Below are 85,004 nucleotides of genomic sequence, written 5' to 3'. Positions count from 1 at the left end.
GCGCGGCACGATGTCGAACGGAATCAGGCGCTCGGCGGCCTGCGCGTCGCCGTACACGGCGAACGTGATGCCCGTCCTGCGGAACACGCCTTCCGCGTCGTGGGCCTTCTGGGCGAGGCTTGCAGGGTTCTGCGTGTCGAGCCACTGCTTGAGGCGCGCGTAAGGCGCCCTCACCATATCGCCGGATTGCAGCATTTCATCGAATGGCTTCATCGATCTTTTTCTCCATCGATCGTTTTCCCCGGCATTGCGCATGCCGGACCGGCGTACTAACTGCCTTGCAAGGAACGTGCCTTGCGATAACCCCTCAGGTCCCCCTTTTTGTCGCGCGGCCGGCACGCCCCCGCAGCATGCCGCACCATGATGGTGCGACGCACGGCGCGGGACGCGCCAGCGGCGTGCCGTGCCCGTGCACGGCCGCTGCTGCGCCGCGTCTGTGAAACATAGTTCCCCTGCGTGTCACGACTGTGCAAGCTGCACTGCACCAATACTTCCCCTGCCCGCACGCCTGCCCGTTGCCGCGCTGCTCGCCGGCAGCAGCTCCGAGCCCGTACCGGCACGGCTTCCCGCCGCCGTGCACTCGGCCGCGTCCCGCCACCTCCTCGGCCGGTCTTGCCGCATCGCAGCGAACCGCGCCGCGGCGGCGGCGGCCCGTCGCGGCGGCCCGTCCTGCACCGCGAACGGGAATGGCGCCGCATCCTTCGGTTACCGGGCGGAATGGCGGAAAGGCGGGCCGGCACGAGGCCGGCCCTGGGGGAAGTACCGTCTGCGGCAGGTCGGGCAGTTCGACGCGGTGAACTAACCGGTTAGCCGGGTCCGGCACCTCGAACTTATGCAGCCGTAATCCCGCCGACAACGCCCATGCATATTTCGACTGACACCGATCGAAAAAAAACATCGGCCCCCATGCGCGAGGCGCGGTACGCTACCAAACCGGTTCAGTGAAATGGTGCCGCTCCTCCCGGCGCCGACTATAAACAGCGAAGATCAACATGGAAGCAAAGTGGCTGGAAGATTTCCTGAGCCTTGCGGATACCAAGAGCTTTTCCCGGGCCGCGCGTCATCGGCACCTCACGCAGTCGGCGTTCAGCCGGCGCATCGCCGCGCTCGAAACGTGGATGGACGCGAAGCTGGTCGACCGCAGCATCAACCCGATCGCGCTGACGCCGGCCGGGCAGATGTTCCGCGGGCTGGCCGCGGACATCCTGCGCAGCATGTATGCGGCACGCAACCTCGTGAACGGCTATGACCAGTTCGCGGCAAGCGACCAGGTGGTGCGCTTCGCGGTCGCGCATACGCTCGTGTTCACGCTGTTCCCCGAATGGCTCAAGCAGCTGAACGGCGAAGTCGGCCACGTGACCGCGCGCGTCAACGCGGTGAACGTGCCCGAAGGCGTGCAGCAGCTCGTCGAAGGTGAATGCGACCTGCTGCTCGGCTATCACCATCCGCAACTGCCGATCGTGCTCGATCCGAACCACTTCCCGTTCGTCACGCTCGGCGTCGAACGGATCCTGCCGGTATCGACGCCCGACGCGCGCGGCAAACCGGTATTCGAACTGCCGGGCACGCCGGACGCGCCGCTGCCGCTGCTCGCGTATTCGTCGGGCGCGTTCCTCGGGAACGTGGTCGAGATGCTGCTGCTGAACGCGGCCGAACCGTACGCGCTGCACCGGTGCTTCGAGACGCACATGTCCGAGGCGCTGAAGGGGATGGTCGTGGCCGGGCACGGGATCGGCTGGCTGCCCGAAAGCTGCGTGGCGAAGGAACTCGCGGAGGGCTCGCTCGTCCGCGCGGGCTCGGCGGACTGGATCACCGAACTCGAGATCCGCCTGTACCGATCCGCGCGCAAGCGCGGGCTCGCGGCCGAGCAGCTGTGGACCTACATCATGAACCGGCCGCGCACCGCGGCCGACGGCACGCGCGCGGCCGAGGAGTCGATCGCGCCGGCCATGCGCATCGCGCGCCGCAGCGCCGGCGGCAGCCGGTAGCGCCCTTCACCGTCCCTCGTCACCCGACTCGCCAGCGCGCCGCGCGGATGCAATCCGCCCGGCGCGCGGTTATTCGACGTGCGCAATCGCGGAGCATTTTCCGCTCCTGCTCCGTCTTCGATATGCGTTCCGTACCTCGATTAAACCCGTAAAAACAGGCAAACGTTTGCGAGACGAATCGCATTTAATTTACATCGAAAACATCGACCCCGAATAAATTTCCGATTCATACGACAGAAATAACCTGTTACAGAACAAATTAAAAGTTTCTCTTTTCATGCAATGGCATTTTTCATCGATAAGGCCATATCACCTCTCTCGATTCCCTGACCTGCACTCCGAAATTCACCGTAATGCTTCGATGAAAGAGGAAAGTCTTCCTTTTATCAGTCGTTACTTTTCGGTACAAACGTCGGTACCACTTACGTCGGAAATTTGCAAAATGGTCATCGCTACCGATGAGCAAATTTCATATTCGGCAATATCGCCTTTGTTCAGAGCTGATCCATTTCGTCGAATTATTGCCAATCCTATTTAAATAAGACATTTAAAGCTTGTCCCATTCGGGCCACACATGATTGTTTGTTCGAAACCCATCGTGTATCAATAGCGTTGTCGCAAAACGAAATAGCGTCGCTAATTTTCAAATCGGAATAAGTGCATTGCCAGCGATTCCGGATGGAGGTTGCAATGTCTTCCTCGTTTGAACAGCATGGTCGCCGGCTCCTCGGCATTGTCGTATCCGCGCTCTGCATTCATGCCGCGGCCCAAACTCCGAACCAGGCCCCGACACCCTCGTCCGATACCGGCTCCGGGCGATACGTGATTTCGTACGTCTGCGGCGACGCGCGAATCGACGGTACGGCGCCGCTTCCCCCCGATGGCCGGCCGTACAACCTCGGTGTGTCGTTCGTATCGGGCGCCACCGGGCAACCGCTGTCGAACGTGCAGGTGCGGCTGCGACGGCATGGACGCGTCCTCGTCGAATTCAACGCGACGGGTTCGCGCTGTCTGTTCAGCGTGCCCGATGCAAGTTACCGGGTCGAAGGGACCTATCAGGGAGCGACCCAGTTCGCGGTGGTCGAAACCGGCGCACTCACCACGCAGTTGCGGTGGTGAACGTCAGTCGAATCCGCGCGCCGAGGGCGCGCACCCGCGTCATGCACTGCAATCCATCGACAGGAGAATCGAATGACTCGTGCAGAGCGACCGGACGGCGCGCCCGTCCGTCAGCCGAAGCCCTCCTGGGGACCGGGAAAGAACGCGGCGCTCAGCATCGTTGCATTTGCCGCGATCTTCGGCGCCTTCGCCTACGTCGAGCGAGACGTGGGGAGCAGCCATGCAACCGTGACGCACGACATCGCCGGCTTGATCGGCACCACCGTCGGGAAGTATCGCCAGGCCATCGTGGCCGCGACGGCCGACGCCTCCCGCGCGGCGTCGACGGCCGCGCAGGCCGAGCCGGTGACGCCTTCCGTACCGGGTACGCCGTTTGCGTCGGCAATGCCTGCCGGATCGGCCGCGACCGCCCCGGCCGTGCCGCCACCACCGACCGCCCGCTCCGCCGCGAAACACACGCGCCCCGCGCATGTGCCGACCACGACGCTCGCGGCCAGCGCACACGCCGCATCGGCCAGCGCTCGCGCGGCACGCCCCGCTGACACGCACCGGACGTCGCGTTCGCAGGCGCTGGCACGCACGAGACAACACCCCGAGCCCACGCCGACACGGCAACCGCAATCGGATATCGCCGACACGACGCACATGCAGACCACCAGCGTCACGCGCGACGAGATGGAAGGCGCCCGCGCTCTCGCCAGGGCGCGCTGGTGCGCACGGATCGACGAATGGACCTGCGTCGAGCACAACGCGAGCCGGGCCCTCGCCATCGACCCGAAGAACAGCGAATCGCGCGCGCTGCTTGGACAAGCGATCCGCAACCGCCTGTGAAGCGGCCGGACGCTGCCGGGCCTCACTGCCCGGCAGCACGACGACCGGCGACGCGCGTCGTCGGGCGTGCAACCGATGTGATCGTTTCAGAGTGAGGAGACATCGTGGCTAACAATCGTCAACAACAATGCACCACCGTCGCTCCGCCCAACCGGCGGATCCTCCTGCACGCGCCCTTGCTGTTGCTGCTCATCGCGTCCGGCTCCTGTCTTGCCGCCGAAGGCGACGCGGAACCGGGCAGCGCGAGGGAAGTCGCAGGGACCCACGGCGCGCCGGATGCGCTGCCGCCCGGCATGCAGCCGACGGAGGCGTCGATGCGGCTCGCCCAGGGCCCGGACGCCCTGCCCCCGCATGCGCCGACGCCGATCGCGCAGGCATCGGACGCATCGATGCAGATCGCGCAGGCGTCGAACCCGCAGCCGCAGGCGATGCCGACCACGGTCGTGGTGGAGCCGGACGCGGCGCAGCCGAGTGAACCGGCGCCGGACGCGCGATCGTCGAATGCGCAGACGCAGCAGCTTGCCCAGGCGCCCGACATCGCGTCGCCGAATACGTCACCGCCAGCCGCGCAATCGTCGGACGCTTCAATCCAGCTTGCCCAGGCACCCGACACCGCGCCGCCGAATACATCGGCACCGGCCGCGCAATCGCCGGATGCTTCAATCCCGCTTGCCCAGGCACCCGACACCGCGCCGCCGAATACATCGGCTCCGGCTGCGCAATCGTCGGACGCTCCAATGCCGCTTGCCCAGGCACCCGACACCGCGCCGCCGAATACATCGGCTCCGGCCGCGCAATCGTCGGATGCTCCAATGCCGCTTACCCAGGCGCCCGACACCGCGCCGCCGAATACATCGGCTCCGGCTGCGCAATCGTCGGACGCTCCGATGCCGCTTGCCCAGGCGCCCGACACCGTGCCGCCGAATGCATCGACACCGGTCGCACATGCATCGGACGCGCCGACCCAGCCCGCACCGGCCGCTGCCGCCGCATCGCCGAATGCTGCGACGACAGCGACGACACCGACGCAAACCGCGCAGGCATCCGGCACCCCCATGCCGACCTCGCCTGCGCCGGTGACCCAGACGCCCGGCGCTCAGCCGCCGTCCTCGCAGGCACCGAATTCGCAGACGCCCGGCGCCCAGCTACCCGGCGAATCGATCCAGCGATCGCAAGGCCCCGACGTCCAGACACCGAATGCCCAGATACCGAATCTCCGTACCGCCGATGTCGCGACCGTGCGCAACGACGTGTTCGGCCTCGCGGCGAGCGGCGGCGCGATCCAGGCGCTCGAGGAAGCGAAGGCACGGCCCGATGCGTTCTCGGCCGTCGACGTCGCGCAGCTGGAAGAGCTGTCGATACGCCAGCAGGTGCGCGGCGGACGCGACAAGTCGCGCTCGATGACGAGTCCGGACCGCTTCGACGGGATCGACAACGCGCTGCGCGCGGCCGACGACCTCGACAAGCGGATGCCGGCCACGCCCGACTATGCGCCGGTCAGGACGGCGCTCGCGGGCGACCGCACGGTCGCCCTCGCGGCACGCGGCGACATGAAGCCGGCCGTCGCGACGTTCGAGACGATCCCGTCCAATGCGGAGATCTCGATTGACGCGCTGGCGGCGGTTGGCGACGCCTACCTGTACCTGAGCGAACCGGCCAAGGCGAACGGCGTGTACCAGCGCGCGCTGAACCAGGCGACCGCGTCGCCTACGGACCGTGCGACCCGCGGCTTCCAGTACGGCGCACGCACGCGTCCGATCGAACTTCGCGAAGGGCTGTTCTGGTCGTATGTCGACCAGGCACGCGCGGCGGACGCGAAGCAGGTGCTCGACGACATGGGCAAGTCCCTGCCGCCGGTCAACGAAGTGCGCAACGTCGGTCCGGAAGAAAGCGACTATCTGCGCTACTACCGGCTGCGCGCGCAATACCTGATCTTCACGGGTCACACCGACGAGGGGATCGCCGCGCTGGAACAGCTCGAGAAGGAGGTGCCGTTCAACGCGGAGGTCCGTGCCGCGCACGCCGACGCGGTATCCGGCCAGTCGCATCCCCGCCAGGCGATCGCGATGTATCGCGCATCGCTGACCGACCACCCGGACAGCGTCGAGATGCTCGCCGGCCTCGGCCGCGCGGCGCTGACGGCAGACGACTACGCAACCGCGAAGAACGTCGACCAGACCCTCGACAACACGTTCCCGGACAGCGGCGCCGTGCGCAGCTTCAAGCGCGACTACAAGGCATACCGCAGCCCCGTGTTCACGACCGACCTGAGCTTCGAGCACGGCAACAGCGCACTGGCCGACAACAGCTTCACGTCGGACAGCTATGTGTATTCGCAACCGTTCGGCGACAACTGGCGCGTCTTCTCGCATACGTTCTTCGGCCACGCGCAAACCGATTCCGGCAGCGTCAGCCGCACGCGCACGGGCGTCGGCGGCGACTACCGGCACGGGCCGCTCACCGTGCAGGGCGAAGTCACGCGCTCGTTCGGCTCGGACGGCCGAACCGGCGGCCGCGGGTCGATCGCGTACGCGCTGAACGACTACTGGACGGTCAGCGCCGGCCTCGACAGCAACGACAACTCGCTGCCGTGGAAAGCGTATGCCGCGCATATCTGGGGCCGCTCCGCGAACGCGTCGGTCGTGTATCGCCAGAACGACCGCCGCGAGGTCAAGCTGAGCTACGGCGTGAGCCGCTACAGCGATTCGAACCTGCACCAGGAAATCGCGGCAACCGCCACGCAGCGTGTGTACACGTCCGCCAAACAGCTCGTCAACGTCTCGCTGGAACTCGGCACCGACAGCAACACGCGCCGGGACGCGCCCTACTTCAGCCCGGGCCGCGACTATGCGGCCGCGGCGACCGTCATGCACCAGCTGACGCTGTGGAAGAAGGGCGACATGTCGCTGCAGCAGCGCGTCTCGGCGTCGGGCGGCGTGTACAACGAGCGCGGCTTCGGCAGCAGCCCGCTGTGGAGCGCGCGTCTCGAGCACGCGTGGACGTTCAAGCACGACATCACGCTGAGCTATGGCGTCGAGGTCAGCAGCCACGCGTACGACGGCCAGCGCGAGCGCTCCGAAACCGGCTTCCTGTCGCTCAACCTGCCGTTCTAGCAAGGAGATCGCGCAATGCAAACCAGACGGACCTTCATGTGCGGATGCCTCGGCACGTTCACCGCCTGTTCGCTGTTCCCGGGCGTGACGAACGCCAAGATGATCGACCTGCTGCCGCCATCCGATCCGGCCGACGGCAAGACGTTTCGCGTCATCTGCCTGCATGACGTGCGCGACAACCTGATGGAGTCGTTCAAGCCCCCGTCGGCGCTGGTCGATCCGTTCGCGGTCGATACCGGCACGCTGACCGCGATCTTCTCGTGGCTGCAGACCAACAACTACCACACCATCACGGTCAAGCAGATCGAGGCGTCCCGGCACGGCGGCAAGCCGCTGCCGCCGCGCGCCGTGCTGCTCACGTTCGACGACGGCTTTCGCAGCCACTACACGAAAGTGCTGCCGCTGCTCGAGCGCTTCAAGTATCCGGCCGTGATGGGCATCGTCACCGCGTGGATCGATGCACCGCCGAATGTGCCGATCCGCATCAGCGACAAGGTCCAGGTGCCGCGCGACTACTTCCTGTCGTGGGACGAGGTGAAGAAGCTCGGCCAGTCGGACCTCGTCGAGCTCGGCTGCCATACCCACAACCTCCATCACGGCGCGATCGCGAATCCGCAAGGCAACGAGTTGCCGGCGACCACGTCGCACCTCTACCTGCAAGACCAGAAACGCTATGAAACCGACGCCGAATTCCACGCACGCGTGCACGACGACCTGCAGACGTGCGTGCGCCAGATCCGCGAACACACAGGCATCGTTGCTCGCTCGATGGTGTGGCCATACGGCGCGGAAAACCAGCCCGTGCGCCAGATATCGACGTCGCTCGGCATGGACATCCAGTTCAGCCTCGATGCCGGCCCGAATACGCCGGACGTGCCGCTGGACCGGCTGAGACGGATCCTGATGATGTACGACGTCGACATCGGCGGGTTCGAGCGCTCGATGCGCGAGCCTGCCTCCAACCGCGGCGACGTCGACGTGCCCGAGCGCACCGTGCAGGTCGATCTCGACCAGGTCTACGATCCGGATCCCGCGCGGCAGGAAGCGAATCTCGGCAAGCTGATCGAACGCATCTACCGGATGCAGCCGAAATCGGTATACCTGCAGGCGTATGCCGACCCGAAAGGCACGGGCGTGGCCGAAGCGGTGTATTTCCCGAACCGGCACCTGCCGATGCGCGCCGACCTGTTCTCGCGCGCCGCGTGGCAGCTCAACACGCGCTCCAACGTGCAGGTGTACGCGTGGATGCCGGTGCTCGCGTTCCGGCCGCCGCCGGACAAGCAACGCGGGCTCGAGGCCGTCAGCGCATTCGGCGGCGCGCCGGCCCGCGAAAACGGCACGCGCGTGTTCCGGCTGAGCCCGTTCGATCCGGAGGCGCGGCTGATGATCCAGCAGATCTACGAGGATCTCAGCAAGCACGCGTCGTTCAGCGGCATCCTGTTCAGCGACGACGCCGTGCTCGACGACTACGAGGATGCGGGCCGGCATGCGCTGCGCACCTATTCGCAGTGGGGGCTGCCGGCCGACGTCGGCAAGATCCGCGAAAATCCCGACCTGTTGAAACGCTGGACGCGCCAGAAGTCGCGCTACCTGATCGACCTGACCCGCCAGCTCGAACAGATCGTGCTGGCCCACCAGAACGTGGGCGACGTGCTGACCGCGCGCAACATCTACGCGCTGCCGGTGCTCAAGCCCGAATCGGAAGCGTGGTACGCGCAGAACTACGACGATTTCCTCGCCACCTACGACTACGTCGCGCTGATGGCGATGCCGTACATGGAGCAGGCGAAGGATCCCGAGGGCTGGCTGGACCAGCTCGTGCGGGCCGTCCGCGCCAAGCAGCGCGGGCTGCAGCGTACCGTGTTCGAACTGCAGTCGTACGACTGGCGCGCGCAGAAGCAGGTGCCGGCCGGCACGCTGCTTGCGCAGATGCGACGACTGCGCAGCGAGGGCGCCGTGAATTTCGGCTACTACCCGGACAACTTCCTGAACGGCCAGCCGGAACTCGACGCGATGCGCGACGTGATGTCGCTGAAGTCGCGCCTCGATCCGACCTCCATCAACGCGCTGATGCAGATGCAGCATGCACAGGGGACCAAGACGCCATGACCACCCACGGCATCATCCAGCGCCTGCAGGACTTCGTCTTCTACTATCCGTTCTTCATGTCGTATCTGTGGATGATCGGCGGCGTCGTCCATTATTTCCTGCTCGAGGAAGGCCGCGAGCTGTCGACGCGCACGATCGCCGCGAGCGGCATCCCGAAGATCTCGATCGTCGTGCCGTGCTTCAACGAGGCCGCCAACGCACGCAGCGTGATCCGCCACCTCAACGCGATGGACTACCCGAACTACGACATCATCGCGGTCAACGACGGCAGCCGGGACCGCACGGGCGACATCCTCAACGAGCTGGCCGTCGAGATCCCGCGGCTGCTCGTCATCCATCACGCGCGCAACGAAGGCAAGGCGGTCGGGCTCACCACCGCGGCGGCGGTATCGAACGCGGAATACCTGCTCTGCATCGACGGCGATGCGCTGCTCGCGCATGACGCGATCGGCTGGATGCTCGAGCACTTCCTGACCGACCCGGGCGTCGGCGCGGTCACCGGCAACCCGCGCATCCGCACGCGCACGTCGCTGCTGGGACGCATGCAGGTCGGCGAATTCTCGTCGATCGTCGGCCTGATCAAGCGCACGCAGCAAGTGTACGGCCGCATCTTCACGGTGTCGGGCGTGATCACGATGTTCCGCAAGACCGCGCTCGCCGACGTCGGCTACTGGAGCTCGGACATGCTGACCGAGGACATCGACATCAGCTGGAAGCTGCAGTGCCGCGACTGGCGCGTCGTGTACGAGCCGCACGCGCTCAGCTGGATCCTGATGCCCGAGACGCTGAAGGGTCTCTACCGGCAGCGATTGCGCTGGGCGAAAGGCGGCATCCAGGTGCTGATCAAGTACGCGGGCACGCTCGCGCGGCCGACCCAGATGATGATGTGGCCGCTGTTCGTCGAGTACCTGATCGGCATCACGTGGGCCTACTCGATGTCGTTCATCCTGCTGCTCGCGCTCGTCGACGTCGTCTACCCGCTTCCGCCCGACTGGCATGTGTCCGTGGTGCCGCACTGGCACGGGATGCTGCTGGTCGCGACCTGCATCCTGCAGCTGATCATCGGCAGCATGATCGATCGTCGTTACGACGAAAAACTCCTGATGTATTTCCTTGACACCGTCTGGTACCCCGTCGCGTTCTGGCTGATCAGCATGATCACCACCGTCGTCGCCCTGCCCGCCGTCGTACTGCGGGGCCGCGGCAAGCGCGCCGTTTGGGTCAGTCCCGACCGAGGCATTCAACATGAAGAACGCGCCGATTATTGACCTTTCCCTGCGCGCGCCGCGCGAAATGATCGCCGAGCGCGGCGTCGTCGTCGGGCCCGTGCTCGTCGCATGGTTCCGCCTCGTGCGGCCCGCGCTGGTCGGAGGAGTATGGGCATCGATCTGCATCTACACGTACCGCTACCTGCTGCCGTTCAACGAGGCCGAGATGCCGATCGAGCAGATCGTGTTCTACGTGACGAGCATCGCGCTGATCGCCGGCACGATCGTCACGTGGCTGATCGCGGGACGCGTCGTGCATCCGCTCGCGTACCGGTTGCGCGTGTCGAAGATGCTGCGGCGCTCGGCCAGCGTGAAGATGCGCTCGGTGCCGCCGACCGCGCTCGCGGGCGCCCGCCGGCGCGGCGCGCGGCGCACGACGCGCATTCTCGTCGCGTCGCACGATGCGAACGGCTCGATCTCGGGCATCGAATGGATCGCGCATGCGGGACCGCAGCCCCGCGAGTAGGTCACCGGCGCCGTGCCGCAACGCACTGCGCACTGCGCACCACGCACGCCGCATGACGCGACGGCGCTCCTGAAATCGTCCTGGCGCGCGTCGCGCGCCGGCCGGAAAACTTCCTGTAGACGAGGTGAATCATGTGCGGAATCGTCGGAGCAAGCGGCCTGAAAAATCAGGTCCCGCAACTGGTCAATGCACTGAGCCGGCTCGAATATCGCGGCTACGATTCGTGCGGCATCGCCGTGCTGCGTGACGGCTGCCTGCGCAGCGAACGCACGTTGCGGCGCGTGGCAGACTTGCAGGACCGCGTGCTGACGCTCGGTCTCGAAGCGCAGACGTGCATCGCGCACACGCGCTGGGCGACGCACGGCGCACCGTCGGAAATGAACGCGCACCCGATCATGTCGGGCGACACGATCGCGGTCGTGCACAACGGCATCATCGAAAACCACGATGCGCTGCGCGCCGAACTGCGGGAGCGCGGCTATACGTTTCGCGGCGAGACCGACACCGAAGTGATCGCGCACCTGATCCACAGCATGTATCGCGACGACCTGTTCGACGCGGTGATTCGCGCGGTCAAGCGGCTGCACGGCGCGTACGCGATCGCCGTGCTGAGCGCGCGCGAGCCGCAGCGGCTCGTCGCCGCGCGCGCGGGCTCGCCGCTCGTGATCGGCATCGGCGCGGACCAGAACTATCTCGCGTCCGATTGCGCGGCACTCGGCGACCTGACCGACCGTTTCGTCTACCTGGAAGACGGTGACGTCGCGCTGATCACGCCGGAGCGGATCGCCGTGGTCGACTCGGTCGGGAGCGACGCACAGCGTCCGCTGTGCCTCGTCAAGGCGCGCGACGACGACGCCGCCCTCGGCCCGTACCAGCACTTCATGCAGAAGGAGATCTTCGAACAGCCGAAGGCGATCGCCGCCACGATCGACGGCATCGACACGGTCTCGCCCGCGCTGTTCGGCGGCAGCGACAGCACGCGTGCGCTGCTGTCGAAGACCCGAAGCGTGCTGCTGCTCGGCTGCGGCACCAGCTACTACGCGGGCCTGACCGCGAAATACTGGCTCGAGGGCATCGCGGGCATCCCGGCGCAGGTCGAGATCGCGAGCGAATACCGCTATCGCGATACCGTGCCCGATCCGCGCACGCTCGTCGTCGGCATTTCGCAGTCCGGCGAGACCGCCGACACGATCGGCGCGATCGAGCGCGCGCGCGCGATGGGCCAGGATATGTCGATGGCAATCTGCAACGTGGCGACGAGTTCGATCGCGCGCAGCGCGCCGCTCAGCTTCCTGACACGCGCCGGCATCGAGCTCGGCGTCGCGTCGACCAAGGCGTTCACGACCCAGCTCGTCGCGCTGTTCCTGCTGACGCTCGCGCTCGCGCAGCAGCGCGGCCGGCTCGACGCCGCGCAGGTCGCGATGCACCTGAAGCAGCTGCACGAACTGCCGGAGCGCATCGGTCACGCACTCGCGCTGGAAACGCAGATCATGGGCTGGGCCACGAAGTTCGCGCGCACCGAGAACGCGCTGTTCCTCGGGCGCGGCATTCACTATCCGATCGCGCTCGAAGGCGCGCTGAAGCTCAAGGAAGTGTCGTACATCCATGCGGAAGGCTATCCGGCCGGCGAACTGAAGCATGGCCCGCTCGCGCTCGTCACGAGCGCGATGCCGGTCGTCACGATCGCGCCGGACGACCGCCTGTTCCAGAAGCTGAAGTCCAACATGGCCGAGGTGCGCGCACGCGGCGGACGGCTGTACGTGCTCGCCGGCCATCATCTCGAGATCGACGCCGACCGCGACACGCACCTGATCCGCGTGCGCGAATCGGGCGACGCGCTGTCGCCGATCGTCAATGTGATCCCGTTGCAGCTGCTCGCGTATCACGTCGGCTGCGCGCGCGGCGCCGACGTCGACAAGCCGCGCAATCTCGCGAAATCGGTCACCGTCGAATGATGCGGCGGCCGGTCGCGGCCCAAGTCGCCAGCGCGCGCCCGCATGCGTTCGGGCGCGCCGCCGCGTGGCGCGTCGCGACCGTGCTCTGCGGCGCGTGCTGCGCGTTCGCCGCGCCGTCGCGCGCGTTTGCCGGCGCGCCGGTCGTGCACACCGTCACAGTGGAAGCGCCGGCGTCACCTCAGTCGCCGCAGGAGCGCGGCGACCCGCGGCGCTTCATGCACGGGATCGGCGTGGCCGACGCCGGCGACGGCCGGCGCTGGGTGTTCTTCAGCAGCTCGGGCATCGTGCCGCGCGGCGCGCTGCGCAACGGCGACTGGCCGCATGACGTGTACGTCGGCGAATGGCTGCCGGGCAAGCCGCGCCTGCTGCGCGTCCATACGTTCATCAGCCGCCCGGAAGCGCAGGAGCCCGTGTCGATCGCGCAGAACCCGCGCGGCGACATCTTCGTCACGTTCGAGGACGGCTGGAACACGCCGCAGGTGGTCAGCCAGCGATACGGCGTCTATCGGCGCGACCTGAAGCCGGTCAAGCCCTACCCGAACGACGTCGAAGCAGGCGGCCACTCGGGCCACGTCGCCGCGGTGGGCGAACGCTTCGTCGTGTTCTATTCCGCCGACTGGATCGACGGCGGCGGCGTCGACAACCTCGGCACCGGCAACGGCGTCTACGTGAAAACCTACGATGCCGAAGGACGCGTGATGAACCATGTGCCGGTCGCGCCGCACCGCCGCGAATGGTGGCCCGTGGTCGCGGGTTCGCCGCGGCGCGCGCTGCTGGTCTGGCAAAAATACATCGAGGGCAGCACGGACGCGACGCTCGAATACGCGATGTTCGATCCGGTCACGGCGAAACTCGACATGCTCGGGCCGCTGAACGGCACGATCCAGTACTACGTCTATTCGTCCGCGTATGTGCCGGCGGTCGACCGCTTCGTCGTCGTCACGACGACCGCGGACAATCGCGGCGTCGCGATGCTGATCGACCCGGACGGCCGTCGTCTGGCTACGCTCGACTGCCTGCCGGCGTCGGTGCGCGAGGCCGGGATCGGTGTCGACGGCACGCATGCCTACGTGCCGATCCGCGACGGGCGGCTGCTGACCCTCGCGCTTTCGCCGACGGGCATGTCGGTGAGCGGCGTGCAGCGTTCGCCGATTCCGTGGGGCTCGACCGGCATCGCCGGGTTCCCGGCACGCGGCGGGACGATGCATTTCGTGTCGCTGACGCCGTCCGGCGCACGCGAAGCGGATTTCGACACGACGCGGGAAACGCCGTTGCCGAAGGCCGACGCGCAGTGTTCGACGCATTGACGGCAACCCGGCACGTCGATCCGGCCCGACGCGCTCGATCCGGGCGTTCGCGCCTTTGCCCGAATCGCGCAGTGCGATCCCGCCGCGCGCATCGGCCGCGCCCGGTAGTCGCCCGGTAGTCGCCCGGTAGTCGGACTTGCAGCGGCAGCCGGGCCGGATTCCTCGTGCCGCCCCCGCTCCCGCGCCGAAGTCGCCAGCGCCGCCCGTACCGGATAGACTGTCGCCCGATTCCATCCCTCGGCCGCGGCGCTCGCCTTTCTGCCGCCGCCGGAACGCCCCCACGGAGAACGAATGCTGAAGCGCCGGTGGTTTTCGCTGTTGCTGGTGACGGTGTGCCTGATCGCGACGCGCGCGTCCGCCCAGGGCTCGCTCGAACTCGAAACCGACGGCACGCCGCGCGTCCTGACGCGCCAGGCGCTGCTCGCGCGCGCCGACGCGGCGGACATCCACGTGCCGCGCGACATCGCGTACGGCCGGCCGATGACGTTCCGCGCGGTACCGTTCGCCGCGCTGCTCGGCGACACGCCGCTGCCGGCGGACGGCGTGCTCGAAACGCGCGCGGCCGACGGTTTCGCCGCGCAACTGCCGCTGGATCTCGCGCGCCGCCGTGCGCCGGCCGGCGCCGTCGCGTGGCTCGCGATCGAGGACCCCGCGCACCCGTGGCCGAAGCTGCCGGGCAAACAGGTCAGCGCGGGGCCGTTCTATCTCGTGTGGCTGGGGCCGGACGCGTCGTCGGTGCGCGGCGAGCAGTGGCCGTATCAGATCGTGCGCATCACGATCGAATCGTCGCCGCTCGCGCGCTGGCCGTCGCTCGCCGTCGATCCGGCGTTGCCGGCGAACGATGCGGCCCGGGCGGGCCAGCGGCTGTTCGTCACGCAATGCCTCGCGTGCCACCGCGTCGACGGCGCGGGCAGCAGCCAGGCCGGCCCCGACCTGAACGCACCGATGAATCCGGTCGACTACTTCCAGCCGGCCGCGCTGCGCCGCTACATCCGCAACCCGGCATCGGTGCGCGACTGGCCGGGCCGCGCGATGCCGGCGTTCCCGCCCGATCAGCTGAGCGACCGGGAACTCGACCAGATCGTCGCGTACCTTGCGTACATGGCGCGGCGCAAGGCCGGCAAGTAAGCCGCGCCCGTCAGGTGCGCGTCACGCGCCCGGTTCCTGCGCGCTTTGCAGCACCGCACGCAGCAGCACGTCGGCGCCCGCCGCCGACCATTCCGGCGTGATCGCCTCGGCTTCGTTGTGGCTCAGCCCGTCGACGCACGGCACGAAGATCATGCCCGTCGGCGCGACGCGCGCGACGTAGCACGCGTCGTGGCCCGCGCCGGACACGATGTCCATGTGCGACAGCCCGAGCGCCTGCGCCGCATCGCGCACCGCGTCGATGCAGCGCGGCGCGAACGGCACCGGCGGGTACGTGAAGATCTGCTCGATCTGCGCGCCGAGCCCGGCGTCGGCCGCGACGCGCGCCAGTTCCGCGCGCAGCGCCGCGTCGAGTTCGTCGAGCACCGCATCGTCGGGATGGCGGAACTCGACCGTGAAGAAACAGCCGCCCGGCACCGTATTGCGCGAATTCGGCCGCGCCTCGATCATCCCGACCGTCGCGCGCGCGTGCGGCGCATGGCGGCGGCCGAGCGCATCGACGAATTCGATCATCCGCGCGGCACCCACCAGCGTGTCGCGCCGGAATTCCATCGGCGTCGTGCCCGCGTGCGCGTCGACGCCCGTGAGCGTCACCTCGTACCAGCGCTGCCCCTGCCCGGCCGTCACGACGCCGATCGTCCTGCCCGCGCGTTCGAGAATCGCACCCTGCTCGATATGCAGTTCGTACGCGGCATGCACCGGATAGCCGCCGACGGGTTCGGCGCCCGCGTAGCCGATCCGCGCGAGCTCCTCGCCGATCGTCCTGCCCGCGACGTCGGTGCGCGACAGCCCGTATTCGAGCGAATAGACGCCCGAGAACACGCCGGCCGAGATCATCGCCGGCGCGAAGCGCGAACCTTCCTCGTTGGTCCAGATCACGACGTCGATCGGGCGTTCGGTCTCGATGCCCGCGTCGTTCAGCGCGCGCACGACCTCGAGGCCGCCGAGCACGCCGTAGATGCCGTCGTAACGGCCGCCCGTCGGCTGCGAATCGGCGTGCGAGCCGGTCATCACCGGCGCGGCGTCGGGATTGCGGCCCGCGCGGCGCGCGAACACGTTGCCCATCCGGTCCACCCGCACCGTGCAGCCGGCATCGCGCGCCCACTGCACGAACAGGTCGCGCGACTCGCGGTCGAGGTCGGTCAGCGCGAGACGGCAGACGCCGCCCTTCGGCGTCGCGCCGATCTGCGCCATGCGTTCGAGCGATGCCCACAGGCGCGCGCCGTCGACGCGCGGGGCGGTCGCGAGGTCGTCACGCATTGCCGGTCTCCGGGGTGTCGTCGCGCGGCGCCGCCTGCAGCGCATAGCGGAAATCGCAGCGCTTGCCGCCCTGCATGATCGTGCTCGTGCGCGTCAGCGCGATGCGCGGGTCGTAACCCTCGATGAAGTAGCTGTCGCGCGCGCAGCTCAGCAGGTGGCCGATCTCGCCGAGCCCCATCGCGTGATACATCTCCGCGTAGCTGCAGCGATGCACGTCGTAGTCGTAGTGCGTGTCGTCCGCGCGGCGCACCTCGACGGCGAGCGCATCGTCCTTCTCCCACAGCACCTGCAGCGCGATGAACGACTGCACGCTCGTGCCGTCGGGCTCCTGCGCGGCGAACGTGCGGCCCGCGTCGACGGCCGCGCCGCGCACGGCCTCCGCGATCACGGCCTGCGCGCGCTCGGTGCCGAATTCGCGCTTCATGATCACGTAGATCGGCTTGATGATTTCCGCTTCGATGCGGCGCCGCGCGAGGATGCCGAGGCGCGTGTCCTCGGGTGCCGCCGCGGATGCGTGGGTGGTGTCGGTCATGGGGTTCGTCTCCGTCCTTATTTCGTTGCCGGGTGCGCGCCGCCGAGCACGTCGACGACGGTCCACTTGCCGCCGCGCACCTGGTAGATCGTGAATGCCGGGTCCTTCAGGTTGCCTTCGCCGTCGAACGCGACCCGGCCGGTCACGCCGGGCCGGTCGATCGCGCGCACGGCCGCGACCAGCTTCGCCGGCTGCGTCGTGCCGGCCTTTTGCGCGGCCGCGATCAGCGTGGCCGCCGCGTCGTACGCGAACGGCGCATGCAGTTCGATCGGCGCGTTGAAGCGGGCGCGGTACTGGGCGTCGAACGCCTTGCCGCCCGGCATCCGGTCGAGCGGCAGGCCCGGTTCGAGCGCCGTCACGCCGTCGCCGTCCTTGCCCGCGAGCGACAGGAAGGTCTGGCTCACGAAGCCGCCGGCGCCGAGCAGCGGCGCGTTCACACCGAGCTGGCGCATCCGGCGCGCGATCGGCGCGGCCTGCGCGTCGAGCCCGCCGAAGAACACGAGATCCGCGCGCTTGCCCTTGACCGCGGTCAGCACGCCGCTGAAGTCGGTCGTCTTGTCGTTCACGTACTGGCGATCGACGATCGTGCCGCCGTTCGCCTGCACGCCCTTGATGAACTGGTCGGCGAGGCCTGCACCGAACGACGTGCGATCGTCGATCACCGCGATGCGTTGCGCCTTCAGCGTCTTCACCGCGTAGGCGCCGGTGAAATTGCCGCCCGCATCGTCGTGACCCATGATGCGGAACGCCGTCGCGTAGCCCTGCTGCGTGTATTGGTGGCCGGTGGACGCCGGCGCGATCTGCGCAATGCCCGCATCGCGGTAGACGCGCGACGCCGGCACGCTGCAACCCGTGTTCCAGTGGCCGACGACGCCGATCACGCGCTGGTCGACGAGCTGCTGCGCGACCGCGACGGCCGTGCGCGGGTCGGATTGATCGTCGGCCGCGACGAGCTTGTAGACGACCGGCTTGCCGCCGATGCTCGGATGTTTCGCGTTCGCGTCGTCGATCGCGAGTTGCGCGCCGTTTTGCAGATCCTTGCCGATCCGCGCGGACGGGCCGGTGAGCGGCGCGGCGAGACCGATCAGGATCGTCTGCGGTGCGGACTGCGCGAAGGCGGGAACGGCGGCGATCAGCGCGGCCGCGGAGAATGCGAAGCTGGCGGGAAGAAAGGCGATTTTCATGTGCGGGGCTCGGAGATTCGAATCAAAACATGAAAAATATTAAATATTCGGCACTCTCACCCCAAATATTCAATTGTTGGATGCTTATGCCATTCCCGACACAATAGCGCAATAGCCTGTAAATAAAGGATATTTTTATGTTGTCGCTTACCCTGATTTTTCGATAAAATTCGACACATGAAAAATATCGAACAATTGCCGCACGATCCGCCGTTACGCGCCGTCCGCGCGTTCGAGGCATTCGCGCGTCTCGGGTCGGTCACCGCGGCCGCGCACGAGCTCGACATCACGCCGTCCGCGGTCAGCCACCAGTTGCAGCTGCTCGAGGCGTTCATCCAGACGCCGCTGACCGTGCGCGAAGGCCGGCTGCTCGCGCTCACCGACGAGGGGCGCGACTACTACCGCTCGATCAGCGCCGCGTTCTCGGTGCTGCGCAGCGCGACGCGCTTCGTGCGCGACCGGTCGTCGCTGCGGCAGATCACGATCAGCCTGATTCCGCTGCTCGGCATCGGCTGGTTCATCCCGCGGCTGCATGCGTTCCTCGCCGAGAACACCGACGTCGACGTGACCGTGCTGTACGCGCATCACCGCAACTATCGAAGCGACGCGTCCGACCTGTCGATCCGCTTCGGCACCGGCGACTGGCCCGGCTACCGCTGCGAGCGGCTGCTGCCGGGCGCGATGGTGCCGATGTGCAGCCCGTCGTTCCTGAAGCGCCACGGGCCGTTCCGCACGCCGGCCGATCTCGCGCAGGCGCCGCTCGTGCACGACGAGGATCGCAGCACCTGGGTCAACTGGCTGCAAGGCGCCGGCGTGCGGCACGTGTCGCATGCGGTGGGGCCGATGTTCGAGGACGGGCAACTGACGCTGAGCGCGGCGCGCGCGGATCTCGGCGCGGCGCTGCTGCGCGCGCCGCTGGTCGAGCGCGAACTGGCCAGCGGCGAACTCGTGAAGCTGTTCGACCACGCGCTCGACGACGGGCGCGACTACTACCTGTGCACGCGCGAGGATGCGGACATGCCGGACGGGGCGAGACGGCTCGCCGACTGGCTGAGGAAGATCGCCGCCTGAGCCGCCGTTGCGCCGCCTGCCGGCGCAACGGCGCGCTTGCCGGGCAAGCCGGTGACTTGCGGACGTCCGCACGCGTATATATGATATGCATATCATATATCGGAGGTTGCGATGAGCCGTATCCTGATCGATCTGTCGAATGGCCAGCTCGACGAACTGGCCGCCATCGTCGAGACTGAGCAACGCCCTCGCGCCGCGATCATTCGCGACGCGATCGACGCGTATATCGCGCAACACAAGCGCGCGCATGCCGATCACGTATTCGGCCTGTGGAAGGATCGCGCGGTCGACGGGCTCACCTATCAGGAGGCATTGCGTTCGGAATGGTAAAAGCACACATCGACACTCAAAGCGCGGCCGGGTATGCGGGCCGCGCGCTTCCGGCCGACGCCTGCCTCGTGCAGGTGCAGCAACGGCCGCCCCATGCCCACACCGTGTTCGGTCTCTGGAAAGCGCGTGCGCTCGACGGGCTCGCCTGGCAGGAGGCATTGCGCGCGGAATGGTAAGAGCCCTCTTCGATACCAACATCCTGATCGACTATCTCGGCGGCGCGGAGTCCGCGCGCGCGGAGCTGGCCCGCTACGACTACCGGGCGATCAGCATGGTGACCTGGATGGAAGTCATGGTCGGCGCGACGGCCCGCGACGATGCGGCAATTCGCGCATGGCTTTCGTCGTTCGACATCATCCCGCTCGACAGCATGGTGGCGAACCGCGCCGTAACGATTCGCAAGGAACGTCGCATTCGTCTGCCCGATGCGATCGTCTGGGCATCGGCGCAAGTGAACGGCCTGTTGCTCGTATCGCGCAACACGAAGGATTTTCCCGTCACCGAACCGGGCGTCCGCGCGCCGTATCAGATCTAGCGCGAGCGGCGTCCGTCATGCGTGGCGGACAGCCGCGCGTCACACCGCCCGCCCCCATCCGCGCTCGGCCGCATAGGCGACCGTCGCGCGCGCCAACTCGTTCGTGCTGTCGATCAATGCAAACGGCGCATCGCGCACCGCCCGCGCGGCGATCGGGATTTCCGTGCAGCCCATCACCGCGACGCCCACGTCCCGTCGCGCCAGCGTCGCGAGCGCGCGCGACAGGCACCGCACCGACGCATCGATCTTCCCCGCCTTGACCGCCGCGATGCACGCGGCGATGTCGCGCTGCGCGGCCACGTCCGGCATTACGGGTTCGAAGCCGCGCGCACGCAGCGCCGCCTGGTAGAAGCCCGACACCAGCGTGCCGCCCGTCGCGAGCACGGCGACGCGCCGCACGCCGGCCGGCAACGCGGCCACCGACGCATCGACGATATGCAGGATCGGCGCCGCGCTGCGTTCGCGCAGCGGCGCATACCAGTGATGCGCCGAATTGCACGGGATCGCAATCACGTCGACACCGCAGCGGTTCAGCAGCGCGACGCCATCGAGCAGCGCCGGCAGCGGATCGGGCCCGCCGTCGATGATCGCGCGCGAACGATCGGGCGTCTGCGTCAGGTTCGCGACGACCATCGGCAGGTGCTCCTGGTCGCAGCGCGCACGCGTCAGGCGCATCACGCGATGCATGAAGTCGACCGTGGCCAGCGGCCCCATTCCGCCCAGTACGCCGACGAGTGCCATGATGTCTCCTTCACGCGCGCGGCGGCCGCGCGCAGATCGCGGATACGACGGCCGAGTTACCGATCACCAGCAACAGCGTCCGCAACATCTCGCAGAACGGATCGACCGCCACGAACAGCACGAATGCGGCCTCGAACGGCAGGTGCAGCGCCGCGCACACCATGCCGGCGAGCGACACCGTCACGACGCCCGACGTGCCCGTCGACGCGAACCCGGCCAGCACCGACGCGACCAGCACGACGCACAGCTCGCCGGGGCCGAGCGACCGCTCGTAGAGTTGCGCGACGAACAGCGTCGCACTCGCGTAATAGACCATCGGCCCGACGCGCAGCAGCGACACGGCGAGCGGCACGACCAGCTCAACGCGCGCGCGGGCAAAGCCGAAGCCGTCGGCCAGGCACTCGATCATGCTCGGCATGCAGGCCACGCTGCTGCGCGTGGCGAGCGCCATCGCGAACGGCGTGCGCAAGCCGGCGAGCGTCCCGGCCAGCGTCGCGCCCGAGCGCTTCCAGATCACGACGATCGCCGCCGCGATCAGCACGAGCGCGACGACGGCGAACGCGGCGACGAAGCGGACCATCGCCTCGAGCGGCCCAAACCCCGACGTGCCGATCTGCGCGGCGCCGCCGCAGAACAGCACGATCGGCGTCGGATACGCGAGCCAGTGCATGATCTTCTGGCACGTGCAATAGACGGTCTCCAGCGTCTGGCTCAGCGCCGCCGAGATGCTGGGCGGCACGCGCCCCGACGCGAACCCGAAGAACAGCGAGAACACCAGCGCCTTCAGCGTGTCGCCGCTCGCGAGCGCCGCGAAGAAGTTGCCGGGCACCAGCGCGATCAGCATGTCGGCGAGGCCCGACGACTTCTCCGCGGGATCGCTGCCGTACAGCGTCATCACGGTATCGCTCGCCGCGCCGTCGCTGCCGACCAGCGCGCCGAACGCCTTCAGCGTCGCGGTCGACAGGTGCTCGCCCGGCCGCATCGCGACCAGCACGACCGCGCCGACCGTCACGACGAACACCGACACGCAGCTGAAGATCGTGATCACGCGCAGCACGAGATCCGACGCGTTGCCGTCGCGCAGCAGCCGCTGCAGGCTGAAGATCACGGCGGCCGTCATGAACGGCAGCGCCGTCATCTTGAGCAGGCCGACGTACACCTGGCCCACGTAGTCGAATTGCGGTGCGGCCGCCGGCCACAACACGCCCGCCACGATGCCGAGCGCGAGGCTGCCGAAGACCGTCAACGGATGGATCGCGAGCGCATGCAGCCGCTCGATGCGCGGTGCGATCCTGATGTTCTCGTTCATGTTCATGTCAGTGACCCATCGCATCGAGCAGGGATTTCACGTCGAGCCGCTTGTTGCGCTCGGCCAGGAACTGGTTGACGAACGCAAGCAGCGTCGGCATGGACACCGGCACGCCGACGGCAAGCGCGTCGGTGAGGTCGTCGAAGGTCGCGACGCGCAGCCGGATCGGCGCGGTCGGGTCGTCCTGCATCACGCGCTTGATCGCGAGCTCGTCGCGATACACGGCCGTGACCGCGCCGGCGTTCAGCGCGTCGAGCGTCGCCGGCCAGCTCGGATAGGTGCGCACCCGCGCGGCCGGGAAATCGTTGCGCGCGTATTCGGCGTAGGCGGACCCCGCGACGACGCCGATCGTGCCGCGATAGTCGCGTACGACTTCGGGCAGCGGCCGCCCTTTCGCGAGTTCGGCGAAGCCGACGCGGTTGATCAGCAGCGCGCGCCGCAGGCTGATGTACGGCGTGCTGAAGCGCACCACCTGCGCCCGCGGCAACGTACGCGACAGCTTGCTGATCGCGACGTCGGCCTGCCCGGTCGCGAGCAGATGCACGACGTCGTCGAACGTGCGCGCATCGCGGTCGAACTGCACCGGCACGCCGAGCTTTTTGGCGAGCTCGTCGGCGAGGTCGATGTCGACGCCCGCCAATGCGCCGTTGCGCGACATGAAGAACGGCGGCTGATCGACGCCGAGCACCGCGACGACGAGCGTGCCTCGCGTGACGATGCGGGCGAACTCCGGCGCGAGCAGCCGGCCGTCGGGCATCTGCACGAGCCCGGTCGCCGTGGTGGCGGGTGCCGTCACCGCTGCGGGCGCCGCCGGCGCGGACGCATCGAGGGCCAGCGCCGGCGCGGCGCACGACACGGTCACGAGTACCCAGGCCGCGCCGCGCAAGAGCCGATGCAGGCATCGCCGCTCGGGGACGAACTCGCGGAACCAGGCAAGCAGCGCGCACGCGGCGCGTCCGGAAAAGAGATTCATGGCGGCAGTGGGACGGGGAGTATCGAACGACCGCGCGGCCGTTCGTGCAGAACGGGCGCCGGACCCTTGCGCGGGGCGCGGCACCGTCGCCCGGCGCCGCGCCCTCCCGCACGCCCAATGTGTCAGAAGCGCCGGCCGGCCGAAATCCGCCGGAAGGCCCGGCCCGAATGGCACGGGCCGCCCGGACGGGCCGCCGCGACGGGGCCGGATGCAGATAGAAATTCCCGATGCCGCGGATTGAAACAAGCAATTTCACAATCCAAGGGTGAACCCGGATACTGGCAACACTTCATCAACACCCAAGCAAAGGAACCCGCAAGATGCCGATCATCAACACCCAAATCAAACCGTTCAAGGCAACCGCATACCACAACGGCGATTTCGTGCCCGTGACCGAAGAGAACTTCAAGGGCAAGTGGTCCGTCGTCGTGTTCTACCCGGCCGACTTCACGTTCGTCTGCCCGACCGAGCTGGGCGACCTCGCCGACCGCTACGCGGAATTCCAGAAGCTGGGTGTCGAAATCTACGGCGTGTCAACCGATACGCACTTCACGCACAAGGCATGGCACGACACGTCGGACACGATCGGCAAGATCAAGTACCCGATGATCGGCGACCCGACGCTCACGCTGTCGCGCAACTTCGACGTGCTGATCGAGGAAGAAGGGATGGCGCTGCGCGGCACGTTCGTGATCAACCCGGAAGGCGAGATCAAGCTGTGCGAAATCCACGACAACGGCATCGGCCGCGACGCAGGCGAACTGCTGCGCAAGGTGCAGGCTGCGCAATACATCGCGGCACACCCGGGTGAAGTGTGCCCGGCCAAGTGGACGCCGGGTGCGGAAACGCTGACCCCGTCGCTCGACCTGATCGGCAAGATCTAAGGGTCGCCCGGCGCGCCTCGCTCGAGGCGCCCAACGAGCACCCAGCCGGGCCGCCGCCTCGCGCGGCCCGCACCCTCCTCCGGCACGACGTGCCCGAGCAGCCAAATCAATACGGAATCCGAAACGCCATGCTCGACGCCAATCTCAAGAACCAACTGAAAGCGTACCTCGAAAAGATCACGCGCCCGATCGAACTCGTCGCGTCGCTCGACGACAGCGCGAAATCGCAGGAACTGCTTGCGCTGCTGAACGAGATTGCGTCGCTGACGTCGCGCGTGACCGTGACCGAACGCCGCGACGATGTCGAGCGCAAGCCGTCGTTCTCGATCGGCGAACCCGGCAAGCCGGCCGGCATCCGCTTCGCCGGCATCCCGATGGGCCATGAATTCACGTCGCTCGTGCTCGCGCTGCTGCAGACGGGCGGCCATCCGGTCAAGCTCGACGACGACGTGATCGAACAGATCCGCGCGCTCGACGGCGACTACGCGTTCGAGACGTATTTCTCGCTGTCGTGCCAGAACTGCCCGGAGGTCGTGCAGGCGCTGAACGTGATGTCGCTGATCAACCCGCGCATCCGCCACGTCGCGATCGACGGCGCGCTGTTCCAGAACGAAGTCGACGCGCGCCAGATCATGGCCGTGCCCACGATGTTCCTGAACGGCGAATCGTTCGGCCAGGGCCGCAGCAGCGTGAAGGAAATCCTCGCGAAGCTCGACACGGGCGCCGGCGAGCGCGCCGCGAAGTCGCTCGAGAACAAGCCGGTGTTCGACACGCTGATCGTCGGCGGCGGCCCGGCCGGTGCGGCCGCGGCAATCTACTCGGCGCGCAAGGGCATCGCGACGGGCGTCGTCGCCGAGCGTTTCGGCGGCCAAGTGCTCGACACGATGGCGATCGAGAACTTCGTGTCGGTGCAGGAAACCGAAGGGCCGAAGTTCGCCGCGGCGCTCGAGCAGCACGTGAAGCAGTACGACGTCGACATCATGGACGTGCAGCGCGCCGACGCGCTGATTCCGGGCGATGTGCATCAGATCCGCCTGGCGAACGGCGCGGTGCTGAAGGCGAAGACGATCGTCCTCGCGACCGGCGCGCGCTGGCGCGAAATCAACGTGCCGGGCGAGCGCGAATACCGCAACCGCGGAGTCGCGTACTGCCCGCACTGCGACGGCCCGCTGTTCAAGGGCAAGCGCGTCGCGGTGGTCGGCGGCGGCAACTCGGGCGTCGAGGCCGCGATCGACCTGGCCGGCATCGTAAAAGCCGTCACGCTGATCGAATTCGGTGCGCAACTGCGCGCGGACGAAGTGCTGCAGCGCAAGCTGCGCAGCCTGCCGAACGTGACGATCGTCACGCAGGCGCAGACGACCGAGCTGACCGGCGACGGCAGCAAGCTGAACGGGCTCGTCTACAAGGATCTGCGTTCGGGCGAAACGAAGCGCGTCGATCTCGAAGGCGTGTTCGTGCAGATCGGCCTCGTGCCGAACACCGAATGGCTGAAGGGCACGGTCGAACTGTCGAAGCACGGCGAGATCGTCGTCGATGCGCGCGGTGCGACGTCGGTGCCGGGCGTGTTCGCCGCCGGCGACGTGACGACGGTGCCGTTCAAGCAGATCGTGATCGCGGTGGGCGAAGGCGCGAAGGCATCGCTCGGCGCGTTCGATCACCTGATCCGGCAGGACGCGACGCCGGCTACGGCCGACGCGCCGCAGGCCGAAGAAGCCATCGCCGCGTAACGCGCGACGCACCGCACAGGTTCGTCTCTCTTGGCCCCGCATGCCCTGGTCGGCGTGCGGGGCTCTTTTTCATCCGGTGCGGAGCAGCACGGCGCGCGCGCTGCGGCGCCCTGCTCACTGGGTCGCGCCGGGCCCGGCGTTCGCCGGTGCAGGCGCCTTGATATTGCTCGACTGCCTGACCAGCTGGTCGGTCATCGCGGCAGCGACCGAATTCGCCCCCGCCGACGTGTGCTGCCGATCGCCGCTCGGCGTCGCCACGTATTGCGGCGCCGGCAACGACGGATCCAGCTTCGCCGATTCACGCACGAGCGCAGCGGTTTCAGGGGTTTCGGATTTCATGGCGGACGGTGCTGCCGCGTGTCGCTCGAGCCCGTCGCGTTTGCGCGCCGCGTGCTGCGGAGGCTGATACGCCGCCTGCTGGCTCGGCCGGCTTGCCTGCGCGGCCTGGGCCGGCGGCGCCGATTGTGCCGATTGTGCCGATTGCGCCGGCTGGGCCGATTGCGCTGCTTGTACCGGCGCTTGTACAGGTTGCGCGGGCTTGGCCTTCGGCGGGGTCGCATCCTCCGGCTCGACCGTCACGACGTGGACGGTCGGTGGCGGCGCACTCGGTTTCGCCGGTTTCGCCGGTGCGGCGATGACCGGCGCGACGGCGGCGGAGGCCGGTGCCGCATTCGTACGCGCAGCGGCCGCGGCAGGCGGCGCTACGGCCGCGGGTTGCGGCACCGCCTCGTCCACATGCGCGGACGGGACGGCGACGGGCGCGGGCGGCGCGATCGTGCCTTGTGCGGTGTGACCGTCGTTCGCCGCGGTCACCGCGGCGGCAGGTGCTGCGGCATCGCCGATGCCGGCTTCCGCGATCGCGCGGTGGTCCGCACGCAGCAGCATCACGTAGCCGCTGCCTGCCGCGGCAACCAGCAGACCGCCGGCGATCATCAATGTCTTACGGGTACGAGTCATGCTTGCTCACCGATCCAAATCGACGTGAACAAGCCATGATACGCGTGCGTTCGCGCATGATCCCGCACGAATACAATTGGTTGCATTGACGTCGACCCCAAGAACTCGGAGGCCGTACGATGCTGCGCGCCCTATCGTCTGACGGTTCGGCACCGTCTGCCTTCCGCCATCAGATGCAGAAGATCGCGACCGCGATCCCGCCGAACAGCGCCCACTTGACGACGTAGTACACGGTGCGATTCCACGCCTTCAGCCGCTTGCCGGCGCGGCGAATCGCATACAGGTACTTGAATGCATGATTGAGCCCGCCCGTGCGGTCGCCCGTTTCGTTCGGCGACGCGGCCGCGCGCATCAGCAGTTGCCCGAACGCATCGTTGATGCGCTGCGCCCAACGATATTTCATCGGGCGGTCGATGTCGCAGAACAGGATCACGCGATCGTGCGCGGTGCGATTCTCGGCCCAGTGCAGATAGGTCTCGTCGAACATCACGGCCTCGCCGTCGCGCCACGCATACGACTCGCCGTCCACGACGATCCGGCACGCGTCGTCGTTCGGCGTGTCCAGCCCGAGGTGGTAGCGCAGCGAGCCCGCATATGGATCGCGATGCAGGCCGAGCTTGCCGCCCGGCGGCAACTGCGCGAACATCGCGGCCTTGATCGACGGAATCCGCGACAGGATCTCGACCGTGCGCGGACATAGCGCCTGCGCGGACGGATGCGGCGCGTCGTACCACTTCAGATAGAAGCGCTTCCAGCCGTTGCGAACGAACGAATTGAAGCCGATGTCGTTGTACTCGCCCGACGCCTTGATCCGGCTGGCATCGCGCAACGCGAGCGCCTCGTCGCGGAAGGTCCGCCATTCGCGCTGCAGCACGGCGAGTTCCGGAAAGTGCCGCGTGTCGAGAAACGGCGTGGTCGGCACCGACGAGAACGCGTAGGAAAAGCAGTTCAGCGGCGCGGTAAAGGTCGAGTGATCGGATAGTTGCCTGAACAACCTGTGCCGAACCTTGCCGCGCCAGTGCGTATGGACGACACACGCAATGAACACGATCAACAGGACCCAGCGCATCGATATTTCCCCCGTAAATTGTTTTACGGAATTCTAGGTACGGGGAAAATTTCCTGCGCTGAAGCGCAGGCGGTGCGAGGTGCGTCGGCAAGACGCGCAGAGGTTGCCGATCGAATCGTGCCGGCACGCCGAAAAGCCCGTGCCGACGGGCTTTTCGACGCAACCGGAATGCGCGCGCGGCATGCTGCCGACCCGCGCGCATGCGGCGATTATTCCGGAAACGGTAACTCAGTTTGTCCGTCAGCGCGCATACCGAACGTGTTGAGCGTCATCGCCACGAGCGCGTAATAGCCGAGCAGCGCGACGAGGTTCACCACGGTCTCGTGGCCGAATCGCGCCTGCGCGCGCGCGAACGTCGCGTCGCTCACGCGCCGCGTGTCGTACAGCTCGGTCGCGAACGCATGGATCAGCGCATCGTCGTCCGATTCGAATGCCGGCTCGACGCCACGGCGGATCGCTTCGGCCGTCGCGGCCGGCACGCCGGCATCGAGCGCGATCGGATGGTGGATGTGCCACTCGGCCTGCGAGCGCCAGCGCGCGGCCGTCACGAGAATCGCGAGTTCCGACAGCCGCAGCGGCAAACCCGTGCGATAGCGGCAGAACGCGCCGAGCCGCTGCGCGTGCTGCGCGAGCTCGGGGCTCGCGATCCAGCCGAGGAACGGCCCGTTCAGGTTGCCGCGCGGGCCGCTGAGGATCTCGGCGAGCACGGCCTTCTGCTCGTCGGTGGCCGATGCGGGATCGAAGGGAGGCAGTCTGTCTGTCATGGCGAGGGTTCGGTGAGGTCGTGATTCACGCGCCGGCCGACGCGAGCGCCGCGTCGATTGCGCCGGACAGCCGCTCGACGATCGTGTCGATCTGCTGCGCGGTGCAGACGAACGGCGGTGCGACCAGGATGTGATCGCCGTGCACGCCGTCGATCGTGCCGCCCATCGGATACACCATCAGGCCGCGCTGCATCGCCTCGCGCTTGACCGCCGCATGCAGCTTCAGCGCGGGATCGAACGTCGCCTTGCTGTCGCGATCGCGCACGAGCTCGACGCCGACGAACAGCCCGCGGCCGCGCACGTCGCCGACATGCGGATGCGCACCGTACTGCTCGCGCAGCGACGCCCGCAGTTGCTCGCCGCGCGCCTTCACGTTGTCGAGCAGCTTCTCTTCGGCGATCACGCGCTGCACTTCGAGCGCGGCCGCACAGGCGGTTGCGTGGCCGAGATACGTGTGGCCGTGCTGGAAGAAGCCCGAGCCGTCGACGATCGTCCGGTAGATGCGATCGCTCACCAGTGTCGCGCCGATCGGCTGGTAACCCGCGCCGAGCCCTTTCGCGATCGTCAGCAGGTCGGGCGCGACTCCGTCTTCGTCGCATGCGAACAGGTAACCGGTACGCCCCATCCCCGACATGATTTCATCGAGAATCAGCAGCACGCCGTACTTGTCGCACACCGCGCGGATCTTCTTCAGGTAGGTACGCACCGGCGGCACCGCGCCGGCCGTCGCGCCGACCACCGTCTCCGCGACGAACGCCGCGACGTTTTCCGCGCCGAGTTCGACGATCTTCTGCTCCAGTTCGTCAGCCAGGCGCTGCGCATACGCTTCGTCGGTTTCTCCCGCCTGCTGGTCGCGATACGCATAACACGGGCTCACGTGGTGCGCCTCGATCAGCAGCGGCAGGAACGGCTCGCGCCGCCATGCGTTGCCGCCGATCGCGAGCGCGCCGAGCGTGTTGCCGTGATAGCTCTGGCGGCGTGCGATGAAATGGCGGCGTTGCGGCTCGCCCTTTTCGACGAAATACTGGCGCGCGAGCTTCAATGCGGCTTCGACCGCCTCCGATCCGCCCGACACGAAATACACGTGTTCGAGGCCGGCCGGCGCGGCCTCGACGAGCCGGTCGGCCAGTTCCTCGGCCACCTCGGTCGTGAAGAACGACGTATGCGCATACGGCAGTTGCTGCGCCTGCCGCTTGATCGCATCGATCACGCGCTGGTTGCTGTGCCCGAGGCACGACACGGCCGCGCCGCCGCATGCGTCGATATAGCGTTTGCCGGTCGAATCGATGATCTCGATGCCGTCGCCTGCGACGGCGACGGGCAAGGTGGCGCGCGGAGCGCGATGGAAAACGGTCGTCATGCGTTGCCTCATGGTCAGGACGCGCGGGGCGCGTGCGCGGACGGCACGATGCGCGTCGCGAAGCGCTGCGTGCCGTGTTGATGAACGGTGAAGTCGATCGCGGTATCGCGAATCGCGAACACCGCGGTCGCCAGCGTGTTTTCGTCGTCGGGATCGGCCGGATCGTCGCGATAGATCGGCAGCCCTTCCGGTGCGCGATCGCCGAGCACGCGCAGCAGCGCAGCTTCGTCGACCGCATCGATGGCCGGCGTCAGCGCATCGACGCGCCGCTGGCGATCGCCGGACGATTGCGTGACGATCTGCGCTTCGGCCTCGCAGCCCGGATGCACGAGATGATTCGCGTGGCCGGTGAGTTGCGAAACGTCGACGACCGAACAGCGCGCGACGCTCGCCTCGATGCTCAAGAGCCGCGTATCGCCGGTCGCGCCGAGCGTGTGGTGAAAGCCGCTCGCGCGCGCATGGGTGCGCAGCACGTCGGCGGCTGCGTCGAGCGACGTCGCATCGAGCACCGCACGCGCGAGGATCATCCGCGGCACGCCGGCCGCCGGCGTGCGGATCCGCAGGTTGTTGATCGCCTGCGCGATGCCCGCGCGGTTCGCGGCGAACGTATGGCCGGGCAGCGAGCCCGGGTAATAGAAGCTGATGAAGCCCGGCTTGCCCTGCGGCTGCACGTCGACCAGCAGGCAACGCTCGCGCAGGTACGGATCGCCGTCCTCGTTGTGCGCGATCCAGCGCGTGCCGTGCGCGTCGCGCCCGGCGAGCGTCGTGCAGCCGTCCGGCGCGTTGTGGATCAGTTCGCCGCGGCAGTTCCACAGGAAGATGTCCTCCGCCGGCCAGCCGACGCCCGCCGCGATCCCGTCCAGTTCCGCGACGAGGTCGGGGTACGCGGCCAGCGCGGCCTGCCGCAGCGCGGCGACGAACGGATGGCCGCGCCAGCGGCGCACGGCCTGCCATGCGCTGCTCTGCTGCATGTACGCATCGAACACGGGGCGGGCAAGCTCGCCGAGACGCACGCCGATGTCGAATGGCGCGCCGGCGATGACGGGAGAAAGGGAAAGCGGCATGTCGGGCAATTCGGTTTCGTTCAGGACACGTGTTTCAGGAATTCCTTCAGGCGCGGTGTCGGCGGCCGGTCGATCAGGTCGACCGGATGGCCGTCCTCGGCGATGCCGCCCTGATCCATGAACAGGAGCCGCGTGCCGACCCGCTTCGCGAAGCCGATCTCGTGCGTGACGACGATCATCGTCATCCCTTCGGTGGCGAGATCCTGCATCACTTTCAGCACTTCGTGGCGCAATTCCGGATCGAGCGCCGACGTCGGCTCGTCGAACAGCATCAGCCGCGGCCGGATCGCGAGCGCACGCGCGATCGCGACACGCTGCTGCTGGCCGCCCGACAGCTCCGACGGGTAATGATTCGCGCGCGATTCGAGGCCCACCTTGTCGAGCAGCGCCATCGCCTGGTCGCGCGCGTCGGCGCGCGACGCGCCGCGCACCTGGATCGGCCCGAACATCACGTTCTCGAGCGCGGTCATCTGCGGAAACAGGTTGAACTGCTGGAACACCATGCCGGCCTCGAGCCGGATGTTGCGAATCGTCGACGCGTTGCCGCGCACGCTCTGGCCGTCGACCAGCAGCTCGCCGCCGGTGATTTTCTCGAGCGCGTTGATACAGCGCAACATCGTCGACTTGCCCGAGCCCGACGGACCGATCACGACCACGACTTCGCCCGCGTCGATCTTCAGGTCGATGTGCTTCAGCACCGGCACATGGCCGAAGCTCTTCGACACGTTCTGGAATTCGATCATGCTCATAGGATCCTCATGCGCTTTTCGACGAGCCGCAGCGTCAGCGTCATCGCGCCGGTCAGCATCAGGTAGATGATGGCCACCGCGGTCCAGATTTCGACGGCCTGGAAATTGCCGGCAATGATTTCCTGCCCCTTGCGCGTCAGTTCGCCGACGCCGATCACGATGAACAGCGACGTGTCCTTCAGACTCACAATGCACTGGTTGCCGAGCGGCGGAATCAGCCGCCGGAACGCGAGCGGCCCGACCACCTTCAGCAGCACGCGCGGCATCGACAGGCCCATCGCGAGCCCCGCTTCCGTCAGCCCCTTCGGGATCGACAACAGCGCGCCGCGCACCACTTCCGCGAGATACGCGCCGGAATTCACCGTGATCGCGATGATCGCGGCCGTCAGGCCGTCGATGCGGATATGCGCGAGCAGCGGCAGCGCGAAGTACAGGAACATCACCTGCACGACGATCGGCGTGCCGCGGATCAGTTCAATATAAACCTGTGCGAGCACGTTCATCGCCTTCGGTCCGTATGCGCGGAACATGCCCGCGATCATCCCGACGACGAACCCGCCCACCAGCCCGAAAAATGCGATGAACACCGTCAACCGGACCCCGTCCATCAGGTCCGGCAACGCCGCCCAGATCGCCGACCAATCGAAATTCACGTGTCGCTCCCCGTTCGATTCAAGACCGGCGCGGCCGCCCGGCCGCGCCCTGTTGCGCCGTCACGCTCACAGCTTCGGCGGCTCGGCGCCGAACCACTTCTTGTAGATCTGCGCGTAGCGGCCGTCGGACTTGATCTTCACGAGCGACGCGTTGACCTTCGGCACGAGCGGGCTGCCCTTCGGGAAGCCGATCCCGTACTTGTCGCCGCTCACCGGCTGGCCCGCGACCTTCACCTTGCCCTTGCCTTCGTTGTTCACGAAGAACAGCACGTTCGGCGTGTCGTGCATCGCCGCGTCGACGCGGCCGGCCTCGAGCGCGAGGTACGCCTGGTCGATGTTCGGGAACTGGCGGATCTCCTTCGGCTTCAGGTGCGCCTTGATCCAGTCGATCGTCGCGGTGCCCGTCTTCGCGGCGATCACCTTGCCGTTCAGGTCGTCGATCGACTTGATCGACGTGTTGTCGGCCTGCACCATCGCCGCGAGCCCGCTGTCGTAGTACGGCGCGGAGAAGTCGATCGCCTTCTTGCGCTCTTCCTTGATGGTCATCCCCGACAGCGCGACGTCGATGTTCTGCGTCTGCAGCGCCGGGATCAGGCCCGCGAAATCCATCGGCTGGATCGTGTATTTCCAGCCCTGGTCCTTCGCGATCTCCGCCCACAGGTCGAGATCGAAGCCGACGTACTTGTCGCCCTGCTTGAACTCGAACGGCATGAACGACGTATCGGTCCCGACGACGAGCGTCTTGGTGTCCGCGTGCGCGATGCTGGCGCCGAGCGCGGCGACCACCGCGACGGCTTTCAGGAAGGAACGACGACTCATGGCTTTTCTCCGCATGGTTGAGCGATGTAACCGGCCGGCTGGCCGGGGAACGACGACATCAAGCCGCACCGCAACATGCGATGTTGAATTAGACCTTAGTGCAACAAGTGTTGTCAACACGGATACTACGACAACAAAAAAACGCGCAACAAGTAATTGCATCGAGACAAACCCGCGCGGGACGGGCGGGATTGGTCAGAGGAAAAGGCGGGGGGAATGACGGCGGGAGCGCGCGGCGGGGCCTGGACTCGGGAATGGGGCGGGCGAGCGGTATTTGCCGGCAACCGCCGCCGCTCAACGAACGGAATGAATCGCGAGCGGCAACGCCACCCGGCATGACTTCAACACGACATCCGTTACGCCGCCACCCCGCTCGCCTGATGCGAAACCAGCCGCGCATACGCACCCTGCCGCGCGATCAGCGCCGCATGCGTTCCCGCCTCGATGATCCTGCCGTGCTCGAGCACGAGGATCGTGTCCGCGTTGCGCACGGTCGACAGCCGATGCGCGATGATGATCGACGTCCGCTGTGCCATCAGATCCTCCAGCGCCGCGCGGATCTGCTGCTCGCTGATCGTGTCGAGGTGGGACGTCGCTTCGTCGAGGATCAGCACCGGCGCATCCTTCAGGAACGCACGGGCGATCGCGACGCGCTGGCGCTGTCCGCCGGACAGCTGCACGCCGCGCTCGCCGACCCGCGTCGCGAGCCCGTCGGGCAACCGCGCGACGAATGCGCCCAGCGCCGCGTGGTCGATCGCGCGCCGGACGTCCTCGTCCGATGCATCGTGCGCCGCGAGCCGGATATTCGCTTCGAGCGTGTCGTTGAACAGATAGGTATCCTGCGCAACCAGCGCGATGTGCCGGCGCAGATCGTCGAGCCGCAGATCGCGCAGGTCGACGCCGCCGAGCGTCACGCGCCCGTGCTGCGGATCCCAGAAGCGCAGCAGCAGGCTCGCGACGGTCGACTTGCCGGCGCCCGATGCGCCCACCAGCGCGACCGTGCTGCCGGGCGGCACCTCGAAACTCACGCGATCGATCGCCGGCACGCCGCGGCCCGGGTACGTGAAGCCCGCGTCCTCGAATCGCACGGTCGCGTCGCCGGACAGCGCATGCGCGCCGTCGACGACCGTCACCGGCTCCTTCTCGAGCGCGCGCAAGCGCCGCGTCGATGCAATCGTGTCGGCCAGCTGTCGCGCGACCTGGCCGATCTCGGCCACCGGCATGAACGCGGCCACCGCGACCAGCACCAGCAGCGGCAACGCTTCATGCGCGAACCAGCCGCGCGCGCACAGCAGCGCACCGAGCGCCGCGACGGCCAGCCCGCCGAGCCCGCTCGCGACTTCGAGCGCGGCGCTCTGCGCCGACAGATCGTCGAGCAGCTTCGCGCGCTGCTGCCGGTACGCGTCGGCTTGCGCGACGAACGCGGCACGCCGGCGCGCGAGCGCCTGGAACGCGCTCAGTTCCGCGAGCCCCTGGATCGTTTCGGTCAGGTGCGCGCCGAGCAGGCCGAGCGCCTCGCGTGCGCCGGTGCCGAGCCGGTCGACGTCGCGCCGCGCCAGCACGGGCGCCAGCCCGGCCCACAGCAGGAACGGCAGCAACACCAGCGCGAGCGGCCATGCGACCGACGCGAGCAGCACCAGCACGCCGGCCGGCACCAGCACCGCGACGAACGCGGGCGCGAGCGTATGCGCATAGAAGTATTCGACGGTCTCGACGTCCTGCGTCGCGAGCGCGACCAGATCGCCGGAACGGCGCCGCAGCAAACCGGCCGGCGCGAGCCGTTCGAGCGTCGCGAACAGCGCGATGCGCATCTCGGCGAGCAGCCGGTACGCGATGTCGTGCGCGAGCCACGATTCGAGCCAGTGCAGCACCGCCGCGACCGGCGCGACGACCAGCAGCGCCGCGACGAGCGCGCCGTTCGCGTGTCCGTCCGACACGCCGCCGACCACCCGCGCACCAATCACGCCGACGCCGATGAACGCGAGCACGCGACCGATCCCGAACAGCACGGTCAACAGGACCTTGCCCTTCCACGGACCGACGAAGCGCAGCAGCGCGCGCAACGTTTCGGGCCAGCCGATCGTCGCCGCGTCGTCGTTCAGCGGCCTGACCTGCGGGCCCGATGCAGCACGCACGCCCGCACCGCCGGCCATCGCGGCCGTGCCGACGGCTTCGGCGGCTGCCTCCAGCTGCGGCCCCATCAGCTGGCGATACGGGCCGTCGCGCGCGATCAGTTCCGCGTGCGTGCCCGCGTCGACCACCCGCCCCTGGTCGAGCACCAGGATGCGATCGGCGCCGATCACGCTGGACAGCCGGTGCGCGAGCACGAGCGTCGTACGCCCGCGCGTGAGCCGGTCGAGCGCCTGCTGGATCAGCGCTTCGTTCTCCGCATCGACCGACGACAGCGCCTCGTCGAGCAGCAGGATCGTCGCATCGCGCAACAGCGCGCGCGCGATCGCGATCCGCTGGCGCTGGCCGCCCGACAGCATCAGCCCGCGTTCGCCGATGCGCGTCGCATAGCCGTCGGGCAGCGCCGAGATGAAATCGTGCGCGTTGGCGGCTCGCGCGGCCGCGATCATGTCCGCGTCGCTCGCGTCGGGACGGCCGAGCCGCAGGTTGTCGGCGACGCTGCCGTCGAACAGCGTCGCGTCCTGCGCGACCACCGCGATCATCTCGCGCACCTGATCGGCGTCGAGCGTGCGCACGTCGTGCCCGCCGATGCGGATCGTGCCGCCCTGCGCATCGTGCTGGCGCAGCAGCAGGCGCACGATGGTCGACTTGCCCGCGCCGCTCGGGCCGACGATCGCGACCGTCTCGCCTTCGCGCACCGTGAAGCCCAGCGCCGCATGGGCATCCGCGCGACGCCCCGGATACGCGAAGCTGACGCCGTCGAACACGATCTCCGGCCGCAGGTGCGGCACGCGCGGCGCCGCGGCAGCCGGCGTGTCGCTGCCCGCATCGAGCAGCGCGTGAATCGCGTTCGCCGCCGACTGGCCGATCATCCCCTGGTGCAGCACGCCGCGCAGGTCGCGCAGCGGCCGGAAGATTTCGCTGCCGGCCATCAGCACGATCAGCAGCGCCTCGAGGCTCATGTCGCCGTGGCGCACGCGCCATGCGCCGACCGCGATCGCCGCCGCCGCGCCGAGGCCGGTGCCGAGATCGGTGAAGAGCCGCGTCAGCAGCCCGAGCGCGAGCACCCAGAACGTGCTGTCGGACAGCGCGCGCGCCTTCGCCGCCAGCTTCGCGCCGAACGCGCCGCTCTGCCCGAACGCCTTCAGCGTCGGCAGGCCCTGCACCGCGTCGAGAAACTCCTCGCCGAACGCCTTGAACGCGGCCGAGCGGGCGAGCGCCGCGCGCCGGTCGGCGCGATGCACGAGTTGCGGCAGCGCGAGCGTGACGAGCGCCGCGACCAGCAGGATCGCGGCCGTCGGCACGTCCCACCATGCGAGCACCGCGAAGATCATCACCGGCGCGCACGCGGCGATCACGAGCTGCGGCAGGTAGACTCCGAAGAAGGTCTGCAGCTGCTCGACGCCGTCGACGACGGCCAGCATCACGCCGCCCGTGCGCTCGCCGCTGAACCATGCGGGGCCGAGCGTCGCGATCCGGTCGAACAGCCGCGCGCGCAGCGCGGACTGCACGCGCCCGGCCGTGTGCTGCGCGAGCACCGTGCGGCGATGATCGAGCCATGCGCGCAGCAGCACGCAGGCCGCGGTTGCAACGACGGTTTCGGCGATATCGCGCGCCGGCGCGCCGGCAAAGACGAGCGCGAGCACACGGCCGAGAAACACGAACCGCAGGACGCCGACACCCATCGCGAGCAGCCCGAGCGCGACCGCGGCGGCAACCCGCCAGCGCAATCCCGCCATCATCGCCCATAGTCGTCGGTCGAAATACATGAAGCCCTCCGGTCGGTTTTTTTGTTGCGGTTCGATTGACCGGACCAAGGCTACCCGCGCCCCCGACGCGCGGCAAAAGATGATTTTTCAACGGGTGTTGAGTCAACTACAATACCCCGCATGTCGCACCTCCCTCCCCTCAGCGCGCTGCGTGCTTTCGAGGCGGCCGTCCGCCTCGGCGGGTTCGCGCGCGCGGCGGCCGAGCTGAACGTGTCGACGAGCGCGATCAGTCACCAGATCCGCGCGCTCGAGGAATCGCTGGGTGCCCGCCTGCTCGAACGCAGCACGGGGCTCGGCGGCATCGGCCTCACGCAAGCGGGCGCCCGCCTGCTGCCGGCCGTCAGCGATGCGCTGTCGAAGCTGACCGACGCGTGCGCCGAGATTCGCGGCACCACCGCGCAACGGCTGACCGTGTCCGCCAACGCGCCGTTTTCGTCGATGTGGCTCGCACGCCGCCTCGCGGAATTCTCGTCGCTTCATCCCGACACGCCGCTGCATGCGGTCGTGGTCGACGACGAACCGGATTTCGCGCGCAGCGGCGTCGATCTCGCGATCGTGCACGTGCCCGCGCACCGGCTGCGCGCCGACGACGACATCCTGATGCGGGAGACCGTGTTTCCGGTGTGCAGCCCCGAGCTGTTCCCGTACGCATCCGGGTACGTGTGCCGCTCGCGGCTGCTGCAGGAGATGCACGAGGACAGCCCCGAGATCGACTGGCGCAACTGGGCCGTGCACTTCGGCCTGCCGGACGACTTCGAGACGAAGATCGTCCGTTACAGCAGTTTCAGCCAGGTGATCGGCGCGGCCGTGGGCGGCGCGGGCATTGCGCTCGGCCGTGTGCCGCTGATCGAGCCCGAACTGCGCAGCGGCCGCCTCGTGCCGCTGGTGCCGGGCCTCGAGCGCGATGCGTCGTGGCGCTTCGTGCTGCGCCGCAATCCGTCGGCACGGCACCGGCTGCTCGATCAGTTGATCGCGTTCCTGCGCCGCGAAGCCGATGCCCCGCCGCTCCAGCGCGCGAAGATCGTTGCGCCCGCATCCAATGACAGTCACGCGCGCGACGCGGGCGGTGCGTAGCGCGCCCGCGCGCACAGCGGGCGCAGGCATCGCCGGTTCGCTACCGCGTCACGGCGTCGCGAAGAACAGCGCGACGACGCACGCCATCCCGCCGGACCACACGAGCGAACGCAGCGACGCCCAGTTCAGCAGGTACATCAGCGCATAGACGACGCGAATCGCGACGAACCCCATCGCGAGCTGGTCGACGTGGTGCGCATTCGCGCCGTTGTGCCATGCGACGACCAACCCGGCCGTAAACAGCGCCAGCGCTTCCCACGCATTCTGGTGCGCGGCCTGCGCCCGCGCGCGCCAGCCTTCGAGCTTCGCGAGGTACTCGCGCGGCGTGTGGTTGTCGTAACCCTTGCGGGCCTTGGCCAGGAACGTCATCGGGAACGGCAACAGCGCCGCGATGAACAGGCACAGCTGGGACGTCGTCATCAAAGTCCCCTCCTTTATGATTACATTGATCAATGGCATGGTCGCGCAGAGCTTAGCATTGCGTCGCGCCGTTCGCGCACCGGTTTTCTAGACGGGAGACTCGGCAAGGCAGGCTGGCGAAGGCCGTGTCGACATGGATTCGGCACAAAAAATTCCACCAAATCGTCGACAAATACGTTAATTAAAACTGGTCGAACACCAATAAGATAGCGCTCGACACTGGCTAGGCGCGTAGTCGCGCCAGCCCGCTGCCTCGCGCCGCGCCGCCGCGCGCGCACCGAACGACTTTCGACCCGAGCCCGCCCATGCCCCGTCCCATCGTCGCCCATATCCGTCCCGACGCCGTCCGCCACAACCTCGACTTCATCCGCCGCACCGCCGCGCAATCGCGCGTATGGGCCGTGATCAAGGCCAACGCCTACGGTCACGGGATCGAGCGGATCTATCCGGGCCTCGCGGCCGCCGACGGCATCGCGCTGCTCGATCTCGACGAAGCCGTGCGTGTGCGGGAACTCGGCTGGGACAAGCCGGTGCTGCTGCTCGAAGGCATCTTCGAGCCGGCCGACGTCGAACTGGCCGATCGTTACCGGCTGACGGTGGCCGTGCACTGCGACGCGCAGCTCGACCTGCTGATCGCCGCGAAGCCTCGGCAACCGATCGACATCCAGTTGAAGATGAACTCCGGGATGAACCGGCTCGGCTACCGGCCCCACGCATTCCGTGCCGCGTGGGAGCGCGCGGCGGCCGCGCCGTCGATCGGCAAGATCACGCTGATGATGCATTTCGCAAACGCCGACGAAGGCGAAGTCGACTGGCAGCTCGAGCAGTTCGATGCGGCCACCGCCGGGATTCCGGGCGAGCGCTCGACATCGAATTCGGCGGCCGTGCTGTGGCATCCGCGCGCGCATCGCGACTGGGTCCGGCCGGGCACGATCCTGTATGGCGCGTCACCGACCGGCGCGTCACGGCACATCGCCGACACGCCGCTGATGGCCGCGATGACGCTGACCAGCAAGATCATCGGCGTGCAGACGCTCGCGCCGGAAGAAACGGTCGGCTACGGCCGCCGCTTCACCGCCGACCAGCCGATGCGGATCGGCGTCGTCGCGTGCGGCTACGCGGACGGCTATCCGCGCCACGCGCCGACCGGCACGCCGATCGCGGTGGACGGCGTGATGACGCGCGTCGTCGGCCGCGTGTCGATGGACATGCTGACCGTCGACCTGACGCCGTGCCCGGATGCCGGCATCGGCTCGAGCGTCGAGCTGTGGGGCGATCAGGTGAAGGTCGACGACGTCGCGGAAGCCAGCGGCACGATCGGCTACGAGCTGATGTGCGCGCTCGCGCGCCGCGTGCCGGTCGTGGTCGTGCCGTCCGGCGCGTCGACGGTGCAGCCGGCGCCGCGCACGGGCAGCTACGGGCGATAACCGGGGCGCGGATGCGGCGGCACGCTCGCGGGTCGCTGCGCATCCGGACGCTCGGAATCCGCTTGCGGGCCGCGTCGGGCGGTCCGCTTGTTTTGTGCGGTCTGCTTTTGCGGCCTGCTTTTGCCGCATGTACCGACGGCGAAGCACAGGCGGGACGCAGCGCGCAACCGGTCCACGGGCGCCACACACTACGAACTACGAACTACTCACGCCACGTCGGCTTGCGCTTCTCGAGGAACGCGTCGATCCCCTCGCCAGCGTCCTCTTCCATCATGTTGCGCGCCATCACGTCGCCCGCAAAAGCGTATGCGTCGTCCAGCGGCAGTTCTCGCTGCCGGTAGAACATCTGCTTGCCGTAGCGCACCGCCGCCGGGCTCTTCGCGACAATCTCCGCGACCTTGCGCGCGACGGCCGCGTCGAGCGCATCCTCGGGCACGGCCTCGTTGACGAGCCCCCACGCGGCGGCCGTCGCCGCATCGATGAAACGCCCGGTGACGAGCATGTCGAACGCGCGCTTCGCCGACACGTTGCGGCTCAACGCAACGGCAGGCGTCGAACAGAACAGCCCGACGTTGATGCCCGACACCGCGAAGCGCGCGGTGTCGGCCGCCACGGCAAGGTCGCATGCGGCGACGAGCTGGCAGCCGGCCGCCGTCGCGATGCCCTGCACGCGCGCGATTACCGGCACCGGCAGCGCGCGCATCGCGAGCATCACGCGGCTGCATTGCGCGAACAGCGTGCGGTAATAATCGAGTTCGGGCTTGCCGCGCATCTGCCGCAGGTCGTGGCCCGCGCAGAACGCCTTGCCCTGCGCGGCGAGCACGACACAGCGCACGTGCGGATCGGCGGCCAGCGAATCGAACGCGTCCTGCAGGCTCGCCAGCATCGCCTCCGACAACGCGTTGAACTGTTGCGGCCGGTTCAGCCGCAGCGTGACGACGCCGTCGTGGGCCTCGCGCAGCAGGATCGGCTCGGCTGTCTCGTGAATGGGTTCCATGATGCTCCGCTCGATGGGGTTCGATCGGACGCGAACCGGCGGCACGGGCAACACGCGTCCGGATTCGCGATCGACATGATCACGAATCGTCCTCCAGTTTGCGCGAGACGTCCAGCGAAGCGGACGGACCGCCGGCGCAGCAGACGTTCGCGGGAATCGGGCGGCGCGCCACTCGCGTGCGTGGTCAGGGCCGCGCGCAGGAGCGCACATCGCGAATTTCGCCCGTCGCGCCGTCCTGATTGCGGATCGCACGGCCTTGCGCGTACTCGGCATACTCGCTTGCGAACACCCCGTTACAACCGGCGACGCAGCGGTCGCGCGTCCCGAACCGCAACGTTGAACGCTCAAGCGGTACCGAGCCCGCTCCCGCCGAATATCGGCTCAGCCCGCGAGCTTCTTCAGCGCGTCGAGCACCGCATCGCCCTTGAACGGCTTCACGATCCAGCCCTTCACGCCGGCGGCCTTGCCGCGCTCCTTCATCGCCGGGCTGCTTTCGGTCGTCAGCATCACCACGTTGACCGACGTGTTCGCCAGCTCGCCGCGGATCTTCTCGACCATCGTCAGGCCGTCCATGTTCGGCATGTTCACGTCGCTGATCACGAGACGCACGCCGGGCGTCGCCTTGAGCTTCGCGAGCCCGTCCTTGCCGTCCACCGCCGTCGCGACGTCGAGCCCGTGATTGCGCAGGAAACCCGCGACTTCGTCACGCACCGTGCCCGAATCGTCGACCACCAGAATCTTTGCCATGCCGTCTTCCCCTTTCGTCGTTGCCGACTTCAACATTCAAAACAGTTCGAGTTCGCCCGCTTCCACCATCGGCCCCACGTCCTGCACGGATTCGCGGAAATCCTCCGGCGACCAGCTCAGGCTGAACACGAAACGCTGGTCGAGCCGCACCGACCGCCCCGATGCGGGGTCGGTCATCCGGTACTTGAAACAGAGCTGCGGACAGTCGCCGCCGAACGAAATGAACTTCTGCTTGTGATTGACGACGAGCGGCACCTGCACCGGATGGCGCGCAAGGGCCTCCGCGTCGCCGAGATAGCGGTTCTTGAACGCACCCCACACGAGGTTGGTCAGCTCGCCGAGCACGCTGTTCACGTCGCGGAAATCGGGTGCGCGGCCGTCGTCGCGCGTGCCGCCGATCATGTCGAGCAGCGGCTGCTCGCTCGTCTGCAGCAGCATGTAGCCGCGGCACCATGCGCTTTCCAGCGCGATCAGGCTGAACACCTCGCCGAAGATGATCTGGTCGCGCACGATGCACGGCGTGTCGCGCTCGATCGTCATGCCGGGGAACAGGCTGTCGAGCCGCGCCTCGGTGATCTCCGCGATGCCGCGCACCAGTGCGTTCGGGTAGTCGCGGCCGAACAGGTATTCGTCGATCGCGCGCTTGAGCGGCGTCAGGTCGTCGGCGACGTAGGCCGCGCACGCGACGCGTGCGAGCGCATCGGGCAGCCCGTCGCGCGACGCGTCTCCTGCATTCGACATGCGGCGCAGGATGATCGGCAGCTCGGGTCGCAGCGCATCGATCTGCGTCGCGACGATCGCGCTTTCGTCCGGCGAGCCGCCGTAGTCCTCGGCGAGCAGGATCGCGCCGAGATCGATGTTCGAGCGCAGCACCTTCAGCAGCCGGTTGCGCCGCACGGTCAGGCCGACCAGGTTGTGCTCGTCGCAGAAGCGCTTGAGCGTCGCCGCATGCGCGCGGCTGTCGTCGAGCACGAGCACCTTGCTGACGGGTTGATCTACGGTCATGTCGCGGAGTCCTCGCAATCGGTCAAAACAGTTCGAGCTCGCCGCCCGTGTCCACGCTCGCCGCTTCCGACACGTGGAAATCGACCGGCGCGTTCGCGCACACGCACAGCGTCGCGCCGATCCGCACGTCGCCGTCGAGCGTCACGTCGTACGCGGCCACGTGGCCGGGATTCAGCGCCTGCAGGTAGTCGATGCTCGCGCCGCTCAGCAGGTAAGGCGTCGACATCCCGAGATCGGGGAACGGCACGGTCAGCGCCTGGTTGATCGCGCCGCAGCACAGGTTCGCGACTTCCATGAACGCTTCGGGCAGCGGCCGCTGCGCGCTCGCGCCGGGCGCCGCCGCAGCGAAATGGCGGCGCGTCGGTTCGTCGTCGCGAAAACGCAGCGCGAGCAGCAGCCGGAAATGCAGCGCCGAGATCGTCAGCACTGCGACGTGTTCCGCGATCTTCGGCATCGCGCGCGACTTCGTGCGGGATGGGTCATGTGACGCATCATGTGGGTCGTCGTCAGCCGGCCGGATCTCGCATGCGCCGCCGGACGCGAGCCGCGTGCGCGCCGCATCGAAGAAGATCCGCTCGAAACCGGCGCGGGCCTGCGCGCTGATCACGCCGCCGCTCCTTCGAGCCGCGCATGCAACTGCCCCGCCAGCGTCTCGACCGTCGCGAGCGCGGCCGTGATCATCTTGCCGCCGGCCTGGATGTCCTGGAACGTCGCGGCCGTCACGAGATCGTTGCGGTTCAGGCTGTCGCGATAGCTGTTCGACAGTTGCTGCGAGCGCGCGGCAAGCCCGCGCACCTCGCTCGCGACGATCGAGAAGCCGCGTCCCGCGGCGCCCGCGCGCGCGGCCTCGATCGATGCGTTCAGCGAGACGATCGACACGTGCGCGACGATCGCCGACAGCTCCTGGTTCTTCGTGCGCATGTCCTGGTTCTGCGTGGTCAGCGAGATCATCTGCTCGTGCCAGCGCTCGAACGTGCCGGCCAGCCCGCGCAGGCGCGCGGCTTCGTCGGCGAGCTTCGCCGCATGCTGCGACAGCGCGGCGCGCTCGGCCGCGAGCGCCTGCAGCGCGTCGCGCTGCTCGCCGGTGCCGGCCGCCTCGCGCGCCCGCGTTTCCTCGAGTTCCGTTTCGCGGCGCGTCCATGCCTGTGCGGCTTCCGCATGTGCGGCCGCGGCTTCGTCGGCCCGCGCATCGGCCGCGCCGAGCGCGGCGCGCAACGCGTCCGCTTCGCGCGTCAGCGCGGCAACGAGCCGCGCGCGTGCGATGCGCCACGCGAACGCGGCGATCGCCGCGACCACGAGGCCGCCCGCCAGCGCGGCACCGATCGGGATCATCCACGCTTGCACGATCACTCCGTTGCGTCGACGTTCACGGCGTGCGCCGGCTGCCCGGCTTCGCGCGCCGCAGCGTTGGCCACGCCGTTGACCGCACCGTCCGCCGCGAAACGCGCCGGCAACGACACGATCGTCTCGAACGCGCGATACGACGCGCCGACGCGATCGTCGGTAAAGCGCAGCGCGATATCGCCGCCGTCGCGCTTCAGGAAGTTGCGCACCGCGTCCATCCCGACGCCGCGCCCCGATACCTCGGTCACCGCGCGCGCGGTCGAGAAGCCCGGGCGGAAGATCAGTTCGGCCACGGCTTCGTCGGTCAACCCGGCTTCGTTGCCGGCGTCGATCCAGCCGCGCTCGCGCGCGATCCCGCGAATCCGGTCGAGCGCGAGGCCGCGGCCGTCGTCGGCGAGCACGAAGCGCAGTGCATCGCCGTCGACGTCGACCGCGATGTCGATCTTGCCGGCCGGCGCCTTGCCGGCCGCGCGACGCTCGTCCGACGTTTCGATGCCGTGGTCGATCGCGTTGCGCAGCAGGTGCATGAACGCGTTCGCAAGCGTCGCGCCGATCTCGCTGCGCACGCGATGGCCGTTGCTGTCGATATGCACGACCGGCGCCGCCTTGCCGAGTTCGGCCGCGAGCGACGGCAGCGATTCGATCACGCCGCCCAGCGCATCGCCGATGCCCTGCGTGCCGAACTGGCTCAACAGGCGGCGCACCGAATCGCGCGCCGCGTGCCAGTCGCCCGCGTTCGCCGGATCGGCGCCGTCGAGCATGCGCAGGCTCTCGCTGATATGCGCGCGCTCGACCATCAGGTAGTCGGCGCCGCCATGCTGCGCCGCCTCGCCGTGGCGGCCGAGCGTGACCGCGTTGATCGTCGCGTAGCGGTCGACCGCCTCGCGCACGCGGGCGAGATCGTCCATCAGCGCATCGCGGTTCCACTCGGGGCCGCCGTCGGCGCGGCGCAGCGATTCGTACGCCTGCTCCGCTTCGTGCACGATGTTGGTCAGGTGCTGCAGGCTGTACGTGCGCGCATTGCCCTTGATCGTGTGCATGTTGCGGAACAGCGCCGCGACGATCGAGTGATCCGCGCGTTCGTGCTGGCGGATCATCCGCTCGTTCTCGCTGAGGAAACCCTTCGCGCTGTGCACGAAGTCGTGGAACTTGTCCTGGCTGATCGACAGGATCTCGCCGATCATCTCGAGGCGGCGCTGCTGCTCGCCGGCCTGCGCGGTCAGCTCGCGGATCTCCGTCACGTCGCGCACGCACAGCATCAGCCGCACGACCGTGTCGGTCTCGTCGGTGATCGCCGACCAGCTCAGGTCGAGCCATTTCTCGCGGCCGTCCGGCATCCGCTTCGCGACTTCGTTGACCAGCAGGTGCTCGTTGAACGCGAAGTTCATGCTGTCCTCGCCGAGGCACGCATGCACGGCCGCGTCGACCTGCGAGCGCGCGTCGGAACCGATGCCCGAATCGTCGAACACGAGTGCCATCAGGTCGCGGCCGGCGATGTCGTTCGTTTCGAAGATGGTTTCGAGGTAAGCCGAATACTCCGCATGCACGACCCCGCCCTCGACGACCGTCAGGATCCCCTGCTGCATGTTCTGCAGCATCGCCTGGATGTCGGCCGTCTTCTGCTTCAATTGCGCGGCATTCTCCTGGATCTTCTCGATCATCCCGTTGAACGCGACGATCGAATGGCCGATCTCGTCCATCCGGCCCACCGGCACGCGGCGCGTGAAGTCCTGGCTCGTCGCGATCTCGCTCATCGCCGTCTGCATCCCGATCAGCGGACGCGTGATCTGGCGATACAGCACGAAGCCGAGCGCGGTCAGCAGCACGACCACCGTGCCCGCCACCCCCGCGATCGCGGTGGCCGTCGTCGCGAGCATGCCGTTCAGTGCACGGATCGCGTCGTCCTTCTGGCGGTTCTTCTCGACGCGCAGCGTGTCGACGATGCTTTCGAGTTCGTCGCGATACTGCGCGACGTTCGCGAACAGGTACGCCTGCGCCATCTCGGGCTTGCCGTCGGTCTTCATCTTCACGGTGTCGTCGATCGCGGCGAAGTAGTTCGCGGCGCTGTCCTTCGCCTGCGCGACGAGGCCTTCCTGTGCGCGGCCGACCGCCGATTTCGCCTGGGCGTCGAGCGCGGCGCGCAGCGCACCCTGCTTCGCCTTCAGCTCGTCGCGCGCCTGCGCGGCGGTGTTCGCGTCGGGCGCGTACACCAGCGTCATCGTCGCGATCTGGATATTCTTTACGTCCGCGACGAGATCCGCCGACGCGAGCGCGCTCGGCACGATTCCCTGGGTAACCTGACGCACCTCGGACGCGCTCTTGCGCGTCTGGTACACGGCGTACACGCCGATCGCGGACAACGCGAAAAACGTCAGGACGACTAGCAGCGTAATGCGATGACGGATGGTCATGAGTACAGCTCCCCGCAGCGATTCGGCTTCGATCGCGCTCTGGCCTATTGAAAGAATGTGAGCGGCGAATTATCGGGGATGGTGTATGACCGTCCGATGACTGAAAATCAATCGGCCGTTGAGGAAATCGCAATGATTAATTGCGACGGGAAAATCCTAAAGTTTTCCGCGAATGCGCCGTTAACCTTCGGCGCCTCCAGGCTCTGGCCGCTTGCCGGGCCGCGCGGAATAATCGCATCCGGAAATTTATTCTTCGATTCTCGATTCGGCAATTCAATCCGGTCGAATACCGGTGAAACGTTTGCGCATTATCCGTGAATCGAATCGCTCGCGCAGTCATCTACGCGCGATAACGGAGATCATGCGCGGGCCGGGTCGGCGGGCCGCGTCATTGCCGCTCACGGATCGAGCGCACCGCCCGACCAGCCTGCCGACGGCCGCGACCCGGTCAGCTTCAACGCGACGTCGCCCTGCGCGACCAGTCGCTCGCGATTGCGCGTGACGATGCGCCCGGCTTGCGGCGCCACCAGCACGTGCTCGCTGCCGGGCACGCCCGGCTGCGCGACGATCCGCGCGATGCGCTCGCCGGCATCGACCGTCGCGCCGAGTTCGCGTTCGTACACGAGCACGCCCGACACCGGTGCGAGCACGGTTTCCATGTGCGCGATCGGCACGGCGTCGCCATGCCAGTCGCGCACGCCGGCCGGTTCCGCGATCACGCCGCGGCCGCGCAGGAACGCAAGGACGCCGTCGGCATCGCGTTCGGCGAGCGTGTCGGACACGTCGGATTGGCCGCGCAGTTCGATCGTCGCGACGAGTCGCTCGCGCAAACCGCCGTTGCGCGCCCAGTGCGCGGCGATCGCGCCTTCGAACGCGCCGTCGTCGTCCTCGTCCCACAGGATCGCGACGTCCACGCCGAGCGCGGCCGCGAGATCGCGGCCGGCCGGCCACAGATCGCGATGCAGGTATACGTACGGCAGCGCCTCGGAATCGGTGTGCAGATCGAGCACGATGTCGGCGTCGCACGCGGCGTCGAACACCGTGCGCTGCCACGCGGCGAACGTCGTCGCGGGCCGGCGCGCCGCAGCCGATTCGTGGAAATGCCGGTTGAAATTGCGATGCGTCGCGTCGTGGAAGCGGCCGAGCAGCCGCCCTTGCCGGAACTGCGCGAGCCCGAGCGGATTCGCCTGCGGCACGACCGTCACCGTGCCGCGCAGCGCGCCGCGATCGTGGGCCGTGCAAAGTTGCGGCAGCAACCGGTGCAGCACGAGCATGCCGGCGATCTCGTCCGCATGCACGCCGGCCTGCAGGTGTACGCGCGGCCCGTCGCCGCCCGATAGCCGCCACGCGCGGATCGCGAGCGGCTGGCCGCCGTCGCCCTGCACCTGCCACGTCAGCGTTTCGATCATCGTCGCTCCTCCTTCCGGTTCCGGATATGCATCACGACGCCGCGCGCGCGTTCCCGCCGAGGCTCGCGACGAATGCCGCGATGCGCTCGCACGCGTCGGCGAGCTTCGCATCGTCGACGACGAAGCCGAAGCGCACGAAACCCGACGCCGTCTCGCCGAACGCGCTCGCATCGAGCAGCGCGACCTGCTTCGCGCGGAACAGCCCCCACGTGAAACCGTGCGCATCCAGCCCCGTGCCGCGCACGTCGACCATCATGAACATCCCGGCTTCCGGCAGCAGGCAGCGCAGCCCCGGCACGTCGCGCAGGCGCGCGTACGCGAGGTCGCGGCGGCGCCGATACAGCTCGCGCATGTCGGCGACGATCGCGGCCTTGTTGTCGAGCGCGGTGACGGCCGCCTGCTGGACGAAGCCGGGCAGTCCGTACAGCATGCACAGCGCGAGCCGTTCCGCATGCTCGATCAGCTCGGCCGGGCCGATCGCCCAGCCGACCCGCCAGCCCGGCATCGCATGCGATTTCGACAGGCTGCCGATCGTCACCGTGCGCTCGGCCATCCCCGGCAGCGACGCGATGCTGACCATGTCGCGCTCGAACGTCAGCTCCGCGTAGACCTCGTCGGACACGACCCACAGGTCGCGCTCGCATGCGAGCCGCGCGATCCGTTCGAGATCGGCGCGCGGCATCACGACGCCGGTCGGATTGCACGGCGTCGCGAAGAAGATCGCCTTCGTGCGCGGCGTCACGGCCGCTGCGAGCGCGTCGACATCGAGATGAAAACCGCGAGCCGCATCGACCGGCACCGGCACGAGCGTCGCGCCCGACGCGCGTACGCTGGCTTCGTACGTGAGGTACATCGGCTCCGGCACGAGCACCTCGTCGCCGGCCTCGCACAGGCACAGCGCCATCGCGAACAGCGCGTTCTGCGCGCCGGCCGTCACGATCACGTGCTCGGCACCGACCGCCTGCCCGCACGCCTTCGCATGCTCGCGCGCGATCGCCGCGCGCAGCTCGGCACGCCCGCGCACTTCGCTGTAGTGCGTATCGCCGCCGCGCAGCGCGGTCACCGCGCGTTCGACGATCACGTCGGGAGTCGGGAAATCCGGATCGCCGACGCTCAGCACGATCGCCGGCTCGCCTGCCGCGACGGCAGCCTGCGCCGCGTAATGAATGTCCCAGGCGGTCGTGCGCTTGCCCTGCAGGCGCTCGACCAGCTTCGAATAGTTCATGTGTTCTCCGTCGCGCGGCGCACGCCCGGCCGCCGCGCCATCAAGGGTTCGTTCAACGCGGCATGCGCACCGGCACACGCCGCTCGAGCCGGCCGAACGCGCGCTCGATCGCGAACGCGAGCACGACGTAGATCACCGCGATCGCCAGCAGCGGCTCGTAGGTCCGCAAGGTCTGCGCGCGGATGTAGTTCGCGGCGCCGAGCACGTCCATCACCGCGACCGTCGACGCGAGCGCGGTCGATTTCAGCAGCATCACCGTCTCGCCCGCGAGCGTCGGCAGCAGGATCTGGATCGCGCGCGGCAGCCACACGCGCCGCGCGATCATCGACGGGCGCATCCCCATCGCGCGCGCGGCCTCGATCTCGCCCTTCGGCACACCGCGCAGCCCGGCGCGCAGCACTTCGCCGACGTACGCGCCGACGCTGATCACCAGCGCGAACGCGACGTACCAGAAGCCGTCGCGCAGGAACGGCCACAGCACGCTGTCGCGCAGCGCGGGCCAGCCGGCGAACAGCGAGCCGACGCCATAGTAGATCAGGTAGATCTGCACGAGCAGCGGCGTGCCGCGGATCACTTCGGTGAACGCCTTGCTCACGCGCGCGACGACTGCATTGCCCGACAGCCGCGCGAACGCGACGGCGATCGCGAGCCCGAAGCCGAACACGGCCGACACGACGAGCAGCTTGACGGTGGTCAGCACGCCGAGCAGCAGCAGCGACCCGTAGGAAGACAGTACGCTCAGATCCATGGCATTGATCCGGTTCGGTCGAAAGATGCGTGGAAAGGCGGGACGTGGGTCACGGCGCGGGTCACGATGCGGGCATCCAGCGGCCGAAGCGCCGCTCGATCTCGCGGAACAGCATGCCCGACAGCGACGTGATCGCGAAATACACGGCCGCGACCATCAGGTAGTAGTGCAGGTACTCGCGCGTCGAACCGGCCGCCTGCTTCGCGGTGTAGAGCAGCTCGCTGTAGCCGACCACGCTGATCAGCGCGCTGTCCTTCACGAGGATCAGCCACAGGTTCGTGAAGCCGGCCAGTGCATACGGCGCCATCGCGGGCAGCGTCACGCGGCGGAACACGAGCACCGGCGGTGCGCCGAACGCGCGCGCGGCTTCGATCTGCCCGTACGGGATCGCGAGGATCGCACCGCGGATGATCTCGGCCGCATACGCGCCCTGCACGATGCCGAGCACGATCACCGCGGCCGCGAAGCCGTTGACCGCGACCGGCCCGACGCCGATCGCCGTCATCAGCAGGTTGATCGCGTCGGTGCCCGCGTAGTAGAGCAGCAGGATCAGCAGCAGCTCGGGCACCGCGCGGCACAGCGTCGTGTAGCCCTGCGCGAGCCGCTCGAACGCGCGCACGCCGGACAGCTTCGCGACCGCGCCCAGGAGCCCGAGCACGATGCCGACGACGAACGCGCCGAGCGAAATCTCGAGCGTCACGCCCGCGCCCTGCAGCAGCGCGACGCCCCAGCCGTCCGGGTCCATGCCCAGGTAGCTCACCCATCCCCAACCGTCCATGCCGCCTCCTCGTCCGTGCGTGGCGCCCGTCGGCGCGAAATCGTGCGATCAGTGCGGCCAGAGGTCGATCGGGAAATACTTCTTCGCGATCTGCGCGTACTTGCCCGACGCATGCAGCTGCTCGAGCGCCTGGTCCATCTGCTGCTTGAGCGGCGCATCGGCCTTGCGCATTCCCGCGCCGACGCCGTAGCCGAAGATCGCCGGATCCATCTTCACGCTGCCGGGGCCTTTCAGCTCGAACGTCGCACCGTCCTTCGACTTCAGGAAATCGAGAATGCCGAGCTGGTCGAGATACATCGTGTCGATGCGGCCCGCGACGAGGTCCGAGTTGCAATCGTCCTGCGTGTTGTAGAGCCGCACCGTCGCGGTCTTGCCGTACGCCATCTTGATGAACTCGGCGTTCGCGGTCGAACCCTGCACGCCGATCACCTTGCCCTTCAGGCCGTCCGGCGTCAGCGTGAGCTTCTGGTTCTTCGCGCCGACGAAGGTGCCCGGCGTCTCGTAGTACGGCCGCGAGAACGCGATCACCTTCTGGCGTTCCGGCGTGATCGACATCGAGTTGAAGATCACGTCGATCTTGTCGCTGAGCAGCGCCGGGATGATGCCGTCCCACGCGACTTCCTTGATCTCGCACTTCGCCTTCATCTGCTCGCACACCGCGCGGATCAGGTCGGCCTCGAAGCCGCTCCACTGCCCGGTCGGGCTCTTCATCAGGAACGGCGGATACGGCTCGGCGGCGACGCCGAAGCGCAGCACGCCCGACGACGCATGCGCGGAACCGAACGGCGCAAGCGCCGCGAGAACGAGACTCAACAGGCACAGCAGACTGCGAACGACACGCTTCATGGTCGGACTCCTGGCTGGAAAGATACGAAATCGGTACGGCCGGTATCGGTGTGGCCGGCCGCGCAGGCACGCACGCGCGGGCCGTGCCATCGGTTCAGTGACGTTGCCGGTGCGCGTTGACGAACTGGCGGCAGCGTTCGCTCTGCGGCGCATCGAAGATCTCGGCCGGCGTGCCGCTCTCCTCGACGCGTCCCTCGTGCAAGAACAGCACCTTGTTCGACACGTCGCGCGCGAATGCCATCTCGTGCGTGACGAGGATCATCGTGCGGCCTTCACACGCGAGATCGCGGATCACCTTCAGCACTTCGCCGACGCGTTCGGGATCGAGCGCGGAAGTCGGCTCGTCGAACAGCATCACTTTCGGCCGCATCGCGAGCGCGCGCGCGATCGCGACACGCTGCTGCTGGCCGCCGGACAGGAACGCCGGATAGACGTTGCGCTTGTCGGCGAGGCCGACGCGTTCGAGCAGCTGCTCGGCGCGCGCGAGCGCTTCGGCGCGCGGTTCGCGCAGCACGTGCACGGGCATCTCGATCACGTTCTCGAGCACCGTGCGGTGCGCCCACAGATTGAAGCTCTGGAACACCATGCCGAGCCGCGTGCGAATGCGTTCGACCTGGCGCGGATCGGTCGGCACGGTGTGGCCCTTGCGGTCGAGCTTCAGCCCGATCTCCTCGCCATCGACGACGACGCGCCCGCGGGTCGGCGTCTCGAGCAGGTTGATGCAGCGAAGCAGCGTGCTCTTGCCCGAGCCGCTCGCGCCGATCAGCGAGATCACTTCGCCTTCGCGCGCGCTCAGCGACACGCCCTTCAACACCTCCAGCTCGCCGAACCGCTTGTGCAGGTCCGTCACCTGTACGCGCTCCTCGACCGCCGTCTTCACGCTCTCCACCCGCGCCAACATGCTGTCTCCTGTGTCGAATTCTCACGCCCGTCCCGCGCGGGATCGCGGCGTCTTGTTGAATGGCCGACCAACCTCATGCGGAGTCGAGTATAGGCTCTGTTGAACAAGGGTTCAACAGATTTCAATAATCCGGAAGCAAGGGTTTTCGCGGGTTCCATCGCTGTAATTGAACAAGCGTCCGACACTCCCCTATAATCGGTGCCATGACGATTCCGTAAGGTCACCCCGTGAAAAAGACTTCTGGCAGCGCACCGGTTCAGACCCGCAGCCGCGGCATCCGAGAAACACCCGCGGTGCGGCAGCAATCGATCATCGACGCGACGATGCGCTGCATCGCGCGCTACAGCTATTCGGAAACCACGATCGACCGCATCTGCGCGGAAGCGAAGGTGTCGCGCGGGCTGATCAACCATCACTTCCAGTCGAAAGACGAGCTGATGGCGCAGACCTACAAGCGGCTCGCGGCCGACCTGCTCGACGTGTCGCGCGCGGCCGCCGCGAACGCGACGGGCCCCGAGGACAAGCTCGACGCGATCATCAAGGTGTGTTTCGCCGCGCCGGTGTTCGCGCCGAAGAACGTGAAGGTCTGGCTCGGCTTCTGGAGCGTCGCGCACAGCGATCCGGTGATCCGCAAGGCGCACAAGGAGCTGTATGCCGGCTACCGCCAGGCGTTGAAGAAGCTGTTCGACCAGATCGCGGAAGTGCGCGGCGGCACCGTCGACAGCGAACTCGCCGCGCTGACGCTGACGGCGGTGATCGACGGCTTCTGGCTCGAACTCGCGCGCGACCCGACGTCGTTCACCGCGGAAGACGCGCTGACGAGCTGCCTCCGCGTCGTCGATTCGTTCCTGCCGCCGTCGAAGACGGCGCGCAAGCGCGCGTAACGCACACAACGCGCCGCAACCGGCACGACGGCCTCGCATCGCGAGGCCGTTCTCATTTTCAGGCCGCACGAATCTCGATCAGGTACGGCGCATCGTGCGCGGCCGCTTCGCCGAGCGCACCGGCCAGCGACGCACCCTCTTCGACGCGCTGCGCACCCCATCCATACGCGCGCGCGAGCGCGACGAAATCGGGCGTATGCAGATCCACGCCGACCGGCTCGACGCCGCCGTCGATCATCGCACGCTTGATCTCTCCGTAACCGCCGTTGTTCAGCAGTACGACGATCACGCGCGCGCGATGCTGCACCGCGGTGCCGAGTTCGGCGAGCGTGTACTGGAACCCGCCGTCGCCGGCGAGGCAGACCATCGGCCGCGATGCATCGCCGAGGCTCGCGCCGACCGCGGCCGGCAGCCCGTAGCCGAGCGAGCCGAAGCCGACCGACGCATTGAACCAGCTGCGCGGACGCGACGCCGCGAAGCCGACGTTGCCCGCATAGACGATCCGCGTCGAATCGCCGACCAGCGCCGCATCGGGCAGCGCGTCGCGCACGCTGTCGAGCAGCGCGAGATCGCGCCGCATTTCGTCGTTCAGTTCCTGCCGCGCGGCCAAACGGCACGTCGCCGCGCGCTCAACGCCGCCGCCGTCAGCGCGGGCCCGCGCATCGCCCGGCCACACGCGCCGCAGCGCGCGCAGCGTTTCGCCGACGTCGCCGAGCAGCGGCAGCGCGGGCACCGCATTGCGGCACAGCTGCTGCGGATCGATGTCGATCCGCACGAGCGGCGCGGGCATCGAGAAGCTGCGCGTCGCATACAGGTCGTAATCGGTCGGGCCGAGCTCGGTGCCGAGCGCGACGATCAGGTCGCTGTCGCGCATCAGCGCGCGCACCGCGTCGCCCGACGCCGACCACGACACGCCGAGCGGATGCGCGCTCGGCAACACGCCGCGCCCGTTGATCGTCATCACGACCGGCGCGTCGAGCGTCTCCGCGAGCCAGCGCACGTCGGCGGCCGCGTCGAGCGCGCCGCCGCCCGCGAGAATCAATGGCGCGCGCGCGGCGGCGGCCTTCGCACGCAGTGCGTCGATGCCGTCGGCCGATGCGGGGCCGGGCGTGATGCGCGGCGGCACGGTCGGCACCGACGGCAACGTGTCGGCCGGCGCCGCGAGCACGTCGAGCGGAATCTGCAGATGCACGGGGCGCGGCCGGCCGCCCGAGAACACCGCGAACGCGCGTGCGATCGCCTGCGGCAGCGCGTCGGCGCGCGGCACCGTGTAGCTGAACGCGGCGATGTTCTCCGCGAACGCATGCTGGTCCGGCAGTTCGTGCAGATGGCCGTTGCCGGAGCCGATGTCGCCGGACGCGTTGACGCTCGAAATCACCAGCATCGGAATCGAATCCGCATACGCCTGCGCCATCGACGTCGCGATGTTCGTCATGCCGGGGCCGGTGATCACGAAACACACGCCGGGCTTGCCGGTCGCACGCGCATAGCCGTCCGCCATGAAGCCGAGGCCCTGCTCGTGGCGTGCGCTCACGTGGCGCAGCGCACTGCCGGCGAGCCCGCGGTACAGCTCGATCGTATGCACGCCGGGAATGCCGAACACCGTGTCGACGCCGTAGGCGGCGAGCAGGTCGACCAGGTACATGCCTACTGTTTTCATGTGATTTCCATCGTTCAGGGTAAGGAGGTGGATCGCGCGCGGCCCCGCGAGGCCGTCAATGCGCGAGCCCCGGCAACAGTTCGCGCACGCCCTGCGCGAGCATCTGGAACGCGATCGCGGTCAGCACGATGCCCGACAGCCGCTCGACCAGCGTCCTGCCGATCTCGCCGAGCCGTCGGCACCACGACGCCGAGCACGCATACGTGAGCCCGATCACGCCCGCGTGCAGCACGCACGCCGCGCTCAGCGCCAGCAGGTCGGCCGGCGTATGAAAGCGCGTCGCGGTCGTGATCACGAGCGACATCACCGCGCTGCCGATCGATAGCGGGAAGATCAGCGGCACCGCGATGTAGCTGCGCCATTGCGCATGTTCGAGCCGCGTGTCGCCGCCGCTGCGCTCGTCGTTCGCCGTGCCGCGCATCATCGGGATCGACCACAGGCACAGCACGAGGCCGCCCGTCAGCGTCAGCGCACCGAGCGTGAGACCGAGCATGCGCAGCAGGAACTGGCCCCCCCACACCGCTCCGATCATCAGCGCCGCAATCCACGCGAACAGCCTGAACGCGATCTGCCGCTGTGTCACGTCGGGAAAATGCCCGGTGACGGCCGCATACATCGGGATCGCGACGGGCGGACAGAACAGCGTCAGGAGCCCGGTCAGGAACAGCAGCACGTCGCTCGACGTCAGGGTCATCGCTCGAACTCACATGCGGTCGGGTGGATAAGCGGCGCGGCGGCGACGCGGCCGGGCGCGATCAATCCTGCGTGGCGTCCTGCGGCGCGCGTTCGCGCGGCCGCATGTCGCCGTCGAAATCGTCGAGCGTCGGAAACGCCATCGGTTCGTGCCGGTCGAGCTCTGCGAGATAGGCGTCGTAGCGTGCGAGCACGGCCGCGCGCTCCGCGTCGCCGATGTACGGCACGTGATAGCCGACGAACGACGGCAGCACGTCGAAGCCTGCGTAGCCGAGCGTGCCGCGCAACACGTGGCGCAGCATCAGGTCCATTTCGCCGTGCACGCCGTCTGCACCGAACATGTAGTCGCGGCCGCCGCACGTATAGGCGAGCAGCGCGCGCTTGCCGCGCATCCCGCCGCGATCGTAGAAGCGCACGCCGCCGTACACCTTGCCCGACACGAGCACGCGGTCGATCCAGCCTTTCATGATCGCCGGCACCGAGCACCAGAACAGCGGAAAGCTCAGGATCAGCAGGTCGCACGCGGCGAGCTTGTCGAGTTCCGCGGCGATGTCCGGCGCGATCGCGTGCGCGGCGACGTTCTCGCGCTGCTCCAGCGCGTAGACGAGATAGTCGGGGTTCTTGCGCACGCCGAAATCGGCCGCGCTCGCGACCGGATTCCACTGCATCGCGTACAGGTCGGACACCGTCACGGTATGCCCCTGCGCTTCGAGCGTGCTCACCGCGCGGTGCAGCATCGACGTCGTGAACGACTGCGGTTCGGGATGGGCGTGAACGATCAGGACTTTCATGGTGCGAGTTTTCTCCGCGACGTAACGTTGAACTGCTGGATTCAGACGGACCCGGCCGCACGCTTGCGCAGCAGCGACAGGCCGATCGCGACGCAGGTCGCGACGAGCAAAAGCGTGGATACCGACGCGATCGCCGGATCGACGTTCTCGCGCATGCCGTCCCACATGCGGCGCGGCAGCGTATAGACGTTCCGGCTCGAGATGAACAGCGTGACGACGAGCTCGTCCCACGACAGGATGAACGCGAACACCGCGGCCGACAGCACGCCCGGCCGGATCGACGGCAGGATCACGTAGCGCAGCGTCTGCGCGACGTTCGCACCGAGGCTGCGCGATGCCTGCTCGATGCGCAGCCCGACGGTCGCGAGCGATGCCGAAACCGCCACCACGACGTACGGCACCGACAGCACGACGTGCGACAGGATCGCGGCGGGATAGCTGTCGAGCATCCCGAGTTCGCCCCACAGCCGGTAGAACGCGAGCGCCGACACGATCGGCGGCACGATCAGCGGGAACAGGATCACGCCGCGCACGAACTCGCCGCGCCGCGACGCGACTTTCCACAGCCCGATCGCGCACAGCGTGCCGAGCCCGACCGAGATCGCCGACGACACCAGCGCAATCAGCCCGCTCTGCAGGAAGCTCGACACCCAGCCGTCGTCGTCGAGCAGCACGCGGTAGTGCCGCAGCGACAGCGCGCCGTCCGGCATCGACAGGTAGTCGCTCGGCGTCAGCGAGACGGGCACCGACACGAGCAGCGGCAGCATCAGGAACAGGATCGCGGCCCACGCGATGCCGACCACGAGCGCGCGTCCTGCGGTCATTCGGGTGTTCATCGGAACCTCCTCCGTTCGGGTCAGCGCGCGCCGAACAGCTCGCGCAGGTCGACGAAACGCGCGAGCAGCGCGAGCGCGGCCAGGATCGACGCCAGCAGCAGCGACGCGAGCGCCGCCCCGCTGCCCCAGTTCACGAGCTGCAGGATCTGTGTGCTGATGTATTCGGCGATCATCACGGTGCGGCCGCCGCCGAGTATCACCGGCGTCACGTAGAAGCCGAGCGAGAAGATGAACACGAGGATCGCCGCGCCGACGATGCCCGGTCGCGTCTGCGGGAAATACACGTTGCGGAACGTGACGAACGCGCCCGCGCCGAGCCCCTGCGAGGCACGCGCGAGCTGCGGATCGATGCCTTTCATGTTGGCGTACAGCGGCAGCACCGCGTACGGAATCATGAAGTGGATCATCCCGATCACGACGCCGACCTCGTTGCGCATCAGCGGCAGCGGCGCGTCGATCAGCCCGATGCGCAGCAGCAGCGTGTTGACGAGCCCCTGCTCGCCGAGCAGGAACAGCCACGAGAACGCGCGCACCAGCACCGACGCCCAGAACGGCACGAGCAGCCCGAACATCAGCGCCATCCGTTGCCGCGGGCCGACGTGCGCCATCGCATACGCAATCGCATAGCCGAGCGCGACCGAACACGCGGTCGTGACCGCGCACACGCGCAGCGTGGTCCACAGCACGCGATGCACGCCATGATTGCCGAGCAGCCGCGCATAGTTGTGCAGGCCCGGCTCCGGCACTGTGAAGCCGAGCCACAGCACGCGCACGAGCGGATACACGTACAGCACGATCAGCACCGCGAGCAGCGGCACGACGAGCAGCCAGTAACGATCGGCCTTCGCGCGGCCGAGCGGGACCGCGCCCGCGACGGGAGTAGACAGGGTATTCATGGCGTCACGCTCGCGAGGCGGCTCAGGACGACATCAGGTCGGTGTACTGCGCGAGCGTCGCTTCGTAGTGCTGCGCCCACCACTCGGGATTCACCTTGCACTGCTTTGCCCAGTTCTCCGGCGTGCCCGGGTTGTCGGCGCGTAGCGCCTGCGGCACCGCGGCGGTCGCGGCCGACGTCACCGGCCCGTTGCCGAGCAGCGACAGCAGGCGCACCTGCGGCTCGACGCCCTGCACGAACTTGATGAACTGCCAGACGGCATCGCCCGACGGATTGTTCTTCGGCACGCCCCACACGTCGCACGACGCGAGCCCCTGCTCCCACGTATAGCGGAACCGGCCATTGCTCTCGCGCTGGATCACGTTCGCGCGCGTATGCCAGATGCACGCCATGCTGACTTCGCCGTTGCGCAGCAACTGCAGGCTGTCCGCGCCCGAATCCCACAGCAGCACGTTCGAGCGCAGTTCCTTCAGCTTTTTCAGCGCGCGCGGCACGTCGATCGGATAGACCTTGTCCTTGTCGACGCCGTCGGCCATCAGCGCGGCTTCGAGCGCGCCGCCCATCCATTTCCACAGCCCGCGCTTGCCCGGAAACTTGCCGACGTTCCAGAAATCGGCCCAGTTCTTCGGCGGATTCGCGCCGAACTTGCGCGCGTCGTAGACGAGCACGTAACTCAGCAGGTACGACGGCACGCCGAAGTCCGATGCGAGCCCCGGCAGCGTGTTGCGGCCGACGACCGAATAGTCGATCGGCCGCAGGAAGCCCTGCTTGCCGAGCTTGATCGCCGCGAAGCCGTCGAGATCCATCACGTCCCAGATCACGTTCCGGTTCTCGACCATCGCCTTGATCTTGCCGTCCTCCGGCGACGAGTCGTAGCCCATCCGGATGCCGCTCGCCTTCGTGAACGGGTCCATGTACGCGGAGCGGAACGCCGAACGCGCTTCGCCGCCCCATGCGCTGAGCACGATTTCCTTCGGGTTCGACGCGAGTGCGTCCTTCGCGCCGAGCGACAGCAGCGTCGGCGCGATGCCGGCCGCCGCGCACAACCGCAGAAAATCGCGGCGGCGCTGCGACGTCGCCGGTTGAAGTTCGCGTGCTTGGTCGAGCAGGTCCTGCAGATGGCGGTTCGTCATGGTGTCTCCTCCAGGCTGGTCAGCGCCCGCACGCGTCTCGTCGTTTTCGGGCATCGGTGAATCAGTGAATCCGTCAGTCGGTGAGTCGGCGGCGACGGCGGCTCGTGCCGCTTCGCGCGGGATGCAGCGTGCGCCGCGTCAGTCGGCCGCGATCCGGCACGTCGCGTCGCGCTCCCACTGCACGAACACGTCCATGCCGCTGCGTGGTGACGCGAGCCCGCGCCATGCGGGCACGTCGGCCGTCACGCAGCCGAGCGCCGGCGTCTCGATCTCGAAGCGGTACGACGAACCGAAATAGCTCCAGTGGCGAATGCGGCCCGCAACTTCGTTGTGCGCGCCGCCGCACGACGTCGCCGACACCGCGACCTTCTCCGGGCGCAGCGCGAACAGCAGCGGCTCGTCCGGCCGCGCACCGCACGCAGGCGCGACGAAGCGCGCATCGCCGACGCGGTAATGCGTCGTCGAAGCATCGCCGCCGAGCGCGACACCTTCGATGAAATTGCTCTTGCCGAGGAAGTCCGCGACGAAGCGGTTGGCCGGCTGCTCGTAGAGCCCGTCCGGCGTGCCGATCTGTTCGAGCCGGCCGTCGCGCATGATCGCGATCCGGTCCGACATCGACAGCGCTTCCTCTTGGTCGTGCGTGACGAACAGGAACGTCGCGCCGAGCCGCTCGTGCAGCGCCTTCAGCTCGACCTGCACCTCGCCGCGCAGCTTGCGGTCGAGCGCGCCGAGCGGCTCGTCGAGCAGCACGAGATCGGGATCGAACACCAGCGCGCGCGCGATCGCGACGCGCTGCTGCTGGCCACCCGACAACTGGCGCGGCAGGCGATCGGCGAGATGGCCGAGCCGCACGAGATCGAGCGCGGCCTTCACGCGCTTCACCGCGTCGGGCCCCTTCTGCTTGCGCACCATCAGCGGATACGCGACGTTCTGTTCGACCGTCATGTGCGGAAACAGCGCATAGCCCTGGAACACCATCCCGAAGTTGCGCTTCTCGGGCGGCAACGCGACGATGCTGCGGCCGCCGACGCGCAGGTCCCCGCTGCTCGGATGCTCGAAGCCCGCGACGATCGTCAGCAGCGTCGTCTTGCCCGAACCCGACGGCCCGAGGATCGTCAGGAACTCGCCGCGCGGAATGTCGATCGTCGTTTCGCGCAGCGCGTGCACGCCGCCGTAGCGCTTCGACACGCGATCGATCTGCAGGCCCGCGCCGCCCGCCGCATGCCGCGCCGCTGCCGCGCGTGCCGCATGCGCCCCGGTCCTGCCGTCCTCCACACCTGCCGACGTCTCCATCACCGCGCTCATCGTGTGTCTCCTGGTCGACTCACAATTGGGTTGAACGTTCATTTAACAGAACTTATACTATGCCGAAATGCGGTCCGCAAGTAGCGGCGACCCTTGCCGGCTCTGACACCACCCCGACACACAACAACCAGGAGACAGTGATCAGCATGAGCATCGAGGACATTCGAATCGAACGGCACGACGGCGTCGTGACCCTTCGCCTGAACCGCCCGGCGAAACGCAATTCGCTCGCGCGGCCGCATCTCGACTTTCTTCGCGAGACGCTCGACGCGCTCGCGAACGATCCGGCCGTGCGCTGCGTCGTACTGACCGGCACCGGCAGCGCGTTCTGCGCGGGCGCGGACGTCGACGAATGGGCCGAGGCCGAGCGCAACGGCGAACTCGACACCTACGGCTGGACCGAGCGTGCGCACCGTTTCGTGCAGACGCTCGCCGCATTTCCGCGTCCGACGATCGCCGCGCTGAACGGCTCGACGGTCGGCGCCGGCACCGACATCGGCTTCGCGTGCGACTTCCGCATCGCGAGCACGGCCGCGACACTGCGCTGCGGGTATACGGGCATGGGCTACAGCCCCGACATGGGCGGAAGCTGGTTCCTGCCGCGCATCGCGCGCCCGGACGTCGCACGCTGCTTCATCTTTCTGAACGAACGCTGGAACGCGCAGGATGCGCTCGCCGCGGGGCTCGTGTCCGAAGTCGTCGACGCCGACGATTTCGCGACGCACGTCGCCGCGTTCGCCGCGCGTCTGGCGCAAGGGCCGAGCGTCGCGTTCGGCCACACCAAGGCGCTGCTCGCGCAATCGCTCACGCACACCCTCGCCGAGCAACTGCGCGGCGAGCTGGCGGCCGGCGTCGCGTGCGGTCACAGCGAGGACGGCCAGGAAGCGCTTCGCGCGTCGGTCGAAGGTCGCGCACCTCATTTTGTCGGGAGATGATCGATGGATTTTTCGCTGACCCAAGAGCAGGAAATGCTGGTGACGTCGCTGCGTCAGTTCGTCGAGAAGGAACTGCAGCCTCATGAATTCGCGGTCGATCGCGCGGACGACGTACCGCCCGAACTCGCCGACTCGATCCGCCGCAAGTCGCTCGAGCTCGGCTTCTATGCGTTCAACATGCCCGAGAGCGCCGGCGGCCCGGGGCTCGACTACGTGACGCAGGCGCTCGTCGAACGCGAGCTCGGCCGCACGAGCTGGGCGCTGCACGTGTTCGTCGCGCGGCCGAGCAAGATCCTGATGGCGTGCAAGGGCGACCAGGTCGAGCGCTACCTGAAGCCGGCCGTGCGCGGCGAGCGCGTCGACTGCTTCGCGCTGACCGAGCCGGGCGCCGGCTCCGACGCGATGGGCATCCGCACGCGCGCGGTGCGCGACGGCGACGACTACGTGATCAACGGCAGCAAGCACTTCATCAGTCACGCGGACACGGCCGACTTCGTGATCCTGTTCGCCGTCACCGGCGAGGAGGAAGTGCGCGGCCAGAAGCGCAAGCGCGTGACCTGCTTCCTGATCGACAAGGACACGCCGGGCATGACCGTGCGGCGCGGCCCGCACTGCACGAGCCTGCGCGGCTATCACCAGTCGGAGATTTTCCTCTCCGACTGCCGCGTGAGCGCCGCGCAGATCCTCGGCGAAGAGCATCGCGGCTTCGAGCTCGCGAACGACTGGCTGACCGCCGGCCGCGTGATGGTCGCCGCGAACAACATCGGCCGCGCGCAGCGCGCGTTCGAGATGGCCGCCGAATGGGCCGCGACGCGTCATCAGTTCGGCAAGCGCATCGGCGACTTCCAGGGCACGTCGTTCAAGCTCGCGGACATGCAGACCGAGATCCGCGCGGCGGAACTCGTCACGCTGTACACCGCGCAGAAACTCGACCAGGGCACGATGACCGACGGCGACGCCGCACTCGCGAAGCTGCTCGCGACCGAAACGCTCGGCCGCGTGACCGATCACGCGGTGCAGATCTACGGCGGCATGGGGCTGATGGACGAACTGCCGATCGAGCGCTTCTGGCGCGATGCGCGCATCGAGCGCATCTGGGAAGGCACGTCCGAGATCCAGCGCCATATCCTGTCCAAGGAAATCCTCCGACGCTACAGCTGACGCGAATCGTCGCGCCGGCGCGTCCGGCGCGACTTCCGAAAGGACCTTTCATGACTTCCTCTCCCGCAGTCAGGGATCGCCGCGCGGCCGCCGCGGCCAATCTGCGCCGGCTGCTCGACCCGGCCAGCATCGCGTTCGTCGGCGGACGCGGCATCGCGGGCGCCGTGCAGCGCTGTCGCGATTACGGCTATGCCGGCGACATCCGGCTCGTCAATCCGAATCATGCGGAGATCGACGGCGTGCGCTGCCATGCGAGCGTCGCCGACCTGCCCGCCGCGCCGGACGCCGTGTTCGTCGCGGTGCCCGCGCGCCAGGCGATTGACGTCGTGCGCGCGCTCGCCGCACGCGGCGCCGGCGGCGCGATCGTGTATGCGTCGGGTTTCTCCGAAACGGGCGCCGACGGTGCCGCGCTGCAGCAGGCGCTGGTCGACGCGGCCGGCGACATGGCCGTGCTCGGCCCGAATTGCTACGGCCTGATCAACGGGCTGAACGGCAGTGCGCTGTGGCCGGTCGCGCATTGCGCGCCGCGCGTCGAATCGGGCGTCGCGGTGATCACGCAGAGCGGCAACCTCGCATACAACCTGTCGATGAGCGCGCGCTCGGTGCCGTTCGCGTATCTCGCGAGCGTCGGCAACCAGGCGTCGGTCGATATCGCGCGTCTCGTCGATGCGTTCGTCGACGATCCGCGCATCCGCGCGATCGGCGTGCATCTCGAAGGGCTGAAGGACGTGCGCGCGTTCAGCGAGGCCGCGGCCCGCGCGCTCGCGCGCGGCGTGCCGATCGTCGCGCTGAAGAGCGGCACGTCGACGCTCGGCGCGCAGCTCGCGATGAGCCACACGAGTTCGCTCGCGGGCTCGGACGCGCTGTACGACGCGCTGTTCCGGCGGCTCGGCGTGATTCGCGTGAAGGACCCGGTCGGCCTCGTCGAGACGTTGAAGCTGCTCGCGATCGCAGGCGTGCCCGAGCGCCGCACGCTCGCCGCGCTGGCGACGTCCGGCGGCGATGCGGGGCTCGTCGCCGATCTCGGCGAAGCGCGCGGCATCGCTTTTCCGCCGGTCGGCGATGCCGGCCGCGACGCACTCGGCAACGTGCTGCCCGCGTACGCGACGATCGCGAACCCGCTCGACTTCACGACCACGCCGTGGGGCGACCCCGACAAGATGCGCGCGTGCTGCGACGCGCTGCTCGCCGATCGCCCGGGCGCCGCCGCGATGATCCTCGACTATCCGCAGGAAGCGACCGGCGAGCGGCCGCTGTGCGATATCGCCGCGGACGCGTTCGCGGCGTCCGCACGCCAGCACGACGTGGTCGGCGCGGTGATCTCGGTGTTTCCGGACCTGACGCCGCCCGATCACGCGGCCCGCATGGCCGCCGCCGGCGTCGCGCCGCTGCAGGGGCTGGCCGACGGGATCGCTGCGATCGGCGCGGCGATGGCCTACGGCGACACGCGCCGCCGCGTGCTCGACGCCGACGCGCTGAACGCGCTGCCGGTGCTGCGCGCGGGCGACGGCGGCGACGGCAGCGCGACGTTGCACGACGAATGGGCGAGCAAGCGGATGCTGGCCGCGCACGGGCTCGACGTACCACCGGCCGAATGCGTCGCGCCCGCCGATGCGCCGGCCGCCGCGCAGCGGCTCGGCTTTCCGGTCTGCGTGAAAGTGGTCAGCGATCGCCTGCCGCACAAGACCGAGGCCGGCGCGGTCGCGCTGAAGCTCGGCTCGCCCGAAGCCGTCGCCGCGGCCGTCGTGCGAATGACCGAACAGGTCGCGCGTTATGCGCCGGATGTGCACGTCGAACGCATTCTCGTCGAGAAGATGGCCGACGCGCCGCTGCTCGAGCTGATCGTCGGCGTGAAGCGCGAGCCGAATTTCGGTCTCGCGCTGGTGCTCGGCACCGGCGGCGTGCTGGTCGAACTGATCCGCGACACCGCGACGCTGCTGCTGCCGGTGCGCGAAAGCGACGTGCGCGACGCACTGCTCGGGTTGAAGCTCGGCCCGCTGCTGACCGGCTATCGCGGGCGGCCGAAGGCCGATCTCGATGCGGTCGTCGCGAACGTGATGGCGATCGCGCGTTTCGCACAGGCGCACGCCGACACGCTCGTCGAACTCGACGTCAATCCGCTGCTGGTGATGGAACGCGGCGCGGTGGCCGTCGATGCGCTGGTGCGGCTCGACGCGTGATGCCGGCCTGAAACGCGGCGGCCCGCTCGCGTGATGCGCGAGCGGGCCGCCGCCTGATTGCCGAGTCGTCCGTCGAAAACGAAGAACGCTCTGCCGTTCAGATCACCTTTCCGGGATTCAGTAGTCCGAACGGATCGAATGCATGCTTGAGACGTCGCATCGCGGCGATCTCGGCGTCGCTGCGCGAACAACCGAGCCAGTCGCGCTTGTAGCGGCCAATCCCGTGCTCGGCCGACACCGAGCCGCCCGCATCGCGCACGAGCGGATACAACACCGCGTCGACGTCGTGCGCGCCCTCGCCCGTCGCATACGGCGCGGAAACGCACACATGCAGGTTGCTGTCGCCGAGGTGGCCGAAGAAGAACACGTGCGCCCCGGGCCAGCGTGCGTTCAGCGCGCGCTCGCACGCGTCGATGAACTTCTCCGTCGCGCGCGGCGGAATGCCGACGTCGAAATTGACGAGACCAGGGAGATCGTCGATCGCGAGCCCTTCGCGCACCGTCCAGAATGCCTGCGCATCGGCCGCGGTCTGCGCGAGCGCCGCATCGTCGATCAGCCCGCGTTCGAGCCAGTCGGCCAGCACCGCTTCGAACCGTTCGGCCGTCTGCGCGGCATCGCCGCTCGCGCATTCGATCAGCACCTTGACGCCGCCGTCCGCCGGCAGCGACGCGCGCATGCCGGGCGTATGCGCGCACACGTAGCCGTAGAACGCCGGCCACATCGCCTCGAAGCTCAGCAAGTCCGCGCATGCGGCACGCGCGTCGCGCAGCAGCGCGAGCGCTGCGGCCGTATCGCGCACCGCGCACAACGCGGTGGATGGCGCGGCGAGCCGCGGATGCAGCCGCAGCACGACGCGCGTGATGACGCCGAGCGTGCCTTCGCTGCCGACGAAAATCTGCCGCAGGTCGTAACCCGCGTTGTTCTTCAGCATCTTGTTCAGCGAACTGAGCACGGTGCCGTCGGCCAGCACGACCTCGAGGCCGAGTACCTGCTCGCGCGTCGTACCGTAGCGGATCACGCGATTGCCGCCCGCATTGGTCGCGACGTTGCCGCCGATCTGGCACGAGCCGCGCGCGCCGAGATCGATGCCGAGCGCGAATCCCGCGTCGTCCACTGCCTGCTGCAGCTCCTGCAGCGTCGTGCCGGCCCACGCGGTGACGGTGGCCGCGTCCGCATCGATCTCGACGACGCCCTTCATGCGGTCGAGCGACAGCACGACGTCCTGCGCACCGGGCCCGGCGCCTGCCGCGAGGCCCGTCATTCCGCCCTGCGGCACGACCGTCTGACGATACGCGGTGCAGATCGCGAGCGCACGGCTCACGTCGTCGACGCTGCGCGGCCGCACCAACGCGCGCGGCCGCGGGCCGGCCGCTTCGCCGTAGTTCGTGAAATGACGCGCGCCGATGGCGTCGCCCACGCTGACACAATCGGCGCCGAGTGCGTCGCGCAGCGCGGCGACGACGTCGCCGTTCAAGGAAGGATCGGACATGATCGACGGGGCCGGCCGAACCCGGCCCGGGAACGAGTGAGGATCAGAAATTGTGCCGCATGCCGATGCGCGCGGCGGCCTGCGTGCGGCTCGTCGACGGCGTGAAGCTGTAGCCGATCACCGCGTCGACGCCGTTCGATGCACGCATCCAGTCGACCGCCGCATACACGTCGGTGCGCTTCGACAGCGCGTAATGCGCGCCGAGCGCGACTTCGTGCCAGTGATGACCTTCGAACGTCGTGTACTGATAGCCCGCGACGAGCGACAGCGGCACGGTCGCCTGGTACAGGCCGCCCGCTTCGTACACGCGCATCGTCGACGATTGTCCGTAGCCCTTGAACGTCGTGTTGCTGAAGTCCGAGTTCAGCGTCAGCTTGCCGAACGTGTACGACGCGCCGACACCGAAGATCGATTGCGAATCGATCGAGAACGGCGTCGAATCGTGCAGGTCGGTGACGGCGCCCGTCGCCGGGTCGACCGTCGCGACCGTCTGCCCGAGCATCGTCCGCACGCCCATCTGCGCATACGGATCGAGCGCGGCAAGCCGGCGTGGCGCGTTGAGCCGCGTGTAGTTGCCGCCCGCCGAGAAATCGCCGTGCGTGTAGCTCGCGCCCACGCTCCATGCGCTCCCGTCATGGAAGCTGCCCGCGTCGTTGCTGAACGAATACATGCCGCCGACCACGAGCCCGTGGAAGCTGTTGCTGACGAATTTCACCGCGTTCTGCAGCCGGTCCCCGCTCTGGCGGTCGAAATCGCCGAGATGCACGCCGTAGCCGCTGCCGAACGCGCTGACGTTGTACGCGGCCGTGAAGTCGAATGCGAAGTCGTACTGATTACCGAACGTCAGCGTGCCCCAGTCGTTGCCGAGCCCGACGTACGCCTGCCGCCCGAACATCGCGCCACCCTGGTTCAGCCTGCCGGTGCCGAGCCGGAAGCCGCTCTCGAGCTTGAACACCGCCTTGTTGCCGCCGCCGAGATCCTCGGTGCCCATCAGGCCGAAGCGGTTGCCGTACGACACGCCGTCGTCGAACAGGTACGCGTGCGCGCCGCCCGTGTTGTTCACGTAGGTGATGCCGCCGTCGATGATTCCGTACAGCGACACGCTGCTCTGGGCATGGGCGTAGCCGTGGACCATCACCGACATCATGCCGGCCAGCAGGAAGCGCTTCTTCATTTTCGGTGTCTCCGGTTGCCGCGCACGGCGGCTCGATTTTCGTTGTGCGTGAACGCCGCCCGCCTGCTTCGCTTCGGCACCGCGGCGCTGGCGAGTATAGGTTTTGCTGAATGAATGTTCAATCGATTGACGAGATCGGATGCACCGGTGTTTACACCCATCGGCGATTTCATTATTGAAAAAACGTTCAACCCGTCATAACATCGACCGGCAGCCCCGCGGACGACGTGCGGGCCCGTTCCGAACCTCGGAGTGCACTGGATGACGACCACCCTCAGCCCCGCCGCCGAGCCGCGCCTGCGCTCGGCCTACGAAGGACAGAAGTCGCGCCCGTACGACCCGGCCGCGCCGATCGCGACGCCGCTCGAACTGCATCGCTGCATCGTGCAGCCCGAGTGGGTCGACTACAACGGCCACATGAGCGAGTCGTGCTACCTGCTCGTGTTCGGCGACAGCAGCGATGCGTTCTTCCGCTACTTCGGCATCGACGACGACTATCGCGAAGCCGGCTGCTCGATCTATTCCGCGGAAACGCACATCCGCCACCTGCGCGAAGCGATGCTCGGCGAGCCGCTGCGGCTCACGGTGCGGCTGCTCGACCTCGACGATCGCCGGCTGCACGTGTTCCATTCGATGCATCACGCGACGACCGGCGCGCAGCTCGCGACCGGCGAACAGCTGCTCACGCACGTGGACATGCGCGCGAAACGCTCGGCGCCGTTTCCGGACGCGATCCGCCGGCATCTCGACGCGATTCACGCCGAGCATGCGCGCGCGCCGCGCGAGCCACACGCGGGCCGTGCGATCGCGATCCGCCGCGCGGCCCCTGCTGCTTCCGCTGCTTCCACTTCCCGCTGACCAAGCCGAACCACGACGGAGTTTTCCCATGCAGACGCACGACGCCTGGCGCAGCCGCGCCGGCCAGCTCGACATCGCTTCCCCCGCGTTCGTGGACGGCACGTTCCGCGACGCGCACGACGGCGCCACCTTCACATGCACGAGCCCGATCGACGGCCGCGTGCTCGCGCAGGTCGCGCATTGCCGCGCGGCCGACGCCGACCTCGCGGTCGCCGCCGCGCGGCGCGCGTTCGAAAGCGGCATCTGGCGCGACGCATCGCCGCGCGAACGCAAGCGCGTGCTGCTGCGCTGGGCCGCGTTGATCCGCGAGCACGCCAACGATCTCGCGCTGCTCGAAACGCTCGACACCGGCAAGCCGATCGGCGATACGACCACGATCGACATCCCGTCCACCGCGTATTGCGCCGAGTGGTTCGCCGAGGCGATCGACAAGACCGGCGGCGAGGTCGCGCCGGCCGACGCGCATCTCGTCGGGCTCGTCACGCGCGAGCCGATCGGCGTGGTCGCGGCTGTCGTGCCGTGGAATTTCCCCGCGATGATCGCGATGTGGAAATGCGCGCCCGCGCTCGCGGCGGGCAACAGCGTCGTGCTCAAGCCGTCCGAGAAGTCGCCGCTGAGCGCGCTGCGGCTCGCCGCGCTGGCCGTGCAGGCCGGGCTGCCGGCCGGCGTGCTGAACGTGCTGCCGGGGTTCGGCGATGCAGGCGAAGCGCTCGCGCGGCATCCGGACGTCGACTGCATCGCGTTTACCGGCTCGACCGCGGTCGGCCATAAAGTCGCGCGCTGCGCGGCCGATTCGAACCTGAAGCGCGTATGGCTCGAACTCGGCGGCAAGTCGCCGCAGATCGTGCTGCCCGATTGCCCCGACCTCGAACGCGCGGCGCGCACCGTCGCGCATGCGGTGTTCTACAACACCGGGCAGATGTGCACGGCGGGTTCGCGCCTGCTCGTCCATCGCGCGATCCGCGACGAACTGGTCGCGCGCGTGCTCGCGATCGCGCCCGAGTATGCGCCCGGCGATCCGCTGTCGCCCGACACGCGGATGGGCAGCCTGATCGACGCCGCCCAGGTCGAGCGCGTGCTCGGCTACGTCGACGCCGGCCGCGACGAGGCGACGCTGCTCGCGGGCGGCCGGCGCGCGCGCGCCGCGAGCGGCGGCCAGTACGTCGAGCCGACCGTGTTCGACTGTCCGCGGGCCGATGCGCGGATCGTGCGCGAGGAGATTTTCGGGCCGGTGCTGGCGGTGACGGCGTTCGACGATCTCGATACGGCCGTCGCGCTCGCGAACGACACGCGTTATGGGCTCGCGGCGTCGGTGTGGACCGCGAACCTGACGACCGCGCACGAAACCGCGAGGCGGCTGCGGGCCGGCACGGTGTGGGTGAACGGCTACGAGGAAACCGACGACATGAACTTCCCGTTCGGCGGCTTCAAGGAATCGGGCAACGGGCGCGACAACTCATTGCACGCGCTGGAGAAGTACACGGAGTTGAAGTCGACGGTGATCCGGTTGCGGTGATATCCAGCAGAAACTTCATTCGAACACGTCCGGCCCGGAGCATTCATGAGCGGCGGGCTCGGTTGTCGCAGCTTCCTCGAAATCGGCATCAACCGGGCCGATCAGTGGCGTCAACCACGCCCAGCCTTGCGGCACGGGCTCGAGGATGACAGACGCGCCGTGCCGCCGAATCCGGACCTCCGTGGTATCGACGCGGAGATCCTTCGGGAAGCAAACAGCCTGCGATCCATCATGCTCGAAAATCCTGGCGGTCTCCATCTCGGCACTCCATGCATCGACAAAACGTGGATATTTTGCCGACTGTGGGTCGCGGCGGCGAGTCGTGCGGTCGACATATTGGTGATGAACGGTCGCCTCTCGGAAATTTGCTCGCGACGGGACACACGTAGCCGTACCCAATATCGGACATTCTGGCTCCACATTCATTCCCAACAGGAAACAATCAATCACCATCCGGCGATTCATCTCGCCGTCCGCGCGTTCTAGACTATCGGATCACTCCCCCACCGGACCCACGCAATGACCGATGTCCTGCCGCTGACCACCGACCCCGAATCCGGCCTCCACTACCGGCTGCGCCCGGCCGCCGGCCGCCCCGCGGGCCGCCTGTTGCTGCTGCACGGCGTCGGCGGCAACGAAACCAACCTGCTGAACCTGGCCGGCACGATCGATCCGCGCGTCGAAATCGCGTTCGTGCGCGGGCCGCTGACGTTCGGCCCCGGCCAGCACGCGTGGTTTCCGGTGCGCTTCGGCCCGAACGGCCCGGAAATCGATGCGGCCCGCGCGGAGGCGAGCCGTGTGCAGTTGATCGCGCTGCTGCGCGCGTTGCGCGCGCGGGACACCGGGAACGAACCCGCCGCCTTGCCGACCGTGATCGCCGGCTTCAGCCAGGGCGGCATCATGAGCGCGAGCGTCGGTCTCACCTCGCCGGCCGACGTCGCCGCGTTCGCGGTGCTGTGCGGGCGCATCCTGCCGGAGATCGATCCGCTGGTCGCGTCGCGCGATGCATTGAGCCCGCTGCACGCGCTGGTGATGCACGGCCGCTTCGACGACAAGCTGCCGGTCGCGTGGGCGAACACGGCCGACGCGAAACTGACGGCGCTCGGCGTCGCGCACGACACGCAGCTCTATGACGCCGGCCACGAGCTGACCGCGCAGATGGCCGGCGACTTCAGCCGCTGGGTCGGCGCACGCGCCGGGTTGAACTGAGCGCACCGGGCGGTCGCCCGCCCGGGCCTGTCGTCAGACGTTGCTCGCCGGATCGGCAACGATCGGCACGCCAGCCTCGGCAGCAGCCTCTCGCGCGGCACCGCGCTTGGCCAGCTTCCAGCCGACCACCAGCGCGAGCACGACCACCGGAATCATCGCGACGGTCCACGTGCCGCCCGGGTAATCGAACGCCATCAGCACCAGCACGCTGACCAGGAACCCGAGCGTGAGCCACGACGTGAACGGCGCGCCGGGCATCCGGAACGACACGGGGCTCAGTTCGCCGCGATTGACCGCACGGCGGAACAGGATCTGGCACATCACGATGAAGCCCCAGGTCGTGATGATCCCGAGCGACGCCATGTTCAGCACGATCTCGAACGCCTGCGCCGGCACGATGTAATTCAGCGGCACGCCGATCGCATTGACCGCGACCGTGACCAGGATCCCGCCGTACGGCACGCCGCGCGCGTTCATCCGCGACACGAAGCGCGGCGCCGAGCCGCCCATCGCGAGCGAACGCAGCACGCGCCCGGTCGAATAGAGGCCGGAGTTCAGGCTCGACAGCGCGGCGGTCAGCACCACGACGTTCATCACCGTGCCGACGTACGGCACGCCGAGCTTGCTGAAGAACGTGACGAACGGGCTTTCGTGCGCGCTGTACGCGGTCCACGGCAGCAGCATCGTCAGCAGCACGACGGAGCCGACGTAGAACAGCGCAATGCGCCACATCACGCTGTTGATCGCCTTCGGCAGTACCTTGCGCGCATCGGCGGTCTCGCCCGCCGCGACGCCGACGAGCTCGATGCTCGCATACGCGAACACGACGCCCTGCACGATCAGCACCGCCGGCAGGATCCCGTGCGGGAAGATCCCGCCGTGATCCGCGATCAGGTGCAGCCCCGGCATCTGCCCGGCAACCGGATGGCCGCTCGCGAGAAACACGGCGCCGACCGCGAGGAACAGCGCGAGCGTCCCCACCTTGACGATCGAGAACCAGAACTCCATCTCGCCGAACACCTTCACGCCGATCATGTTCATCACCGACACGATCCCCAGCGCGCCGAGCGCGAACACCCACTGCGGCACGTCGGTGAACACGGCCCAGTACTTCATGTAGATCGCCACCGCGGTGATGTCGACGATGCCGGTGGTCGCCCAGTTCAGGTAGTACATCCAGCCCGCGACGAACGACGCGCGCTCGCCCATGAACTCCCGTGCGTACGACACGAACGAGCCGCTGGTCGGCCGGTGCATCACGAGCTCGCCGAGTGCGCGCATGATCAGGAAGGCGAATGCGCCGCACACGAGATACACGACGGCCAGCGCGGGCCCCGCGCTCTGCAGGCGGCCGCCCGCGCCGAGAAAGAGGCCGGTGCCGATCGCACCGCCCATCGCGATCATCTGCACGTGTCGGGGCTTCAGGTGCTGCGCGTAGCCGGCTTCGTGCGACGCGAACATCGCGTCGCGATCGGCATGACGGGAGTCCGCGCCGCCGGCCGGGTCGGCCGCGCGCTCGCTGGCGTGCTTCATGGTGTGTCTCCGTTTCTTGATGTGTCGCGCCCGTCGACGGGCGCTGCGGGAACGGCCGCGCGCGGGCCGCCGGCGGCAGGCGCCGGCGCCGCGCGGCCGGAATCAGTACGCGCGCGGACGGATCAGCGCTTCGGGCTGCAGCGCCTCGTCCAGTTGCGCGGCGGTCATCAGCTCGCGATCGAGCACGACTTCGCGGATCGACTTGCCGCTCGCGTGCGCCTCGGCGGCCACGGCGGTCGCGCGCTTGTAGCCGATGTACGGGTTCAGCGCGGTCGCGAGCGCGACCGACCGCTCCATCGTTTCGCGCAACCGCTCGGGGTTCGCGGTGATTCCGCTCACGCAGCGGTCCGCGAGCGTCGTGCAGGCGGCCGTCAGGTGGCCGAAGCTGCGGAACAGCGCGCTCGCGATCACCGGCTCGAACGCGTTGAGCTGAAGCTGGCCGGCCTCGGCGGCGAAGGTCACAGTCAGGTCGTTGCCGAACACTTCGAACGCGACCTGGTTCACGACTTCCGGAATCACCGGGTTCACCTTGCCCGGCATGATCGACGAGCCGGCCTGCACCGGCGGCAGGTTGATTTCGCCGAAGCCGGCACGCGGGCCGCTCGACAGCAGCCGCAGGTCGTTGCAGATCTTCGACAGCTTGACCGCGATCCGCTTCAGCACGCCGGAGACCTGCACGAACGCGCCGCAGTCCTGCGTCGCCTCGATCAGGTTCGGCGCGGTGCTGAGGTCCAGGCCGGTGATGCGGCGCAGCGCGGCCAGCGCCTTCTCCGCGTACTGCGGATGGGCGGTGATGCCGGTGCCGATCGCGGTCGCGCCGAGATTGATCTCACGCATCAGCAAGCCGGCTTCCTGCAGGCGCGCGATGTCTTCCGTCACCATCACCGCGTAGGTCGAGAACTCCTGGCCGAGCGTCATCGGCACGGCGTCCTGCAACTGCGTGCGGCCGAGCTTCAACAGATCCGAGAACGCGTCGGCCTTCTCCGCGAACGCATCGCGCAGGCGCGCCATCGCGTCGAGCAGATGCTCGACCGCGAAGCAGGTCGCGATCCGGATCGCGGTCGGGTAGACATCGTTCGTGCTCTGCGCGAGGTTGACGTGCTCGTTGGGATGCAGGTATTCGTACTGCCCGCGTGCGTGCCCCATGATCTCGAGCGCGCGGTTGCAGATCACCTCGTTGGCGTTCATGTTGGTCGACGTGCCGGCCCCGCCCTGGATGATGTCGACCACGAACTGGTCGTGCAGGCGGCCTTCGCGGATCTCGACACAGGCGGCGGCGATCGCGTCGCGATACGCGTGCGGCAGCAGCCCGAGCTCGCAGTTCGCGTCGGCCGCGGCTTCCTTCACCGCCGCGAGCGCCATGACGAGGTACGGCAGCGACGCGATCGTGCGCCCCGAAATGTCGAAGTTCTCCTTCGCGCGCAGCGTATGGACGCCGTAGTACGCCGACTCCGGAATGCTTCGTTTCCCTAAGAGATCCGCTTCGACGCGGAAGCCGTTTTCCGTCATGGGTGCCCCTCCTGAAATGTCTCGTGCCGCCGCGGCAAGGCGGCTGCGTTCACCGCTTCCCCGTGCGACGGGATCGCATTCTATGCCTTTGCATAAAGAAGCTCGCCTCTGTATTATCGAAAGCGGTTTTGCGTGGGACGCAACAGCGAGAGACGAATGAAAACAATGGCAAGAGACACCGGCATCGATCACCTCGGCGCGATGCGCGCGTTCGTGCGGGTCGTCGAAATGGGGAGTTTTTCCGCGGTCGCGAAGGAGATGCACGTGTCGACGTCCACCGTCGCGCGCAAGATCACGGCGATCGAGGACGCACTGGGCGTCGCGCTGCTGCATCGCTCGACGCACAGCGTGACGCTGACCGAGGCCGGCCACATCTACCTGGAACGCGCGGTCACGCTGATCGCCGATCTCGACGACACGCTGCGCGTCGTCGCCGAGCTCAATTCGCAGCCGAGCGGCCCGCTGAAGCTCACTGCGCCGGTCGGGTTCGGCCGCCGCCACCTCGCGCCGCTGATCGCGCCGTTTCTCGCACGCTACCCGACGATCCAGCTCGACGTGCGGCTCACCGACAACCACAACGACCTCGTCGCCGGCGGCTTCGACCTCGACATTCACGAGGGCGAGAACTACCTGGACAACCTGGTCGTCCACCGGCTGTCGCGCAACGACAGCATCCTGTGCGCGACGCCCGGCTATCTCGACCGCTGCGGGCGCCCCGCGACGCCGGACGACCTGCGGCATCACAACTGCCTGCGCTACGTGCACCCGGAAGGCGATCCGCGCTGGGAGCTCGTGCGCGGCGACGCGCGGCACAGCGTGCTGCCGGCCGGCAACCTCGTCACCGATCACTCGGAACTGCTGCTGGATGCGACCTGCGCGGGGCTCGGCATCGCCGAATTCGAGATCTGGCTGGTGCGCGACCTGCTCGCGAGCGGCCGGCTCGAAGCCGTGCTGCCGCGCTACCGGCTGCAGAACAAGCTGACGGGCGACTACATCTACATCGCGTATCTGTCGAACCGGCGCAGCTCGGCGAAGCTGCGCGTGCTGAAGGACTTCCTCATGGAGCATCTCGCGCACATCGGCGAGCTGTCGGAAGTCGAGCTGGCGAAGATTCGCGACGCGGGCGCGTAGCGGCTGCCGTCGCGCCGGCCGGCAACGCGGCGCCGCTGCGCACCGCGGCCCGCGGCACCGGTGCGCCGACGCCCGTCAGGCCGGCTGCAATTCGAACGGGAACGTCGCGTGCCCGATCTCGACACCCTGCGTGTTCAGCATCCGCGGCCGGTGGAACGCGGCGAGCCGCGCGCGCTGCGCGTCCGTGCCGATCTGCAGACGCTCGAGCAGTTCGCTGACCATCATGTACAGCACGTCGATGTTGCCGTCCTCGATCTTCACCGAGAGGCCGAGCGCGCCGTCGGCGCCGAGCGCCCGCGTGCGCGCCGATGCGCGTACGCCGATCCCGTAGCACGCATCCGCACCGAGCTTGCCGACGACCTGCCCGTCGAACGCATCCATCAGCACCGTGCAGTAGCGCCCTTCTCCGGCGACCAGCTCCGGATGGGCCGTCATCGCATGATGAATGCGCGCCAGCGCGCGCACGCGACCGCTCGCCGCGGTGCCGCCGGCTGCCACCGTATCCGCGCCGTCGGCCAGCGACGCGTAAAGACGCGCGAGGCGGTCGAGCGGGAACGCCGGCGTCGGCAGGTTGCAGCCGTCGATCGCCCAGTCGACCTCGTCGTCGCGCAGGCCGCACGCGTTGGCGACCACCTGCTTCACGCGCACCTGCATCGGATGCTCCGGCAGATGATAGTCGGCGATCGCGGCGCCGATCGCCCGCGCACCGGCCAGCATCCCGACATGCTTGCCCGAACAGTTGCTGCAGACGCCGGTCGGCGTGTAGTCGCGCTTGATCCACGACCGGTACACCGCGTCCGACAACGGCGCATGCCCGCCGCACCGCAGATCCGACTCCTGCGCGTCGACCTTCTCCAGCATCGCCCGCGTGCGCGCGATGTGCCGCTCCTCGCTGCTGTGCGACGCGCACATCAACGCGATGTCCGCGTCGTCGAAACCGAACCGCTCTGGCGCGCCTGTCTCGATCACGGACAGCGCCTGCGCCGGCTTCGCCGCCGAGCGCGCGAGCGTCATCCGGTACGGATCGCCGAGCCGGAACAGCAGCTTGCCGCCGGCATCCACCACCGCCACGTCGGCGACGTGTTTATTCTCGATCGCCTTGCCGCGGTACGTCACGACCGCTGCGCGTTGGGTGTCCATCTGTCCTGTCTCCTTCGTCGGGGCCTGAATGCCGGGGCCCGTGCAACCGGTACGGCAGTGTATCGAGTCTGCCGCCGGGCCGAGCCGGTCGGCCGGTGGAAAGTGGTATTGCGCCGGATGCAAAGCCGTCGGCCCCACGAAAACCTGACAGATTCAGTACACGGAGCCTTCGATCGCCAGCAGCGCGAACGTCGCGAGCCAGTGCTCGCCCATGTAATCGCCGGCCACGTGCGCGAGCGCGCTCGCGAGATGCCGGTCGGCCGCATCGAGCAGCCTCGCGCGCCGCGCATCGTGTTCCGGCAGCGCGCCGGCCAGCGCGCGCTGGCACCATGCGCGGCTCAGGTTCAAGCCGTCCAGATGCGCGATCTTGCCGTCGCTGCGGTCGCTGACCGTCGCCGGCACGAACAGCGTCGCCGGCTCGCCGCGCGCGAGATCCGGCAGGAAACGCGCGAACCAGCCGTCGAATTCGGCGGCCGGCAGCACGCGCCGCATCAGCTCCGCCTCCATCAGCGCGGGCGACAGGAACTCGTCGCCCGACGGCTCCCACGCCTGGCACGCGACATCGTTCAGGTGCCAGCGTTGCGCGGTATCGACGATCAGCGCCGCGAGCCCGTCGCGCTGCGTCGCGCGCGCGAAGTCGAGCGCGAGCGCCAGTGCGAACGCGGTGTTGAAGTGCGTGCCGACCCGCAGCGGATAGGTCGCCTTCGGCAGGAAGGTCTCGAAGCGCGCGACGAACAGGTCGGCGAGCGGCGCGACCGTCTTCGCCCAGCGGGCGGCCTGCGGCACCACGCCCTTCAGCGCGAGCCGCTCCAGCTGCGCGGACAGCGCCAGCAGCCACGCCCATCCGTACGGCCGCTCGAAGCCGCTGTTGTGCGGCAGCGCGAGATACGCGCGTTCGCCGGCGACGTTCGCGTCGGTGAAATGCGCGTCGACGACGGCGATGATCCGCTCGGCTTCCGCCAGCGCCGGATAGCGTTCGAGCACGCGCAGCACGAGCCAGTAGCCGTGCACGCACGAATGCCAGTCGTAGCTGCCGTAGAAGATCGGGTGCAATGCGCGCGGCCCCTGCACGTCGTGCGGGCCTTCGAGCGAATGGGTGAGCCTGTTCGGATATTCGCGAGTCAGGTGCGCGAGCGCGAGCGACGCGAATTTCGATGCGAGTTCGGGGGTCAGTCGGTCGGTCATGGGCATCTCGTCAGAAGCGGAATACGAACGCATATATCAGCAGCGTGTTGACGGCCAGCAGCAGCACGGCGGTCGGCCACTGCGCCTTGATCGCGCCGTTCTTGTCCTTCAGTTCGAGCAGCGCGGCCGGCACGACGTTGAAGTTCGCGGCCATCGGCGTCGTCAGCGTACCGCAGAAGCCGCCCGGCATCCCGATCGCGGCGAACATCAGCCCGGCGAGCGTGTACAGCGGTTCTAGGCCGATCATCGCGCGCCCTCCCGCCCGAATGCGCCGAAGCCGCGCGACAGCCGACGATCGAGCAGCGCGAGCCGCGTGCAGTGAATCAGCAGCGCATCCCGCCAGCCAGCCCCGTCGCGAGGCCCGCGATCGTCACCGCCAGCAGCGCGTTGAAGCGCAGCGCGAAGCCGATCGATACCAGCATGGCTCCTCCTCGTGTGGGATGCGCGGCGCCGTGACGACGCGCCGCCCCCCGGTTTCGACCGGGTTCAGGCCGCAAAATCCAGCACGAGACTTTATCGATAAAAAGTCGGCAATTTGATGCATCGGGTAAACGTCGAAACCGGTACTACCGTGCGCCGGCTTTGCGCCGGCCGTGTGTCAAATGTGTGTCGACCATGTGTCTGCGGTGTTTCAGCCGTGTGTATCCGAACGGGCGGCAGCGGGCGGCAACGGCGGCGCGCGCGTGGCATGCACGCTTGCGCCGCGCGAGCCGCGGGCGGCCCGCGCGCCCCCCCGCGCATGGCGGAGCGCCGGTGCGCCGACTAAACTGGAAGGCATCGGCAACGTTCGGGAGAGCCGCCATGATTGACGTATTCCAGACCATCGGCAGCCGCGCGTTCTCCGCTCATCTGGCGAAGGACGGGATGGTGACGCTGATGGAACAACGCCAGGAAGTCGACCGCGTGACGCTCGCGACCGCCTATGCCGCGCTCGTCGAGGAATCGGAGCAGGAAGCCGACCTGCTCGACGCAACCGTCGAAGGGATGATGCGCGCGCTGATCCAGGGGTACGCGCGCAGCCATTGATCGACTGAACGCGCACCGGGCGTGGTGCGCCGGCCTGCGCGGCCGGCTCGCCGATGCCCGCGCATGCGCCCGCATGCGCCCGTTTCCCGCCGAAACGAACGCGCCGGCAACGGGTTTCCGCACTGCCGCATCGTCCCGCAGATGGCCGTCCGCCTTCGCGGGCGGCAAAAAATGTCGCCCCGGAATAGAGAAAAGGGTCTGAGACGACGCAATGCGCAATTTTTTCGATTGCCGCCGCTCGCGCCGCATGACAGCATGCGGACGTCGCCAATCGAAAAGAATTCCGTGCCGCGCGCCCGCCGATGCCGTTCGGCGGCGCCGAACCGGCACTGCCTTTCATGAACCCGGCCCATACCCAACACTACGAACCGACCGGAGCATCCCGCTTGTGAATATCGGCATCGTCAACGACCTCCCGCTTGCCGTCGAGGCGATGCGCCGCGCGCTCGCGCGCCGGCCCGAGCATCGCGTGCTGTGGGTCGCGACCGACGGCGCGCAAGCCGTCGAACTGTGCGCCGCGCAACCGCCCGACATCGTGCTGATGGACCTGGTCATGCCGAAGTGCGACGGGATCGAGGCGACGCGGCGGATCATGCGTTCCGCACGCCCGTGCGCGATCCTGATCGTGACGAGCTGCATCGGCGCGAACGCATGGCGCGTGTTCGAAGCGATGGGTGCCGGCGCGCTCGACGCGGTCGACACGCCTCGCCTCGGCGAAGACGCGGCCGGCGACACCGCGCGGCTGCTGCTCGCCAAGATCGACCAGATCGGCCGCCTGCTCGACGCGCCCGGCGGTGTCCGCGCGGCCGGCACGGCCTCGCGCACGGGCGGCGGCCCGCTGATCGCGATCGGCGCGTCCGCCGGCGGCCCCGGCGCGCTCGCGTCGATCCTCGGCAGCCTGCCGGCCGACTTCAGCGCGCCGATCGTGATCGTCCAGCACGTCGATCGCGCGTTCGCCGAAGGCATGGCGCAATGGCTCGACGGCCAGACGCCGCTGACCGTGCGCGTCGCGCACGAAGGCGACCGCCCGCAGCCGGGCGTCGCGCTGCTCGCGGCGACCGACGATCACCTGCGCATCACGCGCACCGGCACGCTCGAATACACGCGCGAACCGGCCGCCACGCCGTACCGGCCGTCGGTCGACGTGTTCTTCAACAGCCTGACCGAGCACTGGCCGGGCCGCGTGATCGGCGTGCTGCTGACCGGCATGGGACGCGACGGCGCGATCGGCCTGAAGGCCCTGCGGATGAAGGGCTATCACACGATCGCGCAGGACGAGGCGACCAGCGCCGTCTACGGCATGCCGAAGGCGGCCGCGACGCTCGGCGCGGCCCGCGCGATCCTGCCGCTCGAGCGCATCGCGGGCGAGCTGGCGGCACTCGCGCGAATCTGAACCCAATGAAACCCTGTCACACCCGTCGCAGCCATGGCGCGACCCCGCATCAATCATGACCAGCGACCTCACCCGCCCGCCCGGCAGCCTGCAGGCGGCGTTCGACGCCTTGCACGTGCCGCCCACGCCGCACGCCGACACCCCCGCGATGGTCCTGCTCGTCGACGACCAGACGATCGTCGCGGAAGCCATCCGGCGCGCACTCGTCGACGAGGACGGCATCGACTTCCACTACTGCCCGCGCTCGGACGACGCGCTGGCGACCGCGATCGAGACGCGGCCGACCGTGATCCTGCAGGATCTCGTGATGCCCGGCATCGACGGGCTGAGCCTCGTGAAGGCATACCGCGCGAATCCGGCGACGCGTGACGTGCCGATCATCGTGCTGTCGACGCAGGAAGAGCCGGTGATCAAGAGCGCCGCGTTCGCGGCCGGCGCGAACGACTATCTCGTGAAACTGCCCGACCGCATCGAGCTGGTCGCGCGGATCCGCTATCACTCGCGCTCGTACATGAACCTGCTGCAGCGCGACGAGGCCTATCGCGCGCTACGGCAATCGCAGCAGCAACTGCTCGAGGCCAATCTCGAACTGCGGCGCCTCACGCATTCGGACGGCCTGACCGGGCTGTCGAACCGCCGCTATCTCGACGAATACCTGGCCGCCGAATGGCGGCGCGGCACGCGCGAGCGCAGCGAGCTGTCGCTGCTGATGATCGACGTCGACAACTTCAAGCTGTACAACGACACGTACGGCCACGTGTCGGGCGACAGCGTGCTCAAGCAGGTCGCGACGACCATCGAACGCTGTCTCGGGCAGTCCGGCGATCTCGCCGCGCGTTTCGGCGGCGAGGAGTTCGCGGTCGTGATGCCGGCCACGTCGCCGGGCGCCGCGCGGCTGCTCGGCGAGAAGATCCGCCTCGCGGTCGAGTCGCTGCGGCTCGAGCATGTGCACGCGTCGACGGGTCGCTACGTGACGATCAGCATCGGCGGCGCGAGCATCGTGCCGGCCCCCGGCCTGCCGACCACCTCGCTGATCGAGGCGGCCGATCGCGCGCTGTATCGCGCGAAGCACGACGGCAAGAATCGCGTCGAGATCGACGCGCCGCCGGCGCCCCCGGTTCCGCCGGCCGGCGGCGGTTTCGCCTGAACGCCTACACGGTGACGAGCCGGCGCGCGTAATCGGTCGGATCGAGCGGCCGGCCGAACAGGTAGCCCTGCTGCATGTCGCAGCCGATCTGCTGCAGGAACCACGACTGCGCCTGGGTCTCGACGCCTTCCGCGGTGACCTTCATCCCGAGGGAATGCGCCATCGCGACGACGGCCTGCGTGATCGCGACCGAGTCGCGATGATCGGGCACGCCCGATACGAACGAACGGTCGACCTTCAGGTTGTGCAGCGGGAAACGCTTCAGGTAGGCGAGCGACGAGTAGCCGGTGCCGAAATCGTCGACCGAGATCCGCACGTTCATGTCCGTGAGCGCTTCGAGCATCGGCAGCACGGTGTCCGTGTCGTTCATCAGCAGTCCTTCGGTAATCTCCAGTTCGAGCGCCCCCGGATCGAGCTGCGTCTGCGCGAGGCAGTGGTAGACCGACTCGACGAGCCCCTCGTGGAACTGCCGCGGCGACAGGTTGACCGCGAGCGTCAGGTCGGGCGCGATCGTGCGGCGCCATTCGGCGGCCTGCCGGCAGGCCGTTTCGAGCACCCACTGGCCGATCGCGACGATCAGCCCGGTATCTTCCGCGACCGGAATGAATTCCGCCGGCGACATCGGCCCGAGTTCAGGGCTCGTCCAGCGCAGCAACGCTTCGGCGCCGACCGTGCGGCCGCTGCGCGCGTCGACGACCGGCTGGTACGCGAGCCGCAGCATGTCCGACGAGAACGCGCGCCGCAGCGACTGCTCGATCGCGAAGCGGCGTTGGAGGCGCTGGTTCAGCTGCGCGGTGAAGAACGTGAAGTGGTTGCGGCCGCGCTGCTTCGCGTCGTACATCGCGGAGTCGGCGTTGCGCATCAGCGTGACCGAATCGTCGCCGTCGCGCGGCGCGACGCTGATGCCGATCGACACGCCGAGCCAGTATTCGTTGTTCGCGATCTCGAACGGCTGCGCGATCGTGTCGATCACCTCGCGCGCGAGCACGGCCAGCTCGTCGGGATCGTCGCAGTGGTCGACGAGGATCACGAACTCGTCGCCGCCGACGCGCGTGAGCGCGTGGCGCCCGCCCGCGCAGGCCGCGAGGCGCGCCGCGACGCTGCGCAAGAGCGCGTCGCCGGCCTCGTGGCCGGCCGTGTCGTTGACCTTCTTGAAGCCGACGAGATCGAGGAACAGGATCGCGACATGCGCAGGCCCGGCCGCCGCCTCGCGCGCGCCGAACAGCTCGCGCATCCGTTCGGAGAGCCAGCGCCGGTTGTAGAGGCCCGTCAGCGCGTCGCGCGTCGCCAGGTAGCGCAGTTGCTGCTGCGCTTCGCGCACGGGGCCGATGTCGTGAAACGACACGAGCACCGATTCGGGCTGCGTCTCGCCCGGTTTCACGATCGGCACCGCGTTGCCGCGCACCCAGATGACGTCGCCGTCGGCGAGCCCGAAGCCGACCGAGTAGTCGAGCTGCGGCATGGCCGTGGTGAACGCGAGCCGGCTCGGCCAGTCGTCGGGGGCGAGCGGTGTGCCGTCCTCGCGCAGCTTGTACAGGATCACCGTCGACAGCCGGCGGCCGACGAGGTCGCCCTTCGCACGCATCATCCGGTTCGCGCTCGGATTGCTCGCGATCACCATGCCGTCGCGCGACACCACGAGAATCCCTTCGTTCAGGCTGTTGACGACCAGGCGGTGATGTTCCTCGCTGCGCGCGAGCTGCCGCGCGATCCAGTCCTGGTGCACCGCGAGGCCGACGCTGTTGCCGATATCGCGCAGCAGGTCGGTTTCGGTGTCGGTGGGCCGCCGCGGCGTACGGTGATAGACGGCGAATGCGCCGAGCACGGTGCCCGTATCGTCCAGGAACGGCACCGACCAGCACGCGCGCAGGCCGTGCGGCAACGCGAACGAACGGTAGGCAGCCCACAGCGGATCGGTTTCGATGTCTTCGACGGCGATCATCCGGCGCTCGTACATCGCCGTGCCGCACGAGCCCGCGGCGGGCCCGATCGATGCGCCGTCGATCGCCGCGCTGTACTGCACGGGCAGCGACGGCGCGGCACCGACGTGCACGTGCACGCCGTCCGCGTCGAGCAGCAGGATCGTGCACGACGCGCCGTCGCCGAGCAGCGCCTCGGCGCGCCGGCAGACCTCGACGAGCAGTTCCGGCAGTGGTGTATTGCGTGTGATCAGCCTCAGCACGCTTTGCTCGGATGCGAGCACTTCCGCTGCGAGGCCGAGACTGTAGCGAGAACTTTGCGGTTCGGTATTCAAGATGAATCCTGCCGTCAGTTCGACCGGGTCTGATGCGCCCGATTCGTAGCGATTCTTCGTGCCGTATATCGCCCCGAGTCGACTCGCCCCCCCGGTGCGCCCCCATTGCACGCCGGTCACGGCGCGCCAAAATATATTTAACACCAATCCGCGCCCGCTGGCGTACCCGCGCGCATCGAGGGTATACGCGTGGTCGCGGCCGGCGGGACGCCGCCCCTATTTGTCAGATGATTACTTATAGCGCACCGCCCCGCCGGCCGCCGTCAGTCCTTGCGAATATGCTCGGCAAGGAAGTCGATCAGCAGCCGCACGCGCGGCAGGAGCCCGCGCCGGGACGGGAACACTGCGTGAATCACGCCGCCCTTCGGCGCCCACCCCGGCAGCACGTCGATCAGCGTGCCGTCGCGCAGGTCGTCCTCGATGACCATGCACGGCAACTGGACGATGCCGACGCCATGAATCGCCGCGTCGCGCAACGCGTGCATGTCGTCGGAGATGTAGCGCGGATGATGGCGCAGCTGCGCCTGCTCGCCGTTCGGCCCGACCAGCTGCCACACGTGCTGCCGCGGCGGCCCCCAGTCGAGGCTCGGCTCGCCGGCCAGCTCGGCCGGGTCGGCCGGCACCGTGCGTCCGGCCAGCCACTGCGGCGCGGCCACCAGCCGCTGCGGGCTGTCGCCGAGAATCCGCATCACGAGGTCGCTGTCCTCCAGTGGCGGGAAACGCACGCGCAGCGCCAGGTCGAAGCCTTCGCTCAGCAGGTCGACCCGGCGGTTCGTCGCTTCGAGATGCACGTGTACCGCCGGATGAATCGCCATGAAGAGCGCGACGAGCTCGCTCACGCGATATTCGAGCAGCGCGGTCGGGCAGCTCACGCGGACGATCCCGCGCGGCTCCGCGTGCCGGCGCTCGATCACCTCGCGCGCCGCGTCGGCCTCGACCAGCACCGCGAGGCAGCGTTCGTAGAATTCGCGGCCGGTTTCCGTGACCGTGAAATGACGCGTCGTCCGCTGCAGCAGCCGCACGTCGTAGTGCGCTTCCAGCGCGGCGATGCGCCGGCTCAGCGTCGACTTCGGGACATCCAGCGCCCGCCCCGCCTGCGTGAAGCCGCCGTGCTCGACCACCTTCACGAAATAGTAGAGGTCGTTCAGGTCATCCATGATTGTTCCACCCATAGAACACTGACGGCATTCTAAGGGACTGGAAACCCGGTTGTTGCGCACATAGCATCGTTCGTCGATGGGGATCGATTGCGCGAACGCGACCGGAGATTTTCCCTGACGGGTGCCTCGCGCGCCGAATCGATTGACTAAGCTTGGAGCATTCGCCCGCCGCGCGCACCGCATCGGACGTGTGCGACAGCACGGGCGCCCCGCCGCGACGACGATCCCGACGCCGCGGCCGCCCAACCTGGATCCTCGGGATTTCTCTCACTTCCTGTCCTGTTTCTGGAGGC

The 85,004-nt window shown here is 68.2% G+C and carries 74 protein-coding genes and 3 pseudogenes; 30 read left to right on the top strand and 47 right to left on the bottom strand.

The window, feature by feature from the left end:
• Nucleotides 1–255: pseudogene (locus tag U5A56_RS33165) on the bottom strand (circularly permuted type 2 ATP-grasp protein); the annotation flags it as partial.
• Nucleotides 256–992: 737 nt separating this feature from the next.
• Between U5A56_RS33165 and U5A56_RS33160 the strand changes: the two are divergent.
• From U5A56_RS33160 to U5A56_RS33110, 10 genes are all read left to right on the top strand, one after another.
• On the top strand, nt 993–1,988 hold the full coding sequence (locus tag U5A56_RS33160; RefSeq protein ID WP_321926746.1) for a LysR substrate-binding domain-containing protein: 996 nt from the start codon (nt 993–995) through the stop codon (nt 1,986–1,988).
• 690 nt (nt 1,989–2,678) lie between these two features.
• A complete protein-coding gene (locus U5A56_RS33155) occupies nt 2,679–3,107 on the top strand; it encodes a hypothetical protein (protein ID WP_044843971.1) in 429 nt (142 codons plus the stop codon).
• 72 nt (nt 3,108–3,179) lie between these two features.
• Entirely contained in the window at nt 3,180–3,938 is a 759-nt protein-coding gene (locus U5A56_RS33150; protein WP_321926744.1) for a hypothetical protein, read from the top strand.
• A gap of 104 nt (nt 3,939–4,042) precedes the next feature.
• On the top strand, nt 4,043–7,051 hold the full coding sequence (gene pgaA, locus U5A56_RS33140) for a poly-beta-1,6 N-acetyl-D-glucosamine export porin PgaA (protein WP_415749249.1): 3,009 nt from the start codon (nt 4,043–4,045) through the stop codon (nt 7,049–7,051).
• 15 nt (nt 7,052–7,066) lie between these two features.
• Complete coding sequence (gene pgaB / locus U5A56_RS33135; RefSeq protein ID WP_321802374.1) at nt 7,067–9,160, top strand: poly-beta-1,6-N-acetyl-D-glucosamine N-deacetylase PgaB; 2,094 nt, start codon at nt 7,067–7,069, stop codon at nt 9,158–9,160.
• Complete coding sequence (pgaC, locus tag U5A56_RS33130) at nt 9,157–10,428, top strand: poly-beta-1,6-N-acetyl-D-glucosamine synthase (protein WP_044843967.1); 1,272 nt, start codon at nt 9,157–9,159, stop codon at nt 10,426–10,428. The genes pgaB and pgaC overlap by 4 nt, the downstream gene beginning before the upstream one ends.
• On the top strand, nt 10,406–10,894 hold the full coding sequence (locus tag U5A56_RS33125) for a hypothetical protein (RefSeq protein WP_044843966.1): 489 nt from the start codon (nt 10,406–10,408) through the stop codon (nt 10,892–10,894). The genes pgaC and U5A56_RS33125 overlap by 23 nt, the downstream gene beginning before the upstream one ends.
• Before the next feature lie 131 nt (nt 10,895–11,025).
• Nucleotides 11,026–12,849: a glutamine--fructose-6-phosphate transaminase (isomerizing) gene (glmS, locus tag U5A56_RS33120; protein ID WP_321926739.1), complete on the top strand. Its 1,824-nt coding sequence runs from the start codon at nt 11,026–11,028 to the stop codon at nt 12,847–12,849.
• On the top strand, nt 12,849–14,156 hold the full coding sequence (locus U5A56_RS33115; RefSeq protein WP_321926748.1) for a hypothetical protein: 1,308 nt from the start codon (nt 12,849–12,851) through the stop codon (nt 14,154–14,156). The genes glmS and U5A56_RS33115 overlap by 1 nt, the downstream gene beginning before the upstream one ends.
• Nucleotides 14,157–14,447: 291 nt before the next feature.
• Nucleotides 14,448–15,284, top strand: coding sequence for a cytochrome c (locus tag U5A56_RS33110; protein ID WP_321926737.1), 837 nt, complete (start codon nt 14,448–14,450; stop codon nt 15,282–15,284).
• Between the two features lie 21 nt (nt 15,285–15,305).
• Here the strand turns inward: U5A56_RS33110 and U5A56_RS33105 are convergent, their stop codons facing one another.
• The 3 genes from U5A56_RS33105 to U5A56_RS33095 are packed head-to-tail and all read right to left on the bottom strand — an operon-like array spanning nt 15,306 to nt 18,278.
• Entirely contained in the window at nt 15,306–16,562 is a 1,257-nt protein-coding gene (locus U5A56_RS33105; protein ID WP_321926735.1) for a Zn-dependent hydrolase, read from the bottom strand.
• Nucleotides 16,555–17,094, bottom strand: coding sequence for an L-2-amino-thiazoline-4-carboxylic acid hydrolase (locus U5A56_RS33100; protein ID WP_321926733.1), 540 nt, complete (start codon nt 17,092–17,094; stop codon nt 16,555–16,557). The genes U5A56_RS33105 and U5A56_RS33100 overlap by 8 nt, the downstream gene beginning before the upstream one ends.
• 17 nt (nt 17,095–17,111) lie before the next feature.
• Nucleotides 17,112–18,278, bottom strand: coding sequence for a branched-chain amino acid ABC transporter substrate-binding protein (locus U5A56_RS33095; protein ID WP_321926732.1), 1,167 nt, complete (start codon nt 18,276–18,278; stop codon nt 17,112–17,114).
• Between the two features lie 177 nt (nt 18,279–18,455).
• Here U5A56_RS33095 and U5A56_RS33090 point away from each other — a divergent pair, with 177 nt between their 5' ends.
• The 4 genes from U5A56_RS33090 to U5A56_RS33075 all read left to right on the top strand — a co-directional run bounded on the left by U5A56_RS33090 (nt 18,456) and on the right by U5A56_RS33075 (nt 20,214).
• Entirely contained in the window at nt 18,456–19,349 is an 894-nt protein-coding gene (locus U5A56_RS33090) for a LysR substrate-binding domain-containing protein (protein WP_044843959.1), read from the top strand.
• 111 nt (nt 19,350–19,460) lie between these two features.
• Nucleotides 19,461–19,679 carry a ribbon-helix-helix protein, CopG family gene (locus U5A56_RS33085; protein WP_044843958.1) on the top strand — a complete coding sequence of 73 codons (219 nt, stop codon included), beginning with the start codon at nt 19,461–19,463 and terminating at the stop codon, nt 19,677–19,679.
• The gene (locus tag U5A56_RS33080; RefSeq protein WP_124893633.1) at nt 19,673–19,855 is read left to right on the top strand and encodes a hypothetical protein; all 183 of its coding nucleotides are present in this window, start codon (nt 19,673–19,675) and stop codon (nt 19,853–19,855) included. The genes U5A56_RS33085 and U5A56_RS33080 overlap by 7 nt, the downstream gene beginning before the upstream one ends.
• Entirely contained in the window at nt 19,849–20,214 is a 366-nt protein-coding gene (locus U5A56_RS33075; protein WP_321821994.1) for a type II toxin-antitoxin system VapC family toxin, read from the top strand. The genes U5A56_RS33080 and U5A56_RS33075 overlap by 7 nt, the downstream gene beginning before the upstream one ends.
• 39 nt (nt 20,215–20,253) lie before the next feature.
• Here the strand turns inward: U5A56_RS33075 and U5A56_RS33070 are convergent, their stop codons facing one another.
• Genes U5A56_RS33070 through U5A56_RS33060 form a run of 3 tightly spaced genes read right to left on the bottom strand, consistent with a single transcriptional unit; the run spans nt 20,254 to nt 23,237 of the window.
• Complete coding sequence (locus tag U5A56_RS33070; protein WP_321802360.1) at nt 20,254–20,955, bottom strand: aspartate/glutamate racemase family protein; 702 nt, start codon at nt 20,953–20,955, stop codon at nt 20,254–20,256.
• Between the two features lie 10 nt (nt 20,956–20,965).
• On the bottom strand, nt 20,966–22,270 hold the full coding sequence (locus U5A56_RS33065) for a dicarboxylate/amino acid:cation symporter (RefSeq protein WP_321926729.1): 1,305 nt from the start codon (nt 22,268–22,270) through the stop codon (nt 20,966–20,968).
• A gap of 1 nt (nt 22,271) precedes the next feature.
• The gene (locus U5A56_RS33060; protein WP_321811718.1) at nt 22,272–23,237 is read right to left on the bottom strand and encodes an ABC transporter substrate-binding protein; all 966 of its coding nucleotides are present in this window, start codon (nt 23,235–23,237) and stop codon (nt 22,272–22,274) included.
• 320 nt (nt 23,238–23,557) lie between these two features.
• Here U5A56_RS33060 and ahpC point away from each other — a divergent pair, with 320 nt between their 5' ends.
• Both ahpC and ahpF read left to right on the top strand, forming a co-directional pair.
• Nucleotides 23,558–24,121, top strand: a complete 564-nt coding sequence (gene ahpC / locus U5A56_RS33055; RefSeq protein ID WP_006750178.1) for an alkyl hydroperoxide reductase subunit C — start codon at nt 23,558–23,560, stop codon at nt 24,119–24,121.
• 128 nt (nt 24,122–24,249) lie between these two features.
• Entirely contained in the window at nt 24,250–25,848 is a 1,599-nt protein-coding gene (gene ahpF, locus U5A56_RS33050) for an alkyl hydroperoxide reductase subunit F (protein ID WP_321926728.1), read from the top strand.
• Nucleotides 25,849–25,962: 114 nt separating this feature from the next.
• Here ahpF and U5A56_RS33045 read toward each other — a convergent pair whose 3' ends face one another.
• The 9 genes from U5A56_RS33045 to U5A56_RS33005 form a co-directional block, all read right to left on the bottom strand.
• Complete coding sequence (locus U5A56_RS33045) at nt 25,963–26,805, bottom strand: extensin (protein WP_321926726.1); 843 nt, start codon at nt 26,803–26,805, stop codon at nt 25,963–25,965.
• A 169-nt stretch (nt 26,806–26,974) separates the two neighbouring features.
• Nucleotides 26,975–27,874: a lipid A hydroxylase LpxO gene (lpxO, locus tag U5A56_RS33040; protein ID WP_321926724.1), complete on the bottom strand. Its 900-nt coding sequence runs from the start codon at nt 27,872–27,874 to the stop codon at nt 26,975–26,977.
• Between the two features lie 209 nt (nt 27,875–28,083).
• A complete protein-coding gene (locus U5A56_RS33035; protein WP_044843949.1) occupies nt 28,084–28,638 on the bottom strand; it encodes a carboxymuconolactone decarboxylase family protein in 555 nt (184 codons plus the stop codon).
• A 25-nt stretch (nt 28,639–28,663) separates the two neighbouring features.
• The gene (locus U5A56_RS33030) at nt 28,664–29,998 is read right to left on the bottom strand and encodes an aspartate aminotransferase family protein (protein WP_044844010.1); all 1,335 of its coding nucleotides are present in this window, start codon (nt 29,996–29,998) and stop codon (nt 28,664–28,666) included.
• A 14-nt stretch (nt 29,999–30,012) separates the two neighbouring features.
• Nucleotides 30,013–31,062: a C45 family peptidase gene (locus tag U5A56_RS33025; protein WP_321926722.1), complete on the bottom strand. Its 1,050-nt coding sequence runs from the start codon at nt 31,060–31,062 to the stop codon at nt 30,013–30,015.
• Between the two features lie 20 nt (nt 31,063–31,082).
• Nucleotides 31,083–31,811 (bottom strand): glutamine ABC transporter ATP-binding protein GlnQ, encoded by a 729-nt coding sequence (gene glnQ / locus U5A56_RS33020; RefSeq protein ID WP_014899691.1) that lies wholly within the window; start codon nt 31,809–31,811, stop codon nt 31,083–31,085.
• Entirely contained in the window at nt 31,808–32,464 is a 657-nt protein-coding gene (gene glnP / locus U5A56_RS33015; RefSeq protein WP_044843947.1) for a glutamine ABC transporter permease GlnP, read from the bottom strand. The genes glnQ and glnP overlap by 4 nt, the downstream gene beginning before the upstream one ends.
• Before the next feature lie 66 nt (nt 32,465–32,530).
• On the bottom strand, nt 32,531–33,283 hold the full coding sequence (gene glnH / locus U5A56_RS33010) for a glutamine ABC transporter substrate-binding protein GlnH (RefSeq protein WP_044843946.1): 753 nt from the start codon (nt 33,281–33,283) through the stop codon (nt 32,531–32,533).
• Between the two features lie 356 nt (nt 33,284–33,639).
• A complete protein-coding gene (locus tag U5A56_RS33005) occupies nt 33,640–37,182 on the bottom strand; it encodes an ABC transporter ATP-binding protein (protein WP_321926719.1) in 3,543 nt (1,180 codons plus the stop codon).
• Between the two features lie 120 nt (nt 37,183–37,302).
• On the opposite strand from U5A56_RS33005, the gene U5A56_RS33000 reads away from it, so the two are divergent.
• Nucleotides 37,303–38,256, top strand: a complete 954-nt coding sequence (locus U5A56_RS33000; RefSeq protein WP_321926717.1) for a LysR family transcriptional regulator — start codon at nt 37,303–37,305, stop codon at nt 38,254–38,256.
• Nucleotides 38,257–38,304: 48 nt separating this feature from the next.
• Here the strand turns inward: U5A56_RS33000 and U5A56_RS32995 are convergent, their stop codons facing one another.
• Nucleotides 38,305–38,676: an MAPEG family protein gene (locus tag U5A56_RS32995; RefSeq protein WP_044843943.1), complete on the bottom strand. Its 372-nt coding sequence runs from the start codon at nt 38,674–38,676 to the stop codon at nt 38,305–38,307.
• Between the two features lie 305 nt (nt 38,677–38,981).
• On the opposite strand from U5A56_RS32995, the gene alr reads away from it, so the two are divergent.
• Complete coding sequence (alr, locus tag U5A56_RS32990; protein WP_257775344.1) at nt 38,982–40,103, top strand: alanine racemase; 1,122 nt, start codon at nt 38,982–38,984, stop codon at nt 40,101–40,103.
• Nucleotides 40,104–40,305: 202 nt separating this feature from the next.
• Here alr and U5A56_RS32985 read toward each other — a convergent pair whose 3' ends face one another.
• The 6 genes from U5A56_RS32985 to U5A56_RS32960 all read right to left on the bottom strand — a co-directional run bounded on the left by U5A56_RS32985 (nt 40,306) and on the right by U5A56_RS32960 (nt 46,607).
• Complete coding sequence (locus U5A56_RS32985) at nt 40,306–41,100, bottom strand: enoyl-CoA hydratase (RefSeq protein WP_124667701.1); 795 nt, start codon at nt 41,098–41,100, stop codon at nt 40,306–40,308.
• Nucleotides 41,101–41,481: 381 nt separating this feature from the next.
• Entirely contained in the window at nt 41,482–41,847 is a 366-nt protein-coding gene (locus U5A56_RS32980; protein WP_006765703.1) for a response regulator, read from the bottom strand.
• Nucleotides 41,848–41,883: 36 nt separating this feature from the next.
• Nucleotides 41,884–42,852 (bottom strand): chemotaxis protein CheX, encoded by a 969-nt coding sequence (locus tag U5A56_RS32975; RefSeq protein WP_044843940.1) that lies wholly within the window; start codon nt 42,850–42,852, stop codon nt 41,884–41,886.
• Nucleotides 42,853–42,874: 22 nt separating this feature from the next.
• Nucleotides 42,875–43,459 (bottom strand): hypothetical protein, encoded by a 585-nt coding sequence (locus tag U5A56_RS32970; protein WP_321926712.1) that lies wholly within the window; start codon nt 43,457–43,459, stop codon nt 42,875–42,877.
• Nucleotides 43,456–44,196, bottom strand: a complete 741-nt coding sequence (locus U5A56_RS32965) for a methyl-accepting chemotaxis protein (protein ID WP_321802349.1) — start codon at nt 44,194–44,196, stop codon at nt 43,456–43,458. Before U5A56_RS32965 ends, U5A56_RS32970 begins: the two co-directional genes overlap by 4 nt.
• 2 nt (nt 44,197–44,198) lie before the next feature.
• Complete coding sequence (locus tag U5A56_RS32960; RefSeq protein WP_321926711.1) at nt 44,199–46,607, bottom strand: ATP-binding protein; 2,409 nt, start codon at nt 46,605–46,607, stop codon at nt 44,199–44,201.
• A gap of 96 nt (nt 46,608–46,703) precedes the next feature.
• On the opposite strand from U5A56_RS32960, the gene U5A56_RS32955 reads away from it, so the two are divergent.
• Nucleotides 46,704–46,925, top strand: a complete 222-nt coding sequence (locus U5A56_RS32955) for a hypothetical protein (protein WP_321926709.1) — start codon at nt 46,704–46,706, stop codon at nt 46,923–46,925.
• A gap of 80 nt (nt 46,926–47,005) precedes the next feature.
• On the opposite strand, the gene U5A56_RS32950 is transcribed toward U5A56_RS32955, so the two are convergent.
• From U5A56_RS32950 to U5A56_RS32925, 6 genes are all read right to left on the bottom strand, one after another.
• Nucleotides 47,006–48,016: a succinylglutamate desuccinylase/aspartoacylase domain-containing protein gene (locus U5A56_RS32950; protein WP_321926707.1), complete on the bottom strand. Its 1,011-nt coding sequence runs from the start codon at nt 48,014–48,016 to the stop codon at nt 47,006–47,008.
• 31 nt (nt 48,017–48,047) lie between these two features.
• Entirely contained in the window at nt 48,048–49,241 is a 1,194-nt protein-coding gene (locus U5A56_RS32945; protein ID WP_321926705.1) for a pyridoxal phosphate-dependent aminotransferase, read from the bottom strand.
• 52 nt (nt 49,242–49,293) lie between these two features.
• A complete protein-coding gene (locus U5A56_RS32940; RefSeq protein ID WP_044843935.1) occupies nt 49,294–49,989 on the bottom strand; it encodes an ABC transporter permease in 696 nt (231 codons plus the stop codon).
• Between the two features lie 61 nt (nt 49,990–50,050).
• Nucleotides 50,051–50,767, bottom strand: a complete 717-nt coding sequence (locus U5A56_RS32935; protein ID WP_321926703.1) for an ABC transporter permease subunit — start codon at nt 50,765–50,767, stop codon at nt 50,051–50,053.
• Nucleotides 50,768–50,815: 48 nt separating this feature from the next.
• Nucleotides 50,816–51,613, bottom strand: coding sequence for a transporter substrate-binding domain-containing protein (locus U5A56_RS32930; protein ID WP_257775333.1), 798 nt, complete (start codon nt 51,611–51,613; stop codon nt 50,816–50,818).
• A gap of 94 nt (nt 51,614–51,707) precedes the next feature.
• Entirely contained in the window at nt 51,708–52,514 is an 807-nt protein-coding gene (locus tag U5A56_RS32925) for an ABC transporter ATP-binding protein (protein ID WP_321926701.1), read from the bottom strand.
• 227 nt (nt 52,515–52,741) lie between these two features.
• On the opposite strand from U5A56_RS32925, the gene U5A56_RS32920 reads away from it, so the two are divergent.
• Nucleotides 52,742–53,398 (top strand): TetR family transcriptional regulator C-terminal domain-containing protein, encoded by a 657-nt coding sequence (locus U5A56_RS32920; protein WP_321803863.1) that lies wholly within the window; start codon nt 52,742–52,744, stop codon nt 53,396–53,398.
• 58 nt (nt 53,399–53,456) lie between these two features.
• Here the strand turns inward: U5A56_RS32920 and U5A56_RS32915 are convergent, their stop codons facing one another.
• The 7 genes from U5A56_RS32915 to U5A56_RS32885 form a co-directional block, all read right to left on the bottom strand.
• On the bottom strand, nt 53,457–55,058 hold the full coding sequence (locus U5A56_RS32915) for a 5-guanidino-2-oxopentanoate decarboxylase (protein ID WP_321926699.1): 1,602 nt from the start codon (nt 55,056–55,058) through the stop codon (nt 53,457–53,459).
• 55 nt (nt 55,059–55,113) lie between these two features.
• Nucleotides 55,114–55,752, bottom strand: coding sequence for a MarC family protein (locus U5A56_RS32910; protein WP_124522953.1), 639 nt, complete (start codon nt 55,750–55,752; stop codon nt 55,114–55,116).
• Nucleotides 55,753–55,813: 61 nt separating this feature from the next.
• Nucleotides 55,814–56,542 carry an NAD(P)H-dependent oxidoreductase gene (locus U5A56_RS32905; RefSeq protein WP_321811702.1) on the bottom strand — a complete coding sequence of 243 codons (729 nt, stop codon included), beginning with the start codon at nt 56,540–56,542 and terminating at the stop codon, nt 55,814–55,816.
• A gap of 41 nt (nt 56,543–56,583) precedes the next feature.
• A complete protein-coding gene (locus U5A56_RS32900) occupies nt 56,584–57,378 on the bottom strand; it encodes an ABC transporter permease (protein ID WP_044843928.1) in 795 nt (264 codons plus the stop codon).
• A gap of 20 nt (nt 57,379–57,398) precedes the next feature.
• Nucleotides 57,399–58,274: an ABC transporter permease gene (locus U5A56_RS32895; protein WP_321926696.1), complete on the bottom strand. Its 876-nt coding sequence runs from the start codon at nt 58,272–58,274 to the stop codon at nt 57,399–57,401.
• A gap of 22 nt (nt 58,275–58,296) precedes the next feature.
• Nucleotides 58,297–59,406: an ABC transporter substrate-binding protein gene (locus tag U5A56_RS32890; RefSeq protein ID WP_321926695.1), complete on the bottom strand. Its 1,110-nt coding sequence runs from the start codon at nt 59,404–59,406 to the stop codon at nt 58,297–58,299.
• A 138-nt stretch (nt 59,407–59,544) separates the two neighbouring features.
• A complete protein-coding gene (locus tag U5A56_RS32885; RefSeq protein ID WP_321926693.1) occupies nt 59,545–60,711 on the bottom strand; it encodes an ABC transporter ATP-binding protein in 1,167 nt (388 codons plus the stop codon).
• Nucleotides 60,712–60,857: 146 nt separating this feature from the next.
• Between U5A56_RS32885 and U5A56_RS32880 the strand changes: the two genes are divergently transcribed.
• The 3 genes from U5A56_RS32880 to U5A56_RS32870 are packed head-to-tail and all read left to right on the top strand — an operon-like array spanning nt 60,858 to nt 64,987.
• Nucleotides 60,858–61,646 carry an enoyl-CoA hydratase/isomerase family protein gene (locus tag U5A56_RS32880; protein WP_321926691.1) on the top strand — a complete coding sequence of 263 codons (789 nt, stop codon included), beginning with the start codon at nt 60,858–60,860 and terminating at the stop codon, nt 61,644–61,646.
• Nucleotides 61,647–61,649: 3 nt separating this feature from the next.
• Nucleotides 61,650–62,807 carry an acyl-CoA dehydrogenase family protein gene (locus U5A56_RS32875; RefSeq protein WP_044843923.1) on the top strand — a complete coding sequence of 386 codons (1,158 nt, stop codon included), beginning with the start codon at nt 61,650–61,652 and terminating at the stop codon, nt 62,805–62,807.
• 50 nt (nt 62,808–62,857) lie between these two features.
• The gene (locus tag U5A56_RS32870) at nt 62,858–64,987 is read left to right on the top strand and encodes an acetate--CoA ligase family protein (protein WP_321926688.1); all 2,130 of its coding nucleotides are present in this window, start codon (nt 62,858–62,860) and stop codon (nt 64,985–64,987) included.
• A gap of 97 nt (nt 64,988–65,084) precedes the next feature.
• On the opposite strand, the gene U5A56_RS32865 is transcribed toward U5A56_RS32870, so the two are convergent.
• Nucleotides 65,085–66,476, bottom strand: coding sequence for an FAD-binding oxidoreductase (locus tag U5A56_RS32865; RefSeq protein ID WP_321926686.1), 1,392 nt, complete (start codon nt 66,474–66,476; stop codon nt 65,085–65,087).
• A gap of 43 nt (nt 66,477–66,519) precedes the next feature.
• Entirely contained in the window at nt 66,520–67,650 is a 1,131-nt protein-coding gene (locus U5A56_RS32860) for a porin (RefSeq protein ID WP_321926684.1), read from the bottom strand.
• Between the two features lie 261 nt (nt 67,651–67,911).
• On the opposite strand from U5A56_RS32860, the gene U5A56_RS32855 reads away from it, so the two are divergent.
• Both U5A56_RS32855 and U5A56_RS32850 read left to right on the top strand, forming a co-directional pair.
• Nucleotides 67,912–68,508, top strand: coding sequence for a thioesterase family protein (locus U5A56_RS32855; protein ID WP_321926682.1), 597 nt, complete (start codon nt 67,912–67,914; stop codon nt 68,506–68,508).
• 28 nt (nt 68,509–68,536) lie between these two features.
• On the top strand, nt 68,537–70,024 hold the full coding sequence (locus U5A56_RS32850) for an aldehyde dehydrogenase (protein ID WP_321926680.1): 1,488 nt from the start codon (nt 68,537–68,539) through the stop codon (nt 70,022–70,024).
• 15 nt (nt 70,025–70,039) lie between these two features.
• On the opposite strand, the gene U5A56_RS32845 is transcribed toward U5A56_RS32850, so the two are convergent.
• Nucleotides 70,040–70,282 carry an AbrB/MazE/SpoVT family DNA-binding domain-containing protein gene (locus tag U5A56_RS32845; protein WP_321926678.1) on the bottom strand — a complete coding sequence of 81 codons (243 nt, stop codon included), beginning with the start codon at nt 70,280–70,282 and terminating at the stop codon, nt 70,040–70,042.
• Nucleotides 70,283–70,543: 261 nt separating this feature from the next.
• On the opposite strand from U5A56_RS32845, the gene U5A56_RS32840 reads away from it, so the two are divergent.
• Nucleotides 70,544–71,233, top strand: coding sequence for a phospholipase (locus tag U5A56_RS32840; protein WP_321926676.1), 690 nt, complete (start codon nt 70,544–70,546; stop codon nt 71,231–71,233).
• A gap of 33 nt (nt 71,234–71,266) precedes the next feature.
• Here the strand turns inward: U5A56_RS32840 and U5A56_RS32835 are convergent, their stop codons facing one another.
• Both U5A56_RS32835 and aspA read right to left on the bottom strand, forming a co-directional pair.
• A complete protein-coding gene (locus tag U5A56_RS32835; RefSeq protein ID WP_321926674.1) occupies nt 71,267–72,766 on the bottom strand; it encodes an amino acid permease in 1,500 nt (499 codons plus the stop codon).
• Between the two features lie 102 nt (nt 72,767–72,868).
• The gene (aspA, locus tag U5A56_RS32830) at nt 72,869–74,275 is read right to left on the bottom strand and encodes an aspartate ammonia-lyase (protein ID WP_321811691.1); all 1,407 of its coding nucleotides are present in this window, start codon (nt 74,273–74,275) and stop codon (nt 72,869–72,871) included.
• Between the two features lie 156 nt (nt 74,276–74,431).
• Here aspA and U5A56_RS32825 point away from each other — a divergent pair, with 156 nt between their 5' ends.
• Entirely contained in the window at nt 74,432–75,406 is a 975-nt protein-coding gene (locus U5A56_RS32825) for a LysR family transcriptional regulator (protein WP_044843913.1), read from the top strand.
• A 75-nt stretch (nt 75,407–75,481) separates the two neighbouring features.
• Here U5A56_RS32825 and U5A56_RS32820 read toward each other — a convergent pair whose 3' ends face one another.
• The 4 genes and pseudogenes from U5A56_RS32820 to U5A56_RS37220 all read right to left on the bottom strand — a co-directional run.
• The gene (locus U5A56_RS32820; protein ID WP_321926672.1) at nt 75,482–76,546 is read right to left on the bottom strand and encodes an asparaginase; all 1,065 of its coding nucleotides are present in this window, start codon (nt 76,544–76,546) and stop codon (nt 75,482–75,484) included.
• A gap of 153 nt (nt 76,547–76,699) precedes the next feature.
• On the bottom strand, nt 76,700–77,731 hold the full coding sequence (locus U5A56_RS32815; RefSeq protein ID WP_321926670.1) for a DUF2891 domain-containing protein: 1,032 nt from the start codon (nt 77,729–77,731) through the stop codon (nt 76,700–76,702).
• Nucleotides 77,732–77,741: 10 nt separating this feature from the next.
• Nucleotides 77,742–77,939 (bottom strand): annotated as a pseudogene (locus U5A56_RS32810) (5-oxoproline transporter, DUF979 family subunit); the annotation flags it as partial.
• Between the two features lie 35 nt (nt 77,940–77,974).
• Nucleotides 77,975–78,064: pseudogene (locus U5A56_RS37220) on the bottom strand (DUF969 domain-containing protein); the annotation flags it as partial.
• Nucleotides 78,065–78,532: 468 nt separating this feature from the next.
• On the opposite strand from U5A56_RS37220, the gene U5A56_RS32800 reads away from it, so the two are divergent.
• The 3 genes from U5A56_RS32800 (at nt 78,533) to U5A56_RS32790 (ending at nt 81,297) form a co-directional block, all read left to right on the top strand.
• Complete coding sequence (locus U5A56_RS32800) at nt 78,533–78,757, top strand: hypothetical protein (RefSeq protein WP_006750126.1); 225 nt, start codon at nt 78,533–78,535, stop codon at nt 78,755–78,757.
• A gap of 388 nt (nt 78,758–79,145) precedes the next feature.
• Complete coding sequence (locus U5A56_RS32795) at nt 79,146–80,150, top strand: chemotaxis response regulator protein-glutamate methylesterase (protein WP_321926668.1); 1,005 nt, start codon at nt 79,146–79,148, stop codon at nt 80,148–80,150.
• Nucleotides 80,151–80,205: 55 nt separating this feature from the next.
• Entirely contained in the window at nt 80,206–81,297 is a 1,092-nt protein-coding gene (locus U5A56_RS32790; protein WP_124893605.1) for a diguanylate cyclase domain-containing protein, read from the top strand.
• A gap of 4 nt (nt 81,298–81,301) precedes the next feature.
• On the opposite strand, the gene U5A56_RS32785 is transcribed toward U5A56_RS32790, so the two are convergent.
• Nucleotides 81,302–83,551, bottom strand: a complete 2,250-nt coding sequence (locus U5A56_RS32785; RefSeq protein ID WP_124522980.1) for a putative bifunctional diguanylate cyclase/phosphodiesterase — start codon at nt 83,549–83,551, stop codon at nt 81,302–81,304.
• 263 nt (nt 83,552–83,814) lie between these two features.
• A complete protein-coding gene (locus tag U5A56_RS32780; RefSeq protein ID WP_321926666.1) occupies nt 83,815–84,708 on the bottom strand; it encodes a LysR substrate-binding domain-containing protein in 894 nt (297 codons plus the stop codon).
• Nucleotides 84,709–85,004: the final 296 nt, after the last annotated feature.

The sequence above is a fragment of the Burkholderia sp. BCC1998 genome, assembly GCF_905339875.1.
Lineage (GTDB): Bacteria > Pseudomonadota > Gammaproteobacteria > Burkholderiales > Burkholderiaceae > Burkholderia.
The sequence above is the reverse complement of the archived record's forward strand: the minus strand, read 5'-3'. Positions and strand labels throughout refer to the sequence as shown.

Bases quoted from the DNA above. Each gene is read 5' to 3' on its own strand.
- U5A56_RS33160 (WP_321926746.1), top strand. From the start codon at position 993: ATGGAAGCAAAGTGGCTGGAAGATTTCCTGAGCCTTGCGGATACCAAG.
- U5A56_RS33155 (WP_044843971.1), top strand. From the start codon at position 2,679: ATGTCTTCCTCGTTTGAACAGCATGGTCGCCGGCTCCTCGGCATTGTC.
- U5A56_RS33150 (WP_321926744.1), top strand. From the start codon at position 3,180: ATGACTCGTGCAGAGCGACCGGACGGCGCGCCCGTCCGTCAGCCGAAG.
- pgaB (WP_321802374.1), top strand. From the start codon at position 7,067: ATGCAAACCAGACGGACCTTCATGTGCGGATGCCTCGGCACGTTCACC.
- pgaC (WP_044843967.1), top strand. From the start codon at position 9,157: ATGACCACCCACGGCATCATCCAGCGCCTGCAGGACTTCGTCTTCTAC.
- U5A56_RS33125 (WP_044843966.1), top strand. From the start codon at position 10,406: ATGAAGAACGCGCCGATTATTGACCTTTCCCTGCGCGCGCCGCGCGAA.
- glmS (WP_321926739.1), top strand. From the start codon at position 11,026: ATGTGCGGAATCGTCGGAGCAAGCGGCCTGAAAAATCAGGTCCCGCAA.
- U5A56_RS33115 (WP_321926748.1), top strand. From the start codon at position 12,849: ATGCGGCGGCCGGTCGCGGCCCAAGTCGCCAGCGCGCGCCCGCATGCG.
- U5A56_RS33110 (WP_321926737.1), top strand. From the start codon at position 14,448: ATGCTGAAGCGCCGGTGGTTTTCGCTGTTGCTGGTGACGGTGTGCCTG.
- U5A56_RS33105 (WP_321926735.1), bottom strand. From the start codon at position 16,562: ATGCGTGACGACCTCGCGACCGCCCCGCGCGTCGACGGCGCGCGCCTG.
- U5A56_RS33100 (WP_321926733.1), bottom strand. From the start codon at position 17,094: ATGACCGACACCACCCACGCATCCGCGGCGGCACCCGAGGACACGCGC.
- U5A56_RS33095 (WP_321926732.1), bottom strand. From the start codon at position 18,278: ATGAAAATCGCCTTTCTTCCCGCCAGCTTCGCATTCTCCGCGGCCGCG.
- U5A56_RS33090 (WP_044843959.1), top strand. From the start codon at position 18,456: ATGAAAAATATCGAACAATTGCCGCACGATCCGCCGTTACGCGCCGTC.
- U5A56_RS33085 (WP_044843958.1), top strand. From the start codon at position 19,461: ATGAGCCGTATCCTGATCGATCTGTCGAATGGCCAGCTCGACGAACTG.
- U5A56_RS33080 (WP_124893633.1), top strand. From the start codon at position 19,673: ATGGTAAAAGCACACATCGACACTCAAAGCGCGGCCGGGTATGCGGGC.
- U5A56_RS33075 (WP_321821994.1), top strand. From the start codon at position 19,849: ATGGTAAGAGCCCTCTTCGATACCAACATCCTGATCGACTATCTCGGC.
- U5A56_RS33070 (WP_321802360.1), bottom strand. From the start codon at position 20,955: ATGGCACTCGTCGGCGTACTGGGCGGAATGGGGCCGCTGGCCACGGTC.
- U5A56_RS33065 (WP_321926729.1), bottom strand. From the start codon at position 22,270: ATGAACATGAACGAGAACATCAGGATCGCACCGCGCATCGAGCGGCTG.
- U5A56_RS33060 (WP_321811718.1), bottom strand. From the start codon at position 23,237: ATGAATCTCTTTTCCGGACGCGCCGCGTGCGCGCTGCTTGCCTGGTTC.
- ahpC (WP_006750178.1), top strand. From the start codon at position 23,558: ATGCCGATCATCAACACCCAAATCAAACCGTTCAAGGCAACCGCATAC.
- ahpF (WP_321926728.1), top strand. From the start codon at position 24,250: ATGCTCGACGCCAATCTCAAGAACCAACTGAAAGCGTACCTCGAAAAG.
- U5A56_RS33045 (WP_321926726.1), bottom strand. From the start codon at position 26,805: ATGACTCGTACCCGTAAGACATTGATGATCGCCGGCGGTCTGCTGGTT.
- lpxO (WP_321926724.1), bottom strand. From the start codon at position 27,874: ATGCGCTGGGTCCTGTTGATCGTGTTCATTGCGTGTGTCGTCCATACG.
- U5A56_RS33035 (WP_044843949.1), bottom strand. From the start codon at position 28,638: ATGACAGACAGACTGCCTCCCTTCGATCCCGCATCGGCCACCGACGAG.
- U5A56_RS33030 (WP_044844010.1), bottom strand. From the start codon at position 29,998: ATGACGACCGTTTTCCATCGCGCTCCGCGCGCCACCTTGCCCGTCGCC.
- U5A56_RS33025 (WP_321926722.1), bottom strand. From the start codon at position 31,062: ATGCCGCTTTCCCTTTCTCCCGTCATCGCCGGCGCGCCATTCGACATC.
- glnQ (WP_014899691.1), bottom strand. From the start codon at position 31,811: ATGAGCATGATCGAATTCCAGAACGTGTCGAAGAGCTTCGGCCATGTG.
- glnH (WP_044843946.1), bottom strand. From the start codon at position 33,283: ATGAGTCGTCGTTCCTTCCTGAAAGCCGTCGCGGTGGTCGCCGCGCTC.
- U5A56_RS33005 (WP_321926719.1), bottom strand. From the start codon at position 37,182: ATGTATTTCGACCGACGACTATGGGCGATGATGGCGGGATTGCGCTGG.
- U5A56_RS33000 (WP_321926717.1), top strand. From the start codon at position 37,303: ATGTCGCACCTCCCTCCCCTCAGCGCGCTGCGTGCTTTCGAGGCGGCC.
- U5A56_RS32995 (WP_044843943.1), bottom strand. From the start codon at position 38,676: ATGACGACGTCCCAGCTGTGCCTGTTCATCGCGGCGCTGTTGCCGTTC.
- alr (WP_257775344.1), top strand. From the start codon at position 38,982: ATGCCCCGTCCCATCGTCGCCCATATCCGTCCCGACGCCGTCCGCCAC.
- U5A56_RS32985 (WP_124667701.1), bottom strand. From the start codon at position 41,100: ATGGAACCCATTCACGAGACAGCCGAGCCGATCCTGCTGCGCGAGGCC.
- U5A56_RS32980 (WP_006765703.1), bottom strand. From the start codon at position 41,847: ATGGCAAAGATTCTGGTGGTCGACGATTCGGGCACGGTGCGTGACGAA.
- U5A56_RS32975 (WP_044843940.1), bottom strand. From the start codon at position 42,852: ATGACCGTAGATCAACCCGTCAGCAAGGTGCTCGTGCTCGACGACAGC.
- U5A56_RS32960 (WP_321926711.1), bottom strand. From the start codon at position 46,607: ATGACCATCCGTCATCGCATTACGCTGCTAGTCGTCCTGACGTTTTTC.
- U5A56_RS32955 (WP_321926709.1), top strand. From the start codon at position 46,704: ATGACTGAAAATCAATCGGCCGTTGAGGAAATCGCAATGATTAATTGC.
- U5A56_RS32950 (WP_321926707.1), bottom strand. From the start codon at position 48,016: ATGATCGAAACGCTGACGTGGCAGGTGCAGGGCGACGGCGGCCAGCCG.
- U5A56_RS32945 (WP_321926705.1), bottom strand. From the start codon at position 49,241: ATGAACTATTCGAAGCTGGTCGAGCGCCTGCAGGGCAAGCGCACGACC.
- U5A56_RS32940 (WP_044843935.1), bottom strand. From the start codon at position 49,989: ATGGATCTGAGCGTACTGTCTTCCTACGGGTCGCTGCTGCTGCTCGGC.
- U5A56_RS32935 (WP_321926703.1), bottom strand. From the start codon at position 50,767: ATGGACGGTTGGGGATGGGTGAGCTACCTGGGCATGGACCCGGACGGC.
- U5A56_RS32930 (WP_257775333.1), bottom strand. From the start codon at position 51,613: ATGAAGCGTGTCGTTCGCAGTCTGCTGTGCCTGTTGAGTCTCGTTCTC.
- U5A56_RS32925 (WP_321926701.1), bottom strand. From the start codon at position 52,514: ATGTTGGCGCGGGTGGAGAGCGTGAAGACGGCGGTCGAGGAGCGCGTA.
- U5A56_RS32915 (WP_321926699.1), bottom strand. From the start codon at position 55,058: ATGAAAACAGTAGGCATGTACCTGGTCGACCTGCTCGCCGCCTACGGC.
- U5A56_RS32910 (WP_124522953.1), bottom strand. From the start codon at position 55,752: ATGACCCTGACGTCGAGCGACGTGCTGCTGTTCCTGACCGGGCTCCTG.
- U5A56_RS32905 (WP_321811702.1), bottom strand. From the start codon at position 56,542: ATGAAAGTCCTGATCGTTCACGCCCATCCCGAACCGCAGTCGTTCACG.
- U5A56_RS32900 (WP_044843928.1), bottom strand. From the start codon at position 57,378: ATGAACACCCGAATGACCGCAGGACGCGCGCTCGTGGTCGGCATCGCG.
- U5A56_RS32895 (WP_321926696.1), bottom strand. From the start codon at position 58,274: ATGAATACCCTGTCTACTCCCGTCGCGGGCGCGGTCCCGCTCGGCCGC.
- U5A56_RS32890 (WP_321926695.1), bottom strand. From the start codon at position 59,406: ATGACGAACCGCCATCTGCAGGACCTGCTCGACCAAGCACGCGAACTT.
- U5A56_RS32885 (WP_321926693.1), bottom strand. From the start codon at position 60,711: ATGAGCGCGGTGATGGAGACGTCGGCAGGTGTGGAGGACGGCAGGACC.
- U5A56_RS32880 (WP_321926691.1), top strand. From the start codon at position 60,858: ATGAGCATCGAGGACATTCGAATCGAACGGCACGACGGCGTCGTGACC.
- U5A56_RS32875 (WP_044843923.1), top strand. From the start codon at position 61,650: ATGGATTTTTCGCTGACCCAAGAGCAGGAAATGCTGGTGACGTCGCTG.
- U5A56_RS32870 (WP_321926688.1), top strand. From the start codon at position 62,858: ATGACTTCCTCTCCCGCAGTCAGGGATCGCCGCGCGGCCGCCGCGGCC.
- U5A56_RS32865 (WP_321926686.1), bottom strand. From the start codon at position 66,476: ATGTCCGATCCTTCCTTGAACGGCGACGTCGTCGCCGCGCTGCGCGAC.
- U5A56_RS32860 (WP_321926684.1), bottom strand. From the start codon at position 67,650: ATGAAGAAGCGCTTCCTGCTGGCCGGCATGATGTCGGTGATGGTCCAC.
- U5A56_RS32855 (WP_321926682.1), top strand. From the start codon at position 67,912: ATGACGACCACCCTCAGCCCCGCCGCCGAGCCGCGCCTGCGCTCGGCC.
- U5A56_RS32850 (WP_321926680.1), top strand. From the start codon at position 68,537: ATGCAGACGCACGACGCCTGGCGCAGCCGCGCCGGCCAGCTCGACATC.
- U5A56_RS32845 (WP_321926678.1), bottom strand. From the start codon at position 70,282: ATGGAGACCGCCAGGATTTTCGAGCATGATGGATCGCAGGCTGTTTGC.
- U5A56_RS32840 (WP_321926676.1), top strand. From the start codon at position 70,544: ATGACCGATGTCCTGCCGCTGACCACCGACCCCGAATCCGGCCTCCAC.
- U5A56_RS32835 (WP_321926674.1), bottom strand. From the start codon at position 72,766: ATGAAGCACGCCAGCGAGCGCGCGGCCGACCCGGCCGGCGGCGCGGAC.
- aspA (WP_321811691.1), bottom strand. From the start codon at position 74,275: ATGACGGAAAACGGCTTCCGCGTCGAAGCGGATCTCTTAGGGAAACGA.
- U5A56_RS32825 (WP_044843913.1), top strand. From the start codon at position 74,432: ATGAAAACAATGGCAAGAGACACCGGCATCGATCACCTCGGCGCGATG.
- U5A56_RS32820 (WP_321926672.1), bottom strand. From the start codon at position 76,546: ATGGACACCCAACGCGCAGCGGTCGTGACGTACCGCGGCAAGGCGATC.
- U5A56_RS32815 (WP_321926670.1), bottom strand. From the start codon at position 77,731: ATGACCGACCGACTGACCCCCGAACTCGCATCGAAATTCGCGTCGCTC.
- U5A56_RS32800 (WP_006750126.1), top strand. From the start codon at position 78,533: ATGATTGACGTATTCCAGACCATCGGCAGCCGCGCGTTCTCCGCTCAT.
- U5A56_RS32790 (WP_124893605.1), top strand. From the start codon at position 80,206: ATGACCAGCGACCTCACCCGCCCGCCCGGCAGCCTGCAGGCGGCGTTC.
- U5A56_RS32780 (WP_321926666.1), bottom strand. From the start codon at position 84,708: ATGGATGACCTGAACGACCTCTACTATTTCGTGAAGGTGGTCGAGCAC.